The 87,166-nt window shown below is 63.1% G+C and carries 106 protein-coding genes, 2 tRNA genes and 1 riboswitch (1 of these 109 only partly in view); of the genes, 43 read left to right on the top strand and 65 right to left on the bottom strand.

What is annotated here, in order from left to right; genetic code table 11:
• Positions 1 to 2,998, top strand: a 2,998-nt coding sequence (locus ACJ0G7_RS01275) for a bluetail domain-containing putative surface protein (RefSeq protein ID WP_407394845.1), incomplete at its 5' end; no start/stop codon positions are given.
• Positions 2,999 to 3,002: 4 nt separating this feature from the next.
• Here ACJ0G7_RS01275 and ACJ0G7_RS01270 read toward each other — a convergent pair.
• Genes ACJ0G7_RS01270 through ACJ0G7_RS01260 form a run of 3 tightly spaced genes read right to left on the bottom strand, consistent with a single transcriptional unit; the run spans position 3,003 to position 4,383 of the window.
• The gene (locus ACJ0G7_RS01270; protein WP_407394848.1) at positions 3,003 to 3,161 is read right to left on the bottom strand and encodes an ion channel; all 159 of its coding nucleotides are present in this window, start codon (positions 3,159 to 3,161) and stop codon (positions 3,003 to 3,005) included.
• Between the two features lie 3 nt (positions 3,162 to 3,164).
• The gene (locus ACJ0G7_RS01265; RefSeq protein ID WP_407394843.1) at positions 3,165 to 3,713 is read right to left on the bottom strand and encodes a two pore domain potassium channel family protein; all 549 of its coding nucleotides are present in this window, start codon (positions 3,711 to 3,713) and stop codon (positions 3,165 to 3,167) included.
• A 43-nt stretch (positions 3,714 to 3,756) separates the two neighbouring features.
• Positions 3,757 to 4,383 carry an SOS response-associated peptidase gene (locus ACJ0G7_RS01260; protein WP_407394841.1) on the bottom strand — a complete coding sequence of 209 codons (627 nt, stop codon included), beginning with the start codon at positions 4,381 to 4,383 and terminating at the stop codon, positions 3,757 to 3,759.
• Between the two features lie 85 nt (positions 4,384 to 4,468).
• Between ACJ0G7_RS01260 and ftsH the strand changes: the two genes are divergently transcribed.
• The 6 genes from ftsH (at position 4,469) to ACJ0G7_RS01230 (ending at position 8,657) form a co-directional block, all read left to right on the top strand.
• Positions 4,469 to 6,343: an ATP-dependent zinc metalloprotease FtsH gene (ftsH, locus tag ACJ0G7_RS01255; protein ID WP_407394839.1), complete on the top strand. Its 1,875-nt coding sequence runs from the start codon at positions 4,469 to 4,471 to the stop codon at positions 6,341 to 6,343.
• A 45-nt stretch (positions 6,344 to 6,388) separates the two neighbouring features.
• Positions 6,389 to 7,336 carry an ornithine carbamoyltransferase gene (argF, locus tag ACJ0G7_RS01250; protein ID WP_407394838.1) on the top strand — a complete coding sequence of 316 codons (948 nt, stop codon included), beginning with the start codon at positions 6,389 to 6,391 and terminating at the stop codon, positions 7,334 to 7,336.
• Between the two features lie 63 nt (positions 7,337 to 7,399).
• Complete coding sequence (gene lexA, locus ACJ0G7_RS01245; protein ID WP_043696312.1) at positions 7,400 to 8,023, top strand: transcriptional repressor LexA; 624 nt, start codon at positions 7,400 to 7,402, stop codon at positions 8,021 to 8,023.
• 65 nt (positions 8,024 to 8,088) lie between these two features.
• Positions 8,089 to 8,161: transfer RNA gene (locus ACJ0G7_RS01240), tRNA-Ala, on the top strand.
• A 132-nt stretch (positions 8,162 to 8,293) separates the two neighbouring features.
• Positions 8,294 to 8,455, top strand: a complete 162-nt coding sequence (locus ACJ0G7_RS01235) for a hypothetical protein (protein ID WP_407394836.1) — start codon at positions 8,294 to 8,296, stop codon at positions 8,453 to 8,455.
• A gap of 13 nt (positions 8,456 to 8,468) precedes the next feature.
• On the top strand, positions 8,469 to 8,657 hold the full coding sequence (locus tag ACJ0G7_RS01230) for a hypothetical protein (RefSeq protein ID WP_043690443.1): 189 nt from the start codon (positions 8,469 to 8,471) through the stop codon (positions 8,655 to 8,657).
• 298 nt (positions 8,658 to 8,955) lie between these two features.
• Here ACJ0G7_RS01230 and ACJ0G7_RS01225 read toward each other — a convergent pair whose 3' ends face one another.
• From ACJ0G7_RS01225 to ACJ0G7_RS01215, 3 genes are all read right to left on the bottom strand, one after another.
• Complete coding sequence (locus ACJ0G7_RS01225; RefSeq protein WP_043690446.1) at positions 8,956 to 9,183, bottom strand: DUF3136 domain-containing protein; 228 nt, start codon at positions 9,181 to 9,183, stop codon at positions 8,956 to 8,958.
• A gap of 42 nt (positions 9,184 to 9,225) precedes the next feature.
• A complete protein-coding gene (locus ACJ0G7_RS01220) occupies positions 9,226 to 9,708 on the bottom strand; it encodes a hypothetical protein (protein WP_407394834.1) in 483 nt (160 codons plus the stop codon).
• Positions 9,709 to 9,769: 61 nt separating this feature from the next.
• The gene (locus ACJ0G7_RS01215) at positions 9,770 to 10,177 is read right to left on the bottom strand and encodes a Rid family detoxifying hydrolase (protein WP_043690451.1); all 408 of its coding nucleotides are present in this window, start codon (positions 10,175 to 10,177) and stop codon (positions 9,770 to 9,772) included.
• 14 nt (positions 10,178 to 10,191) lie between these two features.
• On the opposite strand from ACJ0G7_RS01215, the gene ACJ0G7_RS01210 reads away from it, so the two are divergent.
• Entirely contained in the window at positions 10,192 to 11,355 is a 1,164-nt protein-coding gene (locus ACJ0G7_RS01210; protein ID WP_052378103.1) for an ABC transporter ATP-binding protein, read from the top strand.
• Here the strand turns inward: ACJ0G7_RS01210 and gloB are convergent.
• Complete coding sequence (gene gloB / locus ACJ0G7_RS01205; RefSeq protein ID WP_407394832.1) at positions 11,276 to 12,025, bottom strand: hydroxyacylglutathione hydrolase; 750 nt, start codon at positions 12,023 to 12,025, stop codon at positions 11,276 to 11,278. The two genes, ACJ0G7_RS01210 and gloB, sit on opposite strands and share 80 nt — an antisense overlap.
• A gap of 31 nt (positions 12,026 to 12,056) precedes the next feature.
• Here gloB and hisG point away from each other — a divergent pair, with 31 nt between their 5' ends.
• From hisG to ACJ0G7_RS01190, 3 genes are read left to right on the top strand one after another with little or no spacing between them, the layout of a single operon-like run.
• Positions 12,057 to 12,707: an ATP phosphoribosyltransferase gene (hisG, locus tag ACJ0G7_RS01200; protein WP_043690453.1), complete on the top strand. Its 651-nt coding sequence runs from the start codon at positions 12,057 to 12,059 to the stop codon at positions 12,705 to 12,707.
• Positions 12,707 to 14,485, top strand: coding sequence for an ABC transporter ATP-binding protein (locus tag ACJ0G7_RS01195; RefSeq protein ID WP_407394830.1), 1,779 nt, complete (start codon positions 12,707 to 12,709; stop codon positions 14,483 to 14,485). The genes hisG and ACJ0G7_RS01195 overlap by 1 nt, the downstream gene beginning before the upstream one ends.
• Positions 14,485 to 14,988, top strand: coding sequence for a GNAT family N-acetyltransferase (locus ACJ0G7_RS01190; protein WP_043690459.1), 504 nt, complete (start codon positions 14,485 to 14,487; stop codon positions 14,986 to 14,988). The genes ACJ0G7_RS01195 and ACJ0G7_RS01190 overlap by 1 nt, the downstream gene beginning before the upstream one ends.
• Before the next feature lie 7 nt (positions 14,989 to 14,995).
• Here ACJ0G7_RS01190 and ACJ0G7_RS01185 read toward each other — a convergent pair whose 3' ends face one another.
• The 4 genes from ACJ0G7_RS01185 to ACJ0G7_RS01170 are packed head-to-tail and all read right to left on the bottom strand — an operon-like array spanning position 14,996 to position 17,450.
• Positions 14,996 to 15,415: a hypothetical protein gene (locus ACJ0G7_RS01185; protein WP_407394827.1), complete on the bottom strand. Its 420-nt coding sequence runs from the start codon at positions 15,413 to 15,415 to the stop codon at positions 14,996 to 14,998.
• Positions 15,372 to 15,683 (bottom strand): glycosyltransferase, encoded by a 312-nt coding sequence (locus ACJ0G7_RS01180; protein ID WP_407394826.1) that lies wholly within the window; start codon positions 15,681 to 15,683, stop codon positions 15,372 to 15,374. The genes ACJ0G7_RS01185 and ACJ0G7_RS01180 overlap by 44 nt, the downstream gene beginning before the upstream one ends.
• The gene (locus ACJ0G7_RS01175; protein ID WP_043690463.1) at positions 15,671 to 16,321 is read right to left on the bottom strand and encodes a TIGR04282 family arsenosugar biosynthesis glycosyltransferase; all 651 of its coding nucleotides are present in this window, start codon (positions 16,319 to 16,321) and stop codon (positions 15,671 to 15,673) included. Before ACJ0G7_RS01175 ends, ACJ0G7_RS01180 begins: the two co-directional genes overlap by 13 nt.
• Position 16,322: 1 nt before the next feature.
• On the bottom strand, positions 16,323 to 17,450 hold the full coding sequence (locus tag ACJ0G7_RS01170; RefSeq protein ID WP_043690466.1) for a trypsin-like peptidase domain-containing protein: 1,128 nt from the start codon (positions 17,448 to 17,450) through the stop codon (positions 16,323 to 16,325).
• 74 nt (positions 17,451 to 17,524) lie between these two features.
• Here ACJ0G7_RS01170 and dnaA point away from each other — a divergent pair, with 74 nt between their 5' ends.
• The gene (gene dnaA / locus ACJ0G7_RS01165) at positions 17,525 to 18,907 is read left to right on the top strand and encodes a chromosomal replication initiator protein DnaA (protein ID WP_043690468.1); all 1,383 of its coding nucleotides are present in this window, start codon (positions 17,525 to 17,527) and stop codon (positions 18,905 to 18,907) included.
• On the opposite strand, the gene ACJ0G7_RS01160 is transcribed toward dnaA, so the two are convergent.
• The 3 genes from ACJ0G7_RS01160 to ACJ0G7_RS01150 are packed head-to-tail and all read right to left on the bottom strand — an operon-like array spanning position 18,908 to position 21,070.
• Positions 18,908 to 19,576 (bottom strand): ParB-like protein, encoded by a 669-nt coding sequence (locus ACJ0G7_RS01160; protein ID WP_043696321.1) that lies wholly within the window; start codon positions 19,574 to 19,576, stop codon positions 18,908 to 18,910.
• A gap of 50 nt (positions 19,577 to 19,626) precedes the next feature.
• Positions 19,627 to 20,853, bottom strand: a complete 1,227-nt coding sequence (locus ACJ0G7_RS01155; protein ID WP_407394823.1) for a glutathione S-transferase family protein — start codon at positions 20,851 to 20,853, stop codon at positions 19,627 to 19,629.
• Positions 20,828 to 21,070, bottom strand: a complete 243-nt coding sequence (locus ACJ0G7_RS01150) for a hypothetical protein (protein WP_052378106.1) — start codon at positions 21,068 to 21,070, stop codon at positions 20,828 to 20,830. Before ACJ0G7_RS01150 ends, ACJ0G7_RS01155 begins: the two co-directional genes overlap by 26 nt.
• 159 nt (positions 21,071 to 21,229) lie before the next feature.
• Between ACJ0G7_RS01150 and gorA the strand changes: the two genes are divergently transcribed.
• The 6 genes from gorA (at position 21,230) to ACJ0G7_RS01120 (ending at position 25,086) form a co-directional block, all read left to right on the top strand.
• Positions 21,230 to 22,606, top strand: coding sequence for a glutathione-disulfide reductase (gene gorA / locus ACJ0G7_RS01145; RefSeq protein WP_407394821.1), 1,377 nt, complete (start codon positions 21,230 to 21,232; stop codon positions 22,604 to 22,606).
• Positions 22,607 to 22,681: 75 nt separating this feature from the next.
• The gene (locus ACJ0G7_RS01140; protein WP_253912777.1) at positions 22,682 to 23,194 is read left to right on the top strand and encodes a MotA/TolQ/ExbB proton channel family protein; all 513 of its coding nucleotides are present in this window, start codon (positions 22,682 to 22,684) and stop codon (positions 23,192 to 23,194) included.
• Positions 23,195 to 23,551: a hypothetical protein gene (locus ACJ0G7_RS01135; RefSeq protein WP_407394818.1), complete on the top strand. Its 357-nt coding sequence runs from the start codon at positions 23,195 to 23,197 to the stop codon at positions 23,549 to 23,551. It abuts the gene before it with no gap.
• On the top strand, positions 23,548 to 23,904 hold the full coding sequence (locus tag ACJ0G7_RS01130) for a hypothetical protein (protein ID WP_043690477.1): 357 nt from the start codon (positions 23,548 to 23,550) through the stop codon (positions 23,902 to 23,904). The genes ACJ0G7_RS01135 and ACJ0G7_RS01130 overlap by 4 nt, the downstream gene beginning before the upstream one ends.
• On the top strand, positions 23,870 to 24,535 hold the full coding sequence (locus tag ACJ0G7_RS01125) for a hypothetical protein (protein ID WP_407394816.1): 666 nt from the start codon (positions 23,870 to 23,872) through the stop codon (positions 24,533 to 24,535). The genes ACJ0G7_RS01130 and ACJ0G7_RS01125 overlap by 35 nt, the downstream gene beginning before the upstream one ends.
• A gap of 71 nt (positions 24,536 to 24,606) precedes the next feature.
• Entirely contained in the window at positions 24,607 to 25,086 is a 480-nt protein-coding gene (locus ACJ0G7_RS01120) for a hypothetical protein (protein WP_043690482.1), read from the top strand.
• Positions 25,087 to 25,096: 10 nt separating this feature from the next.
• Here the strand turns inward: ACJ0G7_RS01120 and ACJ0G7_RS01115 are convergent, their stop codons facing one another.
• The 7 genes from ACJ0G7_RS01115 to ACJ0G7_RS01085 form a co-directional block, all read right to left on the bottom strand.
• Entirely contained in the window at positions 25,097 to 26,602 is a 1,506-nt protein-coding gene (locus ACJ0G7_RS01115) for a GMC oxidoreductase (protein ID WP_407394814.1), read from the bottom strand.
• 4 nt (positions 26,603 to 26,606) lie between these two features.
• Positions 26,607 to 27,203, bottom strand: a complete 597-nt coding sequence (locus ACJ0G7_RS01110; RefSeq protein ID WP_407394812.1) for a heme-copper oxidase subunit III — start codon at positions 27,201 to 27,203, stop codon at positions 26,607 to 26,609.
• The gene (locus ACJ0G7_RS01105) at positions 27,200 to 28,897 is read right to left on the bottom strand and encodes a cbb3-type cytochrome c oxidase subunit I (protein WP_407394811.1); all 1,698 of its coding nucleotides are present in this window, start codon (positions 28,895 to 28,897) and stop codon (positions 27,200 to 27,202) included. The genes ACJ0G7_RS01110 and ACJ0G7_RS01105 overlap by 4 nt, the downstream gene beginning before the upstream one ends.
• Positions 28,898 to 28,905: 8 nt before the next feature.
• Positions 28,906 to 29,841: a cytochrome c oxidase subunit II gene (locus ACJ0G7_RS01100; RefSeq protein WP_407394809.1), complete on the bottom strand. Its 936-nt coding sequence runs from the start codon at positions 29,839 to 29,841 to the stop codon at positions 28,906 to 28,908.
• Complete coding sequence (locus ACJ0G7_RS01095) at positions 29,838 to 30,458, bottom strand: DUF2231 domain-containing protein (protein ID WP_043690498.1); 621 nt, start codon at positions 30,456 to 30,458, stop codon at positions 29,838 to 29,840. The genes ACJ0G7_RS01100 and ACJ0G7_RS01095 overlap by 4 nt, the downstream gene beginning before the upstream one ends.
• Positions 30,455 to 30,955 carry a DUF2231 domain-containing protein gene (locus ACJ0G7_RS01090; RefSeq protein ID WP_043690501.1) on the bottom strand — a complete coding sequence of 167 codons (501 nt, stop codon included), beginning with the start codon at positions 30,953 to 30,955 and terminating at the stop codon, positions 30,455 to 30,457. Before ACJ0G7_RS01090 ends, ACJ0G7_RS01095 begins: the two co-directional genes overlap by 4 nt.
• 93 nt (positions 30,956 to 31,048) lie before the next feature.
• On the bottom strand, positions 31,049 to 32,158 hold the full coding sequence (locus tag ACJ0G7_RS01085) for a calcium/sodium antiporter (protein WP_043690505.1): 1,110 nt from the start codon (positions 32,156 to 32,158) through the stop codon (positions 31,049 to 31,051).
• A gap of 78 nt (positions 32,159 to 32,236) precedes the next feature.
• Between ACJ0G7_RS01085 and ACJ0G7_RS01080 the strand changes: the two genes are divergently transcribed.
• Genes ACJ0G7_RS01080 through ACJ0G7_RS01070 form a run of 3 tightly spaced genes read left to right on the top strand, consistent with a single transcriptional unit; the run spans position 32,237 to position 35,292 of the window.
• Entirely contained in the window at positions 32,237 to 33,907 is a 1,671-nt protein-coding gene (locus ACJ0G7_RS01080; RefSeq protein ID WP_043690509.1) for a SulP family inorganic anion transporter, read from the top strand.
• The gene (gene pyrC / locus ACJ0G7_RS01075; RefSeq protein WP_043690511.1) at positions 33,900 to 34,961 is read left to right on the top strand and encodes a dihydroorotase; all 1,062 of its coding nucleotides are present in this window, start codon (positions 33,900 to 33,902) and stop codon (positions 34,959 to 34,961) included. The genes ACJ0G7_RS01080 and pyrC overlap by 8 nt, the downstream gene beginning before the upstream one ends.
• A gap of 25 nt (positions 34,962 to 34,986) precedes the next feature.
• Positions 34,987 to 35,292 (top strand): thioredoxin family protein, encoded by a 306-nt coding sequence (locus ACJ0G7_RS01070; RefSeq protein WP_043690513.1) that lies wholly within the window; start codon positions 34,987 to 34,989, stop codon positions 35,290 to 35,292.
• Positions 35,293 to 35,357: 65 nt separating this feature from the next.
• Here ACJ0G7_RS01070 and ACJ0G7_RS01065 read toward each other — a convergent pair.
• Positions 35,358 to 35,443 (bottom strand) — tRNA-Leu (locus tag ACJ0G7_RS01065).
• Between the two features lie 34 nt (positions 35,444 to 35,477).
• On the opposite strand from ACJ0G7_RS01065, the gene ACJ0G7_RS01060 reads away from it, so the two are divergent.
• Genes ACJ0G7_RS01060 through trpA form a run of 3 tightly spaced genes read left to right on the top strand, consistent with a single transcriptional unit; the run spans position 35,478 to position 36,923 of the window.
• Complete coding sequence (locus ACJ0G7_RS01060; protein WP_173402100.1) at positions 35,478 to 35,735, top strand: NAD(P)H-quinone oxidoreductase subunit L; 258 nt, start codon at positions 35,478 to 35,480, stop codon at positions 35,733 to 35,735.
• A 1-nt stretch (position 35,736) separates the two neighbouring features.
• On the top strand, positions 35,737 to 36,078 hold the full coding sequence (locus ACJ0G7_RS01055; protein ID WP_043690515.1) for a DUF3007 family protein: 342 nt from the start codon (positions 35,737 to 35,739) through the stop codon (positions 36,076 to 36,078).
• 29 nt (positions 36,079 to 36,107) lie between these two features.
• Entirely contained in the window at positions 36,108 to 36,923 is an 816-nt protein-coding gene (gene trpA, locus ACJ0G7_RS01050; RefSeq protein WP_043690517.1) for a tryptophan synthase subunit alpha, read from the top strand.
• Positions 36,924 to 37,026: 103 nt separating this feature from the next.
• Here the strand turns inward: trpA and ACJ0G7_RS01045 are convergent, their stop codons facing one another.
• Positions 37,027 to 37,398 carry an AbrB family transcriptional regulator gene (locus tag ACJ0G7_RS01045; RefSeq protein WP_043690519.1) on the bottom strand — a complete coding sequence of 124 codons (372 nt, stop codon included), beginning with the start codon at positions 37,396 to 37,398 and terminating at the stop codon, positions 37,027 to 37,029.
• Between the two features lie 96 nt (positions 37,399 to 37,494).
• Between ACJ0G7_RS01045 and ACJ0G7_RS01040 the strand changes: the two genes are divergently transcribed.
• The gene (locus tag ACJ0G7_RS01040; protein WP_043690521.1) at positions 37,495 to 37,764 is read left to right on the top strand and encodes a YciI family protein; all 270 of its coding nucleotides are present in this window, start codon (positions 37,495 to 37,497) and stop codon (positions 37,762 to 37,764) included.
• Here ACJ0G7_RS01040 and ACJ0G7_RS01035 read toward each other — a convergent pair.
• Both ACJ0G7_RS01035 and ACJ0G7_RS01030 read right to left on the bottom strand, forming a co-directional pair.
• Positions 37,740 to 38,120: a c-type cytochrome gene (locus ACJ0G7_RS01035; protein WP_253912778.1), complete on the bottom strand. Its 381-nt coding sequence runs from the start codon at positions 38,118 to 38,120 to the stop codon at positions 37,740 to 37,742. The two genes, ACJ0G7_RS01040 and ACJ0G7_RS01035, sit on opposite strands and share 25 nt — an antisense overlap.
• Positions 38,121 to 38,143: 23 nt before the next feature.
• A complete protein-coding gene (locus ACJ0G7_RS01030) occupies positions 38,144 to 38,377 on the bottom strand; it encodes a DUF3136 domain-containing protein (RefSeq protein ID WP_043690524.1) in 234 nt (77 codons plus the stop codon).
• A gap of 69 nt (positions 38,378 to 38,446) precedes the next feature.
• Here ACJ0G7_RS01030 and ACJ0G7_RS01025 point away from each other — a divergent pair, with 69 nt between their 5' ends.
• A complete protein-coding gene (locus tag ACJ0G7_RS01025; RefSeq protein WP_407394806.1) occupies positions 38,447 to 38,995 on the top strand; it encodes a Nif11 domain/cupin domain-containing protein in 549 nt (182 codons plus the stop codon).
• Here the strand turns inward: ACJ0G7_RS01025 and ACJ0G7_RS01020 are convergent.
• The 5 genes from ACJ0G7_RS01020 to ACJ0G7_RS01000 form a co-directional block, all read right to left on the bottom strand.
• Positions 38,889 to 39,410, bottom strand: a complete 522-nt coding sequence (locus ACJ0G7_RS01020; protein ID WP_043690531.1) for a phosphate-starvation-inducible PsiE family protein — start codon at positions 39,408 to 39,410, stop codon at positions 38,889 to 38,891. The genes ACJ0G7_RS01025 and ACJ0G7_RS01020 overlap by 107 nt on opposite strands.
• An 8-nt stretch (positions 39,411 to 39,418) precedes the next feature.
• The gene (locus ACJ0G7_RS01015; RefSeq protein WP_043690532.1) at positions 39,419 to 39,691 is read right to left on the bottom strand and encodes a hypothetical protein; all 273 of its coding nucleotides are present in this window, start codon (positions 39,689 to 39,691) and stop codon (positions 39,419 to 39,421) included.
• 4 nt (positions 39,692 to 39,695) lie between these two features.
• On the bottom strand, positions 39,696 to 40,010 hold the full coding sequence (locus ACJ0G7_RS01010) for a hypothetical protein (protein ID WP_043690535.1): 315 nt from the start codon (positions 40,008 to 40,010) through the stop codon (positions 39,696 to 39,698).
• A gap of 11 nt (positions 40,011 to 40,021) precedes the next feature.
• The gene (locus ACJ0G7_RS01005; RefSeq protein ID WP_043690539.1) at positions 40,022 to 40,384 is read right to left on the bottom strand and encodes a YkvA family protein; all 363 of its coding nucleotides are present in this window, start codon (positions 40,382 to 40,384) and stop codon (positions 40,022 to 40,024) included.
• Between the two features lie 69 nt (positions 40,385 to 40,453).
• Entirely contained in the window at positions 40,454 to 41,380 is a 927-nt protein-coding gene (locus ACJ0G7_RS01000) for a sigma-70 family RNA polymerase sigma factor (protein ID WP_043696336.1), read from the bottom strand.
• 177 nt (positions 41,381 to 41,557) lie between these two features.
• Here ACJ0G7_RS01000 and ACJ0G7_RS00995 point away from each other — a divergent pair, with 177 nt between their 5' ends.
• Together ACJ0G7_RS00995 and ACJ0G7_RS00990 are read left to right on the top strand one after the other, a co-directional pair.
• The gene (locus ACJ0G7_RS00995; protein ID WP_043690542.1) at positions 41,558 to 42,049 is read left to right on the top strand and encodes a DUF2214 family protein; all 492 of its coding nucleotides are present in this window, start codon (positions 41,558 to 41,560) and stop codon (positions 42,047 to 42,049) included.
• On the top strand, positions 42,049 to 42,681 hold the full coding sequence (locus ACJ0G7_RS00990; protein WP_407394803.1) for a peptidase: 633 nt from the start codon (positions 42,049 to 42,051) through the stop codon (positions 42,679 to 42,681). Before ACJ0G7_RS00995 ends, ACJ0G7_RS00990 begins: the two co-directional genes overlap by 1 nt.
• Here ACJ0G7_RS00990 and hisIE read toward each other — a convergent pair whose 3' ends face one another.
• A complete protein-coding gene (hisIE, locus tag ACJ0G7_RS00985) occupies positions 42,682 to 43,350 on the bottom strand; it encodes a bifunctional phosphoribosyl-AMP cyclohydrolase/phosphoribosyl-ATP diphosphatase HisIE (RefSeq protein WP_407394801.1) in 669 nt (222 codons plus the stop codon).
• A gap of 60 nt (positions 43,351 to 43,410) precedes the next feature.
• Between hisIE and ACJ0G7_RS00980 the strand changes: the two genes are divergently transcribed.
• Both ACJ0G7_RS00980 and ACJ0G7_RS00975 read left to right on the top strand, forming a co-directional pair.
• On the top strand, positions 43,411 to 43,896 hold the full coding sequence (locus ACJ0G7_RS00980) for a 6-carboxytetrahydropterin synthase (RefSeq protein ID WP_043690549.1): 486 nt from the start codon (positions 43,411 to 43,413) through the stop codon (positions 43,894 to 43,896).
• A riboswitch (cobalamin riboswitch) is annotated at positions 43,889 to 44,051 on the top strand. Its footprint overlaps the gene before it by 8 nt.
• Before the next feature lie 26 nt (positions 44,052 to 44,077).
• Complete coding sequence (locus tag ACJ0G7_RS00975) at positions 44,078 to 44,689, top strand: HupE/UreJ family protein (protein ID WP_407394798.1); 612 nt, start codon at positions 44,078 to 44,080, stop codon at positions 44,687 to 44,689.
• Positions 44,690 to 44,696: 7 nt separating this feature from the next.
• Here the strand turns inward: ACJ0G7_RS00975 and clpB are convergent, their stop codons facing one another.
• Positions 44,697 to 47,300, bottom strand: coding sequence for an ATP-dependent chaperone ClpB (gene clpB, locus ACJ0G7_RS00970; RefSeq protein WP_043690552.1), 2,604 nt, complete (start codon positions 47,298 to 47,300; stop codon positions 44,697 to 44,699).
• 146 nt (positions 47,301 to 47,446) lie between these two features.
• Here clpB and ACJ0G7_RS00965 point away from each other — a divergent pair, with 146 nt between their 5' ends.
• Positions 47,447 to 47,644: a hypothetical protein gene (locus tag ACJ0G7_RS00965; RefSeq protein ID WP_043690554.1), complete on the top strand. Its 198-nt coding sequence runs from the start codon at positions 47,447 to 47,449 to the stop codon at positions 47,642 to 47,644.
• A gap of 5 nt (positions 47,645 to 47,649) precedes the next feature.
• On the opposite strand, the gene ACJ0G7_RS00960 is transcribed toward ACJ0G7_RS00965, so the two are convergent.
• The 12 genes from ACJ0G7_RS00960 to ACJ0G7_RS00905 all read right to left on the bottom strand — a co-directional run bounded on the left by ACJ0G7_RS00960 (position 47,650) and on the right by ACJ0G7_RS00905 (position 57,603).
• Entirely contained in the window at positions 47,650 to 48,510 is an 861-nt protein-coding gene (locus tag ACJ0G7_RS00960; RefSeq protein ID WP_407394796.1) for an acid phosphatase, read from the bottom strand.
• 47 nt (positions 48,511 to 48,557) lie between these two features.
• Positions 48,558 to 48,782: a Nif11-like leader peptide family natural product precursor gene (locus ACJ0G7_RS00955; protein ID WP_043690561.1), complete on the bottom strand. Its 225-nt coding sequence runs from the start codon at positions 48,780 to 48,782 to the stop codon at positions 48,558 to 48,560.
• Positions 48,779 to 49,132 (bottom strand): c-type cytochrome, encoded by a 354-nt coding sequence (locus ACJ0G7_RS00950; protein WP_043690564.1) that lies wholly within the window; start codon positions 49,130 to 49,132, stop codon positions 48,779 to 48,781. The genes ACJ0G7_RS00955 and ACJ0G7_RS00950 overlap by 4 nt, the downstream gene beginning before the upstream one ends.
• 131 nt (positions 49,133 to 49,263) lie before the next feature.
• A complete protein-coding gene (gene petE, locus ACJ0G7_RS00945) occupies positions 49,264 to 49,623 on the bottom strand; it encodes a plastocyanin (RefSeq protein ID WP_043690568.1) in 360 nt (119 codons plus the stop codon).
• 18 nt (positions 49,624 to 49,641) lie between these two features.
• The gene (locus ACJ0G7_RS00940) at positions 49,642 to 50,649 is read right to left on the bottom strand and encodes an NAD-dependent epimerase/dehydratase family protein (protein WP_407394794.1); all 1,008 of its coding nucleotides are present in this window, start codon (positions 50,647 to 50,649) and stop codon (positions 49,642 to 49,644) included.
• A complete protein-coding gene (hemE, locus tag ACJ0G7_RS00935; protein WP_407394792.1) occupies positions 50,646 to 51,704 on the bottom strand; it encodes a uroporphyrinogen decarboxylase in 1,059 nt (352 codons plus the stop codon). Before hemE ends, ACJ0G7_RS00940 begins: the two co-directional genes overlap by 4 nt.
• A 49-nt stretch (positions 51,705 to 51,753) precedes the next feature.
• Positions 51,754 to 54,048 carry a 1,4-alpha-glucan branching protein GlgB gene (glgB, locus tag ACJ0G7_RS00930; protein ID WP_043690575.1) on the bottom strand — a complete coding sequence of 765 codons (2,295 nt, stop codon included), beginning with the start codon at positions 54,046 to 54,048 and terminating at the stop codon, positions 51,754 to 51,756.
• Between the two features lie 61 nt (positions 54,049 to 54,109).
• Complete coding sequence (locus ACJ0G7_RS00925) at positions 54,110 to 54,805, bottom strand: DUF3887 domain-containing protein (protein ID WP_407394791.1); 696 nt, start codon at positions 54,803 to 54,805, stop codon at positions 54,110 to 54,112.
• Between the two features lie 10 nt (positions 54,806 to 54,815).
• Positions 54,816 to 56,423, bottom strand: coding sequence for a CocE/NonD family hydrolase (locus ACJ0G7_RS00920; RefSeq protein ID WP_407394789.1), 1,608 nt, complete (start codon positions 56,421 to 56,423; stop codon positions 54,816 to 54,818).
• Entirely contained in the window at positions 56,413 to 56,667 is a 255-nt protein-coding gene (locus tag ACJ0G7_RS00915) for a hypothetical protein (RefSeq protein ID WP_084188069.1), read from the bottom strand. Before ACJ0G7_RS00915 ends, ACJ0G7_RS00920 begins: the two co-directional genes overlap by 11 nt.
• Positions 56,668 to 56,740: 73 nt before the next feature.
• On the bottom strand, positions 56,741 to 57,154 hold the full coding sequence (locus ACJ0G7_RS00910) for a DUF4332 domain-containing protein (RefSeq protein WP_407394787.1): 414 nt from the start codon (positions 57,152 to 57,154) through the stop codon (positions 56,741 to 56,743).
• The gene (locus ACJ0G7_RS00905; RefSeq protein WP_043690584.1) at positions 57,151 to 57,603 is read right to left on the bottom strand and encodes a Ycf51 family protein; all 453 of its coding nucleotides are present in this window, start codon (positions 57,601 to 57,603) and stop codon (positions 57,151 to 57,153) included. The genes ACJ0G7_RS00910 and ACJ0G7_RS00905 overlap by 4 nt, the downstream gene beginning before the upstream one ends.
• Before the next feature lie 66 nt (positions 57,604 to 57,669).
• On the opposite strand from ACJ0G7_RS00905, the gene ACJ0G7_RS00900 reads away from it, so the two are divergent.
• From ACJ0G7_RS00900 to ACJ0G7_RS00880, 5 genes are read left to right on the top strand one after another with little or no spacing between them, the layout of a single operon-like run.
• Entirely contained in the window at positions 57,670 to 62,322 is a 4,653-nt protein-coding gene (locus ACJ0G7_RS00900) for a translocation/assembly module TamB domain-containing protein (RefSeq protein ID WP_407394786.1), read from the top strand.
• A gap of 3 nt (positions 62,323 to 62,325) precedes the next feature.
• Positions 62,326 to 63,255: an ROK family protein gene (locus tag ACJ0G7_RS00895; RefSeq protein WP_043690588.1), complete on the top strand. Its 930-nt coding sequence runs from the start codon at positions 62,326 to 62,328 to the stop codon at positions 63,253 to 63,255.
• A 12-nt stretch (positions 63,256 to 63,267) separates the two neighbouring features.
• Complete coding sequence (locus ACJ0G7_RS00890; RefSeq protein ID WP_407394784.1) at positions 63,268 to 64,575, top strand: glutamate-5-semialdehyde dehydrogenase; 1,308 nt, start codon at positions 63,268 to 63,270, stop codon at positions 64,573 to 64,575.
• A complete protein-coding gene (locus tag ACJ0G7_RS00885) occupies positions 64,572 to 64,955 on the top strand; it encodes a dihydroneopterin aldolase (protein ID WP_186485285.1) in 384 nt (127 codons plus the stop codon). Before ACJ0G7_RS00890 ends, ACJ0G7_RS00885 begins: the two co-directional genes overlap by 4 nt.
• Complete coding sequence (locus ACJ0G7_RS00880) at positions 64,952 to 65,548, top strand: triacylglycerol lipase (protein ID WP_043690596.1); 597 nt, start codon at positions 64,952 to 64,954, stop codon at positions 65,546 to 65,548. Before ACJ0G7_RS00885 ends, ACJ0G7_RS00880 begins: the two co-directional genes overlap by 4 nt.
• A gap of 3 nt (positions 65,549 to 65,551) precedes the next feature.
• Here ACJ0G7_RS00880 and ACJ0G7_RS00875 read toward each other — a convergent pair whose 3' ends face one another.
• From ACJ0G7_RS00875 to thrS, 6 genes are all read right to left on the bottom strand, one after another.
• The gene (locus ACJ0G7_RS00875; protein ID WP_043690598.1) at positions 65,552 to 67,654 is read right to left on the bottom strand and encodes a M3 family metallopeptidase; all 2,103 of its coding nucleotides are present in this window, start codon (positions 67,652 to 67,654) and stop codon (positions 65,552 to 65,554) included.
• Position 67,655: 1 nt separating this feature from the next.
• Positions 67,656 to 69,227, bottom strand: a complete 1,572-nt coding sequence (locus ACJ0G7_RS00870) for an NAD(P)H-quinone oxidoreductase subunit 4 (protein WP_043690601.1) — start codon at positions 69,225 to 69,227, stop codon at positions 67,656 to 67,658.
• A gap of 57 nt (positions 69,228 to 69,284) precedes the next feature.
• Positions 69,285 to 70,232, bottom strand: a complete 948-nt coding sequence (gene thrB / locus ACJ0G7_RS00865; protein ID WP_043690604.1) for a homoserine kinase — start codon at positions 70,230 to 70,232, stop codon at positions 69,285 to 69,287.
• Positions 70,233 to 70,246: 14 nt separating this feature from the next.
• Positions 70,247 to 71,281 carry an ROK family protein gene (locus tag ACJ0G7_RS00860; protein WP_407394781.1) on the bottom strand — a complete coding sequence of 345 codons (1,035 nt, stop codon included), beginning with the start codon at positions 71,279 to 71,281 and terminating at the stop codon, positions 70,247 to 70,249.
• Between the two features lie 73 nt (positions 71,282 to 71,354).
• Complete coding sequence (locus ACJ0G7_RS00855; protein ID WP_043690609.1) at positions 71,355 to 71,747, bottom strand: DUF1824 family protein; 393 nt, start codon at positions 71,745 to 71,747, stop codon at positions 71,355 to 71,357.
• Positions 71,744 to 73,579, bottom strand: a complete 1,836-nt coding sequence (gene thrS, locus ACJ0G7_RS00850) for a threonine--tRNA ligase (RefSeq protein ID WP_407394779.1) — start codon at positions 73,577 to 73,579, stop codon at positions 71,744 to 71,746. The genes ACJ0G7_RS00855 and thrS overlap by 4 nt, the downstream gene beginning before the upstream one ends.
• Positions 73,580 to 73,653: 74 nt before the next feature.
• Here thrS and ACJ0G7_RS00845 point away from each other — a divergent pair, with 74 nt between their 5' ends.
• Entirely contained in the window at positions 73,654 to 73,947 is a 294-nt protein-coding gene (locus ACJ0G7_RS00845) for a DUF2605 domain-containing protein (protein ID WP_052378276.1), read from the top strand.
• On the opposite strand, the gene ACJ0G7_RS00840 is transcribed toward ACJ0G7_RS00845, so the two are convergent.
• The 5 genes from ACJ0G7_RS00840 to ACJ0G7_RS00820 all read right to left on the bottom strand — a co-directional run bounded on the left by ACJ0G7_RS00840 (position 73,916) and on the right by ACJ0G7_RS00820 (position 77,932).
• Positions 73,916 to 74,590 carry a glycoside hydrolase family 104 protein gene (locus tag ACJ0G7_RS00840; protein WP_043690615.1) on the bottom strand — a complete coding sequence of 225 codons (675 nt, stop codon included), beginning with the start codon at positions 74,588 to 74,590 and terminating at the stop codon, positions 73,916 to 73,918. The two genes, ACJ0G7_RS00845 and ACJ0G7_RS00840, sit on opposite strands and share 32 nt — an antisense overlap.
• A gap of 232 nt (positions 74,591 to 74,822) precedes the next feature.
• A complete protein-coding gene (trpS, locus tag ACJ0G7_RS00835) occupies positions 74,823 to 75,836 on the bottom strand; it encodes a tryptophan--tRNA ligase (protein ID WP_407394776.1) in 1,014 nt (337 codons plus the stop codon).
• A gap of 3 nt (positions 75,837 to 75,839) precedes the next feature.
• Positions 75,840 to 76,457, bottom strand: coding sequence for a hypothetical protein (locus ACJ0G7_RS00830; RefSeq protein WP_407394775.1), 618 nt, complete (start codon positions 76,455 to 76,457; stop codon positions 75,840 to 75,842).
• A 16-nt stretch (positions 76,458 to 76,473) separates the two neighbouring features.
• Positions 76,474 to 77,001 carry a hypothetical protein gene (locus tag ACJ0G7_RS00825; protein WP_043690620.1) on the bottom strand — a complete coding sequence of 176 codons (528 nt, stop codon included), beginning with the start codon at positions 76,999 to 77,001 and terminating at the stop codon, positions 76,474 to 76,476.
• Positions 76,994 to 77,932: a cation diffusion facilitator family transporter gene (locus ACJ0G7_RS00820; protein WP_407394773.1), complete on the bottom strand. Its 939-nt coding sequence runs from the start codon at positions 77,930 to 77,932 to the stop codon at positions 76,994 to 76,996. The genes ACJ0G7_RS00825 and ACJ0G7_RS00820 overlap by 8 nt, the downstream gene beginning before the upstream one ends.
• Positions 77,933 to 78,045: 113 nt before the next feature.
• Here ACJ0G7_RS00820 and ACJ0G7_RS00815 point away from each other — a divergent pair, with 113 nt between their 5' ends.
• Positions 78,046 to 79,362: a YcjF family protein gene (locus tag ACJ0G7_RS00815; RefSeq protein ID WP_407394771.1), complete on the top strand. Its 1,317-nt coding sequence runs from the start codon at positions 78,046 to 78,048 to the stop codon at positions 79,360 to 79,362.
• Between the two features lie 142 nt (positions 79,363 to 79,504).
• Entirely contained in the window at positions 79,505 to 80,581 is a 1,077-nt protein-coding gene (gene psbA, locus ACJ0G7_RS00810) for a photosystem II q(b) protein (protein ID WP_043690625.1), read from the top strand.
• 199 nt (positions 80,582 to 80,780) lie between these two features.
• On the opposite strand, the gene ACJ0G7_RS00805 is transcribed toward psbA, so the two are convergent.
• Together ACJ0G7_RS00805 and ACJ0G7_RS00800 are read right to left on the bottom strand one after the other, a co-directional pair.
• Positions 80,781 to 81,005, bottom strand: a complete 225-nt coding sequence (locus ACJ0G7_RS00805) for a hypothetical protein (RefSeq protein ID WP_043690628.1) — start codon at positions 81,003 to 81,005, stop codon at positions 80,781 to 80,783.
• A gap of 61 nt (positions 81,006 to 81,066) precedes the next feature.
• The gene (locus tag ACJ0G7_RS00800; RefSeq protein WP_407394768.1) at positions 81,067 to 81,657 is read right to left on the bottom strand and encodes a thermonuclease family protein; all 591 of its coding nucleotides are present in this window, start codon (positions 81,655 to 81,657) and stop codon (positions 81,067 to 81,069) included.
• Between the two features lie 211 nt (positions 81,658 to 81,868).
• Here ACJ0G7_RS00800 and ACJ0G7_RS00795 point away from each other — a divergent pair, with 211 nt between their 5' ends.
• The 3 genes from ACJ0G7_RS00795 (at position 81,869) to ACJ0G7_RS00785 (ending at position 82,491) form a co-directional block, all read left to right on the top strand.
• On the top strand, positions 81,869 to 82,066 hold the full coding sequence (locus tag ACJ0G7_RS00795; protein ID WP_043690633.1) for a hypothetical protein: 198 nt from the start codon (positions 81,869 to 81,871) through the stop codon (positions 82,064 to 82,066).
• A gap of 90 nt (positions 82,067 to 82,156) precedes the next feature.
• Entirely contained in the window at positions 82,157 to 82,330 is a 174-nt protein-coding gene (locus ACJ0G7_RS00790) for a hypothetical protein (RefSeq protein WP_407394766.1), read from the top strand.
• Positions 82,306 to 82,491 (top strand): hypothetical protein, encoded by a 186-nt coding sequence (locus tag ACJ0G7_RS00785; protein ID WP_156957050.1) that lies wholly within the window; start codon positions 82,306 to 82,308, stop codon positions 82,489 to 82,491. The genes ACJ0G7_RS00790 and ACJ0G7_RS00785 overlap by 25 nt, the downstream gene beginning before the upstream one ends.
• Here the strand turns inward: ACJ0G7_RS00785 and ACJ0G7_RS00780 are convergent.
• The 7 genes from ACJ0G7_RS00780 to ACJ0G7_RS00750 all read right to left on the bottom strand — a co-directional run bounded on the left by ACJ0G7_RS00780 (position 82,476) and on the right by ACJ0G7_RS00750 (position 86,570).
• Positions 82,476 to 83,045, bottom strand: a complete 570-nt coding sequence (locus ACJ0G7_RS00780; protein ID WP_407394764.1) for a DUF924 family protein — start codon at positions 83,043 to 83,045, stop codon at positions 82,476 to 82,478. The genes ACJ0G7_RS00785 and ACJ0G7_RS00780 overlap by 16 nt on opposite strands.
• Before the next feature lie 7 nt (positions 83,046 to 83,052).
• Complete coding sequence (locus ACJ0G7_RS00775) at positions 83,053 to 83,235, bottom strand: hypothetical protein (protein ID WP_043690636.1); 183 nt, start codon at positions 83,233 to 83,235, stop codon at positions 83,053 to 83,055.
• A 67-nt stretch (positions 83,236 to 83,302) separates the two neighbouring features.
• Positions 83,303 to 84,232, bottom strand: coding sequence for a hypothetical protein (locus ACJ0G7_RS00770; RefSeq protein ID WP_407394762.1), 930 nt, complete (start codon positions 84,230 to 84,232; stop codon positions 83,303 to 83,305).
• Between the two features lie 180 nt (positions 84,233 to 84,412).
• The gene (locus tag ACJ0G7_RS00765) at positions 84,413 to 84,949 is read right to left on the bottom strand and encodes an AAA family ATPase (protein WP_407394761.1); all 537 of its coding nucleotides are present in this window, start codon (positions 84,947 to 84,949) and stop codon (positions 84,413 to 84,415) included.
• 17 nt (positions 84,950 to 84,966) lie between these two features.
• Positions 84,967 to 85,131: a hypothetical protein gene (locus tag ACJ0G7_RS00760; protein ID WP_156957051.1), complete on the bottom strand. Its 165-nt coding sequence runs from the start codon at positions 85,129 to 85,131 to the stop codon at positions 84,967 to 84,969.
• Between the two features lie 56 nt (positions 85,132 to 85,187).
• Positions 85,188 to 85,622 (bottom strand): nuclear transport factor 2 family protein, encoded by a 435-nt coding sequence (locus ACJ0G7_RS00755; RefSeq protein WP_043690641.1) that lies wholly within the window; start codon positions 85,620 to 85,622, stop codon positions 85,188 to 85,190.
• Positions 85,623 to 85,625: 3 nt separating this feature from the next.
• Entirely contained in the window at positions 85,626 to 86,570 is a 945-nt protein-coding gene (locus ACJ0G7_RS00750) for a DUF481 domain-containing protein (RefSeq protein ID WP_407394758.1), read from the bottom strand.
• Positions 86,571 to 86,863: 293 nt separating this feature from the next.
• Here ACJ0G7_RS00750 and ACJ0G7_RS00745 point away from each other — a divergent pair, with 293 nt between their 5' ends.
• The gene (locus ACJ0G7_RS00745) at positions 86,864 to 87,082 is read left to right on the top strand and encodes a hypothetical protein (protein WP_407394756.1); all 219 of its coding nucleotides are present in this window, start codon (positions 86,864 to 86,866) and stop codon (positions 87,080 to 87,082) included.
• An 8-nt stretch (positions 87,083 to 87,090) separates the two neighbouring features.
• On the opposite strand, the gene ACJ0G7_RS00740 is transcribed toward ACJ0G7_RS00745, so the two are convergent.
• On the bottom strand, positions 87,091 to 87,166 hold the 3' end of the coding sequence (locus tag ACJ0G7_RS00740; RefSeq protein WP_043690650.1) for a hypothetical protein. 194 nt of this gene lie beyond the right edge of the window; only the last 76 of its 270 coding nucleotides appear in the window; its start codon lies beyond the right edge, outside the window; its stop codon occupies positions 87,091 to 87,093.

Genomic DNA, 87,166 nt, shown 5'->3' with positions numbered 1-87,166 from the left:
GAATGGCCTTTCTGTTGTTAAGCGCTTTGAACTTTCAGTGCAAGATGTTGTGGAGGTACCGATTGTAATCAATGATCCTCCTTATCTGATCAGTTCTTCCGGCTCTGTAATTCCCAGATCAACGAATGTTGGTGATCTTGTTGCCTGGTTGCACGTTCTTGATCCTGATCAGGATGATTCCGTTAGTATCGAATTGGTTAAAGGTGTGGGTGATTCTGATAACAATCTCTTCACGATATCCGGCACCAAACTCCTGCTTTCGGCGCCTGTTGATTCTCTTGATCGTTCTTCTTTATCGATTCGTCTGCGGGCTACAGACTCTTACGGCGCGGCCTTTGAACAGAATCTTACTTTCCAGTTGCCATCAACGATTCTTGCCTCGTCAGAGCAATTTTCTGAAGCCCTCCCGATTGGGGCATCGGTGGCTGAGTTATCGATCTCTAGCGGCGAATCGTTATCTGATATTACCTTCGACATTACCTTATCCTCCAGTTCTTCTTTTGCAGTTGATGGCAATCGTCTGGTTTTGCTTGAGTCGCTTGACTTTGAGACGCAGCAACTTCACCGCGTTAAACTTATAGCAGAAGATTCATCAGGTTTCCTTGTTGAACGCGAATTTGAGTTTTCTGTTTCAGATAGCAATGATCCGCCCTCTTCCATTTTAATTTCAACATCTGATATCCCGCAGGATGCCCTTGCCGATCAGCTTGTTGCATCTCTCACAGGCTTTGATCAAGATACCAACGATTCTCTTTCGTTCTCCCTGCTTTCAGTGACTGCTGGTGGCGAACCTGTTGATGGCGTCTTTACTTTGGTTGAGGATCGTCTTTTCCTGGATACTGATGCACGCACTCTGATTGACTCTTCGTATAATTTGTCTCTTGAGGTGATTGATTCCTCTGGAGCTAGTTTTGTACAAGATATTTCGCTTTCAGTCGTTCCAACTGTTTCTCTTTCTTCGACTCAAATTTCAGAAGGATTGTATCCCCTAAGTTCTATCGCCACTCTTTCTACAACCAATGATGTTGCTGGCGATGTTTCCTATTCATTGGTTTCTGGCGATGGGTCGAATGACAATCAATTGTTCTTGGTATCCGATGATCAATTGTTGATTAACTTTTACTCCGATCATGAGCAGAGGACTGACTATACAGTACGTCTCCAGTCTCTCGATTCTTCCGGCACTAAGCTTGAGCGTTCATTTGATCTCTTTGTTCCTGATATCAACGAAGCTCCCTTTGATCTGTCTATCTCAGTAGACACAATTGATGAAAATGTTCCTGCTAAGACAAGCGTTGCGGTTATCGATGCTCAGGATCCTGATCTCAGCGATTCCCTTTCCTTCTCCTTGATTTCTGGTGAAGGCGATGATGACAATCACTTGTTCAATGTTTCAGGCGATCAACTACTTGTAAAGCAGAGTCCTGACTTTGAATCCCAGTCATCCTTCAATATTCGCTTGCGTGCTGCTGATCGTCGTCTTTCAAGTGTCGAGCAATCGTTTGAAATTTCCGTTGTTGATCTCAACGATGCACCGCATACAATCACTTCTTCTACGCAATTCCTCAGCAGCACTGCGGAGTCCAGATCCACTGTTGCTGAATTTTCGACCTCGGATGATGATCTTCGTGATTTCCATCGCTACTCACTGGCTGATGGTGTTCTCGATAATGATTCCTTCTTCCTCCTCGGCAATAAGTTAAAGCTGCAGCCTTCTGTTGATCTTGCTGAACAGTCCTCTTATACAGTCAGTGTCATTTCCTCTGATTTCGATGGGGCATCTGTTCAGCAGGATATCGAATTTGCCTTGAATCATCCGCCGGAGTCTATTTCCATGAGTGCTTCTGAGTTCAAGGAGAATCTTCCTGCTGGAATTCCTATATTAACCTTCTCGACTTCGGATCCCGATGTTGATGACCAGTTTACTTATACCTTTGATGATGGCTTTGGCGCGCAGGATAATGATCTGTTTGCAATTTCCGGGGATTCCTTGATCAGCAGTGATCCTATTGATTTTGAAACTGACTCCAGTTTGAATCTCAGAATTCGTTCGACTGACCAGTATGGTCATTCTATTGTTGAACGATTTGAGCTTGGTGTCACCGATATCGATGAGCCTCCGTCGGTACCTGTGCTCACATCGTCTTCTGTTGATGAGAATGTTCCCCCTGGTTCAGTCGTGGGTACCATTCGTTCTTCCGATCCAGAAAATCTTGCTGATGTTTCCTTGGAAATCTTGATGCCTCGGCTTGCTGTAGCCGATGCTGATGCCGATGCCGATGCCGATGCCGATGCCGATAATGTCGTTGATGCCTCTCTGTTCACCCTTTCGGGTGATCAGCTTCTACTTGACATCTCACCCGATTTTGAAGCTCAATCATCTTATTCTTTCGTTGTTCGAGCTACCGATGCCAGCGGTTTAATCTCTGAAGGTGAGATCGTTGTTCATGTCAACGATCTGCTTGAGTCGATCACATCCTCGCAATCGATCGTTCTGCCAGATTCTCTTGATACTCTTTATCTCACTGGCGAAGATGCTGTGAATGGGTTTGGTAATGTTGCTGACAATCGCTTGATTGGAACCAGCTCTGACAATGTACTTGCTGGTAGGGGTGGCTCTGATGTTCTGACAGGGCTTCCAGGCGTTGATACTTTTCTGTATGAGCGTTACACCGATTCACGTCTTTCTGCCTATGACGTAATTACAGACTTTGATATGTCAGTTGACCGTATTGATGCTCCTGACCCTGTTTCTTCCGATCAAATCTTTGTTACTGGCATTGCTCCTGGCCTTGATTCTGATTCCTTGCGAGAGCATCTTGATTCAGCCCGCTTCCCATCTGGCAGTGCTGCTTTCTTCACAGTTATCGATGGCTATGTCGGCATGCGAACCTTACTCGCCTTGAACAACAGCGTTCCTGGCTTCTCCTCTGACACCGATGCGATCATCGATGTCACTGGTTATGTCGGAGAGTTGTCTGATCTACTCGTGATCTAGGTGTCTAGGGTTTGCTTTCTTCTCTGAGGCAATTTGAATAGCGCCCAATTAATATTCCCATGACGGCTGCTATGTACAAGGGCCCAATAACACTCGTCGCCACACTCAGCATTCTTGAGAGTGGCAGGGCCGGGCTGATGTCTCCGAAGCCAACGGTTGTCAGACATCAGAATGCAAAGTAGTTCACCTCTGAGAATGCACTGGCTGCGTTCTGAACACTCTCGGGTGTGATGGCGAGATGTTCGGATGTTGTGAAGCTCCCTGGTTGGATTGTTTCCACGGCGCTCATCACCAGCGCAGCCGTCAGGCCAATGTGCAGATATCCAGCTGTTGCTCCCATCAACACATTTCCATCCACGTGTGGCTCTCTGGCCAGCCGACGGATGAGCCGAACGGTGCTCCATCCGACCAGCACGCTCCAGCTCATGGCGATCGGTACACCGCTGTAGATCCTTGCCGCTGGTGTGAGCAACCAGATCCAGAGGCTGATCACGGCTAGCCCTCCCAGCCCTCTGTAGATCAGCTCCGCCAAACGGGGTGCCTGCTCATTCCTCAGCATCACCTGCGTGAGCAGAACTGCCACCACTGAATAGCTGATGTGTGTCGTGTCAATCGGTTCCGGCACGGCCATGCCTGTCATCACCGCGATTGTGCTCAGCAGCAGCCACTTGTATTGATGCCCCCCCTGACTGCTTCTCAGGTCTCTGCTGTTCACCTGGGCCTTCCATCTCTTCTGACATGCTGCGTATTGCGCTGACTCAGAACAAGGGCAGCTGCCTCTCGCCATCCCTTTTCCAGTTCGTTCCGTCCCAGGGTGTCAACATCGGTTCCAGAGCCTTCCGGTGATTGTGATCACCGGCTTCAAGCCAAACCCCTTCCAAACCATCAGGGATCACCACTGGCATCCTGTCGTGGAGTGACTTCAGCAACTGATTTGGTTGTGTGGTGATCACGCAGCAGCTGTCCAGTTCACTCCCATCAGGTCCCATCCAGCGATCCCAGAGGCCTGCCAGCCAGAACGGACGACCGTCGTTGCGCTCCACGCGTTCGCCCTTCTCCAGAAATGCACTGGCTAGTAGCAGACAACGGTGGTGACGCCATGGACCGCGGAAGGAGGCCTTATCAGACAGCGTTTCGGCCCGGGCGTTGAAGGGTCGCGGACCCTGTGAGGGATCCTTTACCCAGCTGGGAAGAAGCCCCCACAGCATGTGCCCCAGCCGTTCCTGGCCATGCTCCCGATACAGCACGAGCACCGGTTCTCCCGGGCGGATCTGGGCACGAGGTGCGTAGTGCTCAAGCCACGGGTCGTCGATCCGAGTGAGCCATGGTTTCAGGCGACGGCTCAGCTCCTCGAGCTGTGTATTGAGACTGAATCGCCCGCACATCAGCTCACGTTACGCATCGTTCGGTCTTCCCCCCCGTAAGGCGTCGCTTACCCCTCGTAGCGTGGCAGGAGTCTGGGCTTGAGCCATGCCGATCCGACAGGACGACAACCGACCGAACCGTCGATTCGGCATCATCAATCTGGTGCTCATCGGTTTCGGGGTCCTGCTGTTGTTCAGCAGCTTCATCCCCAGCAACGGCATTCAGCAGGTTCCAAGGGTGCCCTATTCCCTGTTCATTGATCAGGTGAATGACGGGGCTGTGAAACGTGCCTACATCACCCAGGACCAGATCCGCTACGAGTTGTCCGCTCCGGAGGAGGGTGCGCCCCCCGTGCTGGCGACAACGCCGATCTTCGACATGGATCTGCCCCAGCGTCTGGAGTCGAAGGGGGTTGAATTTGCGGCTGCCCCGCCCAAGAAACCCAATATCTTCACCACGATCCTCAGTTGGGTGGTGCCTCCGCTGATCTTCATCCTTGTGCTTCAGTTTTTCGCGCGTCGTTCGATGGGCGGCGGTGCCCAGGGTGCACTCAGTTTCACCAAAAGCAAGGCGAAGGTCTACGTTCCTGATGAGGAATCAAGGGTCACGTTCGCTGATGTGGCCGGTGTGGATGAGGCCAAACAGGAGCTGACTGAGATCGTTGATTTTCTCAAAACGCCCGAGCGCTATGCAGAGATCGGTGCTCGCATTCCCAAGGGTGTTCTGCTCGTCGGCCCCCCAGGAACCGGCAAGACGCTGCTGTCCAAGGCGGTTGCAGGCGAAGCCGGTGTGCCGTTCTTCATCATCTCCGGCTCTGAGTTTGTTGAATTGTTCGTTGGTGCCGGTGCCGCCCGTGTTCGCGATCTTTTCGAGGAGGCCAAGAAAAAAGCTCCCTGCATCATCTTCATCGATGAGCTGGATGCCATCGGTAAAAGTCGATCCGGCTCCATGGGTGTTGTCGGAGGTAATGACGAGCGTGAGCAGACCCTCAATCAGCTGCTCACCGAAATGGATGGCTTCACCGCGCAGGACAAGCCGGTGATTGTTCTGGCGGCCACCAACCAGCCTGAAGTGCTGGATGCTGCGCTGTTGCGACCCGGACGCTTTGATCGACAGGTGTTGGTGGATCGTCCCGATCTGTCTGGCCGCAAGACCATCCTCGAGATCTATGCCAAGAAGGTGAAGCTTGCGGATGCTGTCGACCTCGACAGCGTGGCTCAGGCCACCAGCGGTTTTGCTGGAGCCGACCTAGCCAATCTCGTGAACGAAGCTGCCCTTCTTGCCGCCCGCAACTACCGCACGAAGGTTGAACAACAGGATCTCGGAGAAGCGATCGAGCGCGTTGTGGCCGGTCTTGAAAAGAAAAGCCGTGTGCTGCAGGACGACGAGAAAAAGGTCGTGGCTTATCACGAAGTCGGTCACGCCATCGTTGGCCATCTGATGCCCGGTGGCAGCAAGGTCGCCAAGATCTCGATCGTGCCCCGCGGCATGAGTGCCCTTGGGTACACCCTGCAGCTGCCGACGGAGGAGCGCTTCCTCAATTCCAAGGAGGAACTTCAGGGACAGATCGCCACCCTCCTCGGAGGACGATCCGCCGAGGAGATCGTGTTCGGCAAGATCACCACCGGGGCTGCCAACGACCTTCAGCGGGCGACCGACCTGGCTGAGCAGATGGTGGGCACCTACGGCATGAGCGACACGCTCGGCCCTCTGGCCTACGACAAACAGGGTGGTGGCCGCTTCCTCGGTGGAAACAACAATCCGCGCCGTTCCGTCAGCGACGCCACGGCTCAGGCGATCGACAAGGAGGTGCGCGGCCTGGTCGACAAGGCTCACGACGACGCCCTGGCGATCCTGCGCCAGAACATGGCCCTGCTGGAGACCATTGCCCAGAAGATCCTTGAGAAAGAGGTCATCGAGGGCGACGATCTCAAGCAGATGCTGGAGGCCAGTGAACTGCCCGAAGCTGTCCGTGCTTGACGGGCAGGCCGTTCATCTCCGATAAAACACCTTTGAAGCGCTCTTATGGCTTCCGGCGTCGCCGCTGTTCTCACATCGCTGGGTCAGCGTGATTACCTCTCATCAGCGGACTGTTCCGCTGATGAGACCCAGGGTCTCCTGGACCTCGCTCGCCAGCTGAAGAGCGGTGCTCGCCGGATCGATCTGGGAAACAGGGTTCTCGGGTTGATCTTCAGCAAGGCTTCCACCCGCACCAGGGTGAGTTTCCAGGTGGCGATGGCGCGTCTCGGCGGTCAGACCGTTGATCTGAACCCGAGTGTGACCCAGTTGGGGCGCGGGGAACCCCTGCAGGACACCGCAAGGGTGCTCAGCCGCTACTGCGATGTGCTGGCAGTGCGCACCTTCTCCCAGCAGGAGATTGTCGATTACGCGCACTGGGCCACGGTTCCGGTTCTCAATGCCCTCACCGACCTCGAACATCCCTGCCAGGCCCTTGCTGACTTCCTCACCATGCAGGAGGAGCACGGTGATCTGGTCGGTCAGACCCTCGCGTACATCGGCGATGGCAACAACGTGGCTCACTCTCTGATGCTCTGCGGGGCCCTGCTTGGGGTGAACGTCAGGATCGGTTGTCCTGATGGCTTCGAGCCGTTGCCTGGCGTGCTGGATCAGGCGCGCAACCTGGCGCAGCACGGCGCCAAGATCGACGTGTTGACCGATCCAGGCATGGCCGTGGCTGGAGCTCAGGCCGTTTACACCGATGTGTGGGCCTCCATGGGGCAGGAGCAGGAGCAGGCTGAGCGGGAGCAGGCTTTCGCCGGCTTCTGTGTTGATCAGGCCCTGATGGATCAGGCCGCCACGGGGGCGATCGTGCTGCACTGCCTGCCGGCGCACCGTGGTGAGGAGATCAGTGCTGAGGTGATGGAGGGGCCTGCCAGTCGCATCTTCGATCAGGCCGAAAACCGTCTGCACGTTCAGCAGGCCCTGCTGGCCGCTGTGATGGGAGGTCTCTGACCGGCTGCATTGCAACCGACGGGGTTCACCGGTACAAATGTATTGACACGCCTCTTCCCTCTGGTGGCCAGCGCGACTCCCGAGCCTTTGACCTCAGCCCAGCAGGAGCTCTACGACTGGCTGGCGGACTACATCACCACCCATCGCCACAGTCCGTCCATTCGTCAGATGATGCAGGCCATGGGACTGCGTTCCCCGGCTCCTGTTCAGAGCCGGTTGCGCCATCTGCAGCAGAAGGGATGGATCACGTGGCAGGAGGGTCAGGCGCGCACCCTTCAGTTGCTCGGGGATCTGGCGACTCAGGCCGGCATCCCGGTGCTCGGTGCCGTTGCGGCCGGTGGGCTTGTCACCGCGTTCGATGACGTGCAGGACCGACTTGATCTCGCGCCTGTGCTCGAGACCCGTGGCCTGTTCGCTCTCACGGTGAATGGTGATTCGATGGTGGATGCCCACATTGCCGACGGTGATGTGGTGCTGATGGAGCCCGTGCCGGATCCTCAGCGCCTGCGCAATGGAACCGTGGTGAGTGCCCTGGTGGCTGGCAGCGGCACCACGCTGAAGCACTTTCATCGCCAGGGCGGCATGGTGATGCTGGAGGCGGCCAATCCTGCCTACGAGCCGATCGAGCTGCCAGCTGAGCAGGTCGAGGTGCAGGGGCGCCTGGTGGCTGTGTGGCGTCAGGTCTGAAGCTGGCTGCGGTGTAAGCTTGGCTACGTCAACCGGTTAAGCCCTCGGGCTCGGATGACGTTCACGGGGCCATAGCTCAGCTGGTAGAGCACCTGCATGGCATGCAGGGGGTCAGGAGTTCGAGTCTCCTTGGCTCCATTTTTGATCAACTGCAGGGGTGAGTTGTCGCGTCCGCGGACAGCCCTCTGTCAGGCTTCCTTAATAGGTAGGAATCACTACAACAGGCGCTGTTACGACTTTTTACAGTTTGTTCAGTTGCCAGTCTCTTGGATGGAAATTCCTCTCCACCAGCAGTTCGAGAAGCAGCGTCTTCAGGGAGTCGTGCACCGGGCCACTGATCTGGCTGAGTTGAAAGGTCTCACGCAGCAGTTGATCGATCTCTATTTCAAGCAGAAGGCAGCTACCGCCTGGGCGATCGCCGACAAATCCTGATCCTTTGGACGACATGGATGACACCACTGATTACGTGGCATCGATCCACATGGATCTCCACGGTCTCCAGCTTGCTTACAAAACAACTTCAGATGCCCTCACCAACTGGAGTGGCGGGGATCCAGAGGAACAGCAGTTTCTCTTTCACATGAAGGATCAGTTGTTTCGTTGCCTTCTGGAGAATTCGTTCTGCATCGATTGATTGACCAAGCTCCGGGGGGTTTGCGGGTTCCGATCCAAGGCTCCCCTCAACAGGTCTGAGCGCGTCGATGACGAGGATTGCGCTGCCAGCATCACCCCAGCTGCTGCGGCTGCTCCGACAGCAGCAGCCATGGCGACGCGTCCAAAATCCCCGAGCAAACTGTTGATGACCGTCATCAGGGCTGAGCGTCTTCTTTCACCATCCCTGAGACGTTGGCCCGAAAACATCCCCCGAATGGGTGATTTTTGCCTTGTCCAATCGTGCTTGCCCCGAAGCACGCCTGCCTTCCGTGCCCCGTTCAGTTGGCGGCTGCTTTCTCCAGGTCCCGGCGGATCAAGGCAAGCAGATAGGACGGGGACTTGTAACGGGTCGGCAGACAGCGGTTCAGGGTTTCGAGATGCCCCCAGCAGACCGTTCTTTCAATGTCTTTCGGTGATTTCCCCTGCTGCAGCAGCCTTCTGAGTGCCTTGCAATACATCGGATATCCCGCCTCAAGCTCCCCGATCGTCAGCTTCGCCTGAGGCATGGGATCCGAATCGGCTGTCTCATCAACCTATGTGGTCACGGGTCAGCTGTTCGGACCCAGCCCTGCCAGGTGAAGCACCACCTGGCACTGGTTCTGTTCAGCGAGCTGTTCGATCTGATCAATCGGCCCCTGCAGCCAGCGGGCCACCTGCAGCATGTTGCTGAGCCTGAGGGGCTCTGCTGTGCCGTTGGAGGATCCGCTCATCCTGCTGAGCGTGCTCTGTTCAACCCCCTGTTCCTCCAGCCACTGACGCAGCGGCACGCTCAGTTGCCGGTTGCAGGCTTCGATCCACAGATCCCAGTCCTCAACGTCGTCGGTGAGCGGGATCTGAAGGCTGATCTGCAGGCTTTCACTGGGGTCCAGCAGCGTGACGCTGGCACGCAGTGGCGTCAGCCCCGTGTAGAGCAGTCGCCAGCCGTTGTTCCGCAGGGATTCGGTCGCTTGCTCACGCAAGGCCAGTCGTTCCATCGAACGGCTGTCCAGATTCTCCGGAGGTGCAAAGGCGGGGGTTGAGAGGGTGACCACATCTGCCTCAGTTGCCGCTGGTTCTCTTAAGGGATTTCGCCGCGGAAACGGGTCAGCTCGATCACAGGGTCTGTGAATCCCCACCAAGCCAGGCGATGCAGTCGATCTCAACCCTGGCTCCCTTCGGGAGCGCCGCCACCTGCACGCAGGCTCTGGCCGGGCTGATCCCTTCACCGAACACCTCGGCGTAAAGGGCGTTGACAGTCTGGAAATCAGCCAGATCCGCGAGGAACACGGTGGTGCGCACCACCTGGGCCGGTGTGGCTCCGGCTGCCGCGAGCACAGCATTCAGGTTGCGAAGCACCTGACGGGTTTCAGCCGCCACATCCCCATCTCCCACCATGGCCCCCGTGTCGGGATCGAGGGGGATCTGACCGGAGCAGTAGAGCCATCCTCCGGCCAGGACGGCCTGGTTGTAGGGCCCGACCGGAGCAGGGGCCGCTGCGGTGGTGATGGCTTGGGCGGTCATGGCCGGATCGCAGAATGAAGGCTGATCATCGCGTTCTGCTGTTGTCGCCTGCTTCGAGTCCCGTTGAATTGCGCGGTCTCTGGCATCGCTACGGCGATTCGGCGGAGTCCTGGACGTTGAGAGGGGTGGATCTGCAGCTCTCCGAAGGAGAGCTGATCGGCCTGCTGGGGCCCTCTGGATGTGGCAAGACCACCCTGCTGCGCCTGATCGCCGGCTTCGAGACACCGTCCAGAGGCAGCGTGCATCTGCAGAATCGGCCCGTCGCCGGAGAGGGGCGCTGGCTTCCCCCCGAGCGCAGGGGTGTGGGCATGGTCTTTCAGGACTACGCCCTCTTCCCCCATCTCACCGCCTGGCAGAACGCCTGTTTCGGTCTTCGCCCCGGTCAGGACGACAGCAGGGCCAGCTGGCTTCTGGATCTTCTCGGTCTGGAGGGTCTGCAGCAGCGTTACCCCCATCAGTTGTCCGGAGGACAGCGCCAGCGCCTCGCCCTGGCGAGGGCCCTCGCCCCGGCTCCGCAGGTGGTGCTTCTCGACGAACCGTTCTCCAATCTCGATGTGGAGGTGCGTCTGCGGCTTCGCAGTGAGCTCTCCACCGTGCTGCGCCTCTGCGGTGCCAGCGGCCTGCTGGTCACCCACGATCCCGGCGAAGCGCTGGCGATCTGCGACCGGGTCGCCGTGATGCGGGATGGCGTTCTGCATCAGTGCGCCAGTCCACGATCCCTGGTGCAGGACCCGGCGACACCTTTTGTTGGTCGCTTCGTGCTTCAGGGCAATCTGCTGCCGGTGGATCAGGAGACGGATGGCCGGCTTCGCTGCGATCTCGGCCTGCTCGAGCCGGTTGACGACATGCCGATCGACCCTCTCCCGGACCGCTCAACGGTGCTGGTGGATCCTGGTGCGATCGCGCTGGAGGTGGACCCGGAGGCCGAACCCTGTGTGATGGGGCGTGAGTTTCTGGGTCAGGCCTGGCAGTACCGCATTCAGGCCGGTGACCTGCATCTGCGGCTGAGTGTTCCCCTGGATCAGGATGTTCCTCGTGGAACGCGCTGCCGGCTGACGTTCCGGCCGGAGGCCACAGCCATCCTCTTTCCCCATCGGATCAGGGTGCGCGCCAGTGATCCTTGTGATGACGCAACTCAGCGAGCTGTTCCGCGGACTCGGCCTGCAGAAAAAGGTTGATGCGCCGCTCGGCCCCGATCGAGCTCGGCAGGCTCAGCTCTCCCCTCCGGCGCAGGGCCACCACGTCCCGATAGCGGCTGGCGATCGCTTCATCGTTGGGCCGATGCTGCAAAGCCCAGTGCAGATTCGCTTCCGTGTATTCATGGGCGCAGCAGACCTTGGTGCGGTCCGGCAGGCCAGCCAGCCGCTGCATCGCCCGGTGCATGTCCGCCGGCGTTCCTTCCATCAGTCGTCCGCAACCCGCTGAGAACAGGGTGTCCCCGCAGAACAGGACGGGGCCGAGATCCGGGTCCTCCTCTTCTGGCAGCAGGAAGGCGATGTGATTGGCGGTGTGGGCCGCCACATCGAGCACCTGCAGCTGGCGCCCGAGCAATGGCACCGCATCCCCGTCCGCAACGGAGATGGTCTGGAAGGGGATCCGTGTCCTGTCAGACGCTGCGGCGATCACATCTGCCGTCGGCCACCGCTCCAGCAGCGCTGGAGTTCCGCCGATGTGGTCGGCATGGTGATGGGTCTGCAACACCGCCACCAGCGTCAGATCCCTCTGCTCCAGCCAGACCTGAACGGGTTCGGCCACCGCTGGATCCACCACCACGGCGTTCCCGTCGCGCTCCCAGATCCAGATGATGTTGTCCTGCAGCACCGGCAGGGCATGAAGCGCGGAACGCATCGTTAAAGTCCAGCCTTGTATCCCGGCCCCCATGATCACCGTCGCACTGGCCAAGGGGGCGCTGCTCAAGGATTCGGTGACCCGATTCGCGGCGGCCGGGCTCGATTTCTCCGCTGTTCTCGACAAGAACAATCGCCAGTTGATGTTGCCCACCCCCTGCGGTCGGGCCCGCGCCCTGCTGGTGCGCAATGGCGATGTTCCCACCTACGTGGCCTATGGCCAGGCCCAGCTCGGTGTGGTGGGGTACGACGTTCTTCGGGAGCACCAGCTCCCCGTCGCCCAGCTGGTGGACCTCGGTTTCGGCGGCTGCCGCATGGCGGTGGCGGTGAAGGCCAGCAGCGGTTACACCCGTGCCGCCGACCTGCCCCCCCACTGCCGTGTCGCCAGCAAGTTCACCCACTGTGCCCGGGCGTTCTTCGATGCTCTCGACCTGCCTGTGGAGCTGGTGCATCTGAACGGTTCCGTCGAACTCGGCCCGATCACCGGCATGTCGGAGGCGATCGTTGATCTGGTGGCCACCGGCCGCACCCTGCGGGACAACGGGCTGGTGGCGATCGAGGATCTGTTCCAGTCCACCGCCCGCCTGGTGGGCCATCCCCTGTCCCTGCGCCTCGACACGGGGGAACTGGGAGCCATTGTTGACGCCATGCGCCTTGCGCAACCGGTCGGAGCCATGGCCTGATGAATGTCATCGGGGACTGGCAGCGGGTTCGCCGCCTCGGGCGATACCTGGCTCATGACCGGCGCCGACTGGTGCTCACCGTGCTGCTGCTGCTGCCCGTCGCTCTGGCGGGGTCGATCCAGCCTCTGCTGGTCGGCCAGGCGATCAGTGTGCTTCGCGGCGAAGCGAGCCTGCCGTGGCTCGCGGATCGCTCCACCCAGGAGGCGATGCGGATCATCGTCGGGCTGCTGCTCTGCGCTGTGCTGCTGCGTCTGGGGCTGCTGGGGCTGCAGACCTTCAACATCCAGGCGGTTGGGCAGCGTCTCACCGCCCGCATCCGAGACGATCTGTTCAAGCACGCGCTGGCGCTGTCGCTGCGGTTTCACGACTCCATGCAGGTGGGCAAGTTGCTCACCCGACTCACCAGTGATGTGGATGCCCTCGCCGAGGTGTTCGGCAGCGGTGCCGTCGGCGTGCTCGGCGATCTGGTCAGTCTTGTGGTCATCGCCGTCTCGATGCTGCTGATCGAATGGCGGATCGGTCTGCTGTTGCTGGTCACCCAGATTCCCGTGACCATGGTGGTTCTCTGGCTGCAGGGCCGCTACCGCGTGGCCAACTACAGCGAAAGGGAAGAGCTTTCCAAACTCAATGCCGACTTCCAGGAGAACCTGCAGGGTCTGGAGGTGGTGCAGATGTTCCGCCGCGAGGAGGTCAACAGCCGGCGCTTCCTGAAAACGGGTCTTGCCTACCGCCGGGCCGTCAACGGCACCATTTTCTTCGACAGCAGCATCTCCGCCTTCCTGGAATGGGTGGCGCTCGGAGCGGTGGCCCTCGTCCTGGCGCTCGGCGGCTGGATGGTCACCGACGGAGCGATGGGTCTGGGCATCCTCACCACCTTCATCCTCTACTCCCAGCGACTGTTCGATCCCCTGCGGCAGCTGGCGGAACGATTCACGCAGATCCAGCGCGGCCTGACGGCCGTGGAGCGCATCGGTGAACTGATGGAGGAGCCCCTCGAGATCCTGGAGGCCAGAGACGCGCGCCCGCTCAACGGCAGCGGCATCGGAGAGGTGATCTTCGAGGACGTCTGCTTCGGTTACAGGCCGGATGAGCCGATCCTTCACCATCTCTCCTTCCGGATCGCTCCCGGCGAACACGTGGCCCTGGTGGGACCCACCGGCTCCGGCAAGACCACCGTGATCCGTCTGCTCTGCCGTCTCTATGAGCCGCAGCGGGGACGCATCCTTCTCGATGGTCGCGACATCCGCAGCATCCCGATCGCCGATCTGCGGCGGCAGCTGGGGGTGGTGCTGCAGGACACCTTTCTGTTCAGCGGCAACGTCGCCGACAATCTGAGGCTCAATGCCGACATCAGCGACGGGGAGCTGCAGGGGATCTGCCGCGACCTCGGCCTTGATCCCCTCTTCGCCCGTCTGCCCCAGGGTCTGCAGACTCCGCTGCGGGAACGGGGCGGCAATCTCTCCTCCGGAGAGCGCCAGCTGCTGGCGGTCGCCCGGGTGGCGATCCGCAACCCCACCGTGCTGGTGATGGATGAAGCCACCGCTTTCATGGATCCAGCGACGGAAGCCACGTTGCAGCGGGATCTCGACCGCCTGCTGCAGAGACGCACCGCCGTGGTGATCGCTCACCGGCTGGCGACAGTGGAGGCTTCCGACCGCATCCTGGTGCTGCGCCGGGGTGAGCTGATCGAGCAGGGCACCCACCTTGAGCTGCGCGCTCGCGGGGGCCTCTACGCCCAGCTGGCGGATCTGCAGGAGCGGGGGCTGGCCAGACTGTGATGATGCAGTCCCTACCGATGCCGACGGAAGAGCTGCTGCAGCAGTACGGCGCCGATGCCCGCCTCTGCCCGTGCGCCAACGACCAGCTCACCCTGGTGTTCAGTCAGACGCATTCCTTCGACCTGGTCGAACTGGAGCAGCTGCTGGAGGCGGTCGGCTGGAGTCGCCGTCCGGTGCGGCGGGTCCGCAAGGCACTGGCCAACAGCCTCCTGAAGGTGGGGCTCTGGCGTCATGACCCGCGCATTCCACGCCTGGTGGGTTTCGCCCGCTGCACCGGCGATGGTGTGTTCGAAGCCACCGTGTGGGACGTGGCCGTGCATCCGCTGTATCAGGGAAGCGGCCTTGGCCGTCAGATGATGGCCTATGTGCTGGAGGCGCTCGAGCAGATGGGCACCGAACGGGTCAGTCTGTTCGCGGATCCCGGTGTGGTGTCCTTCTATCAGCGCCAGGGCTGGGAACTGGAGCCCCAGCAGCATCGCTGTGCCTTCTGGTACGCCAGCTGAGACAGGCTCAGCGTCTGTAATCCCGAGCCAGGCCGTCTGCTGATGCGCCCCGGGCCCAGCGACGCCTCAGCAGGGCGTTTCGCCAGGCCAGGTGCAGCACCCCCTGTCGTCGCCAGCGACGGCCGCTCGTGATCAGGGGGTGACCGATCCGCCGGAGCCGGGTTTGAGCGCTGAGGCGCTGGACAAGGTCAAGATCCTCCATCAGAGGAATCGGCCGATATCCCCCCACAGCGGAGTAGAGCCTGCGGTGGATCAGGAGCCCCTGATCGCCGTAGGGGCGTTGCCGCCAGCGACTGCGCCAGGCCACGGCCGCCTCCAGCAGACGCAGCATCGGGCGCTGTTCCGAGACCCTGAAATCGAAGTACCAGGCCTGTCTCTCCGCGTCAGGACGTTCCAGCACCGCTGTGACGGCGTCGACCCAGCCCATGGGCAGACGGCTGTCGGCATGCAGCACCAGCAGCCAGGGCTCCGTGCGCCTGGGCGGCCCCCCAGCGCAGCTGCTGCCCGCGGCCAGCGACAGGGCTTCGCAGCAGGCCGGCCCCGCCGATGCGGGTCACCGCAGCCGTGGCATCGCCACTGCCCCCATCCACCACAAGAATCTCCAGATCCCCCGGCCATGTGGCCAGATCCGCCAGCAGCAGTGGGAGGGTGCCGGCTTCGTTGAGGGCCGGAATCACCACGCTCAGCCCAGCCAAGGCCGCAGATCCGTCAGCTGATCGAGGTCGTTGCGTTCCCCCAGCAGCATCGTGCTGACTCCGCGATCGGCCGCCTGCGCCAGCGTGCTGGCGAGCACCCGTTCCCCGCCCCAGGGGATGCCGCTCAGCGGCCAGAGCGCCGGTTGCCTCAGCAGCTCCCGGGACAGCCCGATCAGCCAGTAACCGCCGTCCTCCGCCGGCCCCAGCACCAGGTCGCTGCGTTGGAGCATCTCGATGGCCGCCAGCAGGTCACGGCGGTTCAGCCACGGCAGATCCGTTCCGATCACGAGGGTCGGACCGTCGGTTCGGCGGGACAGCAGCAGCTGCCGTCGCAGCCGCGTGCCCAGCCCTCCGCCTCCCTGAAGCCGGACGGAGCCGACGCCGAGGCTGCCAGCCCAACGCCTTGCTGCGCCGGGCCCTGTTCCACTCACCGCCAGCACAACATCCAGTTGCCCGTCCTGTTGCAGCCGCTTCGCCACGGCCAGGGTGTGTCCGGTCAGCCGTCGCTGAATGTGCGCTGCCCGTTCGGCGGCAACGGGGTGCTGCAGCACCTGGCTGAGATCGTGCGCCAGGCGACGTTTGCAGCGTCCTGCCGCGGGCCAACGGGCCATCACCACAAGCGCGGCTCCTGGCGGCATCTCAGCTCTTGCGCGGCAGTTCCTTGGGACGCACCTCAACGGTGAGTGGCTGCCCCTTCCGCTCCAGCATCAGCTGCATCGGTTCGCCGACCTGACCGCGATCCACGGCCAGCTGCACCTCCGAGGGGTTGCTGACCTCGGCACCGTCCACCTTCTGAATCAGGTCGCACTGCTGGATGCCGGCTTCGGCCGCCGGGGTGCCGGGCACCACTTCCACCACCAGAACGCCGTTGACCTCCGGGACTTCGCAGGTGTTGCCCGTGGCGTTGATCTCGCGGGCCAGCTGCGGGGTGAGGCTGCGCAGCTGCACGCCGATGAACGGATGGGAGGCCTGTCCGGTGCTGACGATCTGCTGGGCGATGCGCTTGGCCAGGTTGATCGGCACCGCGAAGCTGAGGCCGGCACCCGGTGCCTGCCGGATCGCCGTGTTCATTCCGATCACCTGGCCGGAGGCATTGATCAGCGGGCCGCCGCTGTTGCCGGGATTCACGGCTGCATCCGTCTGGATGTAGGGAACCCGCTGGCCGGCTCCGATGGCGTTGGTGCGGCCCACGGCACTGATGATGCCGGCGGTGACGGTGTTGTTGAGGCCGAAGGGATTGCCGATGGCGATCGCCCATTCCCCCGGTCGCAGCGTGTTGGAGTCCCCGAGGCTGGCCACGGGCAGGTTTTCGGCCACCACCTTCACCACCGCCACGTCGGTGAGTGGATCGCCACCGAGCACCTTCCCATTGAAGCTGCGGCCATCCGGAAGTGTCACGGCCACGGTGTCCGCTCCCCGCACCACATGTTCGTTGGTGAAGATCAGACCGTTGGTGCGGGTGATGAACCCGGAGCCCTGCCCCTGCTGGCGCTGGGTCGACGGCCCAAATCCGAACATGCTGCCCAGCGGGTTGTTCACCTCCTTCACCGTGTCGATCCGGACCACCGCAGGGCCCACGCGATCGACCGCTTTGACGATCACGTTCTCGCCCGGTTGAAGCGGTGCCGTCCGGGGTTCGTCGTTCACCACCGGCGGCAGTGTCACGGGTGCCTCCTGCTCCAGCCCCAGCTGCTGCCGCAACTGGGCGCAGGAGCTGAGGCTGGTGGCGATCAGGGCGATCCCGATCCAGGCGATTGATCGCTGCATCCCGACTTGGTGTCTCCTGCTTCATTTAAGGCGGGTTTGCCGGGGCATCCTGCGTAGATTCGGCGCTGAGGGAGATGGCAGTGGCGGTGCTGACGGGCGAGGAGCTCTGGAACCAGGTGCAGCAGGGGCTGCAGACCAAGCTCAGCAAGCCCACCTTCGAAACATTCATCCGGCCCACGGGCTGCAGCGGCTTCGCCAACGGAGAACTGAAGCTGCTCGCTCCCAACCCGTTCGCCAGCATCCGGCTGAGGGAGCAGCTGCTCCCCACCATCGCCGAGCTGGCCAGCTCGGTGTGCGGTCAGGCGGTGCAGGTCACGGTTCTGGCGGACACCGCTCTGGCGCCACCCGACAACGCCCCGTCCGACCCGGTGGAAGCGCCTGCACCGGCTCCCTCAGGAGGATCCGGGCCTCCACCACGGCGCTATCTGCCGGGACTGAACCCCCGCTATGTGTTCAGTCGCTTCGTGGTGGGTCCCAACAGCCGCATGGCCCATGCCGCTGCCCTGGCCGTGGCGGAAGCTCCCGGCCGTGAGTTCAATCCACTGTTTCTCTGCGGCGGCGTCGGTCTGGGCAAGACCCATCTCATGCAGGCCATCGGTCACTACCGGCTTGAGATCGATCCCGATGCCCATGTGGCCTACGTCTCCACCGAGACCTTCACCAATGACCTGATCGACAGCATCAGCAAGAAGAGCACCAAGGCCTTCCGCGACCGCTACCGCGCCGCAGATCTGCTGCTGGTGGATGACATCCAGTTCATCGAAGGCAAGGAGTACACCCAGGAGGAGTTCTTTCACACCTTCAATGCCCTGCATGAGGCGGGAAAGCAGGTGGTGATCGCCAGCGACAGGCCCCCCAGTCAGATCCCCCGACTGCAGCAGCGGCTGATCTCTCGGTTCCAGATGGGGCTGATCGCCGACATCCAGGCCCCGGATCTGGAGACCCGCATGGCGATTCTCCAGAAGAAGGCGGAGCAGGAGCGCATGGCGTTGCCCCGCGATCTGATTCACTACATCGCCGGACGCTTCACCTCCAACATCCGCGAGCTGGAGGGGGCTTTCACAAGGGCTGTGGCCTTCGCCTCGATCACGGGCCTGCCGATGACGGTGGAGTCGGTGGCACCGATGCTCGATCCCACGGGGCAGGGGGTGAAGGTGACGCCGCAGCAGGTGATCGAGAAGGTGTCGGAGGTCTTCGATGTCACGGCCGATGAGATGCGCAGCAGCACCCGTCGCCGTGCGGTCAGTCAGGCCAGGCAGGTGGGCATGTACCTGATGCGCCAGGGAACGGATCTCAGTCTTCCCCGCATCGGCGACACCTTCGGCGGCAAGGATCACACCACCGTGATGTACGCGATCGAGCAGGTGGAGAAGAAGCTCTCTGCGGATCCTCAGCTGGCCGGCCAGGTGCAGAAGGTGCGGGATCTGCTCCAGATCGATTCACGCCGGCGCCGCTGATCAGCGGCAGGCCTTTTTGTCTCCGCGCCAACCGGCCATGTCGGAAGCGGCAGGGGAACAGACCAGACGGCGGGCCGGAGCAAGCGCCGGTTCCAGACTCCGCGAACTGAAGGGAGGCAGAGGGCGGCGGCGCAACCAGGCTCCCCAGCGGAATTCGTGATACGGGATCTGGGGCTGCGGTTTGATGAATCCCTCCTTCTTCAGCTTCCAGACCAGGCTGCGATAGGGATCATCGTCAAGATCCAGCAGCGAACCCGGCAGTTCCGCTGCCATCCGGGGTCCGTTGCCCCGTCCATCCACCAGGTACAGCCAACCCTTCGCTTCCAGAAAGGCCAGCACCTCCTGCGGATCGCTCACGGCTGGTTCCGCAATCACGTATCCCCATGCCGAGGCGTGGGGATCCAGTCCGAGCAGGCCGCGCAGCCGGTGATGTCGATCCACCATCCAGAGATCACCGGCCGCGCTGCGCACCAGAGGAACCGGCTTCTGCCGGAGAGCGCTGAGGCGTTCCTCCCGGCTTTCCTGGGCGAAGTCCTGCTGCCGGGCCCAGACCTCTGCCAGACCGACGCACCACTGGGTCGGGCGAAGCCTGGCGACGGGAACTTCCAGCAGCTGTGTGCCTTTGCCCGCTTCTGGAATCGGTTCGAAGGCCGGGAGCTGCAGGGGCACGCGTCGGTGCAGGCGCACCGTCACTATGGCGGAGCAGGCCTGGGTCAGGGCTATCTCAGAAAGGCCTGGGGATCCTGGTCGTATCGATCCCGGATCGGCAGCGGTCGGGGAGCGGCCGGGCCATCCAGTGCTGCCGTCGCCTCGAGACACTGCCGCAGCAGCCGCGCCGCCGGCAGCGGCATGTCTCTCGGAACGGAGATTCGATCCCGGAGATACCGCAGTCCGGCTGCACTTCCGGAGGTCGGTCGGCAGGGGCGTCCGGTGATCAGCTGGGTCAGTGCGGCGCGCAGGGGCTGATCGAACCGCTCGCTCCCGAGGGGGTTCAGCGCCAGCAGCTGGTCGCGGTGTCGCATCACCCGACCAAGGGCAAGAGCTGTTGTCCGCTTCGGATCGTCGTCGGTCCAGCTGGTTTCGTCCTGTCCGAGCCCGTCGCCGCGATCAATGGCTTCCGCCAGTGACTGCTGGCTCTCGGAAACATCCGGCCAGCAGCCGCCCATCTGCGGCGGAAGATCATGGGCATGGGTGTGCATGTCGCTCTGGGTGCCCCGGTAGGTCTCCAGCTGTTCAAGCGCCGCAAACCAGCGATCGATCGCCGGATGTTCGCGACGGAGGCGATACCCCTTGTAGTAGGCCAGGGAGGCGTTCATCCGCTCCACATAGGGCACGAACACCAGGTCCACGCCGCCCGGTCCCTGGTCATCCAGCCACGGACCAGGGGTCTGCTCCAGGGCCTGTTCCATCCGTTGCGCCGTGCGCTGGAACTGGTCGCGGGCCTGCTGCTGCTGTCTCGGCCTCAGGCCCGGGGAGCAGAGCCAGAGACACCAGGCCCGGAAGAGCAGACGCTCCAGCTGCCGCAGCTCCAGAGCCCGTGGATCCATCAGCGGCAGGCCGAGCGGTCCGAAGGCCTGCTCCAGGCTCAGCAGGATCACGTCGCTTTCGGTGATCAGCTGTCCGTCCAGCTCAAGGGCGGGAAGCATTCCCGATGGCACCAGCTGCAGAAACCAGGGCTCCTTGCTGCCGTAGCAGCGCATCGTCACCTTGCGGATGCGGTACGGGATGCGCTGGAACTCAAGCCACAGCCACACTTTCTGGCAGTAAGGGCACCAGGCGTGATGGTCGCGGTAGAGGGTGACCCTGACGTCGGATTCGGAGTGCCCGAACAGACGCAGAACGGCCTGGGAGCTGGTGGGACCGTTGATGCGGTCCGGTTCCTGGCCGATGTGTTGACTTAACTGCTCCCAGCTCTGAGCTTCAGGAGTTGCCGGTGTAGGGGGCATGCAGGATCGGCGCGACGTTCCCTCTGCCATAGGACTGCCAGTCGCCGAGTTCCTTCATCAGGGCCAGACAGTCCTGCTGGCGGCCCTCACGTGCCAGCTGATCAAGGCGTTGTTTCAGGTCGTCCATGGTCAGCATCATCACGATTTCGCGACGCTGAGCGCTGGGAGCCTGCTGCAGGTCAGGGGACTGCTGAGAGTGACGCTGGGGTTGTTTCATCGGTAAGAGGGCTCAAGCAACTGCGGAACAGCGGTTTACGGGTCCTTCAGGACATCTTTCCCGGACCATAACTCTGCCTTTACCTAAGCGCAGGTGTTCCCGGGCACCCGTCTCCGCTTCCCGGGCGTCAAGAGAATGGGACCCCCTGAGGTGTTGCGGATGGATGCCGATTTTGATCTGATCGTTCTGGGAGCGGGTTCCGGTGGTCTGGCTGCCGCCAAGCGGGCGGTTCGCCACGGGGCGCGGGTGGCGATTGCGGAAGGAGATCGGGTCGGGGGGACCTGCGTGATCCGTGGCTGTGTTCCGAAAAAGCTGCTGGTCTACGGCGCGCAGGCCCGGCATCAGCTGCAGGACGCGCCCTCCTACGGCCTGCACGTCGAGGCTGTGCGCTCGGATGTGAGTGAACTGCTGGAGCGCGTGCGTTCGGAGGTTGATCGCCTCAACCTCCGCCATCGCCAGATGCTCTCGGAGGCCGGGGTGGAGTTGCTGCAGGGCTGGGGCCGGTTCACGGCTCCTGATCGCATCGGTCTGTCCGCCACGCCCGGTGGACCGATCGAGCGAGAGCTCGGAGCAGCCCGGATTCTGATCGCCGTCGGCGGTCAGCCGATCCGGCCCTCGATCCCCGGCGCGGAACACACCTGGCTGAGTGACGACATGTTCCTGCAGGAGACCTACCCGGATCAGGTCGTGGTGGTGGGTGCTGGATTCATCGCCTGTGAATTCGCCTGCATCCTCCGGGGCCTCGGGGTCTCGGTGACCCAGGTGGTGCGGGGCTCCCGTCTGCTGCGGGGCTTTGACCATGAGCTGGCCGATGCGGTTCTGACCGGGATGCAGGACAGCGGCATCCAGGTGTTGTTCGATCGCACGGTCCATGCCGTCGACCGCGTGTCGCCCGATGACCCGTCAGCCGGGTTGACGGTGGAGCTGTCTGATGGCCGCCGCCTCCCCTGCGGCGGCGTGCTGATGGCCACGGGCCGTCGTCCCCGGCTGGAGGGGCTCGGCCTCGAGATCGCCGGCGTCGCGGTCGACCGTGGACGCGTTCTGGTGGATGCGGATCAGGCCACGTCCGTGCCCCACATCCATGCCGTCGGCGACGTCACCGATCGGATCAACCTCACACCGGTGGCCATCGATGAAGGCAGGGCCTATGCCGACAGCGTCTTCGGCGGCAGGCCGCGGCAGGTGAATCACGACCTGGTGGCCACCGCGGTGTTCTCCGACCCGGAACTGGCCAGCGTCGGATTGTCGGAACAGGCTGCGATCGAGCGCTTCGGCGAGGAAGCGGTCACGGTGCACCGGGCCCGCTTCCGTTCGATGTCCAGAGCGCTTCCCGCCAGCGGTCATCGCTGTCTGCTGAAGCTTGTGCTGCAGCGGGAGGGAGGCCGTGTGCTCGGCTGCCACATGGTGGGAGAGCACGCCGCGGAGATCATCCAGATGGCGGCCATCGCCGTTGGAATGGGAGCCACCAAGGCTGATTTCGATCGCACCATGGCGCTGCATCCCTCCGTCTCGGAGGAGTTCGTGACCATGGGGTGATGATCCGGATCGGCTCTGTCAAGCAGGTCAGTGACCTGCAGAACCAGTGTTTCGACCTAATTTCTGGGCATTCGCTTGATCCGGTTGTTCGGCGCTGAGGCACTGAAGCAGGGAGGTGCGCTGATGGCACCGTTGCTGCTGCTCTCCATCGCTGTGCTCTCAGCAGGATTCGAGCGCCTGATCTACTGGCTCAGCTGGAGGCGGGAGCAGCCCGGTTGCCTCGATGCCCTCCGGACCTCCCTGTCAGGGCTGACCAACGCCGAAGCCAGCAGGGTGCTCGAACAGAAGCTGCGCCGACTGGATCGCCAATTCAGCCGCTGGGAGCCCAGCCTTGATCTGGCGATGGTGCTGGGTCCTCTGATGGGGTTGCTCAGCACGGTGCTGGGACTGATGAAACTTCTCCAGGCCCTCGGTCCGGATCTCCTGCTTCCCAGGGGGGAGACCCTGCTGTCGGATTACGGAACCATCCTGGTGGGCACGGCTCTCGGGCTGGTGGTGGCGATGGTGGCGCTGCTGGTGCAGCGCATCAATCGCATGCAGCGCCGGTCCGTTGTGGCCCAGTTGCGCGAGGCCTGTCTGGAGGTCTGAATGCCGCTTGTCCTCGCCCTCAGCGCTGTCACCGTGACGTTGACGACAGCCCTGGCACTGCTCCCAAGTTCTCTCAGAGAGACACCGATCGAGAGTCCAAGCGTCCCCCTGGTCGACAGCCAGGCCGAACGCTGGTTCGTTGTGCGCTCCTCCAGCGGCAGCTGGTATCTGAACGGCGAGCCGATGGCCTCCAATCTTCTGGCTCGGATCCTCATGGGGCCGGACCTGCCTCCGGGTGGCGTCAGCTTCCTGCCGTCCAGTGCCAGATCGGCCTCGCTGGTGGCCGACGATCTGGCCTGGCTACAGAGCAACAGCGCTGGTCCGGTGCGTCTGCAGCTGGAGGAGATCCAGCTGTGACCTCCTCCTCTCTGCGCTGGTCGGTCGGTTTCTCCCTGGTCGCCGTGTCCCAGCTGCTGCTGATCACGGGATTGATCGTTCTGCCCCAGTGGCGGGCCCAGATGTCTGCCCGGGATGGGGTGATCACCTTCTTCGTGGGTAGGGACGGTTCAGTCCGTCTCTGGAATCGCCCCATCGATGCGGCGGTGATGCCCGCCCTGGTTCAACGGGCCGAACGCTTCAACGCCACCGCCCGCGTGCGGCTGGTGGCGTCACCCGGGGTCACCTGGGGTGTGGTGCAGGACCTTGTCTCCCTTCTTGATCAGACATCACTCGATGTTGAACTTCAGCTCCCTCCGACAGCGCGCTCCTGAGCTGCTGCTGCTCGCACTTCCCGTCGGCCTCTCTCTGGTTGTTCACAGCGTCTGGATCTCCAGAAGCGGCGCTGAAAGCCGAGTGGGTGATTCGGACCAGAGCGTCAGCATCGACAACACCGCCCAGCTGGTGCGGATCACCCGACGGGCATCACAACAGCAGACGCTGGCTGCTGTGGGGTTGGATCTGAGCGGCACGCTTCCTCCCCCGGCTGCCGACGTGCTGCAGAAGATCGAGCTGCCTGACCCCAAGCCGGACTGCCCACCCCAGCAACAACGGGTGACCACCAAGGTGCTGCCGGATGTCAGTGCACCAACGGCGATTCCGGCACCCCAGGAGCAGACGGCTCAGCGGCAGGAAACGGTCGTTGCAACGGCGCCGAGCGCGCCGTTGCAAGCGCTGGACGGGGACGCTCTCGATCGGCTGTGGGGACTGGCGATGGGGGTGCCGGTCTGGCCGGAAGACCTGCTGGGGCCGAAGCCGGTGATCGGAGAACTGCGGGAGCTCTCGCTCGACGACGTTGCCGACATGGATGCAACGGATCTTCATGAGCTCTCCGTTGAGGCGGAGTCCGGCACCTATCTGGTGAAGGTTTTCGGAGACAGGGTTTTCCTGCTGAGAGAACCCTGAGTCGGTCGCAACAGCGACAGGGACCGGGCCAAGAAGACCTTATGGTGAAGTTAAGAATGCGTTAATGCCTGATGCCCACTCTCCTGCTTCTGCTCCTCGCGTCGTGGCTTGGGGTGGGAACCGTGCAGGGGGGCGAGTGGTGCAGGTCTCAGGAGGGGGCGGTCGGCAGTTACGACCCCGGACGGCAGGAGATCAACCTGTGCATGGAGCGGATCCGTGAGAAACAGCGATCCCCGATGGAAGTGGCGCGGCACGAGCTGTTTCATGCCGTGCAGCACCTGTTCGGGCGCAATGGCCGCAGTTTCCTCAGTGATGACCAGATCACGCCCCTGGTGCGCTGGCTGATGGACGACGGTGAAGTGATGGCCGTGCTCATGCTCTATCCCAGTGAGGAGATCAACAGCGAGCTGGAGGCACGTCTCGTGTCGCGATTGCTGCCCAATGAGGTCATCGGTGGTGCTCTGCTGGCAGGTCGGCTGCTCCAGGACGCACCACAGCAGGGACCGATCGGATCCTTGCGGGCCTACCTGCTCGGTCGCCCTGATTCCTGATGTCCGACGCCTAGGCGAGGGTGTCCGCCAGGCGAAGGGCCAGCGCGATCACCGTGAGGCCCGGTCCGACGCTCGGACAGCTCGGGAAGACACTCGCATCGGCGAGGTAGAGGTTGTCAAGCTCATGGCACTTGCCGAAGCCATCGACCACGGAGCTCGAGGGATCCTCACCCATGCGGCAGGAACCGCAGCCATAACCCACAACGCTCATCGGGGCTCCACCGCGGGCATGGGTGGGTGCCTTCAACACCACCTTGGTCACCGGATCCTTCTCCACCTCCTTCAGGGTGTCGATCCAGCGGTAGACCAAGCGGTCATGCGCTTCCCGGTTGTTGTGGATGTAATTGATCCTGATCTGGTCGTTGTGCAGCCAGATCTTGTTGTGGGGATCCGGCATCACCTCCGTCATCGCCCACCAGGCGACGGAGCGGGACGCCAGTCGCTCAAGGCCGAAATCGGGGATCATTTTGCTCACCAGGGAAAGCACTGGTGGTGACTCGGCAAACAACGCGTCCTGCAGAACGCCTCCGGCTGTCTGGATGTGGCCAAGCGGGAAGCTGACGTTCTTGTCACCCCAGTAGTAGTCGTTGATGCCCAGAGAGCGCCCGTATCTGCCGCTGTTGCGTTCCGTGGCCAGCTGCAGGATCGAGGTGAGCTGAAGATTCATCAGATTGCGGCCCACCTGATCGGAGCCGTTGCTGATGCCTTTGGGGTGGTGCGAGTTCGCCGAACGCAGCAGGATCACCGGGGTGTTCACGGCCCCGGCCGCCAGCACCACGACATCAGAGCGGAACAGCCAGGTGTCGCCATCCAGCTCCGCCTCCACGGCCTTCACCTCACTGCCGCTGGGGTTCACATGCAGTCGCAGCACCCTGGCGTTGTCGCGCAGGGTGAGCCGGTCTGGATCTCCGGCTTCAAGGCCGAACAGCTGGGAATCGCCGCTCGGGTCGTCCCGATCCTCGGACCAGCTGATCGGAATGTCGTACGGCTGGCATCCCTGGCGTTGCAGCGCGGCACGCAGGGGTTCGAGGAACGGCTCCACCGGCTTGGGCTTGGCCACGTAATCACCGTTGCGGCCCGGCTCGGTGGGGTCCACCCCCGCCTTGCCGTGCACCCGGTACAACTGCTCCGCCTGCTCGTAGTACGACGCCAGTTCGCTGTAGTCGAATGGCCAGGCCGGCGAGATGCCCTCCTGAAGAGGAACTTCGCCGAAGTCCTGCTCGCGCATGCGCTCGAGCACAGCTCCCCAGATCTTGGTGTTGCCGCCGCGGGCGTAGGTGGTCTGGGGCGCGAAGGGATCGCCGTCCGGCCCGAACCAGCGTTCGTTCTTGGGGTGGTAGCGGTCCTTGCGGAACAGATCCACGTCGGCGACGTTCTGGTCCTCGAGAGCCATGGCCCCGCCGCGCTCCAGCACCAGCACGGATTTGCCCTTGCGGCTGAGGGCACCGGCCAGGGTGCCGCCACCGGCTCCGCTGCCGATGACGATGACGTCGTAATGGCGGTCGTCGATGATCATGGGATTACTGCCAGACGTAGATGAGGAGGAAGAGGATGATCCAGATCACATCGACGAAGTGCCAGAACAGGCTCACCGAAGCGACGCCCATTTCGCCCTTGTCGTAATTCCCCGGACGGAAGGAACGCGCCAGCATCAGGCCCATCAGCAGGATGCCGGTGATCACGTGCAGTCCGTGAAAGCCGGTGAGCAGGTAGAACATCCCGCCGAAGACGCCGCTGCCGAGGCTGAAGGTGAGCTCCGACCATTCGACGTACTGCCCGTAGACGAAGTACGAGCCCATGGCCATGGTGAGCAGCCAGACCGCCCGGAAGCCCCAGAGGTTGCGCTGATGCAGGTAGCGCTCAGCGAAGTAGGCAACAAAGCTGGAGCTCACCAGCACCACGGTGTTGATCAGTGGCATGCGCACCTCCAACCCCGCGACACCATCCGGGAGCCATTGGGGGGCCGTGAGCTTGAGCACCGCGTAGCCGGCGAAGAAGGCCAGGAAGATCACGCTCTCGGAGCAGAGGAAGATCACGAAACCGGTCATGTTGTGACCGTCGTGCTTCACATGCCCGGGGGTGTGATTCAGCTGCAGATCGGGGTTGACGCTGGTCATCGGGTCAGGCCTCCATGGGAGCGGCGGACGTAGAACTCCTCGTCCTCGACGAGGGGGTGCCCCAGGCCGTAGCCGTAGGGCTCGCTGATCACGGTGGGGATGTCGTCCTCGAAGTTCTCAGCTGGTGGCGGGGAGGGCAGCAGCCACTCCAGGCCGATGGCCCGCCAGGGATTGGGAGGAGCCTTCGGACCCCGGGCCCAGGAGCTCACGATGTTGAGGATGAAGGGAATCGAGGCGACGCCGAGCATGAAGGCACCGATGCTGCCCAGCACGTTCCAGATCGCGAATTCCGGGTCGTAGGAGGCGACACGGCGGGGCATGCCCAGCAGACCGGCCCAGTGCAGGGGCAGCCAGTTCAAGGTGGCACCGATGAAGGTGAGCACGAAGTGCACCTTGCCGAGGCCTTCGTAGTACATCCGGCCGGTGAACTTGGGGAACCAGTGGTAGATCCCGGCGAACACCCCGAAGCCGATCGTGTTGAAGATCACGTAGTGGAAGTGGGCCACCACGAAGGCGGTGTTGCCCACGTGAATGTCGATCGGAACCGTGGCCAGCATCACGCCGGTGATGCCGGCGAAGATGAAGTTGAACAGTCCGCCGAGGCAGAAGAGCATCGGCGTGTTCAGCCTTAAATTTCCCTGCCACAACGTTCCCAACCAGGCGAACACCTTCACGCCCGTGGGTACCGCGATCAGCATCGTGGTGAACATGAAGATGTGGCGCATCCAGTTCGGCGTGCCCGTATAGAACATGTGGTGGGCCCACACGATCAGGCTGAGGAAGGTGATGCCGAAGGAGGCGATCGCCACGAAGCGGTAACCGAACAGTGGCTTGCGGGCATACACCGGGAACAGCTCGGAGAAGATGCCGAACACCGGCAGCACCAGCACGTAAACAGCGGGGTGGGAATAGAACCAGAAGAAGTGCTGGAACAGCACCGGATCGCCACCGCCTTCCGGGCGGAAGAAGCTGGTGCCGAAGCTGAGGTCGAACAGCAGCATCACCGCTCCGCCGGTGAGAGCGGGCAAACCGATCAGCTGGATGGTCTGGGCAGCCCAGGCGGTCCACACGAACAGCGGCATGCGGAAAAACGTCATCCCGGGCGCCCGCATGCGGATGATCGTCGTCACGAAATTGACGGCACCCATGATCGAGGAGATTCCCGAGAGGGCCACCGCCAGGATCCACAGGAACTCGCCGTTGATGAAGTGCCCGAGGGGGTTCTGAAGGCTCATCGGCGGGTAGGACCACCAGCCCGATGACGCCGGTCCGCCGGGGGCGAAGAAGCTGCCCATCAGCACCGCGGCGAACACCGGCACCAGCCAGAAGGCCGCGGCGTTCAGCTTCGGAAATGCCATGTCCGGCGCACCGATCATCGTGGGGATCAACAGATTGTTGAAGCCGTTGAGAATCGGGAACAGAAACAGGAACAGCATCACTGTTCCGTGCATTGTGTAGAGCCCGTTGTAAACACTCGGATCAACCAGATCAGCCGGTGGCGTGATCAGTTCGCCCCGCACGATCATGGCCAGCAGACCACCCACCAGCAGGAAGAAAAGCGAGGTGGCGATGTATTGGATGCCGATCACCTTGGCATCGGTGTTGAAGCTGAAAAACCGCTTCCAGTTATCGGGTGCACCGGGTACCGGATGCGGCGCTTTGAGGATGCGGGGGTCGTACTTGGTGGTCGTCATGGCGCGTCTCAGGCGTCGTGGGGGATGGAGGGATCGCCGGGGTCGTTCACCATCGGAGCCGGTGCGGGTGGCACCGTTGCCCAGCCCTTGTCACCGCGGGCGATGCGGCGGTCATACAGCGGGCGGCCTGGATCGAGTCCGGGCTGCAGAGGCTGCTGGGCTGTTGTTTTCAGCCACGCGCTGAAGGCCTCCTCCGATTCGACGATCACGTCGGTCTGGTTCTGCGAGAAGTACGCGCCGCTGAACATGGCGTCGCGCAGCCGGAAACGTCCTTCCTTGGTTGGCGTGAGGCTGTAGGAAATGATGCTTCCGGGGATGATGTCCTGCTTCAGACGGAAGGCCGGAACGAAGAAGCTGTGCAGCACGTCTTCCGAGATCAGCCGGAAATTGACCCGTTGATCAATCGGAAGATGCAGTTCTGAACTGCGCACACCATTGGGGTAGATGAATTCCCAGCTCCACTGGCGGGCGATCACATCGATCGGTCCCACATCCGCCATGGGATCGGCTTCCATCAGTGCGGTCGGATCGGTGCCGATGACGTATTTGTGCTTCGGACCGAGGGTCTGAAGCTTCATGTTCACGTTCATCGTGTAGGTGGCGATCACAAAGACCGTCACCAGCGGAATGATCGTCCAGACGATTTCCAGCTTGGTGTTGCCTTCGATCGGAGCACCGTCGCTTTCGTCGTACTTGCCGGCCCGGTTGAACAGCAGCACCCAGCCCATCACTCCGGTGCAGCCGAAGAAGATGAAGGAGCCGATACCGGTTTCAAGCGCGAACAGATCGTCGACGTAGGACGCTGCACTGGATGCCTGCGGCGGGAACCAGCTGTACGACCAGGTCGCCATCAGTTTGGCGATCACCAGGTTGATCGCCACGGCGATCGTGATGACCACGATGGCGCCGATGTTCGGGCTTTTCTTGGGAGCAGTGGTGGTCATGGCAGCACCTCCTTCAGATCGGCACCGGCGGCCAGAAGCTGATCCGCGGTGATGTGCACGCCGAAATCACTGGCCAGCCAGGCGCCGAGACTTCCGTGCAGACCCATGACCATCAGCATCGAGGCCCCGCAGAACAGGTACAGCCAGGTCACCTGGCGTCCCAGATCCCTGCGCCAGACGAAGCGCTGGTAGCCGCGCCAGACGGTCATGGCGACGATCACCAGAAGAATGGCGACCCCCCCGATGGCATGCCACAGCATGGTGTCGATGGCGGTCTGGCCGAGGATGCTGCGGATGCCGGGCAGCGGCACCGCCAGCAGCATTTCGTAGAAACCGGCGGCCACCGTGAAGAAGGTGATGCCGCTGCAGGCCACCAGGTTGTACCAGCCCACATCGTGGAAACCGCTGCGGGTCACCGGCAGGGCCAGGAAGCGGAACAGCCGCTTCTCCAGCGGATAGAAGGCACCGGCGAAGTCGAAGGCGATTCCGATCGCAAACAGCCCGATGGTCAGATGAACCAGATTCGGGTGCAGTGGAATCGCGTAGGGAAGATCATTGGCACCGAGAGAGTCGGCGATCTCGTTGATCGGCGATGGGATGGCGGCGAGCAGGGTCATGACACCACTCCCTGGCGGATCGCTTCCACCACCGGCACGGTGTGCAATCCGTAGACCCACACCAGTTTGTCGCCGAGATACACCTGGACGAACACCAGACCGGCCAGCACGAGATCAAGAGCCAGAAAGCCCTTCGGCAGGACAGTTGGATCCTTCTGGCGAGCCACGTAGCGCCATCCGGTGAGCAGAGCCAGCACACCGGCAAGGGACCAGCCGATGGTGCTGTGGACATTGAGGATGTCTCGCGAGGCCCCGTAGGGATTGGCGAGGCCGGCTTCGATCTGTCCGAAGATGATGGCAACGAAGATCGCCACTGTGGCGACGAGCAGATTCCAGAAGCTCACTTCAAAGAGGTTCTTCTTTCCGGTCACCACCCCGATCACGTCGAAGACGACCGTGATCAGTGCCATGGAGATCACGAAGTGGACGACGATCGGATGAATGACGTCGAGCCAGGGGAGATTTTTATCGTTGAGCGCAGGTAGAAGATCGAGCATCGGCAAGCCGAGAGGCACGCTTCCAAAGCATGGACATCGTTTTCGGGACGGTCATCCCTGAATGTGGAAATACAACTGGCCTGGTTGTCTGACTCACCTGAGGGAGTGATCGGCGCTACGGCGAGTCGTGCGCCAGTAGATGACCGCCTGCGTGATGATCAGAATCATCACGATCGGCATCACCAGGCAGAGAATCGCCAGCCGGTATTCATCAGACCATTCCGACAACTGGGTTCTGGGAAGAACGTTGTCGGTGATGTACAGCACATAGAGGCCGAGCAGCAGCCCCCCTTCCAGACGGCTGATCTGACCTCGGGTCCAGAAGATCGGCAGGCAGGCCAGGCTGGTGAGCAGCATCACCGGAAGGTCTTCGCTGATCAGCTCCGGGCTCACGTCCAGGCCGCGCCCTGCGGCCATCAGGGCTCCGCCGCCCAGCACCATCATCAGATTGAGCAGGCAGCTGCCCACCACGTTGCCGATCGCCAGATCGGTGCGCCCCCGCAACGCCGCCACCAGGGAGGTGATCAGCTCCGGCATCGAGGTGCCCGCCGAGACAATCGTGAGTCCGATCACGGCTTCACTGACGCCGAGCAGTGTGGCCGCTGTGGTGGCTCCGCCCACCAGCACCTTCGATCCAATCGTCAGCACGACGATGCCGGCGAGCAGCTTCAGAACCGCCACCTGCCAGCCACCACTGGCCGCATCCGCATCGATCTCCGGTTCCGCCCCTTCGGTGGCATCCGGTTCCTCCCTGGCCGTGCGGATCTCCCAGATGGTGTTGATCACAAGGCCCAGCAGCAGGGCGATGCCGGCCTGCCAGGTCAACCGTCCTGCAGAGGCCATGCCCCAGACCGCTGCGGAGATGGCGATCATCAGCGGAACATCCCGACGCACCAGTCGGCTTTCAACGCGCAGCGGCAACACCACGGCGCTGCTGCCCAGCACCACCATCACATTGAAGATGTTGCTGCCCACCGCGTTGCTCACCGCCAGGGCATCAGCGCCCTGCAGCACTGAATTGATGCTCACGAACAGTTCGGGAGCGCTGGTGCCCAGGGCCACCACGGTCAGGCCGATCACCAGCTGTGGGATGCCGAAGATCACCGCCAGGGCGACGGCCCCCTGCACGAACAGTTCGCCGCCACCGAACAGCAGGGCGATACCGATCAGCACTTCCAGTGACGCCTGCAGGAATTCCGGCATAGAACCGTCAATCGTGGGGGGATTCTGCTCTGCCGGGAACCGGCTTAGGGTTCGGCCTCTCTAGACACAGCTCAGGGTGTGCTGAATCGCTTCAACACCAACAATCTCCGTGGAGATGCTTTCGGAGGTCTCACGGCGGCTGTGATCGCACTGCCGATGGCCCTGGCCTTCGGTATCGCGGTCGGCAATGCGTCCGGGGTTCCGGAGGTGGGTGCTGCCGCCGGTCTGTGGGGCGCCGTGATCATCGGCCTGGTGGCGTCCCTGTTCGGAGGGACCCCCACGCTGATCTCGGAACCCACGGGTCCGATGACGGTGGTGTTCACCTCGGTGGTGATCAGCTTCGCCAGTACAGCGGAGAGTCCCGAGAAGGCCCTGGCGATGGCCTTCACGGTCGGTGTGCTGGCCGGCGTCTTTCAGATTCTGTTCGGCCTGTTCCGGCTGGGCAGATACATCACGATGATGCCCTACACAGTGATCTCGGGCTTCATGTCCGGTATCGGCATCATTCTGGTGCTGCTGCAACTGGCGCCTTTCCTCGGCCAGGATCCGAAGGGTGGCGTGATGGGAACCCTCAGTCAGCTGCCTGCCCTGATCCAGGGAACGCAGCCGATGGAGCTTTCGCTGGCCGTGATCACCCTGGCCATCCTCTGGTTCACACCATCGGCTCTGAAGAAGGTCTGCCCGCCACAGCTGCTGGCACTGGTGGTCGGCACCTTGCTGGCGGTTTCCGTGTTCAGCGGGGCAGGTCTGCGGACGATTCCGTCGTTCTCCGCCGAGTTCCCCTCACTCAGCATGCCGGACTTCTCCGGTGGTCAGATCCGGATGATGGTGGTGAATGCCGCCGTGCTGGGGATGCTCGGCTGCATCGATGCTCTGCTCACGTCGGTGGTGGCCGACAGCCTCACCCGCACCGAACACGATTCCAACAAGGAACTGATCGGCCAGGGCCTGGCCAACGTCGCGTCCGGTCTGTTCGGTGCTCTGCCGGGTGCGGGAGCCACGATGGGCACCGTGGTCAATATTCAGGCCGGTGGCCGCACGGCACTCTCCGGTGTGATCCGAGCCGTTGTGCTGATGCTCGTGGTGCTGCTGGCAGCCCCCCTGGCCTCGATGATCCCTCTGGCGGTGCTGGCCGGCATCGCTCTGAAGGTCGGCATCGACATCATTGACTGGGAATTTCTGAAGCGGGCGCATCACCTTTCCCCCAAGGCGGCTGTGATCACCTACGGCGTGATTGTGCTCACCGTTCTGGTGGATCTGATCACAGCGGTCGGCATCGGGGTGTTCGTGGCCAACGTGCTCACCATTGATCGGATGAGTGCCCTGCAGTCCAAGAAGGTGAAGACGATCAGCACAACGGACGACGACGTCGAGCTCAGCGAGGAGGAGCAGTCCCTGCTGGATCAGGCCGCTGGCAAGGTGCTTCTGTTCCAGTTGGCCGGTCCGATGATCTTCGGTGTCGCGAAGGCCATCTCGAGGGAACACAACGCCATCGGTAATTGTCAGGCTGTTGTGTTTGATCTTTCGGAGGTCTCCCATCTCGGTGTCACGGCCGCGATCGCGCTGGAGAATGCGGTGAAGGAGGCCATGGAAGTGGGGCGTCAGGTGTTCATGGTGGGAGCGACCGGCAGTACAGCGAACCGCCTCCGCAAGCTGAAGCTTCTCGAGCGTCTGCCGGAGCGCCACATCACCAGTGACCGTCTGCAGGCCCTCCAGCTCGCCGTGGCGGAACTGACGCCCAATGCCTGATCGGATCACACTCGCCGCACCCGATGACTGGCATGTCCATCTTCGGGATGGCGAGATGCTCGAACGGGTGGTGGGCCACACGGCCAGGGCCTTCCGGCGCGCCATCGTGATGCCGAATCTGCGGCCGCCGGTGACGACCGTGGCGGCTGCTGCTGCCTACCGCGACAGAATTCTGGCGGCCTGTTCCGACAGCACTGGTTTCAGGCCCCTGATGACGGCCTACCTCACCGATGATTTCGACCCTGCTGAGCTGGAGCAGGGGTTCCGATCCGGGGTGTTCACCGCCGCGAAGCTCTACCCCGCCAATGCGACCACCAATTCCGCCGCCGGGGTGACCGATCTGGACCGCATCGCAGCTGTGCTGAGCTGCATGCAGCGCATCGGCATGCCCCTGCTGATTCACGGGGAAGTCACCGATCCCGATGTGGATGTCTTCGATCGTGAGGCGGTGTTCATCGAACGCCATCTGAAGGGGCTGCGGCAGCGTTATCCCGAGCTGCGCATTGTGCTGGAGCACATCACGACCGAGCAGGCCGTTGATTTCGTTGGATCAGCCGACCGTCACCTCGCCGCCACGATCACCCCTCACCACCTGCACATCAACCGCAACGCGATGTTCGCCGGTGGCCTGCGCAGCGATTTCTTCTGTCTTCCCGTCGCCAAACGTGAACGCCATCGTCTGGCGCTTCGACAGGCGGCTGTGAGCGGTGATCCCCGCTTCTTCCTGGGCACGGATTCAGCTCCGCACCCACGCTCCGGAAAGGAGACCGCCTGCGGATGCGCCGGCATCTTCAACGCTCCCCACGCACTGGAGAGCTACGCCGAGGTGTTTGATCAGGAGCAGGCGATGGACCGTCTGGAGGGGTTCGCCAGCCTGCATGGGCCTGCCTTCTACGGACTGCCGGTCAATCAGGAGCGGGTGACGCTGGTCCGACGCGATCAGCTGGTACCAGCCGCTGTGGAAGGGCTCGTGCCGTTCCATGCGGGGGACGTGCTGTCGTGGCGTCTGATGACCGGACCTGAATCGGCAGGACAGGGAGAAGGGTCTCGCTAGCGTCGGTTCATGCGGGAGTGACGTCATGCATCTGCTCAAGTTCAGCTCCGAGGACTGCGGAACCTGTCATCGGATGAGTCATTACGACGCCAAGGTGAGCGAGGAGCTCGGCTGCAGCTTCGTCACGGTGATGCTCCAGGACACCGAGACCTACCGGAAATATCGCAAGGTTCTGCTGGCTCAGTACCCCAACAAGGAGGGCATGGGCTGGCCGACCTATCTGCTGGTCTCCGATCCGGAGGGTGCGTTCACCATCCACGGTGAAATCAAAGGCGGCATGCAGAAGGGTGAGTTCCGCGAGAAGCTGACGGCTCTGCTGCCCAGCGCCTAGCGGCGGCGAATGGACCGTTCCGACGGTTGGTTCCCCGGAGATCCCAGTTCTGAACTGACACCGAGTGGGGGCAGGGGGACTTGAACCCCCACAGGCCTTGCGGCCCAAGCGATTTTAAGTCGCGTGCGTCTACCGATTCCGCCATGCCCCCATGCAGGACATCCTAGATTTCGGTGAACGAATGGATGGCCTTGGACCTCCTGTCGCTGCCTGGCAGCCTCTCTCAGGACACGCTGCTCGTGATCGGAGCCTACGGAGCTCTGGCAGGGCTCTACCTTCTGGTGGTGCCGCTTGCTCTGTTCCTCTGGATGAACAAGCGCTGGCACCAGATGGGAAAGATCGAACGATTGGTCGTCTACGGGATGGTGTTTCTCTTCTTCCCGGGAATGATCGTCTTTGCTCCATTCCTGAATCTGCGCATGAGCGGACAGGGAGAGGCCTGAGGTGACCAGAGGCAGGGTTCTGCTGATCGGTCTGGCCGTGCTGGCTCTCGGTGGGGTGGGATTACTGGGATTCCGCGCCGCGGGGTTGGAAGGTTTTTCCGCAGGCATCGCGGCTCAGGCTCTGCTCGTGATGATCGTGATCATCTGGACAGGCTCCTATCTGTTCCGAGTGGTGACAGGAAACATGACATTCATGGAGCAGCGTCGTCGTTATCGGGCCGTGTACGACGAGCAGACGACCCAGGATCTGGAAGCCCGTTTTGATGCGCTGCCTGAGGCGGAACAGCAGGAGCTGCTCCGCCGGATCGGGGCCGATGAGGACAAGTCGACGGCCGACTCATAGGCTCGTTGGGTTTCATCCCGGTCGTCCAGATGGAGAGTCTCAGCCAGCAGACATCCCGCATCGCTCAGCGTTTCGCGCAGCTTCAGAGCGAGGGACGCATGGCTGTGATGCCTTTTCTGATGGCAGGTGATCCTGATCTGGCGACCACCAGCTCGGTGCTCATGCAGCTGCAGAGGGAGGGGGCCGACATCGTTGAACTGGGCATCCCCTACAGCGATCCACTTGCCGATGGCCCGGTGATTCAGGCGGCTGCAGCCCGTGCACTCTCCGGTGGCACATCACCGGCCGGTGTTCTTGAAATGTTGAGCTCCCTGAAGGGGGAACTCACCATCCCTGTGATTCTGTTCACCTACAGCAATCCACTCCTGAACATGGGCATGGAGCGCTTCTGTGAGCAGGCAGCGCAGGCAGGAGCTGCGGGTCTTGTGGTTCCGGATCTTCCTCTCGAGGAGGCCGAGAAGCTGTCACCGGTGGCAGCCGGTTTCGGTCTGGATCTTGTGCTGCTCGTGGCACCGACGACGCCGGAGGAGCGCATGATGCGCATCGCTCAGCGCAGTCGCGGTTTCACTTACCTCGTCAGTGTCACAGGTGTCACCGGCGAGCGCAGCCGGATGGAAACCAGAGTCGAGGGGCTCGTCAAGAAGCTGAAGGAATCCTCCCCTGTTCCTGTCGCTGTGGGATTCGGGATCTCAGGGGCTGAACAGGTTCGACAGGTGCGTAGTTGGGGTGCCGATGGTGCCATCGTCGGCAGTGCACTTGTGAAGCGTATGGCAGCTGCTGCTGAGGCCGAGGTGGCTCAGCAGGCCGGAGAATTCTGCCGGGAGTTGAGGCAGGCAGCCGATTGATCGAGCACCCACCACCTTCCTTCGCTTCTCTCGGAGAAAAGAAAAAGCCCCGGTTTTCACCGGGGCAGTTGGGGTCTGGCCGTTTCCCCTGAGGAGCTTTGGATCACTCTTCCTCTTCGTCACCGCCACCGACGGGGACGAGGCGGATCTGCTTGCGACCAAGCTTGATTTCAAATTCGTCGCCGGGCTTGAGTTCGAGCAGAGCGGTGTAGGCCTTGCCGATCAGCAGGTTGCCGTTGCCCTGAACTGTGGCGACGTAGCTCAGTTTGCGGCCACCTTTGCCGATACCACCGATGCCGGTGGTTCCAAGGCTGACTCCCTTTGCTTCGAGAAGTGCTTCGTAGAAGGCTGTGAAGTTCAGACGGTCGCCACCATCCTTTTTATTGGTGACATAGCCACAGGCGCGAACCAGATCTGACTTGCTGACATCACCCAGCTCCTTGACTTTGTTGAGAAGGTCGCTTCCGGTGAGCATTGGTTTCTGTAGGTATCAACATTCTCAACATAGCGTTTGGTGTCGCCGCCGTGCCATCCTTTTCGAGGGAAAGTTCTTTCCGATCCTTATTTCGTCATGGCGCGTTTTGTTCTGTGGGGTACTTACTGCTCTGATGCTCTCGAAAAGCGCACTCCATTCCGGGAAGAGCATCTCTCGAGACTGCAGTCTCTCAAGCAGCAAGGCACTCTGATCACCCTCGGACCCACAGAAGGCAGCACCCATGTGTTCGGAATCTTCGAGGCAGAGAATCTTGCCACCGTGCAAGAGCTCGTGAAGCAGGACATCTATTGGACGCAGGGAATCTGGACGTCTGTCGAGGTCTATCCCTGGATCCAGGCGTTCTGAGCCTGTTCCCAGATCCAGTCCGCCACAGCAACATCTCCACCTGTTCCGAGCACCTGCTCATATCCACTCATCTGCCCGATCCCCTCGCGTGCAATCGCAGCGATCGCTTCCGGTGAGGCGATCCCGCGTTTCTCCAGAGCGTTCATCCGCAGAGTTTTGCCCCGCCGGATGATGTTGCCTCCATGGATGTGGCAGGCGGCGCAGTGCTGCTCAAACAGAACAGCGCCCCTGCCGCTGATGTCTGCGGCAAGGGCGCTGTTGGGGCTGAGGCTGATGACCAGGATCGCTACCAGCAGACAGGTAAGGGTCCTTCTCAGGCTGCGGGCGATGGGATGAATCCTGGGTTGAATGTTCAACCGTCGATCAGCTGTTCGATCGTTCAGTTTGCAGCAGGGCTGATCTGAGAGCGTCTGTAGCGCTGAACCAGCTCTTCGGGAGAGCGGTAGCTCTGAGGCAGAGATGTGTGCAGCCGCTGCAGATAGTCCCAGCAGATGGTGCGACGGATGGAGTCCAGTTCGCGTCCGTCGGCGACAAGCCGTCTCAGGGCCTGGCAGTAGGTGGAGAATCCTGCTTCCAGATCTCCGATGGTGAGCACCTTGGTGGCTGTCGGCATGAGCAGGAAGATCAGCAGGTCCTGACTTTCGGACTCAGCCTGTCCTTCTGTCTGTTGCCAGGATCACTGATGCAGCGGGGAAGGTCCCTGGTCATGGCCGAACAGGATCTGCTCCTTTTCCTTGACAAAGTCGCCCAGCTTCAGAAGCTAGTGAGTTGTCTGGATACGGATCAGGAGCGTCGTCAGTCCCTGGCCGGGTGCTCTGATCACAACCAGGTGGTGGCCTTGGCCCGCTCCTGGGGATTCGAGATCGGACGGCGCTGGGGAGAACCCTCCACGGCCGGCGACATTCTCTGTGCGGACAACATCTTCCGCGGGCCTCTGCCGGCTCCCGGCCATGACCATACGGACACGCTGGCTGAAGGGGCTGCCTGGCGGCTGATGCTGATCAGGTCAAACGCCAGCTGTGCTTCTGACGGTGAGTGGATCGATTCAACCGAAAGCCTCTGGATGCTTTTGTTGCGGGGTAGCGCCCGTTTGCAGCTGAGGGATCCGGAGGATGTGGCTGATCTCAGCGCCGGAGATCATCTGATGATTCCATCCCATCGCCGATACCGTCTTCTGCGGACGGATCCACCGCCCGGAACGCTCCGGCTGGAGTTGCATTGGCGCGCTTGATCAGCCAGTAGGCCGCCGACAACGACACCACGGCGATCCCGAGACCGACCAGCAACTGCGGTTTGTTCTCGGCCCCGGAAGGAAGCACGATCACCTTGCGGGCCACGGCTGTCAGCGCAGTGACCAGCACCAGTTCAATCTGAACCACGTGCCGGCGCAGGTAGCTGGTGATGTTCTGCAGAACCTCCAGGGCGATCAGCACGGTGAGCAGGTCACCGAGCACCTTGATCAGGTCGTTGCCCAGCCAGGTGGCCTGGGCTCCCATCAGCAGCTTGGCGCCGAGCGAGAGAATCAGCTGGACGATGGCCGCCAGAATGACGACGGTTGTGATCACCGCGAGAATTCTGGCGACCCGGCGCTCGCCGGCGTCGACCAGTGCCAGAAAGGTCAGTCCCTTGGGAAGGGAGGGTTTCACAGGGCTGCTCAGTCGTTGAAGGGGTTGTAATACGGACGGGCCGGCGTGTTGCTGGCTGGGTTGACGATCTCCGTGTCACAGGTGATCGAGCCGTCCGCGCCGGTGACACAGTTCTTGGGCACCACGGTGCTCTGCTTGCCAGCCTTGCTGCCTGGGCTCAGCACCCAGCCTTCGCTCTGGGCATGGGCACTCATCGGAAGCATCAGCAGGAGACCGATGCCGGCCATCCGTTTCAGCAGAGTCATCACTCCATGGTTCAGAGCCACCACTCTGCCGCCCATGGCGTCAGCTGGGGCAGTCCTGTCGGATTTCCTGCAGAAGCAGATCCAGCTGTCCGAATGGATCCGTCTGCGTTTCCGGGTCAGCATCGGCGCTCACCTCACCGTGCCATTCGGCTTCCACCCGGCAGAGACGGGTCGCCAGACCGGCCAGCCCGTTCAGTCGATGTTCCCGCTCGAGCACCTCCAGGATGGACGGCATGCGGGTCGACAGAGCGCGAAGACTGCGGCGCAGATCGGCCTGGGTTCTGCCCTGCTGCTTGAGCCAGTCCTTGAGCAGGTGGGTCAGCTCTGTTTCGAAGGAAGGTGTCCAGGCAGACATCGGGAAGCGGATCAGCGGGTGAGGGGGAACCAGCGATCCAGTCTGCGCTGAGCTCGACGGCTGATGTCCGGTGTGATGTGATTCCGCCAGATTCCCACCATCGCGGTCAGGGCGACGAGATCGTCACTGAATCCGGCCACCGGCAGCAGGTCGGGAATCAGATCCGCCGGCATCAGGAGATAACTGAGGGCCGCCAGCATCGTGAAACGTACCGGTGAGGGGGTGGCGTCATCCAGGAGAAGTTCAAGAGCTTCCAGGGCCGGTGTCGCGACGGTGCGACCTGTTCGTCGCAGCAGAGAGCGCAGCAGGCCTTCATCGATCACCTCGCTGTCCACAACATCCGCTTCCACCGTTACGTCCGCCGCCTTGTCCACGAACCCTCCTTCACGTCACTTGCACTGTTGCGCGCCGCGACGTCTTTGGCGATGGGGTCGCCCTCACCCTCAGAGTGCGGATTCCACGAGACCGCTCTGAATGCCCGTCTTGCGGAGCTTGCGCAGGGCCCGCTGCACGACCTGCCGGCAGTACTCCCGAGAGCAGTTCATGTGACGGGCCACCTCGGCCAGGGTGCGCCACTCGTTGGAGCCGTCGAGGCCGAAACGCAGGGTCACCACCGTCCGTTCCTTCGGGGTGAGGTTGGCTTTGCTCAGCAGAGTCCAGACCGATGCGGAGCGTTCGGCGATCTCCGCGCGTTCCATCGGGGGAAGTTCATCGCTGGGCAACACGTCGACCAGCTCCGAGGGGTCTGATTTCGACTTGACCACTCCCTGCAGGCTCACGGTGACGCTGCGCAGTTCGCAGGCGAGCAGATCCTCGACTTCGGCCACAGGGATCGCCATGAATTCAGACAGCTGTTCGGTCGTTGGGGTGAGACCGTTGCGCTGCATCAGGCGTGCTTTGGCGGCACGCAGTTTGGTCAGTTTTTCGTTGACGTTGACCGGGATCCTGATCGTTCTGCTCTGCGTCGACAGCGCTCGGTTCAGGCCCTGGCGAATCCACCAGTAGGCATAGGTGGAGAAGCGATGTCCGCGGGTTGGATCGTATTTCTCAACGGCGCGGGTGAGCCCGAGGGTGCCTTCCTGGATCAGATCAAGCAGATCAAGGCCTTTGCCCTGGTAGCGCTTGGCCAGATTGACAACCAGACGCAGATTGGAGGTGATCATTTGATTTTTCGCACGCTCGCCGCGGCGAATCACCACTTTTTCTTCATCGTTGTAGTCGCATGCTGGCCCGGATCCGCCTGCAAGATGACAACGTTCAGTGATGGCAACCATCGCCTGAACCTTTCTCCCCATCATCAGTTCCTGTTCCGGGGTCAGCAGCTGGTGGCGGCCGATTTCTCCAAGAAAAGCACTTAGTGAGCTCACCATCATGACGCGATCACTCAGTTGAACTTAGAACCAAAGTGTTTTCATTTGGTGGGTGTAATAAAGACTGCGGAATTCACTTTTTATCCATAGTTAAAGTGTTTCTTCTTCTTGCTGAAGATAATCAGCAGTTGTGAGGCTGTATGCCGCTAGGGTCGCGCCGTTGTCGTCCCTGTTTTCATGACACTGGCGGTCGCGCTCACAACGGATGTCGCCAAAAATGCTGGCGTCGCCTACGTCCATTACCTCAGCTTCATGGTCTGCTTCGGCGCTCTCGTGCTGGAGAGGCGTCTGATCAAGGCGAATCCCGACCGTGGCGAGGCCACGGCGATGGTGATCACCGACATCGTTTACGGCATTGCAGCGTTGGCTCTCCTGGTGAGCGGCATCCTGCGGGTGATCCACTTCGGGCAGGGTTCAGCCTTCTACACGGAGAATCCTCTGTTCTGGTGGAAGGTCGGCATCTACCTCTCCGTCGGTGCGCTGTCGCTGTATCCGACCATCACCTACATCCTCTGGGCGATCCCACTGCGCAAGGGTGAACTTCCCAAGGTGAGCGAGGCTCTGGCCGGACGCCTGAGCTGGATCATCAACATCGAGTTGCTCGGCTTCGCCTCCATCCCGATGCTGGCCACGCTGATGGCCCGAGGGGTTGGCCTGCCGGCGGCCTGATGCAGGCTGAGCCCTGTCCTCCCGCTGCTGAGATCCGCTTTCTGAAGCAGCCTCTGCAGGCTCAGTCACGGGAGGGTGAGGCGCCTGGTTACGCCAAGCGCCTCGCCACCACGGCCTTTGGCCTGCCGAGTCTCTCCCGCTGGTGCCTCTGGATCGAACCGGTCCCTGACCCCGCGGACCGCTGGAGTGTGCGCTGGCGTCGCGCTGTCGACACCGCACTCTCCCGTTGGCGTGAGCAGGTTCCTGTGGTGCTGGTGGATCAGCCTGAGCGTGCCCAGATCCGCATCCTTCGCCAGCGCCCTCCACGGCGTCGCACCGACACCGGATGGAGAGCCAGCAATGGACGCAGCGTGCTGCGGCTGGCGGAACTCAACCGTGCCGGCCAGCGCCGCCGGGAACCGCTGGTTGAGCTGCTGATTTCGCCGGAGCTTCGTGCCCAAGCGCTGGAGGCCACGGCTCTGCATGAGCTCGGCCATGCTTTCGGGCTCTGGGGCCACAGCGATGATTCCCTTGATGCCCTGGCTGTGCATCAAGGAGCCGATCCGGTGCTCACGCCCAGCGATCGCGATCGTCAGACCCTGTCTTGGGTGCGGACTCAGCCCAATCGCTTCGGCCCGATCACCGGCCAGTGATCAAGGGCGGCGGGGAGCTCCACGCCGCGCCGCCAGCACCTCCTGCACCTCCCGCCAGCTGACGCCGTGGTGAGCCAGGGCCACCTGGATATGAAAGATCAGATCGGCGGCTTCACTGGCGATCTCCTCACGCACATCGTCCTTGCAGGCCATGACGAACTCAGCGCTTTCCTCGCCGATCTTCTTGAGGATCCGGTTGTCACCGCCACTCAGAAGCTTGTTCGTGTAGCTGCCCTCCTCCGGTTGGCTCTGCCGGCCACGGATCACCCGGTACAGCTCCGTGCAGGCATCCGCTGGAGGCGGCAGGGCGTCGCTGCCTCCGTCGCTGCGGGTGTCGCCGGCCTCGTAGAAACAGCTTCGGGCCCCGGTGTGACAGGCCACATCTCCGGTCTGTTCAATGCTCAGCAGCAGCACGTCGGCGTCGCAGTCGTACCGAAGACCCCGCAGGATCTGGGTGTGGCCGCTGGTGGCTCCCTTGTGCCAGAGCTCGGCGCGGGACCGGCTCCAGTAGTGCACCTCTCCGCTGCGCAGGGTGTGCTCGATCGACTCCCGGTTCATCCAGGCCACCATGAGAACGGCTCCGTCAAGCCAGTCCTGCGCGACAGCTGGCAGCAGGCCGGCGTCGTTAAAACGGAGTTGGTTGATGAAGGCGGGGCTGGAGGGCTGCATCAGGCCTCATGCTTCAAGCACTGTTCCGATCTTCCTGCAGCGTCCTCCCTCATTTGATTTGTGCTGACCCCTCCCTCCCGTCACGTCTGCAGCAAGCGGTTCGAGGGGTACCCCTGCTGCCATCGGCAATGGCGTCATCCGGGCCATTGCCGCTTCGTTCACGGTTACAGCCGCAGTTTCACGCTCTGGTTCGCGGCCCGTCAGCTCGATGTCTGCGGTTTTGTGGTGGATTTCTCGGGCCTGAAAGGCTTTGAGCAGCGCCTGCGTGATCACTTTGACCACACTTTCCTCGTCAACGAAGACGATCCGTTGCTGGAGGAATGGCAGCGCCTGCACGAGCTCGGCGCTCTTGATCTGCGTGTGATGACGAACGTTGGGATGGAAACCACCGCGGAACTGGTCTGGAGCTGGGCCAATCAGCTGCTTCAGGAACGTGATCTGGGCCGCACCTGCTGCTGGGCGGTGGAGGCGCGTGAGAACGAACGCAATGCCGCCACCTACAGCTCTGTTCCGGAATGGTTTGGGAATGAATCCACTCAGCTATAACGAAGTGCTCGGTTCCAGCAGAGATCAGCTGTTGGAGGTAACGGGGAAAGACCGGTGAAAATCCGGCGCTGTCCCGCAGCTGTGAAGCGATTCCATCGGTCAGTCCGGCCGATCCGTCGTCAGTCAGAACGCCCGCCGACTTCTTCATCGACGAGGATCGAACACGATGCATTCCAACCAGATGATCCGCAGGGCTGGGCCCTGTCTGGGGCTGTCGCTGCTGTCTCTGCTCGCCGCGACTCCCGCCCTGGCCCATCACCCCTTCGGCATGCCGGAGGGATCCGGAATCACCGCCTGGCAGGGCGTGATCAGCGGGATCGGTCACCCTCTGCTGGGGCCCGACCATCTGTTGTTTCTGCTGGCCATCGCTCTTGTGGGTCTGCGTCAGCCCCGTCGCTGGGTGCTTCCGCTGCTGGCTCTGGGCCTGGGCGGCAGTCTCGTTTCCCAGTTGGTTCCTCTCCCGTCAGCGCTTGAGACCGCCGCGGAGGCCTGCGTCTCCCTCACTCTCGTGCTCGAAGGTCTGGTGATCCTCGGACGCCTGCCGGTGTGGCTGCTGCTGCCGGCCATCAGCCTGCACGGATACCTGCTGGGCGGAGCTGTGATCGGCGCTGAGCCGGCTCCGCTGTTCGCCTATGGCCTCGGGCTGCTGATCGGTCAGGGTGTGCTGCTGCTGGCCGTCACCGGTGTCTCCAGCCGCCTGCTGGAGGGGGTCGGCCGCAACGGGCGCCAGATCGCCGCCGGTGTCTGGATCGGCATCGGCGCCGCCTTCACCTGGTCGCTGCTTGTTCCCTGAGCGCAGATCAGCTGAGCACCAATCGCTCGGCTTCGACCCCGGCCGCCTCGACCTCCACGGAGATCCGTTGGCCTTCGCTGAAGCGTCCCCCGAGGATGGCCTTGGCGATCGGGGTCTCCAGTTCCCGCTGAATCGCCCGCTTCAGAGGTCTCGCCCCGTACACCGGGTCGTAACCGACATTGGCGAGCCAGTCCGAGGCGCTTTCGCTTAGCTGCAGGTCCAGCTTGCGCTCCTCCAGGCGCTGTCGCAGCCGTTCCACCTGCAGGCTCACGATCTGGCGGAGTTCCTGCCGGTCGAGGCTGCGGAAGATGATCTGATCGTCCAGACGGTTGAGGAACTCAGGCCGGAAGTGGCCGCGCAGGGCCTCATTCACCCGTCGTTCCATCTCTCCGTGCTGATCCGGGTTCCCGGCCAGCTCCAGGATCGATTGGCTGCCGATGTTGCTGGTGAGGATCAGCACCGTGTTGGTGAAGTCCACCGTGCGTCCCTGACCGTCGGTGACCCGCCCGTCATCAAGGATCTGCAGCATCACGTTGAACACGTCGGGGTGGGCCTTCTCCACCTCGTCGAAGAGGATCACCGCGTAGGGCCTGCGGCGAACCGCTTCCGTGAGCTGACCACCCGCCTCATAGCCCACGTAGCCCGGAGGTGCGCCGATCAGACGGCTCACGGTGTGCTTCTCCATGTACTCCGACATGTCGATGCGCACCATCGCGTCGTCGCTGTCGAAAAGACGGTTGGCCAGGGCTTTCGACAGTTCCGTCTTGCCGACTCCGGTGGGACCGAGGAACAGGAAGCTGGCGATCGGACGGTTGGGGTCGCTGAGGCCTGCCCGGGACCGCTGGATCGCATCAGCCACGGCGGTCACAGCCTCGTCCTGCCCGATGACGCGCTGATGCAGGTCGTCCTCGAGCTGGAGCAGCTTCTCCATCTCGCTCTGCACCAGGCGTGCCACGGGAATGCCGGTCCACTTGGCGATCACTTCAGCGATGTCGTCCTCGCTCACCTCTTCACGCAGCAGGGTCTTCTCACCCGCCTCGTCTCCGGAGAGCTGAAGTTCCTTCTCCTGCAGCTGTTTCTGGAGACCGGCCAGGGTGCCGTACTCGAGTTCCGCGGCCTTGTTGAGGTCGTAGCTGCGTTTGGCCTGCTCCACCTGAAGCTGCACCCGTTCGATCTCCTCCTTCAGGGCAGAGAGGTCGTCGATGGCGCCTTTCTCCTGCTGCCATTGCGCATTGAGCGTGCTCTGCTGCTCGCTCAGTTCCGCCAGCTCACGCTCGAGGCGCTGCAGACGTTCCTGGCTGGCACTGTCGGATTCCCGACCGAGGGAGAGCTTCTCCATCTCCAGCTGCAGGATCTTCCGGTCGATCTCATCGATCTCCTCCGGTTTGGAGGTGATCTCCATCTTGAGGCGGGCGGCGGACTCGTCCACCAGATCAATGGCCTTGTCCGGCAGGAAGCGGTCCGCGATGTAGCGGCTGCTCAGCACCGCGGCGGCCACCAGGGCGCTGTCGGCGATGCGCACGCCGTGGTGCACCTCGTAGCGCTCCTTGAGTCCCCTGAGGATCGAGATGGTGTCCTCCACGGTGGGCTGATCCACCAGCACCTGCTGGAACCGACGCTCGAGGGCTGGATCCTTCTCGATGTGCTGGCGGTGTTCATCCAGGGTCGTCGCTCCGATGCAGCGCAGTTCTCCGCGGGCCAGCATCGGCTTCAGCAGGTTGCTGGCATCCATGGCCCCGCCGCTGGCTCCGGCTCCCACCACGGTGTGGATCTCATCGATGAACAGCACGATCTGGCCCTCGGAGGCGGTGACCTCCTTGAGCACGGCCTTGAGCCGCTCCTCGAATTCACCGCGGTATTTCGCACCGGCGATCAGGGATCCCATGTCGAGGGCGATGAGCTGCCGGTTCTGCAGGGCTGAGGGAACATCGCCGTTGACGATGCGCTGGGCCAGTCCCTCCACGATCGCCGTCTTGCCGACGCCTGGTTCACCGATCAGCACAGGGTTGTTCTTGGTGCGTCGGCTGAGGATCTGAATGGTGCGCCGGATTTCGTCATCGCGACCGATCACCGGGTCGAGCTTGCCGTCGCGGGCCGCTGCCGTGAGGTCACGGCCGTATTTCTCGAGGGATTCGTAGGTCCCCTCCGGATTCTGGTCGGTCACCGACTGATTGCCCCGCACGGCTGTGATCGCTTCTTTCAGCTTGGCGGCGTCCACCCCCGCCTGGTTGAGCAGCTGGCGGCCGCAGCGGTCATCCTCGGTGAGAGCGAGCAGCAGATGCTCGATCGAGATGTAGCTGTCGCCGAAGCTGTTGCGCTGGGATTCCGCCCGATCCAGCACTCCGTTCACCCCGCGGCCGAGAAAGACCGACTCCGGTCGGGAGTTCATGCTCGGCTGCCGCTTCAGGTAGGCCTGCACGGATGTTTCGAAGCCGCTGGGGTCGACACCGGCTTTTTGAAGGATGCGACCGGCCAGGCCGTTCTGCTGCAGCAGGGCGAGCAGCAGGTGCTCGCTCTCCAGCTGTTGATGGCGAGCCGACTGGGCCAGTTGCTGGGCAGCGACAACGGCGGCCCAGGCTTTTTCCGTGAACTGTTCCGCCGTGGGTTGCATAGGGAAGTGATCCCGAACTGAGCAAACCGTATGGCGATCCCGCTGCGATCTGGGGCGGCAAACCGAAGGCTCCGGTGGGGCCCTTTCGCCAGCGGGCGGTGAACCGGAATCGGTTTTTAGAGTTCGCCGAACCCTTCAGCGTCGGAATGGTCGATCAGCAGCTTGTGGAGACCCTCGTGCAGAAGGGTCTGGAGCTCGCCGCCAGTGCCGGCGGCGAGCTGGAACGCAGCTGCTGGATGGTGGTCCATGAGCACCATCACGGCGTCAAGCCGACGGAGTACGACATCCGCGAGATCGATGAGCAGCTGTATCTGGAGGTGCTGAAGCTGGCCAGGCAGGCCTGAGCCGTTCAGGGGCGGGTGCGCTGGGCCAGTGCCGCCGCTTCGGCGGCACAGTCCCGGCTGGGGGGCAGACCCTTGGCTTTGGCGGCATTCACTTCGGCCTTCGCAGCGATGAAATCAGCCTCGAATTCAGCATTGGTATGCAGAAGGGCCACAGCGGCGGCGCCCATCAGCTGCCCGTTCATCACATCACTGGCCCAGTGCACGTTGCAGAGGTGGCGACTCTCCCCGTACGCCAGACCTCGAGCCAGGATTTCATTGCGACGCTGCGGCACCATCTCGCTGAGGATCAGGGCCCAGGCCCAGCCCACAGCGGTGTGACCGGATGGGTAGGACGGATCCGTGGTCAGCTTCGCCTGGTCTTCAGGCGAACAGATCGGTTTCCCGTTCTCAAGGAATGGGCGCTTCCTGCCGTAGTGGTTCTTGGCTTTGTAGGTGGAGAGACCTGCATCGGTGAGCGTTCGGCGCAGCAGCATCACCAGCGTTGGTGTGGCCTCTTCGCTGATGGGGGCGCCGATGGCGCAGGAGAAGGTGCTGGCTGCCTGAGGGAATCCAAGGTCTGCATCGGCAGCCGCGAGGTTCCAGCGCGGTGTGCCGGGCAGAGGGAAGCTTCTGCGGGAGACCGTGTCATCAAGGGCATGCTCCGGCTGGCCGAGTTGCGGCGGCGGCGGAAGCAGCTGCAGGCTGTCCGGCACAGCGTTATCCGGCAGATATCCCTTGAGCAGTCCCTTGTGGATTTCGGGAACATCCGCACTGGCGATCAGGCAGTCCGAGCCAGATGGGGCGGCCAGAGCTCTCCGGGATGGCAGCCCCACGACCACCAGGAGAAGGGCGACGGGAAGGCCGGCCAGGAGGTTGAGCTTGTGCATGCTGAACGAGACCTACACGTCCTTTAGCAACGGACAGACGATCCGGATCAGCCGGAGATGTGGAAGTGCCGTTTCACGGCACTGCGATCGAACCAGTCGCTGATTCGGGTGTCCTCGGCATCGTGCAGGAGATCGAGCTTCCGCACTTGAAAGCCGTTGCTGGTGGCCAGCTCGATCAGGGCATCATCCGTGCCACAGGACTGAACGGCCTGGCGCAGTCGCGGGCTGCGCTCCACCGCATGCAGAAAGTCCTTCAGGGCTTCGCGACTCACCAGCCCAGCTCGGCCTGCTGCTCCACATAGGTGGCAACAGCAATGATGTCGTCCTCGCTCAACTCGCCGGCGTAGGCCGGCATCGCGTTCTTGCCGTCTTCGATGGAGTGTTCGATCGCTTCCAGCGGATCCTGTTGGTAGGCCTCGAGATGGGAATTGAGATCGCGCATCTTGAGGGTGCGACTGGCGCGGATCACATTGCCCCCGCCCATGTGACAGGCGGCGCAGTTGCTGGAGAAGATCTGCTCACCGCGTTCGAGGTCTGTGCTGATCGCGAAGGCCGGCCCCTGGGGGGCCATCACGACGATCAGAGCGAGCAGCAAGGTGAGCAGGCCTGCGATGCGAGCCATTCAATCTCAATGGTTCACCCCAAACTATCCAGCGGAGGGATCAAATGAAAGAACCCCGAACCCCTCCGTTCTGGAGAGATTCGGGGTTTTCGAGCTGGTTTGGTGTCAGCGAGGTGTGATCGCTGAATCGATCACTCGACGATCACCTTGCCGACCATGCCGGCTCCGCGGTGGGGCTCGCAGTAGTAGTCGAAGGTGCCGGCCTCGCTGAAGGTCTCTTCCCAGGATTCACCGGGTGCGAAAGCCAGGTCGGAGTGGCTGTACTCGTCGTGGCCATCGAAGACGGCGTTGTGAGGAGCCAGCTTGTTGTTGATGAACTTGACGGTGTCACCGGCCTTGATGGTCACGGTGGCGGGCTCAAAGGCGAGCATGCCGGCATCGGTACCCAGCTTGACCTCGACGGTGGAGGCCTGGGCGCTGCCGACGTTCAGGCCGATCAGCATCAGGAGGGCACAGCAAGCAGCTGCGAAGGTGCGAATGACAGACCGCATTGGCTGAAGAAACGATGGTCAGACTTTACGCGTGGCTCTCGGTTTGCCGCGGTTTGGGAGGCCTGAATCGCTAAGAACTGTTTCCAGGGTGGCGGCATGACTGGTCCCGCCGAAGCGCTCGGGTGCGCTCACGGGGTCGTGAATGAAGTGGCGCTGACGAATGCTGAAGCGATCCCAGGCATTCACTTCGATCGGCAGCACACGGATGAGCGTTTCGATCAGCCATGGCCAGAGCGGAATGCCCGGCGTCCGGCCCACCCCACGCCAGCGGCACATCGTGGCCACCGCAGCGTCCACGGAGATGGCCCGCTGCCCCATCACGATCCGGCGCAGAGCGCCCTGTCCGGGCTCACGGTTCGCTTCATGGGCGCGTGTGGCGAACTGGCCGCAGATCCGGGCAATGTCCTCGGCATGGATGAAGTGGAAGCTGGCGTCAGCCCGCAGCCATCGGGCCAGCCAGAGCCAGCGGCTGGCCTCCGCCAGCCCTTCGGTGAGGTAACTGGTGGGGAAGGGGCTGGTGCCATCCACCCGACCACCGAAGACCAGGGTGGGAAAGACGGCGATGATCCGTGACGCCAGGGGGTGCTGCTCCAGGTCCTGGAGACAGCGGGCTTTGGTCTGGATGTATTCGGTGCCGTAGGCAAGAGCTTCAGGCAGCGGTCGCAGATGGCGATCGAGGATGCTGGCGGTGGAGAAGTAGATGACCTGCTCAATCACCGTCGGGTCGAGCAGCTGCAGCATCCGCTTCACCGCCACGACATTCACTTGTTCGGCCCGCTCCGGATCGCCCCAGGCGGTGGCGGTGTGAATCACCCGGTTCACCGTCGACAACTCCGCCGCGAAGCGATCGGTCTCGCGCAGATCTCCCACCAGCAGCCGGATCCTTGGATGATCGGCCGCAACCGCCGTGAGCTTGGAGGGATCCCTCAGCCAGAGGAGCAGCTCCGCGTCGGAGTGCTCCAGAAGCCAGCGCGAGACGTATTGGCCAACGCAGCCGCTGGCTCCGGTGACCAGGATCCGGGTCAAGCGGCTGCCCCGATGCGCTCCATCACGGATTTGCCGGCCTCGAAGAAGGCACGGCCGTTCTCCTCAGGCGTCCCCGGCAGGATGCCGTGGCCAAGGTTGAGGATGTGGCGGCGACCGCGGGCCTTGCTCACGCAGTCATCGATGCGGGCCTGGATCGCCTCCGGTGTCCCGAACAGCAGGCCGGGATCGACGTTGCCCTGAACGCCGATGTGCTCCGGCAGACGCGCAAGGGCTTCACCCATGTCCACCGTCCAGTCGAGGGAAATGATGTCCACACCGGTGGTGGCCATCCGCTCGATCACGCCGGCACTGCCGGAGATGTAGAGGATGAACGGTGTATCGGGGTGGGTCTGCTTGACCAGATCCACAACTTTCTTCTGATACGGCGCGGCGAACGTGTCGTAATCGGCGGGGCTGAGCTGACCGGCCCAGGAGTCGAACATCTGCACCACCTGGGCGCCGGAATCGATCTGGTAGCGGAGATAGCTGGCGATCGACTCGGCGAAGTGGTCCAGCAGTCTGTGGAGCAGCGCGGGTTCCTGGAACGCCATCGCCTTGATCACGGCGTAGTTCTTGCTGCTCTTGCCTTCCACCACGTAGGCGGCCAGGGTCCAGGGGGCGCCCACGAAGCCGAGCACGGCAGCCCGGTTGCCGACGCTCTCCCGCAGCCGACCGAGCACTTCGCCCACGAAGGGCATGCTCTCGCCGGGGATCAGGGGCTTCAGGGCCTCCACCTGGGACAGGTTGCGGATCGGGTCATTGATCTGCGGCCCCTTGCTCTCCACGATGTCGAAGTCGATCCCCATGCCCGGCAGCGGCGTGAGGATGTCGGAGAACAGAATCACGCCATCGGGCTGGAAGGCCTCGAACGGCTGCATGGAGATCTCGTAGGAGAGATCGGGGTTCTCCGAGCGTTCCCGGAAGCTGGGATGACGGTCGCGAAGGTCCCGGTAGACCTTCATGTAGCGGCCTGCCTGACGCATCATCCAGACCGGAGGACGCTCCACTGATTCACCGCGCGCGGCACGCAGCAGCAGGGGCAGGGAGTCACTCATCCGGGTCTGGGGATCAAGCCGGCAACCTACCTGAGCTGGTGCGTCAACTTCACATGGCGTTGTTCTTCTCAGCGAGCAGGCTGCGTTTGGGGTCATGGCGGAAGACCATGACGCTCAGCGGCGGCAGGCAGAGATCCAGAGCATTCTCATAGCTGTGGATGTTGCATGCCTCGGTGAATTTGCCGCCCATGTTCCCGAGATTGCTGCCTCCGTAACGCGCCGCATCACTGTTGAAGATCTCTTCGTAGAAGCCATCCACCGGCACACCGACGCGGTAGTTGGAGTGACTCGACGGCGTGAAGTTCGCCACCACCACCAACCAGCTTCCGCCCGTGCTCTCGCGACGCATGAAACTGATCACGGAGTGGCGATTGTCGTTGCAGTCGATCCACTGGAATCCGTACTGGTCGAAGTCGTCTCTCCAGAGAGAAGGTTCTGATTTGTAGAGAACATTCAGATCGTCGACGAGACGCTGGATGCCCTGGTGGGCGTCGTAGTTGAGCAGGTCCCACTGCAGATCCCCCCAGACATTCCATTCAGCGCGCTGCCCGAATTCCATCCCCATGAAGATGGTTTTCTTGCCTGGGTGCGTCCACATGTACGCGAGAAGAGCTCTGGTGTTGGCATATTTCTGCCAGTCATCTCCAGGCATCTTGTGCAGGAGATGGCTCTTTCCATGCACCACTTCATCATGGCTGAGCGCCAGCATGAAGTTCTCCGTGTAGGTGTACCAGATGGAGAAGGTGATGTTGTTCTGGTGGAACTGGCGGAACCAGGGATCCAGCTCGAAGTAATCGAGCATGTCGTGCATCCAGCCCATGTTCCACTTCAGGTTGAATCCCAGCCCGCCGATGTCGGTGGGTTGCGTCACCATCGGCCAGGTGGTGGATTCCTCGGCGATGGAGAGTGCCCCGGGGAAATGCTGGAACAGGACATGGTTGGCCTGTTGCAGGAAGCGCACGGCTTCGGTGTTCTCACGGCCGCCATGTTCGTTGGCAAGCCATTCACCGTCTGGACGCAGGTAGTCGCGATAGAGCATCGAGGCGACCGCGTCGACGCGGATGCCGTCGATATGGAACTGCTCGAACCAGAACACCAGGTTGGCAACCAGGAAGTTGCGCACCTCGTTGCGGCTGTAGTTGAAGATCAGCGTTCCCCACTCCTTGTGTTCGCCGATGCGGGGATCGCCGTGTTCATAGAGATGGGTGCCATCGAAGAAAGCCAGTCCATGGCTGTCCTTGGGGAAATGCCCCGGTACCCAGTCGATGATCACGCCGATGCCTTCCGCGTGACAGCGATCCACGAAGGCCCGGAACTCGTCCGGGGTGCCGTAGCGGCTGGTGGGCGCATACCAGCCGGTCACCTGGTAACCCCAGGAACCATCGAAGGGATGCTCGGTGATCGGCATCAGTTCGATATGGGTGAAACCGCGGGCCTTGACGTACGGAATCAGGCGATCGGCCAGTTCGGCGTAGGTGAGCAGGCGTGCGCCTGGCTTCATGTCGGCGGCAGGCACCGGAGCGCGCGGTGTGCCGTCCGGCTGGATCCAGGGCTCGTCGGCTGAAGCGTGGATCCAGCTGCCGAGATGCATCTCGTAGACGGAGATCGGCTGGTCCAGGGCATTGCTGCTGTCGCGCTGGCGCATCCATTCGCCATCCGCCCAGCTGTAGCCGCTCAGGTGGGCCACAACGGAACTGTTCTCCGGGCGGACCTGGTGCTGGAAGCCGTAGGGATCGGCCTTCTGGTAGCAGTGCCCCTCCTGCGTCCGGATCTCGTATTTGTAGAGGGAGCCCTCGGGCAGCCCGGGGATGAACAGTTCCCAGATGCCGCCGAGGCGTTGCTGCATGGGATGGTGACGCCCGTCCCAGGAATTGAGATCCCCGAGGATCGACACGCTCATGGCGTGAGGAGCCCAGAGGCAGAACATCACGCCGCTGACGCCATCCCGTTCGGTGACATGAGCACCCATCCGTTCCCAGATGTGGTGATGGTTGCCCTGGGCAAAGAGATGGCGGTCCATCTCACCCATCCATTCACCCCGGAAGGCCCAGGGGTCGTGCTGTTCATGGGTGATGCCGCCGCGAAGCACCCGAACCCGGTAGTCGCTGCCGGGGTTCTCGCTCAGCTTGGCCTCGAACACCCAGGGGTGATGGGGCGACTGCATCGGAAGCTGCTGATCGCCCAGCAGCAGGGTCACGGTCTCGGCTTCCGGCATCCAGACCCGGACGATCCAGTCACCCTCCAGGGGTTGGGGGCCGAGCACCGCGAAGGGATGATCGTGGCGGCAGTTCGCCAGTCGTTCGCCGTCCTGAACCATCCAGTCGAGGACTGCCGCGCCACCCATGAGAGACCTGAGAAGTGGGCGCGATGTTAAGCGGATTTCATCAGCAGGGATCGCGGTCGGATCAGACGAACTCCTCGGAGATGTCGACGTTGATGATCCGTCCACTGCCGTCAAAGATGACGAACAGATTGGACGTTGTGTTCACGAACTCGACCGCCACGAGCACGAGCTGCTGCTCTCCACCCTGATTGGCGATCACCGCGTCCTTCACCTGGCGGAATCCGCCGGACACCTTCTGGAGTTTGGTCCACTTGCGCTCCAGGTCACCCGGTGCCAGCTCGCTCTGCATGTCGAGCGAGAGCTTCGAGCGGGCAACGACCCAGCGACCGGCTGCCAGGTCCTTCACGAAATCCAGAGCCGTTGCTTCGAGACCCTCGATCTGGCCTGCCCATTTCCAGGCCAGCAGTTTGCCGTCGTCATCCAGCATCAGCAGGATGGGCTTTTCACCGTCAGCCGTGCTCACAACGGCATCCACCGTGGTGGTGCGGTAACCGGGGGTCACCCCGATCACCTTGGTCGAGAGGATCGCCTTGCGACTGTCCAGTCGCTTCTGGATGGTCGCCACGTCGATGCTGCTGCGGACGCTCTCGGCCAAGTTGCTGTGAATCACGGCAGCCTGTCGCTCTTTCAGGGCCTGGAGAAGCAGTTCTGTTGCGGCCGTCGACTGAGCAGGCGTCAACTCCGTCTTGTTGGTCTGCTGGGCGGCAACGGGAGCAGCGGCGACGATCGTGGCCAGCAGGCCGGCTAGCAGGTTCACATCGTTGATATCAGTCGGTGGTCACTCTGCCGGAGTCGAACGGAATCAGCGACAGGTATGAGCCGGCAAGCTCGAGTGTCATGGTCACGACCCGATGTCGGCTGCCGGGGGGGCCACTGGCGACCTCGGGTGTTCCCGGATTGACCCCCACGGCTGGCCAGGCTGCGCCGGCGATCGAGAGCCGCAGTCGGTCGCCGGGATGCAGGGTCGCCAGCAGCGGTTGCAGCGGAATCCGGCGCTGTGAGCAGAGCAGGGCCGGTTCGCCGGTCACTCTCAGCACTCCGGTGCTGAGCTGTTGCACCTGGGAGCTCCCCCGGGGAATCCTGGACAGGGCGACACAGAGATCAAACCCGGGTTGATCCGCAGAAGCATCCAGGGTCAGAACCGGTTGCCCCTGCAGCTGAACAGGCTGCCCGACCTCGCCGCCGGTGAAGGTGGCCACATCCGCGCGTTGATCGATCGCACTGCGCTCGGCCGGACCTGGATCCGGACTCAGGTGCCCTCCGATGGCCGGCACGGGCCGCCACGGGTCATGAACGATGGTCACGGTGCCCTGTCCGGGTTCCTGTGCTTTCAGCGTGCCGCTCTCCGGATCGATGCTGGTCAGTCCATCTCCCTGCAACCGCCAGGAATGCTGCGTGGCACAGAGGGACTCCTGCCATTCGTGACGGGTCAGATCCCAGAACCGTGGCGAGGCCGCTGATGTCGGGGTGTCGGTTGAGAGCTTGAGGTGGCGATCGAAGAAGTGCAGCATCAGCCTCTGAGACTGAGGCCACCACTGCAGGTGACTGGCGGGACCGATGTGCAGCTCTGGATCGCCGCCAGCAGCCGTGCTGCGCTGCCAGAGGTCGAGGATTCCCAGAAGATGCGGGTCCCACCAGCCCCCCAGCAGCAGCATCGGTCGCTGCAGCCAAGTCAGCGGGGCGGTGTGAACCGTCCAGGCGTCGGGAGTGAGCGGATCCTGCTGGAACCAGCGGCAGGCCATCCCGTCCGGATCGTGACGTTCGAGCAGGGTGCGGCCCTCCCGCAGATAGCTGCCCTGCTCAAGGCTGCGTCGGAGTGTCAGCCACGCCTCTTCATCGCCCTTCCGGCGTGCCTGAAGGGCGGCCAGCTGCAGGCCCCAACCCAGTCCGAGATGCCACCAGTGGGCGCCACCCTCGCTGCACCAGTGCTGCCGTTCATCCAGACCGGCCATGGCGGGCGCCAGGCACTCCGGCGGCGGCGCATCGGCCGGTGCCAGCAGCTGGGTCACTCCCTGATACGAGAAGCCGTAGCAGCCGAGGAGCCCGTTGCACTCGGGCAGCGCGCGCACCCAGGCGTGGGTTTCGGCCGTGTCTGAGGCCTCCTGCCCGAATCCTCCGAAACGTCCCTCGGAATCCCCCTGGCCGCGCACGTCCTGAACGACCACCAGATAGCCCTGCTCCGCCCACCAGCGGGGGTGGGCGTAGGTCACGGTCGAGGCGATCGCTCGTCCGTAGGGCTGGCGCATCAACAGTGCTGGCCAGGGTCCCCCATGGCGGGGGTACCAGAGGTGTGAGCGCAGTCGCACCCCGTCGCTGAGCGTCAGCTCGGCCTCACGTTCGGCGACGGGGATCAGCTCAGCGCCCTCAGCGGACATCCGGACAGGTCATCCCCACGACATAGGTGATCAGCACTTCGGCATCTGTCGTGGAGAGGTTTCTCTGGCTCGCGATCAGCCGGGTGGTTTCACTGGAGTAGGCGGATTGGCCGTTGCCGTTCAGTCTGCGGAAGGAACTGCAGAGGGCACTGGCTTCTGAGGGGTTGCGCTTGACGCTGTTGAGCAGTTCCGATTCGGCGGCAACAGGAGAAACTCCCACCACGGCCAGGACGATCCAGCGCATCAAACCGCTCATCAGCAGGTTCGTGTTTGATCCTTCATACGCAGTGGATCGATGGGCCGGGTGAGCGGAGCGGTCAGTTCCTGAGTTGCCTGGCCTGCTGAATCCATGCTTTTGCCATCGGGAGATCCACCGATCCCGGCCGGGCGATGCCAAGGCTGCGCTGCAGTCGACCGGTCTGTCGCACGAGCTGTTCCGGTGTGCAGTCAGCGAGTGCTCTGCGGCTGGCGATGCCGGCGTGCATCAGCAGGGCCGCATCCTGGGGCGCCAGATCCAGTTCGCAGACCAGGGTCGCGATGCCCCGCAGCCGGTTCAGGTTGCGGGGGGAGGAGCGGCCGCCGCGCACAAGCCGGCTCAGTTGCAGGTCATCGAGGTCACGCAGGGCTTCCCAGCTGCGGATTCCCGCTTTTTCCAGATCGATGCGCTCCTGCCGGAAGGACTGAGGCAGATCGTTCCATTCCCGTGGATGGCCTTGATCGCCGCCGCTCATCGGGGCGGGGCCTGACGGAAATCACGAACGATCTCTCCCAGGATCACCGGCCGGCTGCGTCCGTCCCCATCCGGTTGCAGCGCCCGAAGCCGCACCTGGACCGTGCGGCTGCTGCGGCCTGCGCCGCGCAGGTTGCCCGCCAGCTGCTCGAGCGTCGGCGTCACTGCGGACATCGGCATCTCCGCTGGTGCCTGGGCGACCACCAGGGCTTCACCGTTGTCGAACACAATCGGCACCCGCACGGCTCCTTCGATGCGGACCGGTGGGGAGTAGCTCACCGCGAAGGCCCAGCAGCTCACCGACAGCAGCAGCGTGAAGCTGCTCACGCCCACCAGGCGAAAGCGCAGTCCCCAGCCGGCAACGAAGGCCACCACCGTCAGCAGCCCCAGCGCCAGGCCTGACCAGCCCAGCCAGGGCGCTGCGGTGAGCAAGAGCTGATCGAGGGCCATGGGATCTGGTCTACCGCAGGGGACCTCCTTATATTGCGCGGGCTTCGGGGGACGACGTCGCGGTCGATGGGTGAAACGCGGCGGATCCCATGGTCAGGACGACGACTCTCCGCTGGTCTGTTGATCACCGGAGGTGTGGTGGCGGGCTGCTGGGGCCTCGATCGGGCTGCTGCGGATCTGGTGGCCCGGCTGACCCCGTCACTGGAAACCTCGATCAGTCGCCCGCTCGGGCACCCGATCGAACTTGGTGAGTACCGCGGGCTGCTGCCCTGGGGAGTGGCCATCGGTCGTTCGCGGATTCTCCCTGCGGAGCAGGACCGCTCCCAGGTGTCCGTCAGCGGCCTCACCATCCGCTTCGACCCGATCGCCAGCCTGCGTCACTGGAAGCCTGTGCTCAGGCTGCACCTGCAGGGGGCGGTGGCACGCCTGTCGCGCAATGCGGCAGGTGATTACTGGATTCTGGGTCGCGGTCTGCCCGGATCGCAACCGCCCCGTCTCGACCTGCGTTACAGCCTCGGTCCAGCGGCAAGGATCGAACTGGCTCCATCGGGGCAGACGCTGCTCGTGGGCGGTCGCTTCTCCCAGAACCTCGATGCGCGGACGTTCAGCACGGCGTTACGACTGGGCTGGAGCGATCAGAAGGGCGGCCTGCGGCTCGAAGGGCGTGGCCGCTGGGATCGTTCCCGGCTCGATCTGCATGGCCGGATGGACGGGTTGGCGCTGGACCGGCTGGCGGCGTTGGTGTCCCCCCGGGACGATCTCCGCATCAGCGGTCGTCTGGATGGCGATCTGCGCCTCCAATGGCGTCAGGGGCGTCCGGCGTGTCGCGGCAGCCTGCGGTTGCGTGAGCTGGAGGTGCGCAGCGCATCCCTCCCCGATCCCCTCACCACCCCCCAGTTGGCACTGGGCTGCAGGGATCGCACCGTGTCCATCGCGCGGAGTCGCATCAGCTCCGGGGACTGGACCCTGGATGCCGTCGGAGATGTGATCCTGCAGCGCTCCCTGGATCTGCGTCTGCGGGCGCAGCGGAAGGGGCACGACGATGACCTCGACATTCGGATGGATGGTCCCTGGGCCGCCCCGCGCTGGCGCTTGGCGGGGCAGCTGGACCTCCCCGAGCAGGTGGATCTCAAGGGGCCTCTTCAGATCAAGGCGCAGCTGCGCATGCCCTGGACGGATCCTGCCGCTCCACGGGTCGAGGTGGAGGACCTGCAGCTGCAGGCGCCCGGTGCTCGGTTGCGGCTGGCGGGTTCCGCTTACCCCAGGTTGGATCTGACCAGTCGAGAGCTGGCGCTGACTCCCGAGCTCTGGAAGGACAATCCTTCGCTGGTGAAGACGCTCGGGCCCGAGAGTGCTGTCAACGGAGGATTCCGGCTCTCAGGCACCCTGCAGAAGCCAGAGCTCGCCGTCGATCTGCGGATGCGGGCCGGTGCCTCCAGGCTCCATCTCGTGGGCGATGCCTACCCCCGTCTGAACCTGATCAGCCAGGACCTGAGCCTGGCTCCGCCGCTGTGGAGCGCTGTCCCGGCGTTGCGGACGTCCCTCGGGCAAACCGGGACGATCTCGGGGAAGCTGATGGCGACGGGTCCACTGGCTGCCCCTGCTTTCTCGCTGGAGCTGCAGCAAGGCGGCAATCCGTTCCTGGAGCGCTGGAATCTGAAGGCGGGCTGGTCTGCGGCCTCGTCGCTGCTGGTGCTCGACCGCTTCAACAGCCCGCTGCTTGATGGTTCCGGCCAACTGCCCCTCGCGCTGGGGGCCAACGGGCTGGAGACCGGCGCGCTTCAGGCCGGTCTGAACCTGAAGCCTCTGGCTCTGGATCGGTTCAGCGACCTGGCCGGTGTGTCCCTGGGGGGGACGATCGCAGCCAGGGGGCGGCTTCAGGGGCCTCTGGACACGCTGCGGCCTGATCTGGCGCTGGAACTGACGAACCCGCGGGTCGGTGCTCTGCAGCTGGCGGAGCGCTGGAAGGGGCGGATGCAAGGCGCCCTGGGCCAGGACCTGACCCTGGCCCTGGAGTCCCGTGCTCATTCCGGCAGCCTGCGCGCCACCCTCGGCTCCGATGGCTGGCCCCGACGCGTGCAGGTGCAACGGGACGACGGTGCCCTTGAGCTCCAGGCTCAGGGCGGAGAGCGTCGCTACCGCTGGAATGCCGAGGGGTTCCCCCTCGATGGTCTGCAGGTGATCCTGGCGGCCCAGTCCCGGTCCGAGGGCCTCTCCGGCCGCCTAGACGGCAGTGGGGAACTGAGGGTCAGTCCGTTTCTCCTCAGCGGCAGCCTCAGCCTTGATCAGCCCACGGCCTTCGGCGTCAACTTCACTGCTGCCAACTTGAGCGGACGTCTGGCGGAGGGGGCATTCCAGCTTCAGGGTGACCTGCAGCCTCCGGAAGGTCAGGTCGGCTTCACCGCAACCGGACGACTGGGTGGAGCCCTCAGCAGCCGGGCCGACGCGGAGGGACTGAGCGTGCCGTGGCTCGTCAATCTGGCCCGTCAGCTCCGCAACAAGGACCCCCTCGATGAGCTTGAGCGCGGCCGGGCCGAGGATCTCGGTCGCCTGGTGATCAACACCTTCGGCGGCAGTCTGGACGGTCAGCTGAAGGCACTGGCCCTGTCGCGGCAGGCGCTGCTGGACTACGAGCGGGATCATCCGCAGCAGGGCATCGATCCCTCTGACCTGCGTGGGCGTGTGGATGGCACCGCCATCCTCAACGGCCCGGATCTGGGCGGCCTGAACCTGGATCTCCAGGCCCGTGGTCACCTCTGGCTCGACGGAGCGGACCGGGATCTGGCCTTGCAGCTGGAGCCGTTCGTGGCATCAATCCAGGGGCCCCTGCGTGCAGGAGAAGGACGCTTTCAGCTGCTGCATCTGCCCTTTTCACTGCTGGCCCTGTTCGGTCCACTGCCCTCGACGCTGCGGGGTGCACTGGGTGTTACGGGCCGCTATCGCCTGGATGCGCGCGGCGGTCCGCTCATCGATGCCGAGCTGGCACTGGAACAGGCTGCGCTCGGGGACAGTGCGTTGCGGTTGGAGCGCCGCAGCATCGTTCTCAACGGCGACGCGCTCAACCTGGATCTGGCCTTGCGCGCCAGCAAGGCCGGGGAGTCGATCACGATCGTGGGTGCGGTGCCGCTGCAGGCCTCTTCGCCGCTCGATGTGCAGATCGAGAGCCATGGGGATGCCCTGAATTTCTTGACCGCCCTGTCCGGCGACTCCGTGGAGTTGAAGCGTGGCGCCATGGATCTGCGGCTGATGCTGCGCGGAACCCTTGAGCAGCCCCAGGCCAACGGCTTCCTGGTGATGGACAACCTGGATCTGAGGATCCGCGATCAGCAGCTGCGTCGCCTGCGGGCTTCGGTCCTGTTTGATTTCAACCGGCTCGAGATTCAGTCCCTGGAGGCGCAGCTGGCCTCGGGAGGTCAGCTGCGCGGCAGAGGTTCGATCGGTCTGTTCGACCCGGTGGACGAACCGGATCCGCTCACGCTGGAACTCGTCAAGGCACGCATCGAGCAGGAGGCTCTGCAGGTGATGGCCGACGCCAAGGTGACGCTCAGCGGTGTGATCAGCCGACCGGTGATCAGCGGTGAGATCAGCCTGGATCAGGGAGGGATCCGTCCCCGTGGAGGTCTGCTGTCGCGGCTGCGCCCGGGAAGGGCTCTCCCATCCACGCTTTCACCGGGAATTCAGGATGCCAGCAGTGTTGTGGCGCCTGTTCAGCTCAACACGCTGATGCAGGAGAAGTGGGATTTCCAGGAGCCACTTGTGCTGTTCGGCCCCGGCGTGCCCGTGGCGGCCCCGGATCAACTCAACGCTCTGCTGCCGAATCTGCCGGCGATTCAGTTCCGCAATCTGCGGCTGCGTCTGGGACCGAATCTGTCCGTGGACATGCCTCCCCTGGTGAGCTTCCGCGGCGGCGGACAGCTGCTGCTGAACGGTCCACTCGATCCCTCCCTGAAGGTGCGTGGCCTGATCCGCCTCAACAGCGGGCGCATCAGCCTCTTCTCCTCCACCTTCCGGCTGGATCACCGTGCCCCGAACGTCGCGGTGTTCACGCCGGCCCTGGGACTGGTTCCCTTCGTTGATATCGCCATGAAGTCGCGCATCTCTGATTCGGTTGGTCTGAGCACCATCGGGAGTTCTGAGTCGGGCAGCATCTTTGAGGAATCTCAGCTCGGGGCCCTGGATGCCGTCAGCAGCGTCAGCGGAGGCAATTTCCAGCTGATACGGGTCACGGTCGAGGCCATCGGACCGGCGAATCGCCTCAGGGAAAATCTCGTCCTGCGCAGTTCGCCACGCCTGTCTGAGTCTCAGCTGCTGGCGCTGATCGGCGGCAACTCCCTGACCATGCTCTCCGGTGGGGGCGCCAGTGCTGCCCTGGCCACCGTGCTCGGCCAGTCCCTGCTGTCTCCGGTGCTGGGCACCCTCACCGACGCCATGGGACAGCGGCTGCAGGTCGCTCTCTACCCCACGTACGTCACGCCGGAAGTGAAAACGGAGGACGACCGCACCTCCGGTCGCGTTCCTCCCACTTTCGCGCTGATGACGGAGTTCGGCGTCGACATCACGGATCGCTTCGATGTCTCCGTTCTGGCGGCTCCCAACAACACCGATGTGCCACCGAAGGCCAGCGTCAGCTATCAGATCTCACCGAGCACCAGCATCTCCGGCGCGGTGGATGTCAACGGCACCTGGCAGAGCCAGCTGCAGGTGTTCTTCCGGTTCTGAACGATGACCAGCGACGCTTCCGGACACAGCAGTTCCCAGGTGATCGGCATCGATCTCGGTGGGACGGCGATCAAGTTGGCCCGCTTCAGTCGCAGCGGCGATCTGCTGGCGGAAGCCCAGTTGCCCACACCCCAGCCAGCGGTGCCGGGGGCCGTCACCATGGCCTTGTGCGAGGCGGTGGAGGAGCTCGATCCACAGCGGCTCGCCGCTGTGGTGGGCATCGGTCTGCCGGGGCCGATGGATGCCGCGGCCCGGGTGGCCCGGGTGTGCATCAATCTCCCCGGCTGGGAGGAGGTGCCGCTGGCGGACTGGCTGGAGCCGCGACTGGAGCGCCGGGTGACCCTTGCCAACGACGGCAATTGCGCCGTGGTGGGGGAGGCCTGGCGCGGTGCGGCACAAGGCTATGGGGATGTCGTTCTCCTCACGCTGGGGACGGGGGTTGGGGGCGGAGTTCTGCTCAATGGATCCCTGTTCACCGGTCACAACGGTGCGGCAGCCGAGCCGGGCTTGATCGGGGTGGATCCGGAGGGTCCCGCCTGCAACAGCGGCAACCGCGGATCCCTCGAGCAGTTCGCCAGCATCGGGGCCCTGCGCCGGCTGAGTGAACGGGAGCCCCGCGAACTGGGTCGTGCGGCGGCGGCGGGGGATCCGGAAGCCCTCGCGGTCTGGGACCGCTACGGCTCCAGCCTCGGTGTCGGGATCACATCACTGGTGTACATGTTCACGCCTCAGCTGGTGCTCCTGGGGGGCGGTCTGGCCGGAGCCGCACCGCATTTCCTTCCCGCGCTGAGACGCGAGGTGGAATCCAGGGTTCAGGCCGTGTCCCGCGAGGGGCTGAGGATCGAGGCCTGTGCCCTCGGCAATGGTGCCGGACGCCTCGGTGCGGCACGACTCGCCCTGCAACGGCTGGGCGGGATGATGAGCGACAGCTGACTCTGATCCGCCATGACCACCGTCCCCGAGCCTTCTGCGGAGCTGCTGCAGCGGGCGGCTGCCGTGCGTCTGGCGGCCGTGGACCTGGGACAGACCGATGACGGCCAGCGGGCCGCGGCACTCCAGGCCATGGCGGATGCCCTGGACGAGCGGGCCGCGGCGATCGTGGCGGCCAACCGCGAGGATCTGGAGCGCTCAGCCGCTGAGGGACTGGCGCCGGCCCTGATGGCGCGCCTCAAGCTTGATGCCACGAAGCTGGCCGGGGCGATCGAAGGAGTGCGCAAGGTGGCGGCCCTGGAGGACCCGCTCGGCCGCAGGCAGCTTCATCGCGAGTTGGATCAGGGGCTTGTGCTGGAGCGGATCACCGTTCCGCTGGGGGTGGTGGGCGTCATCTTCGAGGCCAGGCCGGATGCCGTCATGCAGATCGCCTCACTGGCGATCCGCTCGGGAAACGGTGCCATCCTCAAAGGCGGCAGCGAGGCGCGCTGCACCAACGAGGCCGTGATGGAGGCCCTGAAGCACGGGCTGAGCAGCAGTGACGTGTCGGCTGATGCCCTGACGCTGCTCACCACCCGCCAGGAGAGCCTGGCGCTGCTGCGCCTCGATGGGTTGGTGGATCTGATCATTCCGCGCGGCAGCAATGAGCTGGTCCGTTTCATCCAGGACAACACCCGGATTCCAGTGCTCGGCCATGCCGATGGCATCTGCCATCTTTACGTCGATGCAGCGGCCGATGTGGCCCAGGCGCTGCGGGTGGCCATCGACAGCAAGACGCAGTACCCGGCCGCCTGCAACGCCATCGAAACCCTGCTGGTGCACGAGGCGATCGCGCCGGCGTTTCTGGCCGAAGCGGTCCCGGCCTTTCGGGATGCCGGTGTGACCCTGCGGGGAGATGCTGCCAGTCAGGCTCTCGGTGTGGGGGCGGCCGCCAGTGAGGAGGACTGGCGCACGGAATATCTCGATCTGGTGCTCGCGGTGCGGGTGGTTCCCGACATGGACTCCGCCATGGAGCACATCCGTCGCTTCGGCTCGCGCCACACCGAGGCGATCGTCACCGGTGATGCGGCGGTCGCCGACCGGTTCCTGGCGGCAGTGGACAGTTCCGGTGTGTATCACAACTGCTCCACGCGCTTCGCCGATGGTTTCCGTTACGGCTTCGGAGCCGAGGTGGGCATCAGCACCCAGACGCTTCCTCCGCGCGGCCCCGTCGGTCTTGAGGGTCTGGTGACCTATCGCTACCGCCTGCGGGGAGACGGTCACATCGCCGCGGACTTCTCCTCCGGTGCCCGCCAGTTCAGCCACAGCGACCTGCCCCTTTGACTGATCTCGATGCCCTTCACATCCGTGAGCTGAGGCTCTGGGCCCACGTCGGGGTGCTGGAGCACGAGCGTCGCGATGGGCAATGGTTCCGCCTCGACATCACGCTGTCTCTCGATCTGAGCCGCCCCGCAGCCGATGACGATCTCAGCGGCAGCGTGGATTACAGCCGCACGATCGCTGCACTGCAGGAGCTGGCCGCAGGTCTGCGCTGCCTGACGATCGAGCACTTCAGTGAGCAGGTGCTGGATCGGCTGGAGAGCCTTCACGGCCCGCTGCCCGTCTGGCTGCGGCTCTGCAAGTGCGCTCCTCCCGTCTCCGGTTTCGATGGCTGGGTTGCCGTGGAGCGCGTCCGTCACGGGGCATCCCGACCGACGGCATGAGTGCGTCTCCGCCCCTGGTGCTGATGCATGGTCTCTGGGACACCCCGCGGTTGTTCCGGCGGTTGATTCAGGCCCTCGATCAACCGGAGCGGCCGCTGCTGGCCCCCCATCTTCCCCACGGTCTGGGTCACGTCCCGTTGCGCGTTCTGGCTGGCCGTCTGGACCGGCAGATCCGGGAACGGTTCGGGGATGACACGCCGATCGATCTGCTCGGTTTCTCGATGGGGGGCGTGATCAGTCGCATCTGGCTGCAGGAGCTCGCCGGCGCCCAGCGAACGCGCCGCTTCTTCAGTGTCGGCAGCCCCCAGAACGGCACCCTGGCCGCGATGGCGGTGCCGCGGCCGCTGCTGGCGGGTGCGGCAGACATGAAGATCGGCAGTGATCTGCTGCGGGACCTGAACCGTGATCCCCAGGCCCTGGCGGCGGTGTCCTGCCGCAGCTACACCTGCCGCTGGGATCTGATGGTGTGTCCCGGATGGTGGGCCGTGCTTCCGCAGGGCAGCCGTTGTGAACTGCCGGTCTGGACCCACCAGCAGATGATCTCCCATCCCGATGCCCTGCGCATCCTGCGGAGGGATCTGCGCCTGCCCTGAGGTTCAGGCGGCCTGGAGGCCGGAGTGACGGATCAGGGCGGCGGTGCTGGCGGAACGTCCCCGGAAGGCCTGGAACACCTCGGCAGGTGCACGGCTGCCACCGAGGCTCAGCACGGTGTCGCGGAAGCGGGCCCCAGTGGCCCGCACCTGCTGCTCCTGATCGAGACCGACCTCCTCGAAGGCGGCGAAGGCATCAGCGCTGAGCACCTCGGCCCACTTGTAGGAGTAGTACCCGGCGGCGTAGCCACCGGCGAAGATGTGGCCGAAGGCGCAGAGGAACTGATCCTCCGGAATCGGCGCGATCACGGTGGTGGTCTCGGCGATCGAACGGCGCAGCTCGTCGGGGCTTGTGCCCGAGGCTGGAGTCCAGCTGCTGTGCAGGCGCAGATCGGTTAGGGCGAAATGCACCTGGCGCAGGGTTGCGAGCCCGGCGTTGAACGTGCGGCTGAGCAGCAGTTTTCTGTATTCCTCTTCAGGCAGTGGTTCGCCGGTCTGCCAGTGCCGGGCCATGCCCATCAGGGTGGAGCGATCCAGGCACCAGTTCTCCATGAACTGGCTTGGCAGTTCAACGGCATCCCACTCGACATTGTTGATGCCCGCTGCCTCCGGCTCCTCCACGGTGGTGAGCATGTGCTGGAGTCCGTGGCCGAATTCGTGGAAGAGGGTCTCGACCTCCTCGAAACTCATCAGGCTTGGCGCCTCACCCACCGGGGGGGTCTGGTTGCAGATGAGGTAGGCCACCGGCAGCACCGGCTCGCCATCCGCTGACCGGCTGCGTCCGAGACACTCATCCATCCAGGCTCCACCGCGTTTGCTGGCGGGACGGCTGAAGGGGTCGAGATAGAAGGCCGCAACCGGCGCTCCGTCACGACCGTGCACGCGGAAATAGCGCACGTCCGGATGCCAGATGGGTGCGTCTCCATCGGCGGCCCGGATCTCCACATCGAACAGGCGGTTGCAGAGTCCGAACAGACCCTCGAGCACCTGAGGCAGGGGGAACCAGGGGCGAAGCGCCTCCTGGTCGAGATCGAAGCGTTCACGACGCAGCTGTTCGGACCAGTAGGGCACGTCCCAGGCGGCGAGCGTCTCCGCTTCGGCAGCTCCCTGGCGTGCTGCGCAGGCTTTCAGTTCCGCCAGCTCCCGTTCCGCTGCAGGGAAGGCTGCCGCGCGCAGCTCTTCGAGCAGCGCTTCCACGGCGTCGACATCGTCCGCCATCTTCGCGGCCAGGCTGACGTCGGCCCAGTGGCGATAGCCGAGGCGTTCAGCCTGTTCCGTCCGGAGGCTGAGGATCTCCTCGATCAGTGCACGGTTGTCGAGGTCTCCATCGCTGGCCCGGCTGACGTGGGCGCGATAGACGGTTTCGCGCAGGTCACGGTTCTCAGCGTGAGTCAGGAACGGCAGATAGCGGGGCATGTCGAGTCCCAGCAACCAGGGGCCGGAGGAGGCCGTGGCATCGGTTTCCCCAGCCTCTCTGGCCGCGGCCGCCAGGGCATCCAGGGCCCGTGGCGGCAAGCCGGCCACCTGCTCGGGATCCCTGAGCATCAGGGTCCATTGCTGGGTGGCATCCAGCACGTGATTGCTGAACTGGGTGGATAACGCTGCCAGGCGCTCACTGGACGTGTTGAAGGCGGACTGCACATCCGGCGCAAGGCCGACACCGCGGTGGCGCATCGAGAGCAGTTCCGCCGCGAGGATCCGTTGCCTTGTCTCGCTCAGGGGCTCCGCCGGTTGGTCGCGCAGCCGTTGCAGCGCCCGATGCAGCACCTGACTCTGGCCGAGTCGGTTGCCGAGACGAACGACTTCGGGCTGTTGAGCAGCGTGAGCTTCCCGCAGATCCTTGGAATTGCAGACCCCGTTGAGGTGGGACACAACGCCCCAGCTCCAGCGCAGCCGTTCGCCGATCCGTTGCATCGGGATCATCACGGCATCCCAGGGCAGGGGAGCATCGCTGTTCAGGGCTTGATCCAGCGACTGTTCCAGGGCGCTGAACTCGTCGTTGAGCGCTTTGAGCAGAGCCGGAACATCGCGGCTCACCATCTCAGGGTTGATGGCGCTGTACTGAGGAAGGCCTTCCCCGCGCAGCAGAGGAGAGAGTGTCGCGGTCATGTCAGCCGAGGGGGAGACGGTTGATCAGGGCCATCAGGCTGAGACTGCTCAGCTGGTTGGCCAGAGCATCGGTGGAGGCTTCGTAGAGATCCATGGCCACCCGTGGCCAGATGCCGATCACGAGGGTGGGCACCAGCAGGCTGAGACCGATCACCAGCTCGCGGGGATGCATGTCCTCCACACTCGCCAGTGCCGGGATCCTCGGACCGAAGAAGACCCGCCGGCACATCGAGAGCAGGTAGATGGGCGTCAGCACGAGCCCGATGGCCGCCATCAGCACGGTGATGGCTCGGAACAGGGACGTGAAGTTCTCCTGGCTGGTGATGCCGAGGAACACGGTGATCTCGCTGATGAACCCGCTCATGCCTGGCAGGGCGAGCGACGCCAGCGAGCTGGCCAGGAAGAAGGCGAAGGTGATCGGCAGTGCCTTGGCAAGGCCTCCCATGTTGGGAATCGACAGCGTCTTGGTGCGTTCGTAGAAGACGCCGGTCACGAAGAACATCGCTGCGGCGATCAGACCGTGACTCACCATCTGGAGCATCGCTCCGCTGACGCCGAGAGCATTGACGGCCCCGATGCCGAGGAGAACGAAGCCCATGTGGCTCACCGAGCTGCAGGCGATCCGCCGTTTGACGTTGTCCTGAGCGAAGGCGTTCAGGGCTCCGTAAATGATGTTGACGATGCCGATGATCACCAGCGCGGGGGCGAGGGTGAGGTGGGCGTCCGGAAGCATCTGGACGTTGAACCGCAGCAGCGCGTAGCCACCCATCTTCAACAGCACTCCGGCCAGCAGCATCGACACCGGCGCATTCGCCTCGCCATGGGCATCGGGAAGCCAGGTGTGCAGAGGGAACATCGGCAGTTTCACGCCGAAACCCACCAGGAAGCCGAGGTAGCAGAGCAATCCGAAGCTGCCGCCGGGGGAGCGGGCCGCCAGCTCGGTGAGATTCAGGGTGAACTCGTCTCCGGAGAGGGCGAGGGCCAGGCCGCTGATCAGGATCAGCAGCGATGCAAGCGCTGTGTAGAGGATGAATTTCGTGGCCGCGTATTGCCGGTTCTGCCCTCCCCAGATGGCGATCAGGAGGTAAACCGGGACCAGCTCGAGTTCCCAGGCCAGGAAGAACAGCAGGAAATCCTGGGACAGAAAGACAATGCCCTGGGCTGATGCCTGCACCAGCAGCAGGGCGAAATACAGGCGCGATTTCTGCTCCACAGACCAGCTGGCCGCGACGGACAGCAGGGTGACGAGACCGCTGAGCACCACGAGGGGGGCGGACAGACCATCGGCCCCGAGGGACCATTCCAGGCCGATCACGGGCAACCAGTTGACCCGCTCCACCAGTTGAAGGCCGTCGATGGAGGGATCGAAACGGGTGGCGAAAACCACCAGCATCAGCAGCAGATCGACCAGAAGCACCGCCAGGGCCAGGTTTCGCGGCCATGGAGACGGTCGATCGTCATCCCCGGGAAGCAGGGGCATGAACAGGGCACCGGCGGCCGGTAACAGGACGATCAGGGAGAGCCAGGGAAACGTCGCTTCGGATGTGGCGGCTTGCGCTAGCCCAACGTCCATCCCGTGTCCGCAATCTTTAACAAACCTAACAGGGCTGGATCAGTGATTTGGGTACAACTACCCATCTTCTGCCGGCTGCCAGTGGCTGCCGGCGGTCTGGAGGTTCAGCACCGGAGCGCGGCTGGCCACGCCTGCCGCCTCCCAGGCTTTCACCATGGCCCGGCTGACGGCGTTGCCGCAGTCCTCGGAGCAGAGCGCCAGAACGCTGGGGCCGGCGCCGCTGATGGCGCACCCCCAGGCGCCCGCCTCGAGCGCCGCCGCCTTCACCTGGTCGCCACCCTTGATCAGCCGCCAGCGGTAGGGCTCGTGCAGCCGGTCGTGCATGCCATCGGCGATCAGATCGCCGTTGCCGGTGCGCAGTCCCTGCAGCAACAGGGTGAGTGCCCCCAGGTTCACGACGGCATCGCTGACGGGGATCGCTTTCGGCATGGCGCGACGCGCCTCGCTGGTGCTCAGGCGGATCGAGGGGATCGCGACCACCGCTTTCACCGTGCTGATCCATTCGCAGCGCACCACCCGCCAACGCTGAGAGGCCGCCTTCGCGGTCATGCAGAGCCCCCCCAGCAGGGAAGGAACCACATTGTCCGGATGTCCCTCGATGTCGATGGCCAGCTCCAGCAGTTTCTCCTTGCTGAGCGGTTCACCCACCAGGGCATTCGCACCCATCAGCCCGGCCACGATCGCCGTGGCACTGCTTCCCAGCCCCCGCGCCGGCGGCACCGCGAGACGCACCCGGGCTTCCAGGGCGACCGGTTCCATGTCAGCGGCTTTCCAGACGCGCTGGGCGGCTCGGTACACGAGGTTGTCGGGCCCACCGCGCAGATGGCTGCCCTCCGTGCCCTCGATGATCAGCTCGAAGCGTTCCCCATTGCCCTCGATGCGTCGCATCGCGAAGCGGTTGTTCAGATCAAGGGCCGCGCCGAGGCAGTCGAAGCCCGGACCGAGGTTGGCGGTGGTCGCCGGGACGTCCACCACCACTTTCTGACCGATGCGCGGCTGCGCCATCCCAGCTGAACTGCTCAGGACAGTGTCCCACTCGACTCAGCGAGCATCCGGGCCCGGCAGGCAGAGCTGAACAATCCGGCATCCGGATCGACCACGGCGGTCACCTGCAGACCGTCGATGAACTCCCGGAAGCGGCCCTTGTCCCGCATCGCCTCGAGGAAGGTGGCTGACCGCAGACCCGCCAGCTGCTTCGCTGCGGTGCCGCCTCCCACCCAAAGGCCTCCGGTGCAGAGCTCCTGCAGAGCCAGGTCGCCGGCGGCGGCGCCATAGGCGGAGAGCCAAAGCTGCTCGGCATGGATCATCAGCGGATCCCCGGCGGCTGCCGCATGGCTGGCCTGCGCTGGAAGATCGCTGGCCATGTTGCGGCGCCAGGCCTCACCGATCGCTCGCAGCGGATGGTTGGCAGCCTCCGGTTTCTGCAGCAACCAGTGGGCGGTATGTCCAAGGCCGGTGCCGCTGACGATCCGCTCCACCGACAGCCGATCCAGGTTGAGGTCCTGCTTGAGCCAGCAGGCGAGCTGCCATTCCTCCTCCGTGCGGGGAGCGAACTCGCGATGGCCGCCCTCACTGGCCAGAGCCATCAGCCCATGGCTCCCGTGCACCCCCCTGGCCATGCCGAGGCCTGTTCCCGCTCCGAGAATCGCCACCGGTCCGGCGTCGCGTGTGCCCTCCTGCAGCACCACCTGCTGCTCGGCATCGAAATGGGGCAGGCCGTAGATCAGAACGGCGAAATCGTTCACCAGTTCCAGCTGGTTCATGGCCGCGGCCTCGGCCAGGGCCCTCTCCTCCAGTTGCCAGGGGAGGTTGGTGATCCTGGCGCTGTGGTTGCGCACAGGCCCTGCCACGGCGATGCAGCCATGCGTGGGTGCTGCGATGCCCTCCGGCCGGTTGTTGAGGAAGGCCTGGAGCATCGGTTCCAGCGATGGCCATTCGCTGGATGCGAAACGGTGCTGATGCAGAACCTGGAGGCCTGAGCCATCGAGGCCGTACAGGGCAAGGAGGGTCTTCGTTCCCCCCATGTCCCCCGCCAGAAGAGTGGTGGCGGCCATGTGACGCTCCGACGCGGTCTGCTTCAGGCTGCTTCTGATGTCGTCTGCCGTAAAGGCCGGAGACCGGCGGGGTTCAGAAAAAGTCGAGCGGCAGCGGTCCCCAGGTGGTGCTGGGCTGGCTCTCATCGTCGCCGTGACCACTGATCAGGATCCCTTCCCCGAGGCCGTGTTCGATGCGGATCCGGATCGTGCCCCCTTTCTGGTTGGCCTTCAGAAAAACCGGCCCGCTCTCCTCGGTTGTGTCGACAAGGTCGAGAGGATCCCAGCCCTGGCTGCTCTCCAGAGCGCGCAGCGTCTTGAGCGCCATCTCGGCGGAGGGCGCCATCACGCCAACGGTGAACCAGCTGGCCTGGCTCATGGCGGTGGCGAGTTCGGCCCGGAGCCGATCGGCTGCGGCGGGGCTCAGCTCCGGTGCCCCCCGCAACCGGGCCAGGTCACTCAGCTGGGTGATGCCGGGATCGCTCATGGCTTCAGTTCCAGGCCTGCCAGCCGCTGGGCATTCGCCACCTGTGCAGCGGTGAGCAGATCGGCCACTGGCTTCTCCCCCAGATCCCCGTCGCGGCGGCTGCGCAGGCTCACGGCACTCCGTTCGGCCTCTTTGGCACCGATCACGGCCAGAACAGGGATCTTCATCTGTTCGCCGCTGCGGATCAGCTTTCCGAGGCGGTCGCCGCTGCGGTCGACGGTGGCGCGCACTCCGGCCTGGGTCAGCTGCTCCAGCAGCTGTTCGGCATAGGGCTGCACCTCGTCGGTGACCGGCAGCAGCCGCACCTGCTCGGGAGCCAGCCAGAAGGGGTAATCACCGGCATAGTTCTCGGTCATGATCCCGAAGAACCGTTCCAGGGAGCCGAAGATGGCGCGGTGGATCATGATCGGCCGCTGCTTGCTGCCATCCGCGGCGATGTAGTCGAGCTTGAACCGCTCCGGCAGGTTGAAATCCAGCTGGATGGTGGAGCACTGCCACATCCGGCCGATGGCGTCTTCGATCTTCAGGTCGATCTTGGGGCCGTAGAAGGCGCCGCCCCCTTCATCGATCTTGTAGGCCCAGCCCTTGCGTTCGAGGGCTTCGATCAGGCCCTTGGTGGCCAGATCCCAGACGGCGTCATCGCCAATCGATTTCTCCGGACGGGTGGAGAGGTTGATCTCGTAATTGCTGAAGTCGAAGGTGGAGAGGATCCGTTCGGTGAGGTCCAGGATGCGCAGGATTTCATCGCTGATCTGCTCCGGCAGGCAGAACACGTGGGCGTCGTCCTGGGTGAAGCCCCGCACGCGCATCAGGCCGTGCATCACCCCAGGCCGTTCGTAGCGGTACACGGTTCCCAGCTCGGCCCAGCGGATCGGCAGTTCCCGGTAGCTGCGCAGCTTGCTGGCGTAGGTGAGCACGTGGAAGGGGCAGTTCATCGGCTTGAGCTGGTACTCCCGCTCGTCCACCTGCATCGGGCCGAACATGCTCTCGGCGTAGAAGTCGAGGTGGCCGGAGGTCTTCCAGAGGCTGATGTCGGCCACATGGGGCGTGTAGAGCAGCTCGTAGCCGCCTTCGAAATGCGCCTGGCGCCAGAACTCCTCGATCAGCAGACGCATGCGGGCGCCGCGGGGGTGCCAGAACACCAGACCGGCTCCGGCTTCATCCTCGATCGAGAACAGATCGAGATCCTTGCCGATGCGCCGGTGGTCGCGGCGCAGGGCCTCTTCCTTGCGACGTTTGTGTTCCGTCAGCTGCTCCGGTGTTTCCCAGGCGGTTCCATAGATCCGCTGCAGCTGGGCTCTGGTTTCGTCGCCGCGCCAGTAGGCGCCGGCAACACTTTCGAGCTCGAAGGCCTTGGGGTTGAGCTGTCCTGTGTGCTCCACATGGGGCCCTGCGCAGAGATCCCACCACTCCTCCCCGAGGGTGTAGAGGGTGATCGGCTCCTGCAGCCCTTCGAGGATTTCGAGCTTGTAAGGCTCGTTCTGAGTCTTGATCTTGGCCTCAGCGTCTGACCTGCTCACCTCGACGCGCTCAAGGGGGAGCTTCTTGTTGATGATCTTGATCATCCCTTTCTTGATCGCCTTCAGATCGGCTTCCGTGAAGGGATCCGGGTTGTCGAAGTCGTAGTAGAAGCCTGTTTCGGTCCAGGGGCCGATGGTCACGCGGGCCTGGGGAAAGAGCTGCTGCACCGCCATGGCCATCACATGGCTCATCGAGTGGCGGATCTTCAGCAGCTGCTCGTTCTCGCTGGTCTTGGGCAGAACCACCGGAGCTGAGGGGGCTGGGGTGGTTGCTGCAGCGCTGCTCACCGGTTCCTGGTCAGGGCCCGCCATCCTATGAGCGAGTTGCGGTTCAGTCTGTGATCGACAGCGATGGTTCCGGTCCGCCATCGGAGGCCGGAACCCTGATGACATCGCTGCTGGAGTCCTTGCTGGCGGACTTCGATCACTGGTTCAGCCGCGGGGATGAGCTGCTCAGCCGATGTCCGGATTCGGTGATGTCGGCCGCTGAACGGCAGCAGCTGGCGGAGCGACTGGAGGACGGCCGACGCCGTCTTGTCGCCACCCGGGCACTGATGACCGCCACCGATCAACCGGTGGCGGTTTCTCTGGATGCCATGACCTCCTGGCACGGACTCGTCACCGAGGTCTGGAGTCTGTCGGCCCGGATCAGGCGCCGAGGTGACGTTTCAGGTCCCTGAGGTTGCTGCTGTAGAAGCGGGCCAGTTCCTGGTGGCTCTTCACCGGTTGTCCGTAGGCGCTGCGACCGGCCCTGGTGGGGAACGAGGCCCACTCCGGTGCGAGCTGCGCCATGGCCTTGGGGGTCAGACCGCTTCGATCGATCTCCTGGAGAGCGCCGCGGCGTTTGACCAGGTGAAGTGCTGCCTGGTCCTGATGCTTCGGTTCAAAGCTGTTCAGCTTCAGCTCCTTGGCCACCCCTTTCCAGGTGGTCGGCAGGAACTGGTAGGCACCGGCGGCTGCGCTGGAGTAGCGCTTCTTCACCACCGTCTCGGGATGACGGGAGAGATCCTTGAACTTCCCACCGCCGTACATGATCTGGTAGCCCTGGTCTTCACCGTCCTTCCAGGTGCCCTCGGCGTAGCGGATCGTGTTCAGCAGGGCCCGGCGCTGCGGGGTGAGTTCGTAGGGACCGTTCTCCCTCACGTTGGCCAGGAGCGATCGGTTGGATGCGGCAGAGGCGGATGACGGCTGCAGGGAAGCAGGCGAGAACGAGACCTTGGAGAGGGGTGCTCCGGAGCAGAACAGAAGAGACAGGCAGGCGACACTCGCCAGCAACGGACGGCTGTTCTGTTGCAGATCTTCGAAGCGAAAAGGCCGCTGCACGCAGTGAAATCAAGTGGACGGTCACCTTGCTGGACACGAGGCGGTTGCGCGAGATCGGCCCTGGTGGGGTTGACGCTGACCTTGAAATATGTGTAGGCGGGTGGACGCTGGCTCCGGGACTCGCGAGACTCGCCTGGCTGCGGCTGGTCCGGGGCTGTTGCGGGGGTGATTCCGCGCAGTGCCGTCTTGGGCAGCTCTGATCAGCCCGGCTTATCAATGCTGCGGATCCCGATCAGCCCGGAGTCGCGAAGCCGAGGGCATCGCGCACCCTGGAGAGGGTTGCGTTGGCCACGCTTTCAGCCTTGTTCCGACCGTGCTTGAGCACCTGCTCAAGCTCCTTGCGGTCCTCCATCAGCAGGTGGTAACGCGCCTGGATCGGCTCCAGCGCAGCCACGGTGGCCTCCGCCAGAAGTGGTTTGAACTGACCCCAGCCCATGTCGGCGCATTCCGCCGCGGCCTGCTCCCGACCCTTGCCGCTGAGGATGGCGTAGAGGCTGAGGAGATTGTCTGTTTCCGGTCTCTCCGGGTTGCCGAATTCCAGGCCTCTCTCCGGGTCGGTCTTCGCCCGCTTGATCTTCTTGGTGATCAGCTCCGGTGGATCCAGCAGGGTGATGCGGCTGCCCTCGTTGGGGTCGCTCTTGCTCATCTTGCTGCGCCCGTCGGTGAGGCTCATCACCCGGGCCCCCTCCTTGAGGATCATCGGCTGGGGAACCTTGAGGACCGGATGGTCCTCACTGCCGAAGCGGGCATTGATGCGTTGCTGGGCGATGTCACGGGCCAGTTCCAGATGCTGCTTCTGGTCTTCACCAACCGGCACCAGATCGGCGTCGTAGAGAAGGATGTCCGCTGCCATCAGCACCGGATAGTCGAGCAGGCCGACGGAGACGTTGTCGCCCTGTTTCACCGCCTTCTCCTTGAACTGGATCATCCGTTCCAGCCAGTTCAGAGGGGTGACGCAGTTGAGCAGCCAGCAGAGCTCGCTGTGGGCCGCCACCTGGCTCTGGATGAAGATGGCGCAGCGCTCCGGATCCATCCCGCAGGCGAGATACAGGGCGGCGGTGCCGAGGGAGTGCTCCGCGAGCTTCGCCGGGTCATGGGGGACGGTGATCGCGTGCAGATCAACCACACACACATAGGTGTCGTGGGTGTTCTGCAGATCGACCCAGTTACGGATCGCCCCCAGCCAGTTGCCCAGATGCAGGGCACCGGTTGGCTGGACACCGGAGAGAACCCGGGGGCGTGGCATCGATCAGGCCTCGGCTTCGGCGGTCTTGGTGGTCTCCTGGTCAGTGGTCTCCGGGTCAGTGGACTCCTGGTCGGTGGACTCAACGGCCGCCTCGCTCCCGGTCTCGGCCAGGGGTTCAGCCTCGGCATCCGGTGCGGTCTCCGGCTCTGGCTCCGGTGCAGGCTCCGGTTCCGGCTCTGGAGGCTGGGGCTTGGAGGGGCGGGCGAAGGGATCGGGACGGGACCCGCGTCCACCGCCACCGGAGCGCTCATCGTCGAAGCGACGACCGCGACCGCCGCCATCCTTCCCGCCGCCATCGCGCCGGCCACCCCGTGCTGCCTGGGAGCGCTGCTGCTCCACCAGTTCACCGAGCTGGCCGTCTTCGAGCATCTGGCCGAGGGTGCGCACGGCGAAGCCGAGCACCGCAACGGTGGAGCGCAGATTGAAGGCTTCCTGGAGCGCCCGCGCGGAGCGCATCTCGTTGTCGCTCAGGCGGATGCGGAAACCACCACCTTCGCGGTTCCCGCCGGATGGGCGGCCGCCCCGGTTGCCTCCACGGCCGCCTTCACCCCGGAAGCCCTCACGGCCTCCGTCACCCTGACCTCCCTGCTGCTGGGGATCGCTGCCGTACGAATCGCTCATGGCCTGCGGCCTGGAATCAGGCGCAAGTGTGCCGCATCGTCGGTGTGCTGTCAGAAACCCAGCACAGCTTGTGTCGCTCGCGACTGCCTGCGCGCGCCAGCACCAGCATCGGCACCGCGGTGTCCCCGGCTTCGAACATCTCCCTGTAGCGACTCAGCAGATCCAGGTATCGCGTGGTGGTCCAGCCATGTCGGCAGGTGTCCTGACTGACCCAGAAGCCCTTGAGGGCGCGCTGGCAGTCTTCCGTCCCGAATTCGAGCCAGCAGCGCTGCTGGGCCTGAAGCGGGGAATCTCCCGTGCTCAGGAGCTCCCTGTACCGGATCAGTTCCGGGGCGTCGCCGCCGCCATCGGGTGGGAGCCAGCGTTGCAGCTGATCCAGTCGGATGCGCGACAGCCGCAGCCAGCAGCGGTCGTGCAGCAGAACCGGCAGTCTCCAGCTCCAGGAGCGCGCCTGGCGCACTTCCTCCAGCACCCCGAAGAGGGCCAGACGCTGGCGTGCGGTGAGGCTGCCCAGGCGATCGATGCTGATCGGCCCGTCAGCCATGGGTGCCGGTGTAGGTGATGCCCTCTTCCACGTAGTCCTTCGGTTCGAGATGAATCGTGCATCGCACAGGGCCGAAGCTCCGATCGAGGCGTTCCTCCACCAGCTCGGTGATGCTGTGCGCCGTCGCCAGGTCATCGGCCTCAACCACCATGTGCATGTCGATGAACACCTGCTGCCCAAGCACGCCGCGGCTGGCGATGTCGTGGCAGTTGATCACACCGGGCACCCCCATCGCCTCGGCGTGGATCGCCTCCGGGGCGATGGCGATGTGATCCACAAGCCAGGGCAGGGTGCGGCGCAGGACCTGCCAGCAGACCCGGATCAGCAGCAGCGCCATGGGGATCGCCAGTGCGACGTCCAGCCAGCTCACCTTCAGCCAGAAGGCTCCGGCCATGCCCACCAGCACGACCACGGTGGTCCACACGTCACTGGCGGCGTGCTGGGCATCGGCTTTGAGAAGGGCGCTGTCGAGCCGCCGCCCTTCGTTGTGCTCGTAACCGGCCAGGAGCAGATTGAGTCCGAGCACCAGCAGCAGCAGCAGCAGCTCCTGGCCCGTCACGCGGATGGCGGGCAGACCCTCCAGAACCCGTTCGCCAGACCTCAGCAGGATCTCCAGGGCCGTGAACAGGATGAATCCCGCGATGCCGAGGGCGCCGATCGCTTCGTATTTGTGATGTCCGTACGGGTGATCACGGTCGGGTCTGGGGTCGGAGAGGTTGTTCGTGATCAGGCCGGTCAGGCTCGAGAGAGCGTCGGTGGCGCTGTGCATGGCATCGGCGATCACGGCGAGGGAGCCGCTGACCAGGCCGACGGTCAGCTTCAGCAGCGACATCGCGATGTTGAGGGCCAGGGCAACGGTGAGCACGCGCCGGACACTGTTGCGACGGTCGCCTCCTCGTCCCGTGACGATCCGTCCGTTACTGGTGGCCATGCATCAGCGCGTTCCGTCCCTTCACGGTATGGAGAACTCAGCGGTCTGACCGGTGTTCCTGGTCGCATGCTGGAGGTTGAGCTAAGACGACGATTGCCCCTGAGGTCTGCTGCGTGAATCCCCCGGTCCCGCTGGCGAAGCTTCTCCCGGTGCCCAAGGACCTCACCGGCAGGCTCGCTCTGGCTGGCGGTGGACTGTTTCTGGGGCAGTGGTTTCTCGGTGATCTGCTGCACGTCCCCGGTGGTGGCCTCGGCGTGCTGCTCACCGGCGCCGGGGTCTGGTGGCTCAGCCGCGGGTCGACGCCTCCCCGCTTTCAGGAACCTGCCTCCCTTCAGGGCTGGATCGCCCGCTGCAGGGAGGTTCTGGATCAGTTCGAAACGCTGGAGCCCGACGGTGGTGTCCGACGTCAGCAGCTCGATGCGGTGGTCCAGCGTTCGGGTCCGCAACGGCTGGCGCTGGTGTGCGTCGATCCGGCGACCTGCCCGCAGCAGGGGGAGCTCGAACAGGCCCTGGCCGGTGCGGCCCCGCTGACGTTGTCCGTGGCGCGTCCCCTGGCCAGTGCGGAGGGGGCCAGAACCTGGCCGACGGTGCTTCAAGAGCAGGAGCTGATCCTGTTCAGCCTTGCGGCACCGCTGCTGGCGGAGGACCTTCTCTGGATCCAGCAGTTGCCGGAGGATCAGCCGACGTGGCTGCTGGTGCGGAGCACGGCCGGGGAGAGTGATCGGCACTGCAGCGAGTCCCTGCTGGCTCAGCTCCCCGCCCGCTGGGTGGATCGCGTGCTGGTCCAGCGGCCGGATGGCGTGCTGCGGGACGTCCTTCAGCCCCTGCGCCGTCAGCTGGGAGCACCGATCCGCAACCTTCAGGACACCCGTCAGCGCCTGCTGAGGGGCCTGCATCAGCAGTGGCAGGCTGACCTTGAGCAGGTGCGTCGCCGTCGCTTCCAGGCGCTGCAGCAGCGGACCCAGTGGATCGTGGCGGCTTCCGTGCTGGCATCCCCCCTGCCCAGCCTTGATCTGCTGGCGGTGGCGGTGGCCAACGGTCTGATGCTGCGTGAGATGGGCACGTTGTGGGGCACGGATCTGCAGCCGGATGTGTTGCGGGAGGCTGCCGGTCAGCTCGCCCGAGCCGCCCTTGCTCAGGGGGTGGTGGAGTGGAGCAGCCAGATGCTGCTGGGGCTGGCGAAGCTGGATGGCGGCAGCTGGCTGGTGGCGGGCACGATGCAGGCGATCAGCGCTGCCTACCTCACCCGCGTCGTGGGGCGTTCCATGGCGGACTGGCTGGCGTTGAATGCAGGGGTGGATGCACTGGATCTGGAGCGGCTCAAGCGGGAGGCGCCGGTTCTGGTGGCGAAGGCTGCCGAACAGGAACGATTGGACTGGGGAGGATTCATGAAGCAATCCCAGCAGTGGCTACTTCACGCAACTTCATGACGCCTTCATGAAGTGCTTCATGAAGTTGAATTGAGACCTGCGTCGGAATATTTAATCGCCGTGTAATAAGTGCGGCACTCCATAGGCTTTTCACAACCTTCCCTTCTTTCAGGGGGGTTGTTTCCGTCTTCATTTCTCTCTCATGTCCACCGCCATCCGCAGCGGACGCCAGAGCAACTGGGAAGCCTTCTGTCAGTGGGTGACCGACACCAACAACCGCGTTTACGTGGGTTGGTTCGGCGTGCTGATGATTCCCTGTCTTCTGGCAGCCACCATCTGCTTCATCATCGCCTTCATCGCCGCTCCCCCGGTTGATATCGACGGCATCCGCGAGCCTGTCGCCGGCTCCTTCCTCTACGGCAACAACATCATCTCCGGTGCTGTTGTTCCCTCCTCCAACGCCATCGGCCTGCACTTCTATCCCATCTGGGAAGCTGCATCCCTCGATGAGTGGCTGTACAACGGCGGCCCTTATCAGCTGGTTTGTTTCCACTTCCTGATCGGCATCTCCGCCTACATGGGTCGCCAGTGGGAACTCTCCTACCGCCTGGGCATGCGCCCCTGGATCTGCGTCGCCTACAGCGCTCCGCTGTCAGCTGCCTTCGCTGTGTTCCTGGTCTACCCCTTCGGTCAGGGTTCCTTCTCCGACGGCATGCCCCTGGGCATCTCCGGCACCTTCAACTTCATGTTGGTGTTCCAGGCCGAGCACAACATCCTGATGCACCCCTTCCACATGCTGGGCGTCGCAGGTGTGTTCGGTGGATCCCTGTTCTCCGCCATGCACGGCTCCCTGGTGACCTCCTCCCTGGTGCGTGAAACCACCGAGACCGAGTCCCAGAACTACGGCTACAAGTTCGGCCAAGAGGAAGAGACCTACAACATCGTGGCTGCCCACGGTTACTTCGGTCGCCTGATCTTCCAATACGCCTCCTTCAACAACAGCCGTAGCCTTCACTTCTTCCTGGCTGCCTGGCCTGTTGTCGGCATCTGGTTCACGTCCATGGGCGTGTCAACCATGGCCTTCAACCTGAACGGCTTCAACTTCAACCAGTCCATCCTTGATGGTCAGGGCCGCGTTGTGAACACCTGGGCCGACATGATCAACCGTGCCGGTCTCGGCATGGAAGTGATGCACGAGCGCAACGCTCACAACTTCCCCCTCGACCTGGCAACTGTTGAGTCCACTCCTGTGGCTCTGCAGGCACCTGCCATCGGTTGATCTGGAATCAACCTGTTCCTTCTGGAACAGACCAAACGATTCAGATCAACTGAATCGGAAAGCCCTCACCGCAAGGTGGGGGCTTTTTGTTTGCTGAAGCGCTTCTCCGTGGTCCTCGATCTGGTGAAGGCATTTCTGGTTCCCAGCTTCATCAGACAGCTCAGAATCGGTTGCTGCCCCCTCCTCTGGTGTCCTTGATTCAGGCGGCTTCGGGGCACCAGCCGATCTTCAGTTCCAGACGGGGCAGCCACTGATGGCAGCGGTGGTTGAGATGGTGGCCCTGAGGAATCGTGGAGGCGTGCAGCTCGCAGGCGGGGTGCGTGGTGCCGTCATCGTCTGTCTGATGCCGGAAGCACTGGCAGGTGATGCAGGTCATCAGTGACCGGCTGGGTCGCAGAACAGACCTCTCCATGGGGGGCGCCATGCTCGGCTCGAGTCAGTACATCTGTACTATACCGAGGCTGGTGCGGATGTCGAGCTGCTGTTCAGCCTGTGATCGGTTCGGCCATATCAGGGCCGACGAGTTCCGGATCGAACAGTGTGGCGACGGTGATGTCCTGATCTCCGAAGAGCTGGGTGGATTGCCCCGGCACGAAGCCGATGTCGGTCCACGAGCAGGTGCTGCACTGGATGTCGCTGGCGCCGTTGTATCCCGGGATGCCGCTGTCGGGTTTTGTGGTGAACTCCGGCAGCTGGCTGGTCGACGTGATCTCCGCTTCGCTGGAGATCACGTCGTCGGGGAAGTCTTCCGGCCTGCAGTCGGCGAATGCATCACTCCAGAAACCTTTTTTCTTGTCGATGGCGCGTTGCTGGAGCCTTTCCAGCTTCTTGAGTCTGGATGGGCTGATGTCTTCAAGGCGAGCCAGATTCACCTGCGCATAGCCTCGTTTGATCAATTTCTTGGCGATATCTCCCTGAAAACGGACCTTGGATGTCACCTTGCCCTGATCATCCAGATCCTTGAGGCTGAGTTTCACGTCCGATCCCTTCGGCAGCAGGCCGGTGAGGATGTCGCGAAAGCGCTCGTCGCAGTTCCCGTTGGCACTGATGGCCGACGTGATGCCGGCGATCTGCACCTTTACTTTTCCGATGTTCTTGTCTTTGATGACGAATGTGTCACCGCTGATAACTCGTTTGACGGTGAATGTGTCCATGCTTATTGATGATTAATCGGAAGTGATGTCGCCTCTTTGCTGACTGTAAGCGATCAATTCTTGCCCTGACCAGCAGTTGAGTCGCAGCTGTGTACGGCAGGAGACTTCAGGATGGGGGTCGGAGAATCGACCGATGACCGACCAGCCCCCCACGCTTCAGTTCGATCTGGATATCGCGGCCATTCGCCTGCTTCACCGCTCGGTGGATTTCTATCTGCAGAAATGGCCTGGCGGACCGGATCCCGTGGAGCAGCAGGATCTGCAGCGTCTGCGGACCCTGTTGTATGCCGCATTGCTGGAGTTCTCCCTGGATCAGGAGGGTGAGCGCTGATCGGCGGCATGCCGTTTCTCAAGGCTTGTGACTGGCGGATGCTCTCCTGTCGCCGGAGGGCTTACAACGGTTTCAAGGCGCTGGGTTGTGATGGCGAACGAACAGGACGGCCCCGGAACGAGCAGGACCTGGGATGCCGTGGATGCCTGGTTTGAGTGCATCACCCGCTGTCCTGTGGATGGCGACGATGACTGCATCAGCAGCTGCATGCGCCACCATCTGGGGGATGAGCAGGAGCTGTGGCGCAGCAGTCTCTGCCTGTGATCGTCGGACTGCTGCTGGTGGTGCTGGTGGTGCTGGTCTCCCTTCTGGGCTGGCGCTGGAATCAGCTGGAGGTGGCCCAGACCAGCCGTGCCGGTCGCCGGATGGTGAAACGGATGCGCGGCAGGTCCGGCCGGCGTCGGTTGCATCAGCGGGCGCTCTGAGCTGGTCTCGTCTGTTGAAGATGCTGCAGTTCAGCGGGCGTTGAGCTGCGCTTCAGGGCGCTGTTTCGGTGCGGGAAGCGCCCGAAGCGTCGGATGATCTCCCTGTGCCGCAAGGCCACGGCGTGGGTGCGTGGATCGGTCCAACGTTCGAACAGGCTCAGCGCCTGGGTCTGCACGGCGAGGTCCTCGCTGTGAAGCCTCGGCATCAACCAGAACTGACGCCGTGCACGCTGCTCTTCCTGCTGAAGCCAGCCATGGCTTTCGGCAAGCAGGCTGAGTTGCAGAGCCTGGTTGTCTCCGGCATAGGCCGCCGCCTTGCCGCGCCAGATGTGCCTTGGGAACTGATCGAGCAGCAGCACGAGGGCCAGGGCTGTCTGTGGTTCCTGATGCCAGTCCTGGCAGTCTCCGTCGATCGCCTGCTGCACCGCGGCACCGAACCGGCTGCGGATGACGCTGTCCATCCCAGGATCTGCTTGAAACCACTGGATCGGACGGCACTCCTGAAACCAGAAGTTCAGGATCGCGTCGGCCTGAGCCGGGGAGCCGGAGGCCAATCCGAGCTCAGGCAGAGGGCAGCCGGCACCCCAGCTGAATGCTGCCCTCGTCCATCAGTCGCCCAAGCCGCTGGGCCACCGCCTCCTCCGTGCGGTTGAAGTCATCCTGATGACACGTCACCCAGGCCACCTCCCCCTTGGTGATCACGCCGGAGGCCATGGCTTCCAGGAACAGTTCGCCGAGGCTCATCAACCTGTTGCAGGTGCATGCAGGTTCGACATGGCGGTGCATGACTGCAGCGTCTGCTCACCTTTCTTCATGCCAGGGGCCAGTAGCCCCAGGCCAGTTTCCTGGAACAGACAATTCCGAAGAATTCCGTTCGGTAGGCATCAATGATTTCCCTGTAATCCTCGCGTCTGAAAATCATCAGACTTTCCAGGTTGTTGCGTGCTCCCCAGGAGCAGTTGTAGGTGCCAACGATCAGGCTCAGTTCCCCGTTCTGGTTGTGACGGAAGGGACGACCGCGACCGATGAAGAATTTGTGGTGCATCAGCCCCAGATCGCTTCCCGACTGCTTGCTGCCCTTCACGAGAATGATCCCGGGAAGCCGCTTGTCCTGCCGATGGTCATCGCTGTGAATGCGATCCAGCAACTGGTCGAACTCCGGAAAGGTGGCCTGGCCGGTGAGGGTGAAATAAAGCTTGCCGATATTCAGTTCGCCGCCTCCACGGCTGCGTTCCGAGTGTCTGGACTGCCGGCTCGTCTGTTTCAGGCAGTCCTCGATCGCCTGGGTGTAGGAGACGCCGGGTGGTTCCGGCAGCTGGTCATGGCGGCAGGAAATGCGTGGATACCACTTCTCCACGACGTCACGCCACTTGGCCTCCTGGCCATGGAGGGCCCGAGGCTCCTCTCGCATCCAGTCGGTGACCGGCACGGTCACCATGCAGTTGCGTTGCTTGTCGGCCAGCGCCCTGAGGATGTCGTCATCCCAGAGATGCATCTGGCAGCCGTAGATCAGCTGCTGGCGTTCGATCCAGCTGAGCAGAAACTGCTTGCAGTCGCGGAACTCCAGTTCGATGTCCCGGGCCCGTGTGATGCCCCGGTTGATGATGCGGCTCTCCTCCAGGGTCCGTGACGAGGTCACCTCACCGTCCTTTGTGCTTTCCACCTCCCGGATGTCGATCCGCACGGTGGTCTCGATCTCGGTGTTCTTCCCTTTTCCCTCGAACTTCCGTGGTCGTCCCATGGAGGCTTCGCGTTCTGTTCCGGTTCTATCGCTGAGAACGGGAACGGGGGGTGCTGACGCATTCTTCAGCGGGTTCCAGGCAACGTTCAGCTGCTGTTGAGAGTTCTGATCCATCTCCCCTGCTGGTTGATCGGACGCTGGCTTTCGCGCTGATGCTGCTCTGTTGGTCTCTGTTTCTCATCAAGCTTCAGTCGTCGCGTCATCTGTTCCCTGATTGAGCGCTGTTCCCTCGAGGGCCTGGCGGATCTGTTCCTGCAGGCCCCCGCGGCTGGGATCCAGTGGATGCAGGGCTGCAAAGCCTTCCGACAGCGTCGGAGAGGCCTGCGGGTCTGAAAGTGTGGCGGCGAACCGACGGATCACTGCCTCCGGTACCTGGCGGGTGCGGCGTCGATTCCAGACCAGACAGATGCTGAGCGGCGTCTGCATCCACCAGCCCACCCAGCGCACCTCGGCAGGCAGGCCGGATGCGTGGATCAACCGCCGCCTCCAGCGGCGGCGGGCGTGGGTGGCATCGATCAAAACGGGTCGCCCGGCTTCGACGGACTCCCGGATCCTGCTGTGCAGCACGCGTTCGAGGACGGGCCAGGGACCCTGAATCGCCGCATCTCCCCACAGCTCCTCACGCAGCACATCCGTTGACAGAACCAGGGCCTGCAGCTGTGCTGCCAGCTCTTGAGCGGTGGTGGATTTGCCGCTGGCCGGAGGACCGATCAGCATGTGGCAATGCAGGGGTTTCAGTCCGGAAGAAGGTCGGAGGAAAGAACAGCTGCGAGGTAGGCAGCCATTTCGGATTCCGGTTTCAGATTGAAGCGTTCAGCAGCCTGTTCATTGAGCCACTGCTCGGCTTCAGCATCGCGATCGTCGATCCAAGCGATGACTTTGTCGAGTTCGTGGTCCATCAGAACAGGCGGAATTAAATCATCATGCCTTGATTTTTACTTTGATGCGGTCACTGTCAAGACACGAATCGTTTGTAGATCCAGCGCACGAATGGCCCCAGAACAGGGACAGGGCCGAAGGTCGGACCCACGAAATCGAAGTAGTCCCTGTGATTGGTGATGCGTCCATCGCTCCCGAAAACGAGCCTTGTTGCACCCGGGTAGATGAATTCGATCCCTTTGATCTTCAGGCCCATGCGCCATTCCACGAAAGCCACTTCACCGTTGAGAGCCACGCTCTCTGTTTCCAGGAACACATCGTCACACCGCTTCATCAGGCCGTCCTGGGCACGGATGTATGCATCGACACCTTTTTGTTCCTGAGTTGGGTCGATGAACAGAACGTCTTCGGCGTAGACCGCTTTCCATTGCTCCGGGGTGGGGCCGGGAGTTCCGTAAGGCTTACTGAACAGTCGACGCAGGTCGTCACTGTTGAGGGGAGGCGTCAGCATGATTCAGAATTCGATTCCGACTTGACCGTTGACGGTGTTGTCGATCTCCGGCTTGGCGATGCTGTTGTAAGTGGAGAGGAATTGCAAGGAGGTGAACATGCCGCTGGTGATGGACGGGAAATATTTGATGGTGGCGCCGAAGCTGTTGGTGGGTTTCAACTCCGAGGCGGCAAGGGCCGAGAAGTTGTTGTCGAGACTGATGCGGAAGGATGGATTCGGTGTCCAGTCCAGCTCTGTGGTGAAGCTGGCTCCGGGGTAGGTCCGGCCACAGGCTGAGTCGGTGTCACAGTCGCTCCCTCCGTTGCCCCATTGAAAGGAGGGGCCGAGAGAAAGCGTCAGCTGTGTGGATGGGGTATTGATCAGTGGAACTCCGAGCCCGACGGCCCCTTTCACCGTGTTGACGCTGGCCTCGTTCGTGGCGTTGTAGTGGTAGTCGGCGAATGTGACCAGCGAGATGCCTTGGGTGAGTCTTCGGTCGTAGCGGACGGTCGCGGAGCCCTTGTCGGTCTGCACCTTGAAGGGCTCATTCCCGTCCCGGGTGGTGTTGTAGTTGTATCCCCCTTTCAGGCTGAGTTTGTCGCCGTCTTTTTTGTAAGTCGATGTTGCTGCGAATGTGGCCGTGACGTCGTCATTCCCATCCTTGTTGTTCCCGATCACTCCTGCGGAGATCGAGGATTTCCAGGCAGGGGGTGTCGGCTCGGGTCGGATGGCATCCCGGCTCACCTCCAGGCGGCCGAGCTGAGGATGCATCACCACCTTCCGCTCGTCCGTGCTCTCATCCGGCACCAATTCAGCGTTGATGGTGTCGCCGTTCTTCAGGGTGAGTCGAATGGTTTCAGCCTTGACGGCCCTTCCGTCGGGCAGCGTCAGAAACAGCGCCAGAAACAGTGGGGCTGCAAGGGCGTGATGGATGGCCATCAACTGAAGAATCCCTTGGACTGGAGCCATAGTCCGACGGCGATCAGTGGTCCAAAACCAGCGACCAAAAGGGTGATCTTCAGCCGAAGCGGAGAGACTTGATTCTTGTTCTGCCGCAACGGCATGGCGACCGATCGAATGAGTCGGTTGATTATCTCCCCGGCGGGCCATAAACCTGTGCTCTGTTGAACATCACACGTCTTGACCATTGCTCTATAACGGGTCTGTAGCAACCGCTACACAACGTTCACTCCGCTACACGGCGGAGCGCAGTTCGACCGGCGCCATGGAACGGGGACGCCGGCCAATCTCGGACGCGACCCATGACCACGCTTCTTTATCGCGGCCAGGCTTACGAGCAGGCCGTATCAGTTCAATCCCAGCAGCTCCGTTACGACCGCGGCGTGTACGGCGCCCGTCAGGACGAGGCTCGCTCCTCCCGCACGCTCACCTATCGAGGGTGTGGGTACAGCGCCAGCAATGGCCCTGCTGATCAGAAGTCAGGCAACTTCCGCTACCGCGGGGTCTCCTACAGCCTCTGAACTCGGTCTCAGAGCTCGAACTCCTCTTCAAATTCCACAATCAGGCCCTTGTAAAGCGCGAGGAGGCCTTCGGTCTCCTCGCAG

Source organism: Parasynechococcus sp. (genome assembly GCF_045559935.1).
In the GTDB taxonomy this organism is placed as follows: Bacteria; Cyanobacteriota; Cyanobacteriia; order PCC-6307; family Cyanobiaceae; genus Parasynechococcus.
The sequence above is the reverse complement of the archived record's forward strand: the minus strand, read 5'-3'. Positions and strand labels throughout refer to the sequence as shown.

Bases quoted from the DNA above. Each gene is read 5' to 3' on its own strand.
- ACJ0G7_RS00995 (WP_043690542.1), top strand. From the start codon at position 41,558: ATGACACTGGCGGTCGCGCTCACAACGGATGTCGCCAAAAATGCTGGC.
- psbA (WP_043690625.1), top strand. From the start codon at position 79,505: ATGTCCACCGCCATCCGCAGCGGACGCCAGAGCAACTGGGAAGCCTTC.
- gloB (WP_407394832.1), bottom strand. From the start codon at position 12,025: ATGCGTTCCGCGCTTCATGCCCTGCCGGTGCTGCAGGACAACATCATC.
- ACJ0G7_RS01215 (WP_043690451.1), bottom strand. From the start codon at position 10,177: ATGACCGCCCAAGCCATCACCACCGCAGCGGCCCCTGCTCCGGTCGGG.
- ACJ0G7_RS00770 (WP_407394762.1), bottom strand. From the start codon at position 84,232: ATGGGACGACCACGGAAGTTCGAGGGAAAAGGGAAGAACACCGAGATC.
- ACJ0G7_RS00825 (WP_043690620.1), bottom strand. From the start codon at position 77,001: ATGGCTGACGGGCCGATCAGCATCGATCGCCTGGGCAGCCTCACCGCA.
- petE (WP_043690568.1), bottom strand. From the start codon at position 49,623: ATGCGGTCTGTCATTCGCACCTTCGCAGCTGCTTGCTGTGCCCTCCTG.
- hemE (WP_407394792.1), bottom strand. From the start codon at position 51,704: ATGAGTGACTCCCTGCCCCTGCTGCTGCGTGCCGCGCGCGGTGAATCA.
- ACJ0G7_RS01115 (WP_407394814.1), bottom strand. From the start codon at position 26,602: ATGATCATCGACGACCGCCATTACGACGTCATCGTCATCGGCAGCGGA.
- ACJ0G7_RS01045 (WP_043690519.1), bottom strand. From the start codon at position 37,398: ATGCTCACCGGAAGCGACCTTCTCAACAAAGTCAAGGAGCTGGGTGAT.
- thrB (WP_043690604.1), bottom strand. From the start codon at position 70,232: ATGGCGCAGCCGCGCATCGGTCAGAAAGTGGTGGTGGACGTCCCGGCG.
- ACJ0G7_RS01000 (WP_043696336.1), bottom strand. From the start codon at position 41,380: ATGGTGAGCTCACTAAGTGCTTTTCTTGGAGAAATCGGCCGCCACCAG.
- ACJ0G7_RS00910 (WP_407394787.1), bottom strand. From the start codon at position 57,154: ATGAGCGGCGGCGATCAAGGCCATCCACGGGAATGGAACGATCTGCCT.
- ACJ0G7_RS01025 (WP_407394806.1), top strand. From the start codon at position 38,447: ATGCAGCGGGGAAGGTCCCTGGTCATGGCCGAACAGGATCTGCTCCTT.
- ACJ0G7_RS01235 (WP_407394836.1), top strand. From the start codon at position 8,294: ATGGAAATTCCTCTCCACCAGCAGTTCGAGAAGCAGCGTCTTCAGGGA.
- ACJ0G7_RS01100 (WP_407394809.1), bottom strand. From the start codon at position 29,841: ATGACCACCACTGCTCCCAAGAAAAGCCCGAACATCGGCGCCATCGTG.
- ACJ0G7_RS00790 (WP_407394766.1), top strand. From the start codon at position 82,157: ATGGCGAACGAACAGGACGGCCCCGGAACGAGCAGGACCTGGGATGCC.
- dnaA (WP_043690468.1), top strand. From the start codon at position 17,525: ATGGCAGTGGCGGTGCTGACGGGCGAGGAGCTCTGGAACCAGGTGCAG.
- ACJ0G7_RS01195 (WP_407394830.1), top strand. From the start codon at position 12,707: ATGAATGTCATCGGGGACTGGCAGCGGGTTCGCCGCCTCGGGCGATAC.
- trpA (WP_043690517.1), top strand. From the start codon at position 36,108: ATGGAGAGTCTCAGCCAGCAGACATCCCGCATCGCTCAGCGTTTCGCG.
- ACJ0G7_RS00775 (WP_043690636.1), bottom strand. From the start codon at position 83,235: ATGAGCCTCGGCGAACTGTTCCTGGAAGCCATGGCCTCCGGCGTGATC.
- ACJ0G7_RS01060 (WP_173402100.1), top strand. From the start codon at position 35,478: ATGGCCTTGGACCTCCTGTCGCTGCCTGGCAGCCTCTCTCAGGACACG.
- clpB (WP_043690552.1), bottom strand. From the start codon at position 47,300: ATGCAACCCACGGCGGAACAGTTCACGGAAAAAGCCTGGGCCGCCGTT.
- ACJ0G7_RS01230 (WP_043690443.1), top strand. From the start codon at position 8,469: ATGGATGACACCACTGATTACGTGGCATCGATCCACATGGATCTCCAC.
- ACJ0G7_RS01105 (WP_407394811.1), bottom strand. From the start codon at position 28,897: ATGACGACCACCAAGTACGACCCCCGCATCCTCAAAGCGCCGCATCCG.
- ACJ0G7_RS00915 (WP_084188069.1), bottom strand. From the start codon at position 56,667: ATGCGCTGGATCGTCCTGGCCGTGGTGGGAGTTTCTCCTGTTGCCGCC.
- ACJ0G7_RS00855 (WP_043690609.1), bottom strand. From the start codon at position 71,747: ATGAGCGATCCCGGCATCACCCAGCTGAGTGACCTGGCCCGGTTGCGG.
- gorA (WP_407394821.1), top strand. From the start codon at position 21,230: ATGGATGCCGATTTTGATCTGATCGTTCTGGGAGCGGGTTCCGGTGGT.
- ACJ0G7_RS01210 (WP_052378103.1), top strand. From the start codon at position 10,192: ATGAAGGCTGATCATCGCGTTCTGCTGTTGTCGCCTGCTTCGAGTCCC.
- ACJ0G7_RS01095 (WP_043690498.1), bottom strand. From the start codon at position 30,458: ATGACCCTGCTCGCCGCCATCCCATCGCCGATCAACGAGATCGCCGAC.
- ACJ0G7_RS01090 (WP_043690501.1), bottom strand. From the start codon at position 30,955: ATGCTCGATCTTCTACCTGCGCTCAACGATAAAAATCTCCCCTGGCTC.
- ACJ0G7_RS01110 (WP_407394812.1), bottom strand. From the start codon at position 27,203: ATGACCAGCGTCAACCCCGATCTGCAGCTGAATCACACCCCCGGGCAT.
- ACJ0G7_RS01155 (WP_407394823.1), bottom strand. From the start codon at position 20,853: ATGCCCCCTACACCGGCAACTCCTGAAGCTCAGAGCTGGGAGCAGTTA.
- hisG (WP_043690453.1), top strand. From the start codon at position 12,057: ATGATCACCGTCGCACTGGCCAAGGGGGCGCTGCTCAAGGATTCGGTG.
- hisIE (WP_407394801.1), bottom strand. From the start codon at position 43,350: ATGCAGCCCTCCAGCCCCGCCTTCATCAACCAACTCCGTTTTAACGAC.
- ACJ0G7_RS00795 (WP_043690633.1), top strand. From the start codon at position 81,869: ATGACCGACCAGCCCCCCACGCTTCAGTTCGATCTGGATATCGCGGCC.
- pyrC (WP_043690511.1), top strand. From the start codon at position 33,900: ATGCCTGATCGGATCACACTCGCCGCACCCGATGACTGGCATGTCCAT.
- ACJ0G7_RS01085 (WP_043690505.1), bottom strand. From the start codon at position 32,158: ATGCCGGAATTCCTGCAGGCGTCACTGGAAGTGCTGATCGGTATCGCC.
- ACJ0G7_RS00895 (WP_043690588.1), top strand. From the start codon at position 62,326: ATGACCAGCGACGCTTCCGGACACAGCAGTTCCCAGGTGATCGGCATC.
- ACJ0G7_RS01185 (WP_407394827.1), bottom strand. From the start codon at position 15,415: ATGGGCTGGGTCGACGCCGTCACAGCGGTGCTGGAACGTCCTGACGCG.
- ACJ0G7_RS00920 (WP_407394789.1), bottom strand. From the start codon at position 56,423: ATGTCCGCTGAGGGCGCTGAGCTGATCCCCGTCGCCGAACGTGAGGCC.
- ftsH (WP_407394839.1), top strand. From the start codon at position 4,469: ATGCCGATCCGACAGGACGACAACCGACCGAACCGTCGATTCGGCATC.
- thrS (WP_407394779.1), bottom strand. From the start codon at position 73,579: ATGGCGGGCCCTGACCAGGAACCGGTGAGCAGCGCTGCAGCAACCACC.
- ACJ0G7_RS00975 (WP_407394798.1), top strand. From the start codon at position 44,078: ATGATCCGCAGGGCTGGGCCCTGTCTGGGGCTGTCGCTGCTGTCTCTG.
- ACJ0G7_RS01070 (WP_043690513.1), top strand. From the start codon at position 34,987: ATGCATCTGCTCAAGTTCAGCTCCGAGGACTGCGGAACCTGTCATCGG.
- ACJ0G7_RS01015 (WP_043690532.1), bottom strand. From the start codon at position 39,691: ATGGGCGGCAGAGTGGTGGCTCTGAACCATGGAGTGATGACTCTGCTG.
- ACJ0G7_RS00890 (WP_407394784.1), top strand. From the start codon at position 63,268: ATGACCACCGTCCCCGAGCCTTCTGCGGAGCTGCTGCAGCGGGCGGCT.
- ACJ0G7_RS00820 (WP_407394773.1), bottom strand. From the start codon at position 77,932: ATGGCCACCAGTAACGGACGGATCGTCACGGGACGAGGAGGCGACCGT.
- ACJ0G7_RS01150 (WP_052378106.1), bottom strand. From the start codon at position 21,070: ATGAAACAACCCCAGCGTCACTCTCAGCAGTCCCCTGACCTGCAGCAG.
- trpS (WP_407394776.1), bottom strand. From the start codon at position 75,836: ATGCCACGCCCCCGGGTTCTCTCCGGTGTCCAGCCAACCGGTGCCCTG.
- ACJ0G7_RS00950 (WP_043690564.1), bottom strand. From the start codon at position 49,132: ATGGCTCGCATCGCAGGCCTGCTCACCTTGCTGCTCGCTCTGATCGTC.
- ACJ0G7_RS01030 (WP_043690524.1), bottom strand. From the start codon at position 38,377: ATGCCGACAGCCACCAAGGTGCTCACCATCGGAGATCTGGAAGCAGGA.
- ACJ0G7_RS01170 (WP_043690466.1), bottom strand. From the start codon at position 17,450: ATGCAGCGATCAATCGCCTGGATCGGGATCGCCCTGATCGCCACCAGC.
- ACJ0G7_RS00905 (WP_043690584.1), bottom strand. From the start codon at position 57,603: ATGGCCCTCGATCAGCTCTTGCTCACCGCAGCGCCCTGGCTGGGCTGG.
- ACJ0G7_RS00960 (WP_407394796.1), bottom strand. From the start codon at position 48,510: ATGCACAAGCTCAACCTCCTGGCCGGCCTTCCCGTCGCCCTTCTCCTG.
- ACJ0G7_RS01010 (WP_043690535.1), bottom strand. From the start codon at position 40,010: ATGTCTGCCTGGACACCTTCCTTCGAAACAGAGCTGACCCACCTGCTC.
- ACJ0G7_RS00990 (WP_407394803.1), top strand. From the start codon at position 42,049: ATGCAGGCTGAGCCCTGTCCTCCCGCTGCTGAGATCCGCTTTCTGAAG.
- ACJ0G7_RS00860 (WP_407394781.1), bottom strand. From the start codon at position 71,281: ATGGCCGCCACCACTCTTCTGGCGGGGGACATGGGGGGAACGAAGACC.
- ACJ0G7_RS01225 (WP_043690446.1), bottom strand. From the start codon at position 9,183: ATGCCTCAGGCGAAGCTGACGATCGGGGAGCTTGAGGCGGGATATCCG.
- ACJ0G7_RS00900 (WP_407394786.1), top strand. From the start codon at position 57,670: ATGGGTGAAACGCGGCGGATCCCATGGTCAGGACGACGACTCTCCGCT.
- ACJ0G7_RS00755 (WP_043690641.1), bottom strand. From the start codon at position 85,622: ATGCTGACGCCTCCCCTCAACAGTGACGACCTGCGTCGACTGTTCAGT.
- ACJ0G7_RS00830 (WP_407394775.1), bottom strand. From the start codon at position 76,457: ATGAGCGATTCGTACGGCAGCGATCCCCAGCAGCAGGGAGGTCAGGGT.
- ACJ0G7_RS00880 (WP_043690596.1), top strand. From the start codon at position 64,952: ATGAGTGCGTCTCCGCCCCTGGTGCTGATGCATGGTCTCTGGGACACC.
- argF (WP_407394838.1), top strand. From the start codon at position 6,389: ATGGCTTCCGGCGTCGCCGCTGTTCTCACATCGCTGGGTCAGCGTGAT.
- ACJ0G7_RS01190 (WP_043690459.1), top strand. From the start codon at position 14,485: ATGATGCAGTCCCTACCGATGCCGACGGAAGAGCTGCTGCAGCAGTAC.
- ACJ0G7_RS00765 (WP_407394761.1), bottom strand. From the start codon at position 84,949: ATGCTGATCGGTCCTCCGGCCAGCGGCAAATCCACCACCGCTCAAGAG.
- ACJ0G7_RS01175 (WP_043690463.1), bottom strand. From the start codon at position 16,321: ATGCCGCCAGGAGCCGCGCTTGTGGTGATGGCCCGTTGGCCCGCGGCA.
- ACJ0G7_RS00845 (WP_052378276.1), top strand. From the start codon at position 73,654: ATGACATCGCTGCTGGAGTCCTTGCTGGCGGACTTCGATCACTGGTTC.
- ACJ0G7_RS00965 (WP_043690554.1), top strand. From the start codon at position 47,447: ATGGTCGATCAGCAGCTTGTGGAGACCCTCGTGCAGAAGGGTCTGGAG.
- ACJ0G7_RS00805 (WP_043690628.1), bottom strand. From the start codon at position 81,005: ATGGCGCCCCCCATGGAGAGGTCTGTTCTGCGACCCAGCCGGTCACTG.
- ACJ0G7_RS00745 (WP_407394756.1), top strand. From the start codon at position 86,864: ATGACCACGCTTCTTTATCGCGGCCAGGCTTACGAGCAGGCCGTATCA.
- ACJ0G7_RS01040 (WP_043690521.1), top strand. From the start codon at position 37,495: ATGGCGCGTTTTGTTCTGTGGGGTACTTACTGCTCTGATGCTCTCGAA.
- ACJ0G7_RS00760 (WP_156957051.1), bottom strand. From the start codon at position 85,131: ATGGACCACGAACTCGACAAAGTCATCGCTTGGATCGACGATCGCGAT.
- ACJ0G7_RS01135 (WP_407394818.1), top strand. From the start codon at position 23,195: ATGCCGCTTGTCCTCGCCCTCAGCGCTGTCACCGTGACGTTGACGACA.
- ACJ0G7_RS00870 (WP_043690601.1), bottom strand. From the start codon at position 69,227: ATGGACGTTGGGCTAGCGCAAGCCGCCACATCCGAAGCGACGTTTCCC.
- glgB (WP_043690575.1), bottom strand. From the start codon at position 54,048: ATGGGTGGCGCGGCAGTCCTCGACTGGATGGTTCAGGACGGCGAACGA.
- ACJ0G7_RS01260 (WP_407394841.1), bottom strand. From the start codon at position 4,383: ATGTGCGGGCGATTCAGTCTCAATACACAGCTCGAGGAGCTGAGCCGT.
- ACJ0G7_RS00875 (WP_043690598.1), bottom strand. From the start codon at position 67,654: ATGACCGCGACACTCTCTCCTCTGCTGCGCGGGGAAGGCCTTCCTCAG.
- ACJ0G7_RS01120 (WP_043690482.1), top strand. From the start codon at position 24,607: ATGCCCACTCTCCTGCTTCTGCTCCTCGCGTCGTGGCTTGGGGTGGGA.
- ACJ0G7_RS00750 (WP_407394758.1), bottom strand. From the start codon at position 86,570: ATGGCTCCAGTCCAAGGGATTCTTCAGTTGATGGCCATCCATCACGCC.